Here is a 113,258-nt window from a genome sequence, read left to right on the forward strand (position 1 = left end):
ACCTCGGCAGCGGCTACAGGGTTTTTGCAGGATTCAAAAATGTGTAGATACCTATGCTGCGATGGGCATAGGTATCTACACCATTGCGCAGGAGCCTGATTTTTGTAGCCGCTGCCGAGGTACGAGGCTGCGATGCGGTCCGCAGGACCGCCCTCAGGGGCTGCTGCGCAACCCATCGCAGCCTCGTGCCTCGGCAGCGGCTACAGGTTTTTTGCAGGATTCAAAAAATGTGTAGCTACCTATGCTGCGATGACATCACCTCGGTGTTCCTGAAAGACCGAGTTGCCTGGCCAGCTCCCACAGTCGACCGCGCCCGCTTTTGATCTTGCCTTTGCTTCACACCACTCAAGCCGGCCGGTAGGCCGCTGTGCTGTTGATCTGCTTTTGACTTTGATCTGAGGCGCCCCGTTAAACCACGCTGGCCGAACGCAGGCATTGGGCCGTGGGTAAACCGGCAGGACGCCGGTTTAGCCGCACTGGGCCAGGGATGGCCCATTGCGGCGGCCCACGGAACAATGCCGGAGTGAGGGCACACCGAGCCTAGGCGAGGTGCCGAGTGGTGGGGCAAGAGCCTTTTGGTTACTTTTGGGCTCTTTTCAAAAGTGACCCGCTGTAAGAGCGGAACCCATAGCAGCCATCACCGCAGCAACGGATATGTACACCCTCAATTAACCTTATCCTCCCGCCCCCGCAACACCCGATTAGGCATCACAACCGCCGCCGCCAACCCCAACAACGACACCCCCGCACTCACCATCAGCAAATGCCGAAACGTCACCAACAGCTCCCCCCGCAGAGCATCCTGAGCCGGACCCGGCGCAGCGTTCAGCCCATCCAGCAACACATTGCCAGAACGGCCCTCCGCCACCAGCGCCCCACTGGCCAGATGAGCAAAACTGGAATCCTGCAACAACGCCAACAGCAACGCCGACATGCACGCCACCCCCACCGCCCCCCCCAGGGAACGAAACAGGTTCGTAGTGCTGGTAGCAACACCAATGTCCCGTTGCGCCACCGAATTCTGCGTCCCCACCAACGACGTAGGAAACTGCATCCCCACCGCAATCCCGCTAAGCAACATGAACAGGCTACTCAACAGCAACGCCTGCGGCGCACTGAACGCCATGCCGAGGATCGCCAACGGAGTCAACAGCGCGCCGGTAAGGATCATCGGCTTGTAGCGGCCAGTCACCGAGGTCATACGCCCGGCAAAGTAGGCACCCATCGGCAACCCTATGGCCAGCGGCAACAAGTGCAAGGCAGCACTGTCAGCACCAGCACCCGTGACGGTCTGGTAACGCAAAGGCATCAGCACGATCAGGGAAATCGCCTGGAAGCTGGTGAAGAAAATCGTGCACCAGCACAGCACCGCACTGCGGTTGGCGAACAGGTGCATCGGCAGCAAGGGTTCACGCGCCCGGCGTTCATGCCAGACAAACACCGTCAACGCCACCAGGGCGCAGGCCAGCAGCCCCAGTACTTGCTGGTCGCGCCAGGAGTGGCCCTGACCGATTTCGGTGATACCCAACAGCAGCGCGGTCAGGCCAATGATCATCAGCAAGGTGCCCAGGTAGTCGATAACCGGCTTGCGTTGCGGTACCGGCAACCCCACCAATGTGCGATGCGCCACCCACCAGGCGCCCGCACCCAGCGGCAGGTTGATCAGGAACACCCAGCGCCAGGACAAGTATTCAGTCATATAACCGCCCAGCACCGGCCCGGCGACGCTGGCCACCGCGTACATGCTGCTGAAATACCCTTGATAACGCCCACGCTCACGGGGCGGGATGATGTCGCCGATGATCGCCTGGCTCACCGAAATCATTCCGCCGGCACCGATGCCCTGGAGGATTCGCGCCAGCACCAGTTGTTCCATGCTTTGCGCCATGCCACAGAACAATGAGGCGATGGTGAATACGCCCATGCCGATCAGCATCATCGGCCGCCGCCCGTAGAGGTCGCCGAGTTTGCCGTAGATCGGCACCGCCACCGTCATCGCCACCATGTAGCCGGAGATGACCCAGGCCAGCAGGTTGACGTCATGGAACTGAGAAGAAATGGCCGGCATCGAGACGGCGACGATGGTCTGGTCCAGCGCCCCGAGAAAAATCGCCATCATCAAGGCGACCAGAACACTGCGGATGGCAGGTTTGGGTTGAGCGGGCTGATTGAGGTTGGTCACGGTGGAACCTGCAGGCAAGCCCCACGGGGAAAGGGCCGCAGGAATGCTTGTCAGTTTACTCGATAGCCCGCTATTCGATAGCCTCGTAAGGAAGTCCGACATAATTTTCTGCAATGGTTTTGCGCCCGGCTTCGGAGTCGACAAAATATTCCAGTTCGCTCTGGGCAATGCGCTGGCTGAAGCCGTCCGCCTCCGGGAATTGATGCAACATCGAGGTCATCCACCAGGAAAAGCGCTCGGCCTTCCAGATCCGCCGCAAACAGATCTGTGAGTATTTCTCCAGCAAGTCCACACGGCCCTCGCGATAGACCTTGAGCAGGATATTGAACAAGGTACTGACATCACTGGCCGCCAGGTTCAAACCCTTGGCGCCGGTGGGCGGCACGATATGGGCAGCGTCTCCCAGCAGGAAGAGACGACCGTACTGCATAGGTTCCACCACGAAGCTGCGCAGCGGTGCGATGCTCTTTTCAATGGAGGGCCCAGTCACCAGTTGTGCCGCCAACTCGGCGGGCAGGCGGGCCTTGAGCTCATCCCAGAAGCGCTGATCGGACCAGTCTTCGACGGTCTCCTCGGCCGGCACTTGCAAGTAGTAGCGGCTGCGCGTGGGCGAACGCATGCTGCACAAGGCAAAACCGCGCTCGTGCTTGGCGTACACCAGTTCGTCATGAATCGGTGGAGTTTCAGCCAGGATCCCCAGCCAGCCAAACGGATAGACCCGCTCGAAAACCTTCACATGCTCAGTCGGAATCGACTGCCGCGCCACACCGTGAAAACCGTCGCAACCGGCAATGTAGTCACACTCCAGGCGAAACGACTCACCGTCATGCTCGAAAGTCAGCCAGGGCTGTTGGCTTTTCAGGTCATGAGGCTGCACGTTGCGGGCCTCGTACAGGGTGATGGCTCCCGCTGCTTGGCGTGCCGCCATCAGATCGCGGGTGACTTCGGTCTGGCCGTAGATCATCACCGTCTTGCCACCGGTCAGCGACTTGAGGTCGATATGGGTCAATTGCCCGTTCAGCGCCAGCTCAAACCCGTCATGAACCAGCCCTTCGATGTCCATTCGTCGGCCTACACCGGCCTGTCGCAACAAATCGACCATGCCTTGTTCCAGCACACCGGCACGAATCCGCCCGGCGACGTAATCGGGCGTCTGACGCTCAAGAATCAGGGTCTCGATGCCTGCCTCGTGCAGCAGTTGGCCCAGCAGCAGCCCGGAGGGACCGGCGCCAATGATGGCGATTTGGGTTTTCAGTGTTTTCATTATTTTTATGGCCCGTAGCTTTCAGCGAACGTATTCGGTGAAAGAGTTGTCATTGGTTTTGGTGCTGGCATTTTTCACTTGAATGGCCAGCATCAGAAGGTGAAAACTGATCCAAAGCCTGCGCTTTTTGCCAATCGGGGCGATTACCGCACTACTATCCTGAATATCGGATTGAAACTATGACCAAAACTGCCACTACCGCGATTCCGGTCTTCAAGCTGTATGGGGAAAACCAGCAATGGCCCACCCCGGATCTGTTGCACTGCGAAACCATCTCCCGGCGCAGCCGCGAGTACCAGTGGGAGATTGCCCCCCATCGGCATGCGGATCTGTGTCAGTTGCTATTTGTGTACAAGGGCCAGGCGCATCTGGAGATCGAAGGCCAGCGCACGGTGCTGAACGAATCGACGCTGCAGGTGCTGCCGCCGCTGTGCGTGCATGGCTTTCGTTTTTCCGAAGAGGTTGAAGGCTATGTCGTGACCCTCTCTGCACCGCTGGTGGCGCATTTGCAGGGGCAACTGGGTTCAGCGGTAGACGGTTTGAGCGCTCTGGGCAGTTACCCGGCAGGCAAGGACAGTGACTACCTCAACAGCCTGTTTTCCCGGTTGCAGGATGAGTACGGCGATGACCAGCCGGCGCGGGACATGATGATGCACGCCCTGGTCAGCGTGCTGCTGGTATGGATCAGCCGCCAGGCCATCCAGCGCCGTCATCCACGAGCACCCCGGGGACGCGAGTATTTCCGGCACTTCACTCAATTGGTCGAACAGCATTACCGCGAACACCCGAAAATCGAGGATCTGGCTCACAAGCTAGGGATTTCAGTGTCCCACCTCAACGGCACCTGCCGGGAACTGGGCGGGCAACCGGCGCTGCAGATCATGCACGACCGCCAATTGCTGGAAGCCAAGCGTCTTCTGACTTACACCAGCATGACCATCAATGAAATGTCGGAAGTGCTGGGGTTTTCCGACCCGACCAATTTCTCACGGCTGTTTCGCCGGCGCGTCGGGTTCTCGCCCAAGGCGTTTCGGGAGCAGTTGAAGGCCGATCAGGACGTTACCTGAGGGCGCTCAAGCTGGCGGTTTGGGGAATGCAATGGTCACGGTCGCAACTGGCAGCCAGGCTCGGCTTCATCCGGGTCTGCTCGACGCGGTAGGCGGCCGTGCCATACAACGCCGTGGCGGCAGCGCACAGGGTGAAAATCATCAGGTACTTTCTTGTTTTGATCGACATGATGCTGACCTCTGATCCGATCAAGAAGGTGCTTCAATCATCATAGGTCAGACAGGGCACGCTGCCATTATGGGACGGTATTCAACACGTTTATGACGCGTTAAAGACCAATATCCCACACAGGGTCTTCGGGAAACCTCAACACCAGAAAATCCAGCAGGCTGCGTAGCGCCGACGGCATGTGTTTGCGCGAGGCATACACGGCATACATGGTCATCTGCCGCGGTTCGGCCTCGGGCAGCAGGCGGATCAGTTGCCCGTTGCGAATATAGTCACCGGCCTGGTAGCTGGGCAGCATCGAGACCCCGGCACCGGCCAACGTCGCCCTTAACAGGGTGCTGGCCTCGTTGGCGCTGATATTGCCTTGCACCGGCACCGAGACTTGCTCGCCACCTTCTTCGAAATGCCAGAGGCTTTTACCGAAGTAGGAATGGGTCAGGCAGTTGTGTCGGGCGAGGTCTTCCACCTTGTGTGGCTGCGGATGTTCCAGCAGGTAAAGCGGGGATGCACAAATCACCGAGCGGCAGACCGTGAGCTTGCGGGCGATCAGGTTGGGGTCCAGGTCGTTGCTGGTGCGGATGGCCAGGTCGATGCGCTCATCCACCAGGTTCACCGTGCGGTCGAGCATTTGCAGGTCGACAGCGACCTGCGGGTAGCGCTTGACGTATTCGGCCATGGCATCCGCCAATTGCGCCTGACCGAAGGAGGTGCTGACACTCAGGCGCAACAAGCCGCGCGGGGCTTCATCCGGTTCACTGACGGCGGCTTGCATGTCGCTGCACAGCTCCAGCATCTGCCGGCAACGGGGCAAGGTTTCACTGCCGGCGGCGGTCAGGCTCAGCTTGCGCGTAGTGCGGTGCATCAGCCGGGCACCCACCCAATCCTCCAGCTCTGCCAGGTAACGCGATACCACCGGGCGTGACAGGTCCAGATGATCGGCCGCAGCCGACTGACTGCCCAGGTCCACCACCGCGACAAACACCCGCATTGCTTGAAGACGATCCATGATTTGCCCGATTTCAGAAACAAACTATGTTCAAGCATCGCATTTTTTGCTGCGTTCAGTGCAACTAAGCTCTCTCCATCGCCTGCCAAGGCCTATCGACTGCTGGAGTTGCACATGTTCTCGATCCTCAAGCGTTTTGCACTGGCTTCGGCCGCCCTGGGCTTCGCCGCCCACGCTGCGGCCGCCGACCTGAGCCTGGATGTCTACAACCCGGGTGAAGCGGCAATCTTCCCGGTCAGCTCGGTGCTGGTCAGCGGCCAGAAAGACGCGATCCTGGTGGACGCCCAGTTCGGCAAGGGCCAGGCCGAGCAACTGGTGCAGAAGATCCGCGCCAGTGGTAAGCAACTGACCACCATCTATATCAGCCACGGTGACCCGGACTACTACTTCGGCCTCGATACCCTGACCGCCGCCTTCCCCAACGCCAAGGTGCTGGCGCCGCAACCGGTGGTGGACCACATCAAGGCCACCGTGGCCGGCAAACTTGAGTTCTGGGGCCCGAAAATGGGCGCCGACAAGCCCGCCAAGACCATCGTCCCCCAAGTGCTTGAAGGCCATGAGCTGACCCTCGAAGGGCAGAAACTGGAAGTGATCGGCCTCGACGGCCCGCAACCGGACCGCAGCTTTGTGTGGATCCCATCGATCAAGGCAGTGGTCGGCGGTGTAGTCGTGGCTGAAAACATCCATGTGTGGATGGCTGACACCCAGAGCGCAAAATCCCACACCGACTGGCTGGCCACCCTGCAACGTATTCAAGACCTGAAACCGCGCAGCGTAATTCCGGGCCACTACCTGGGCACACCGTCGCTGAAATCCGTGGCGTTTACCGCTGACTACATCAAGGCCTTCGACGAAGAAACCGCCAAGGCCAAGGATTCCGCCGCACTGATTGCCGCCATGAAAAAGCGTTACCCGAACCTGGCCGACGAAAGCTCCCTGGAGCTGAGTGCCAAAGTCGCCAAGGGCGAAATGAAGTGGTGAAGTGTTCCAACCTACCGTACTGGAGAACGTCATGAGCAAGATCGCAATTATTGGTGCCACCGGTCGTGCCGGTAGCCAACTGCTGGAAGAAGCCCTGCGTCGCGGCCACACCGTCACGGCCATTGCCCGCAATACCGACAAGATCGACGTGCGCCCTGGTGTGACGGTCAAACAGGTGGATGCCCTGGACGCCGAAGCCCTGCAACAGGCCGTCGCCGGCAACGACGTGGTAATCAGCGCCGCGCACTTTTCCACCCTGCCCGCCAGCGCAGTCATCGGCCCGGTGAAAAAGGCGGGGGTGAAACGTCTGCTGGTGGTGGGCGGTGCCGCTTCGCTGCTGCTGCCGGGCGGTGCTCGTGTGTTCGACAGCCCTGGTTTCCCGGCGGAATACAAGGCTGAAGCCGGCGCTGGCATTGAGTTCCTCAACGCCTTGCGTCAGGAAAAAGAGCTGGACTGGACCTTTCTGTCGCCGTCGGCGGAGTTTGTCGAGACTGAGCGCACTGGCAAATTCCGCCTGGGTCAGGATGATTTGCTGGTGAGCAGCGAAGGTCGCAGCTGGATCAGCTTTGCCGACTACGCGATTGCGTTGATTGATGAAGTGGAATCGCCGAAGCATTCGCGTCAGCGGTTTACTGTCGGTTACTGAAACACCCTCAGTAAAACACCGCAGGACCAGTGTGGGAGCTGGCTTGCCTGCGATAGCGGTGGATCAGCGCACAGATATACAAGCTGACACACCGCTATCGCAGGCAAGCCAGCTCCCACATTTAATCGTCATTATCCGGACTACTGTGCCTGCCCCACCAACCAGTTCATCAGTTGCTCCAACCCCACCGTAGGCTCCGTCCCCGGCGGATACACCAAGTAATATCCCATCCCCGTCGACACCTTCAGTTCAAACGGCATCACCAGCCGCCCGGCCTTGAGGTCTTCGCCGATCAATGCGCTGTCGCCAATCGCCACACCCGAACCCTGTGACGCCACGGTCATGGCCAGGTCCAGCGTCTCGAAATGATGTCCCTGGCTCAAGTTGCCCAGTCGCGTACCGGCTGCCTTCAACCATAACGCCCAATCCCGCTCATCCCGCGTGGGGTGCAACAGCACCTGCCGCTGCAAGTCCTCCGGCGTCTTCAAACCCTCCAGCAAGCCCGGTGCGCAAACCGGTGTGAGTTGCTCATCAAACAGATGCCGAGCCCGTGACGATTGTTCGGCAATGGGCGCGTAGATCACCGCTGCATCAAACTGCTCACGACGAAAATCCACGGTGTAGGCCACGGTGGTCGTCAGCTCCACCGGCACGTCCGGCCGCTCCTGTTGCCACTGCATCAGACGCGGCAGCAGCCAGCGCATGACGCAGGTGGAGGCCTTGAGTTGCAAGGTCTCGCGGCGGCGGCCGATCTGCTCCACCGCATCACCGATCAGGCCGAACACTTGCTGCGCCCGCAGTGACCATTCGCGCCCCTCATCGGTCAGGCTCAAGCCTCGGGCCTGGCGCTGGAACAGCGGGTAGCCCAGATGGCTTTCCAACCCGGCAATCTGTCGGCTGACCGCACCCTGGGTGATGTGCAATTGTTCGGCTGCACGGGTGAAGTTGCAGCACTGGGCCGTGACCCAGAAGGTGTGCAGTGCGGGCAACGGTGGGAGGCGTTTCATCGGGCAGCAGCCATGACGTGAGGACATGGCTAGTATGACTTTTTATCGATTGTTGCCGCTACAGCCCAGCCGTCCAATAACGCCCTCGTCTCAATTAACAACAAGGGCTTTTGAAATGGCGACGTGTGGCGAAGTATTGGTCAAGCTGCTGGAAGGCTACGGTGTGGAACAGGTGTTCGGCATCCCCGGGGTTCACACCGTGGAGCTGTATCGAGGCCTGGCGCGTTCCAGCATTCGCCACGTCACCCCGCGCCACGAACAAGGCGCCGGTTTTATGGCCGACGGTTATGCCCGCACTCGCGGCAAACCCGGGGTGTGTTTCATCATCACCGGCCCGGGCATGACCAACATCACCACCGCCATGGGCCAGGCGTACGCCGACTCGATCCCGATGCTGGTGATTTCCAGCGTGCAGTCCCGCAGCCAGTTGGGTGGCGGGCGCGGCAAGTTGCATGAACTGCCGAACCAGGGCGCGCTGGTGGCCGGTGTCGCGGCGTTTTCCCATACATTGATGTCGGCCGCCGAATTACCGGGCGTACTGGCGCGGGCGTTTGCGCTGTTCCAGGCCGGGCGGCCACGTCCGGTGCATATTGAAATCCCCCTGGATGTGCTGGTGGAAAACGCCGATGCGTTACTCGCCAGTGAACCGATCAGCGTGGCCCGAGCCGGTGCCGCACCGGCGGCGGTCAAGCAGATGAGCCAGTTGTTGGCAGCGGCCAAGCGGCCGCTGATCCTGGCCGGTGGCGGTGCCATCGACGCCGCTCCCGAACTGACCCGCCTGGCTGAAACCCTCGGCGCGCCGATGGCCCTGACCATCAATGCCAAAGGCATGCTGGCGTCCGACCATCCGCTGTTGATCGGCTCCACCCAAACCCTGGTGGCCACCCGCGCGTTGGTCGCCGAAGCCGACGTGGTGTTGGCTATCGGCACTGAATTGGCGGAAACCGACTACGACGTCACTTTCGCCGGTGGCTTCGAAATTCCAGGCACCTTGCTGCGCATCGACATCGACCCGGACCAGACCGTACGAAACTATCCGCCACAGGTGGCGCTGGTGGCTGACGCGCAGATCGCCGCCGAAGCATTGTTGGCCGAATTGAACCGCCAACCGCTGCCACCTCGTCACGATGCTTGGGGCGTCAACCGCGTCGCCCGTCTGTGGGCCGACCTGACACCGACCTGGGATGCCGCCACCCGCGCGCAAACCCTGTTCCTCAGCACTGTTCTGGAGGAACTGCCCGACGTGGTGCTGGTGGGCGACTCCACCCAACCGGTCTACACCGGAAACCTGACCCTGAACCTCGATCAACCGCGTCGCTGGTTCAACTCGTCCACCGGCTACGGCACCCTCGGCTACGCCCTGCCCGCCGCCATTGGCGCCTGGCTGGGGCGCGGCTGCAAGGCGCCGGTGGTGTGCCTGATCGGTGATGGCGGGCTGCAATTTACCCTGTCGGAACTGGCCAGCGCCGTGGAGGCGCGCACGCCGATCATCGTCCTGCTGTGGAATAACCAGGGCTACGAAGAGATCAAGAAATACATGGTCAACCGCGCTATCGAACCGGTGGGCGTGGACATCTACACCCCGGACTTTATCGGCGTGGCCAAGGCCTTGGGTTGCACCGCCCAGGCCATCCAGGGCGTTGAAGAACTGCGTATGGCATTGCGCGCCGCCACTGACCGCCAAGGGCCGACGCTGATTGAAATCGACCAGGGCCTGTGGATGAAGGAAGTCTCGGTATGAGTGCTGCTCTCGAAGGTCTTTACATCAACGGTCAGTGGCACGCAGGCGTTGAGGTGTTGGAGGTGATCAACCCGACGACCGAAACCACCCTGGCTCACGTCAGCGTCGGCGATGCCAATGCAGTGACCGCGGCGGTGGACGCCGCCAGCGCAGCCTTCCCGGCCTGGGCCAACACCAGCGGCGCTGAGCGTGGCGCGCTGCTGCGCAAGATCGCCCAAGGCGTGAGCGAACAACGTGAACGATTGATGCACCTGCAATCGAGCAACAACGGCAAGCCGCTGTTTGAAGCCGGCATCGACGTGGATGACGTGATCGCCACCTTTGAATACTACGCCGGGGTGGCCGACGCACTGGACGCCGTGCAAGACCAGCCGGTGGCGTTGCCCAGCCACGACTTCAGCGCCCGCCTGCGCCGCGAGCCCTGCGGCGTGCTGGGGCTGATCGTGCCCTGGAATTTCCCGATGGTCACCACCGCCTGGAAACTCGCCCCGGCCCTCGCTGCCGGTTGCTGCGTGGTGCTCAAGCCGTCGGAGGTCACGCCGTTGGCGGAGCTGCAATTGGCGACGATCATCGCAGCAGCAGGCTTGCCGGACGGCGTGTTCAACCTGGTCTGCGGCACTGGGCTTGCAGTCGGTGCGCCGTTGGCGACAGATCCCCGGGTAGCGAAAATTTCCTTCACCGGCAGCAATGCCGTGGGGGTACAGGTGATGCAACGCGCCGCCGAAACCGTCAAGGGTGTGAGCCTGGAACTGGGCGGTAAATCTTCATTGTTGGTGCTGGCGGATGCCGACCTGGAACTGGCCGTGGAACTGGCCTGTGGTGGCGGCTTCTTCAATGCCGGGCAGATGTGCTCCGCCACCAGTCGGGTGCTGATCGCCGATGAGTTGGCAGATGAGTTCCTCACACGCCTGCACGCCAGGGCCGAGCGCATTCGTGTGGGTGAGCCGTTTGCCGAGGGCGTGGAGATGGGCCCATTGGTGAATCGCGCGCAGTATCAGCGGGTACTCGGTCATATCGAGCGCGGTATACAGGCCGGCGCGCATCTGGTGTGCGGCGGAAAACGGCCTGCGGACCTGCCCCACGGCTACTTCATTCGGCCCACGGTGTTTACCGAAGTGGCGCTGGACAGCGCGTTGTGGAACGAAGAAATCTTCGGCCCGGTGCTGTGTGTACGCAGTTTTGCCAGCGAAGCCGAGGCGATTGCCCTGGCCAATGATAGCGATTTTGGGTTGGTGGCCAGTGTGGTCAGCACTGACTTGAACGCCGCCGAACGGGTGGCGAATGCCTTGCAGGTAGGCCTGGTGTGGATCAATGCACCGCAAGTGATCTTCCCGCAAACGGCGTGGGGTGGTTACAAGCAGAGCAGCATCGGTCGGGAGCTGGGGCCTTGGGGGTTGCAGGCGTTTCAGGAGATCAAGCATGTGATTCGGGCGGTCTAACGATCGCAACTCTCCTGGCAATCAGGCTCTTGTGTGGGAGCTGGCTTGCCTGCGATAGCGGTGTGTCAGCAACCAACCTATTTCTGACAGATCGCTATCGCAGGCAAGCCAGCTCCCACATTTGATTTGTGTCAGGCCAATGGATGTATTTTTTCAATAGCCCCAACGACTTTCTCATTTGCCCCCCTCCTTCCTGCGCGGCCTAATCATGCCCTTGTCATTTCAAGGCCCGTCCATGGAAACTGTTCACACAAAACCCACCACCGCTCTCTGGCTGATGATCAGTGTCGTGTTGGTCGCCCTCAACCTGCGACCGTCGATGGCGGCGGTAGGCCCGTTGTTGTCGTCGATTCGCGCCGATGTGCCCTTGAGTTTCAGCAGCGCTTCATTGCTGACCATGTTGCCGGTCATGGCCATGGGGCTGGCGATGTTCTTTGGCATGGGCCTGGCCAAGCGCTTCGGTGAGCACCGCAGCATTGTGCTGTCGCTGGTGGTGATTGGCCTGGCGACGGTGTCGCGGCTGTTTCTCGATTCGGCGCTGGAATTGATCATCAGTGCCGTCGCTGCCGGCGTGGGGATCGCGATGATCCAGGCACTGCTGCCGGCGCTGATCAAATCCCGTTTCAGCGACAACGTTTCGCTGTTCATGGGCCTGTACGTCACCGCCATCATGGGCGGCGCGGCCTTCGCTGCGTCCTTTTCACCCTTCATCCAGGTGCGCACCGGCAGTTGGCGCATGGGCCTGGCAATCTGGGCGGTGCTGGCTGTGTTGGCGCTGGTGTTCTGGTACGCCCAGCGCTCGGTGCTGCCACCACTGCCGCAAGCGGGCTCGGGGCCGCAGGAAGCGTTTTTCGGCAATCGTCGCGCGTGGTTGCTGGCGGTCTTCTTCGGTCTCGGTACCGCGTCCTACACCTGCGTACTGGCGTGGCTCGCACCGTACTACGTGGAGCAAGGCTGGAGCGAACAGAACGCTGGCCTGCTGCTGGGCTTTCTGACCGCCATGGAGGTGGTCTCGGGCCTGATCACGCCGGCCATCGCCAACCGGCGCCAGGACAAACGTGGCGTGGTCGCGGTGTTGCTGGTGCTGATCATCGCCGGCTTCTGCGGCCTGATCCTCTCCCCTCACCACCTGAGCTTGCTGTGGCCGTGCCTGTTGGGCCTGGGTATTGGCGGTTTGTTTCCCATGAGCCTGATCCTGTCCCTCGACCACCTGGACAACCCGCGCCGCGCGGGTGGCCTGACGGCGTTCGTGCAAGGCATCGGCTATTTGATCGCCGGTTTGTCGCCGCTGATTGCCGGAATGATCCGCGACCAACTGGGCAGCTTCGAATGGGCCTGGTGGTCGCTGACGGCGGTGGTAGTGGTTATGTTGCTGATCGTACTGCGCTTCGATCCACGGCATTACGCCCGACATATTAAATAGCTTGAGCCAGAGCCTTTGGTCGCAGCGTCGTATTCAAAACACTATTTGTCCCACACCAAACATAGAAAGGAGCTACAGACCTTTCTATTGGTACGCTCGTTCCGTTAACATTTTGACCCTGTATTGCGCTGCAACAGCGCAAAGGGCTTATCGGACGGAATGGATGCTAAACAGCAACTTGCTTAGAAAGCTCGATATGCAGGACCTGATGGTGTTTATCGCTGTGTATGAACAAAACAGCGTCACCGAGGTGTCCGAAACCCTCTTCGTCAGCCAGTCCACCGTGAGCTACAGCCTGAAGAAACTGCGCACCAGTTTCGAGGACGATTTGTTTATCAACACCCGGGCCGGTATGCGTCCCACGTACAAGGCCACCAGCATGTACGGCCATGTGCAAAAGATCCTGGAAAGCATCAACCTGTGTCATGCAGGCAGCCAGGTCTTCGACCCGACCCAGGAAGCCGTGACCTTCAACATCTGCGCCCCGGAATACTTCGAGCAACTGATCCTGCCCCGGCTGCTGAAGAACTTCGATCACGCCGACCTGCCAGTGATCGTCAACGTGCACAAGCTGGAAACCGAGGTCCCCGCCGAAGCCTTGCGCAGCGGCAACCTGGACCTGGTGATCTGTTTCGGCCCGCACTTTCATCGCGCTCACAAGGATCTCAAGACGCAAATGCTGTTGGAGGACGATCTGGTCTGCGTCTTCGATAAACGTTCTGCCCCCCGCGAGCCGGCGTTCAGCCTGCAATCCTTCGTGGCCCGGCGCCACGTGTTCCCCACACCCTGGACCTCCGACACCAACATGATCGATGGCTGGCTGGCCCGCCAGGCCCACAAGCGTCAGGTGATTGCCCGGGCCAACAGCTACAGCGCGGCGCTGAAGATGATCACCGGCACCGATTTCATCGTCACCCTGCCCCGGCGGGTGCAGAAACTGCTGGCGGTCGAGCCGCTGTTCGGCCACTGCGAAGCGCCCAACGGCCTGCCGGGGTTCACCCTGGAGATGCAATGGAATGAGTCCAGCGAACAGGACAACGCCAATACCTGGTTTCGCGAGCAGGTGGTGAAAGTGTGTGGGATTCAGGGAGTGCTGTAGCCGCTGCCGAGGTACGAGGCTGCGATGCGGTCCGCAGGACCTCCCTAGAGGGCCGCTTCGCAGCCCATCGCAGCCTCGTACCTCGGCAGCGGCTACAGGATTTCGGCGTCAGCCAATGGCAACTTTGCTATAGGAATCGCGGTCGATATCCAGCAGTTCGACACTCAGTTGAACCTGCACGTCGGCAGGCCAGGCGCCCAAGTCCTGTAACACCGCCAGCAAGCTTTCCGACAACTGCTTCTTGATCTGCGGTGAGCGCCCACTGAGCAACGCCAGCCTCACCGCGACAAACCCCCGTGGTGACATGGCGGTGCCAACACGGAAACTCTCCACCTTCACCGCGCGGCTTTTGATGTCGAACTCGGCCCCGAACTGACCGGAGGCCACCAGCGCATGATTGAGTCGCAGCAGGGCTTTGTCGGTGTCCAGCTCCGGCAGGTTGGCGGTGTATTCCAGGTGCAGGTGAGGCATGAAAAGCTCCGAGTCACTGTAAGAAAAGAGTCATAGATATAGCACGACGCTGGACAGTTTTCAGTGTGAAACCACCGCACTGCTTCGCAGCGACAGGTTCTCCCAGGCGGCCACCAGTACCAGCACTGCGGTGGTCAACGTGCCCAGTACCAACGCTGAAAACACCTGCTGCAAGCCCAGCGGCAACAGCACCAGCAACAGCACCAGGCCGCCCACGTGAGAGAACGGCGGCAACGGCCGATCATTCATGACCCACTTGAACAAGCCACTGCCCAACAGGAACAACAGCGGCCCGGCAATGATCGCCACGATGCCGGCGTCACTGGCATGGCCCGGGTGCACCAGCACCAGTTCATCGGCGACGGCACTGACAATGATCCCGGCGACAATCAACACATGCAGGTAGGTGTAGGCGATCCGCGCCTGGCGGCCGGGGTCGTCGGAGCTGGCGATACGGTGGTGGGCGCGCTCGGCGCCGCTGTCGAAATAGATCCACCACAGGGCAATGCTGCCGACCACCGCCACCAGGAACGCCGCCAGTCCGTCCAGGCTCAAAGGCAATTCGGCAAAAGTTGCGCCGGTCACCAGCAAGGACTCGCCCAGGGCAATGATCACAAACAGCCCGCAACGCTCGGCCATGTGATTGCCTTCCACATTCCAGTCCGTCAGGGTCGAACGCCCCATCCCCGGGACCCAGAAATACAGCGATGGGGAAATCAGCTCAATCAGCAGCGCCACCGCCCAGCATGCCAGGCGCTGGTCACCTTCCAGCAGCGCCCCGCTGATCCAGAACACCGCGGAACAGAGCAACCACACCAGGATTCGCTGGAAATTGCGGGTCATGTTCAGCGGCGCGTCGCGCACCGCCCATAGCGCAAACACTGTGCGACCGACCTGCATGAACACATAAGCGCCGGCGAACAACAGGCCACGGTCGGTAAATGCCTTGGGGATCGACGACGACAGCAGCAGCCCCGCCACCATCAAAGCGAACAGGCCGAGGCGGACCGGGATTTTTTCCGGGTCCAGCCAGTTGGTGACCCAGGAGGTAAAGATCCACACCCACCAGACCGCAATCATCATCAACGCCACCTGCACCGCGCCACCAATGGACAAGTGGGCCAACAGGGAATGAGACAGTTGGGTGACGGCAAAGACGAACACCAGGTCGAAAAACAACTCGACCATGCCGACCTTACCACTGTCGTGACTGCCGCGTCCGCGCAGCAATGAACGGGATGGGTTCATGGGTGGATCTCCATAGGGTTTACCAACAACACCGATATTGGTTCAGGGCCTGGACGCCACAACCGGCAACAATTCCCGATCACTCATGAATGCCTCCAGCCGCGAGCGCATCCAGCGTTCGGCCGGGTCGGTGTCCACATGGCTGAGCCAGACCATGGACAAATCCAGGGTTGGGGTTTCAAACGGAAATGGCTCACAGAACAGGCTGCCCGAAGCCGCCATGGCTTGGGCGGTGTAGTCCGGCAGGCTGGCGATCATGTCAGTCCCGGCCAACAACGCCGGCAAGGAGCTGTATTGCGGCACCGACAACACCACATGACGCTTGCGCCCAACCTCTGCCAGCCACTCATCGGCAAAGCCTGCGACGTTGGCAGTGTGGGATACCAGCACATGGGGCCGCGCGCAGTATTCATCGAGGGTCAATGGATGTTCCGAGGCATCGGCGCGCAACACGCAAGGACGGATATGGCGCAGCAACTTGCGCTTGGCATTGGCCGGCAGGCCACGGGTCTGGGTAATCCCGACGGTGATATCACCCGAGGCCAGCAGGTCGGGGATGCGCCAGTAATCGACGTGCTGCACCACAAACACCACCTGGGGCGCTTCCTGGCGCAAAGTGCGCAGCAGAGGGGGCAACAGACCGAACTCAACGTCATCGGACAGGCCGATGCGAAAAGTCATGGTGCTGATGGACGGGTCGAAGTCGTGGGTCAGGCTCAAGGCCGATGACAACGAATCCAGGGCCGGCGACAGATGCTGGATGATTTCCTCAGCTCGTGCCGTCGGCTCCATGCGGTGGCCCACACGGATAAACAACGGGTCATTGAACAAGGTGCGCAAGCGATTGAGTGCCGAACTGATGGTCGGCTGCCCAAGGAACAGCTTCTCCGCCACCCGTGTCACGTTGCGCTCAAGCATCAGCGTTTCGAAGACCACCATCAGGTTGATGTCAGCCTTGCGTAATTCATTGCGATTCATTGGCGCTCGCCCCACTCCCCAAGACAGCGGCCAGTGTAGAAACACAGCGGGCCCGGCGTCTATGCGCAGACTATCCAACCTGCGTCATTGGGACTATAAATCAGCTTCTACGGCTATCCGGAGCGTCATCGTGCTGCTGATTCTTCCTTTGATTGTCCTGCTGGTCGGCATTTTGTTCTGGGCGATCAAGTTCATCCCGCATCCGACCATCAGGACACTGCTGCGGGTATTGATCGGGTTATGCCTGGCGGCGTTCCTGGTTTTTTTGTGCCTGGTCTCCGGGTTTCCGGCCTCATTGCTGGTGTCGGGAGCCTGATGCGGCTCCCGGCAGATACAGTCAAGGCTTGAGCGGGCGCTCCTGGTCCCGCTCGGAAAGCTCCGTTCCGTCGTCCGGATGTTTCCAGGTCTGGGGCTTTTCTTCTTCGTGTAGTCGCTTGGCCCGCTCCTGATCCGTCTCATCCCGCGGCTTTTGCTCGTTGGTCATACTCACCTCCCCTGCGCAAGAATTGATCACACTGGGCAAGCATAGAACAGAGAGTGTCCTTGTGTAGCCCGAACAATCCGTCCCGATTGATAACCCTTACGCATCAATACATGTAAATAACTCACTTATCATTTCTAAATGTGTCAGCCACTATCGGCGGTCTTAAGCGAAACAAGCACTTTAAAAAGAACGCTGGAGACACAAACCATGCAAAGCCCTTCCCGGCCCGACTCTGCCCGCTCGAAAGCCGGCGCGGTATTCCGCGTCACTTCCGGCAACTTCCTCGAACAGTTCGACTTCTTTCTGTTCGGTTTCTACGCCACTTACATCGCCGCTGCGTTCTTCCCGGCCGCCAACGAATTCGCCTCATTGATGATGACCTTCGCCGTATTCGGCGCGGGCTTTTTGATGCGCCCATTGGGCGCCGTGATTCTCGGCGCATACATCGATGATGTCGGCCGTCGCAAAGGGTTGATCGTTACACTCTCGATCATGGCCAGCGGCACCCTGTTGATCGTGTTGGTGCCCAGCTACCAGACCATTGGCTTGTGGGCACCGCTGCTGGTGCTGCTCGGCCGTCTGCTCCAGGGTTTCTCGGCCGGTGCGGAACTGGGCGGTGTGTCGGTGTACCTGGCTGAAATGGCCACGCCGGGGCGCAAGGGTTTCTATACCAGTTGGCAATCGGGCAGCCAGCAGATCTCGATTGTGGTCGCTGCCGCCCTCGGCTTTGGCCTGAACCAGTGGATGGAACCTGCCGTGGTCGCCGATTGGGGCTGGCGTATCCCGTTCGCCATCGGTTGCGTGATCATTCCGTTCATCTTCGTGCTGCGCCGTAACCTGCAGGAAACCGAAGAGTTCGCCGCCCGCCGCCATCGCCCAACCATGCGCGAAGTGTTGGCCACGCTGGTGAAAAACTGGACCATCGTGATCGCCGGCATGCTGATGGTGGCCATGACCACCACCGCGTTCTACCTGATTACCGTCTACGCGCCGACCTTCGGCAAAACCGTACTGAACCTGAGCACCGCCGATGCGCTGTTGGTGACCTTGCTGGTAGCGATCTCCAACTTTATCTGGCTGCCGATTGGCGGCACCTTGAGTGACCGTTTCGGCCGCAAGCCGGTGCTCGTCGCCATGACCACGCTAACGGTACTGACGGCCTATCCCGCGCTGTCTTTCGTGGTGCAAGCACCCAGTTTTGCGCACATGCTGGAAGTCCTGTTGTGGTTCTCCTTCCTCTACGGCATGTACAACGGCGCGATGATCCCGGCGCTGACCGAAATCATGCCGGTGGAAGTACGCGTGGCGGGTTTCTCCCTGGCTTACAGCCTGGCCACGGCGGTGTTCGGTGGTTTCACTCCGGCCATTTCCACTTGGCTGATTCATGTCACCGAGGACAAGGCGTCACCCGCCTACTGGCTGGTGTTTGCGGCGCTGTGCGCGCTGTGCTCGACCTTGATGCTGTACCGCCGCGCCAACCTGCGTACGCAATTGGCTGTGTAATCCGGGAGCCGAACCGATGAAATTTGCATGCAAGGCACTGGCTGCATTGATGACTGCAACGCTGGCAATGGCAGCGCAGGCAGAAGCACTCAAGGTCATGACATCCGGCGGATTCACCGCCGCCTACCAACTACTGGGCCCGCAATACGCCAGCCAAAGCGGCGATACCCTCGACACCATTCTCGGCCCCTCGATGGGCAAGGCGCCTGAAGCCATTCCCAACCGACTGGCCCGGGGAGAACAGGCTGATGTGGTGATCATGGTCGGCTACGCCCTGGATGAGTTGATCAAGCAGGGCAAGGTCGACAAAGACTCCCGCGTTGAGCTGGCAGACTCGCGGATCGGCATGGTGATCAAGCAAGGCGCCACCAAGCCGGTGATCAGCAACGACGCAGAGCTCAAGGCCGTGTTGCTCAAGGCCAAGTCCGTGGCGTACTCCGACAGCGCCAGCGGTGTGTATGTGGAAAAGGAGTTGTTCAAGAAACTGGGAATGGCGTCCAAGGGCACGATGATCGAACGCATCCCGGTGGCTTCGGTGGTTGCCAAGGGCGATTACGAAGTGGGTTTGCAGCAAGTGGCTGAACTGCTGCCGGTTCCCGGTGTGACGTACGTCGGCAAAATCCCCGAAGACGTGCAGTCCGTCACCCGCTTCGCCGCCGGTATCCCGGTCAATGCCGAACACCCGGCCCAGGCCAAGGCGCTGCTGCAATTCCTCGCCTCGCCCCAGGCGCAACCGGTGGTGCAATCCACCGGCCTGGACTCGGTCTCACCCTGACCGATACGGCTTCTCTCGTACCAGGCGCTCCAACTCCAGCGCCGCCGGTGTCAATGTACGCCCGCGGCGCTTGATCAGGCCGACATTGCGCACCACTTCCGGCTCCACCAGCGGCACGCTCACCAGAATCGGGTGCGCCCCGGCCGGCATCGCAATCGACGGTACCATCGCCACGCCCAAGCCTGCCTCCACCAGCCCGATCATCGTCGTCACATGATGGGTCTCGCAGATGCTCGGCTTCTTCACCCGCACCCCGCGCAATGCCTGATCCAGCAAAAAACGATTGCCTGAGGTCTTGTCCACCGTGATGTAGTCGTGCTCGTAAGCCTCGGCCCAGGTCACATCGGCCCGTTCGGCCAACGGATGATCACGTCGACAGGCCAGCACATAACGCTCTTGCAACAGCAGTTCGAACTCCACCTCGTCCGCCAGGCTACCGCTGAAACTCACGCCAAAATCCGCTTCGCCACTGGCCACTGCCGCACTGACTTCACCGGCACTGGCGTCCAGTACCCGCAGGCGGATCTTCGGGTACAACTTATGGAACTCGGAAATCACGTGAGGCATGAAGTAGTAGGCGGTCGAGGGGACGCAAGCGATGGTGACATTGCCCATGCGGGTCGAGGCGACGTTGCTGATCCCCATCAACGCGATGTCCAGATCGTCCAGCATGCGTTCGACCTGGGGCAGGAAAGCGCGGCCGACCATGGTCAGGCTGACACGACGAGTGGTGCGTTCGAACAGCTTCACGTCGAGGGCCGACTCGAGCTTTTCGATGCGCCGGCTCAGGGCGGGCTGGGAGATACGGATCGCCTCGGCGGCGGCGCGAAAGCTGCCCTTGTCTACCACGGCGCGGAAGGCTTGGAGATCGTTCAGGTCGAAGTTGATGATCACGGGGTGGCCATTGGTGGGTCGCGGGTGTGCAGCATTATCGTATGGGGGGTAGCAGGATGCTATTGGCGCGACGCACTGACTTTCGAGAACGATGGAAACGCCTTTAACGTATGGTAACGACCCTGCAAAAAATATGAAGTCATACATATCAGTGAGTTATTTACGCTGCCGAGAAACGAGGCCTCCAGAAAACGACAATACTGTTTTTTTCCTCGTCAGATACATCGGGGTGCAAACATCACTATTGAAATGGACTCACTTATGAATACCTTTCCACCTCACGCCGGTCCGTTGCCTCTTGCAACACATCAACGAGAGAGTAGGATTAAATCCTATTCCATCATGGTGGACCTCACTATGCGCTCAACCCAACAAATGAGTATCACGCTGCCCCTCGAAATGGCAGCCTTGGTCAAAGCCAAGGTAGCTGCCGGTGAATACGCTACCGAAAGCGAAGTCATACGCGATGGTTTACGCGCCTTACTCGCCCGTGACCGCGCAATGGAAGACTGGTTACGCGATCAAGTGATTCCTGCGGCCGTGGCGCTCAAGGCTGATCCGGACCGAGCGCTGTCCGCCGACCAAGTTCGCGAACATCTGGCCGCCAAACGTCAACGTAAAGTCGGCAACAAGCCTTGAGCTACAAGGTGGCCTTTTCACCTGAAGCGTTGGCACAGCTCGATGTGCAGACTATATCGTCGACGCTGGTTCAGCCGTCGTGGCTGCACGCTACGTCGATGCCATAGTCACCTACTGCGAAAGTCTGTCCATATTCCCGCTACGCGGAACTCGCCGGGATGATCTGATGCCAGCGTTGCGTATCACCCATTATCGGCACAACACCATCGTTGCTTTTATGGTGGATGCCGATATCGAGACCGTATCAATCCTGGGCATATTTTATGGAGGTCAAGATTACGCAGCCCTCTTCGCGGATACCGATGACGAGGAACTGCCACAGTAAATATGCACTCTTTTTATTCACGAATATCTATCGGCAACGGGATCAATGGACAAGACAATAAAAAGGACTAATGGCGCAGGATCAACATATCGAGCACTCCGGTCAGGCTTGTGGGTATTGGGCCTGACATTACTGACGGCCTTGGGTTTCTTTACCTGGCAAAGCTTCTACCCGGTACAGGCCAGCGATGACTGGCGTTATCACGTGCTCCATCGCGATGTAGCAAAGGCCGCCTCCCTGGCCCCGATGCTCGATGGGTCGCTGATGGTCAGTCAGGAACTGAATAAGGGCCTCGGCAGCATCGTGCGCATCCACCCCGACGGTAAGCGTGAAGTGGTTGTAGGAAACCTATCCAAACCCGATGGCTTAGTCCCCACCCAGGGTGGCTGGGCGTTCAGTCAGGAAGTCGGTGACGCGCCTGTCAGCCTCCTCAAGGACGGCAGCGTTACCGCCCTGTTCAAAGGGGAAAACGTACAAGGGCTATGGGATGACGGCGAATACCTCTACGCCATCGAAGACCGTAAGGAAGGTGGACGAATACTGCGCTACGGCTGGAGCGACCAGGCATTGACCGTGCTGCGCGACCAGCTCAACGAAGGCGAGTCGATCACTCGCTGTACGGATGGGCGCCTGCTCTACACGGAAAAGAAGAAAGGTGTTGTACGTGAGTTGACCGAAGACGGCAGCGACCCCGTGGTGTTGTCCAATCTGAACAAACCTACCTTTTTGATGTGCGATGAACGCGGGTTGTGGATCAATGAAGATTCGACGCACCGTGCACGGTTGTTGCTGATTGATAAACAAGGGCACCAGCAGACCATTCTGTCGTTCTTGAAGGCACCGCAGTCGATCGTGCGTACAGCCAAGGGTACTTACCTGCTCGCGGAAGGGGGACGCAATAGGATTCTGGAATTGGTGCCGGCGTCTCTGTGAGGGGGGCACGAGTCAGTGGGCAAAGCGCTCGATGTGGTACAGGAGTGAATCGCCCGAGTGTCCAGACTGATGCATCTTTCCAATAAAAAACCCCAGGTGGATCACTTCACCTGGGGTTTTTATTGGGTAAATAAACATCAAATCCTACGTCAATGGGTTCGATGTCTGTCGTTCACCTCCTATGGCAGTGCGTAAGCAATAACATAGTCCCCAGGGGCGGTACGCATGAAGTGGTGCCCTCCCGCCATGATGACCAGATATTGTTTGCCATTGGCTGAATAGGTCATAGGCGTTGCCTGGCCACCTGCCGGCAGGACATCACTCCAAAGCGTTTCACCGGTCCTGATGTCGATGGCGCGAATCAGGTTGTCGGTGGCTGCAGCAACAAATACCAGATTGCCGGCAGTGATGATGGGGCCACCATTGTTGGGGGTCCCCACCTTAATCGGCAGGTAGGTCGGCAAATCGAATGGGCCGTTGTTGCGAGCCGTACCAAGGGGACCTTGCCAGAGCACTTTCTGATCCTTCAGGTTTATCGCCGTGATCATGCCATACGGAGGTTCGTTACAAAGTACTTGGGTCAGCGGCATAAGGAACGGCGAAACATCAATGGCATAAGGAGTACCCGTCATTGCCCCGGCACCTTCGGCACCACCAGAGCCAGCATCAAACTTGGGGTCATCAATCGGCCGCAATCCGCGCTTGTCTGCCTCCTCTCGGGACAACAACCGGTCATACATCGGTGTATTGTTCCAATTAGCGATCATCACCCCGGTATTCGGGTTATAGGCCACACTTCCCCAATCGCTGCCACCGTTGTAACCGGGGTATTCAATCCAGGGCTTACCGATAACCGGAGGAGTGAACTCACCTACATAGTGGGCTTGTTTGAACTTGATACGACAGAACATTTGATCGAAAGGCGTCATGCCCCACATGTTCTTCTCGGCAAGCTCCGGGAAGCCAAGACGCGGCATTCCTGTGGACCAAGGCTGAGTAGGTGCTCGCGGATCCCCGGGAACATTGCCTGCCGGAGCAGGACGCTCATCCACAGAGGTCAGGGGCTTTCCTGTACGTCGATCCAGAACAAACGTCTGCCCGCGCTTGGTAGGCACCAACATGGCAGGAACTGACTCATTGCCGACCGGAAAATCGAACAATGTCGGTTGTGAACCAAGATCGTAATCCCAAGTGTCCTTGTGCACCGTCTGGAACACCCAGCGCTCCGCACCTGTCGCGGCATCCAAAGCGACGATCGAGGAAGCTACGCGATTTTCATTGGCACTGCGCGAAGCCGAATAGTAATCCGCAGCAGAATTGCCAGTAGGTACATATACAACGCCAAGCTTATCGTCGCCGGTCATAGCCGCCCATGAGTTGGGTGTCCCGCGACTGTATTCCTCACCGGGCCCCGGTTCGTTGTGTTGACCTGGACGATTGACATCCCAAGCCCAGCGGAAACGCCCATCTTCTGCATCATAACCACGGATGACACCCGACGGCGCCCAGCGCTTTTGGCCATCCAATACTTGGTGGTTAACCGCAATCACACCGTTAATAATCGGCGGCGGCGACGTGACAGCCACAAAACCCGGGACCGTTTCACCCAGCCCTTTCAAAAGGTTTACTTGGCCGTTTTCACCGAAGCCTTGGCACAGCTTCCCATTCTGAGCATCAACTGCGATCAGACGCATATCCAAGGTGGCTTCGATAATACGTTCGTGGCAACTGCTGCCAGCCGGGGAAACCGTTGACTTAAAATACGTCACACCACGGCATGCAGCCGTGTAAGGCACGCTTTGATACTGGGTACCCGCGTCAAAAGTCCACAACGCCTTACCCGTCGTCGGGTCCAGTTTGGCGAGGTTATTGGTGGCGGTACAAATATAGACACCATCACCGAGTTTTATTGGCGTGGTCTCTGCGGCCCATTTATTGATTTTCCCCGGTGGAGGTAAATCTCCGGTCCGGTAAGTCCAGGCGACTTTTAGGTTTTTTACGTTTTGGGTGTCTATTTGTTGAAGCGGGGAGTAACGCGTGGCGTCTTTATCACGCCCATAGGCCGCCCAGTCAGAATCAGCTTGATCAGCACGTACTGCATCCGAAGGAATAGCGACCAAAGGAGTGCTCGGCGAAGGCGTTGTGGACAAATAGGTGTTCTGTGGAAGCCAGGCAATGCCAAACGCAATCCCCGCGCATATGACACAAATAACAGCCAAGCCCTTACTCAGACCCGAGCGATTACCTAGTTGCTCCTCCCGATTTAAAAGTTTAGGCAGCATCAAACAAACGAAAAATGCCAGTAGTGTTAGAAACCCCATACGTGGGACCCAGGCCCAGATACGTGTACCTGCTTCAAAAACTGTCCAGACTAGACTGAAGACGTATGCGCCCCCAAACAGCCAAGCACCCAGCAATCTACGCCGCCAAAGCATAGCTCCCGCGATAAGAAATACTGCCCCAGAGATCACATAATAAGAAGATCCATCCAAGTATAATAAATAGGCCCCTCCTCCCAAAAATGACAAGCCGGTTAAAATAATTGCCAGGATAACCAATCTGTCCAACCACGAAAAATGTCTGTCCATTTCTGTTTTCATTGTAACTCCTCAGCCTCGTCAAACTCCAAATTGAGACACCACAGATGCCCGTCGAAGATACCCGCCGGTAAAGATCGAATGACAAACTCTGCCGAGGCTTAATAACACGCGCCCTCTTTAAGATGCAAAAGTATATGAATCTGTGAGTCCGGCTAACAGGGAGGAAGGCAGCCTGCTCCAAAAGACGCTCAAAACAATCAACAGCACTGGATGCGAGCCGATGCCGGCAATCAGTTCGTCGATAAAGCGCAAATATGACAGTTTTATTACGCTTGCGTGGCAAGCCAGACTATTGTAACGACCTAGCAAAATCTCACAAAATGGCGCTCTTGCAATATCACAAAAATTTGTTGTACGTTAAGCCATGACCACCAAAGCAACATCACGTAGGTGGCGGAGTTAAATATTGCATGATGCAGTCGATGCCTTACCGCCGAAGACCAAATCATTGCCGAAGTCGACAGGTAGGGAGCGGGCATGCCGGATATCGTTATAGGTTCTTTACTTTTTATTCCCGGGCTATTCAAAATTTTATTCTTTGGCGTTTTTGCCTGGCTACTTGTTCGCGAACTCTACAAACGTTGGTTAATTAATGAACTTGAGTCATTCAGCCGAGTTGTCGACATTGGGATTCTGGCAATAATCACTTATGGCACCCACGTTTTATATTTATCTCTGGAGCCATCGCTATGAAAACAACCGCCAAAGGCCTAGTAATTATAGTTATTTGTTTTTCGGCTATCCTCTGTATTTATAAATTATGGAATTATTATACGTTCGGTCCATGGACGCGTGACGCAAAGATCAGGGCTGAGGTCATTCAGGCAACCTCTGAAGTTTCTGGCCGTTTGGAAACCCTTCGCATCAAAGATAACCAATTCGTCAAAAAGGGGGATGTGTTATTAACCATTGACAAAAGTGACTACACTATAAATGTAGAGCGTGCACTATCACAGCTGGAAATCTTAAAAACCCAAAAGGCCCAAGCACAAAGTCAGTATGAGCGTAGAATGCGCCTCTCTAACATCGCCATTACCAAAGAAGACCTGGAAACATCAAGAATAAAGCTTGAAGAGCTTAATGGGCAGTTGCGCAAGGCCAGAACCGACTTAAAAAAATCCGAACTGGATCTGACTCGAACGACTATTCGAGCACCGGCTGATGGCTACATAACCAATCTAAATACTAGAGAGGGAAGCTACATTTCTGCAGGTCAGTCACTTTTTGCTTTGGTGGATATAAATTCTTTTTATATTCTGGCCTATTTTGAAGAAACAAAATTGGCCTTTCTCGACTTAGGTAAAAAAGTAGTTATTACTCCCTATGGTGGCCAGGACACGTGGGGAGGCGAAATAACAGGCATTGGCCGGGCGATTGTCGATCAGAGCGCCAGCACCGGTGAGCAGATGCTGAAGGACGTTAAACCCAATTATCCCTGGGTACGTCTTGCACAACGGATCCCCGTCCGCATCGCTATCACTCCCGAACAACTCTCCAGCATTGAAAATCGCCTGGTGGCAGGGACGACATGTACGGTGAAAGTCGTGGAAAGCCTATAATGACGACCACACTGAAAAAAATCACTTACGCTATACCCAGCATAAACGTTAGCTATTCCTTACGACTAACGGCATCTGTCTTACTTTCATGGCTGGCTTCTTTCGAGCTAAACCTTGACAAGCCTTACTGGTCAATCATGACGGCTATCATTGTTTGCTTACCCAGTGACGGCGCTGTGTTTACGAAACTCATGGCGCGCTTAGCTGGTACCCTGTGTGGTGTAGTCACAATAACAATATTTGCCAATATTAATTTTAATGATCCAATATTGCTTTCTTTAGCAATCATTATCTGGATGTGTTTTTGTGGCTATTTAGCCGCTCTCAATGCTAGAAATCTCAGCTATTTTTTTGCACTGAGCGGCTATACCGTAGCACTGCTTGGATTCAGTCTTTCAGCCGCCCCAGAGCCACAAACTGTATTCTTCATTACCCAAGCGCGCTTTTCAGAAGTAGTGGTAGGACTCATTGCAGTTGCAATAATCTCTTACTTATTCCCTTCTAGAGTTGATCGGGAAAAATATGACAACGCTATCAACAAAAACAAAGCAGATATAGCTATTTTTTTTGAGCAGTGCCTTTTACCTGACAAAGACATTATCTTGACGAAGATTCACAGCCTATTAAATAGAACACTCACACTAAAACAAGTCATTGAAAACTTAAGAGCCGCTCCATTTCTTCACAAGACAGATGATAAAACCCATTACACAGTAAATATACCTGGCCGCCTACGGTCGATTATTGAATCAGCAATCTTGCACGCCTTGTATACCGATCTAAAAAAAAGTACAAGCATAGCCTCCTTGATAGATATCAATTCCAGCGAAGGGACTCCAAAATTAGAAAACCATTCACTCACAATGAAAGAGCGGTATTTTCTTTATTACTACAACAAGTCAAAACACTCAGCACTCTTTCTTAATCCCACTTCAGAATCACGCCAGGAACACCAACTGATCAAAGCCAAATACCGGGATTACAGCGAAGCTTTCCGTGGTGCACTGAGAGTGTTTTTTTCTATATCTCTAGGTGTTTTTTTCTGGCTATCTACAGACTGGACATCCGGAGTAATACTACCAATCTTGATCAGCATTATATGCTCACTATTCATCACCAACCCTATTATTGAAAAGCTTTTGATCCTGGTGGCTTTGGTTACACTGCTAGCATGTATTACGTCGTTCATATTTTTGTTTTATGCATTCATTGGTTATTCCGAAATATTTCCAGCCATCATCTCATTCTTGAGCTTTATCGTTGCGGTTTCGATTCTGCAAATGAAGGGAGAGGTTCTGTTTGCAATCCTTTTCGTATACATGATTGAGACTGTATTTTTAATCGGGTTCACCAACCCTATGACTTTTGATTTTTCGTCATTTGCGAATTCATGCCTCGCCGTACTGACTTCAATTGGCATATTGATAATTATTTTTTATTTAGTCCCTCCTGGCTCGTCAAAAAACAAGATTGCGCGAATGCGTACTGCTCTAACCAATAGGTATTGCAAGCGACTTGGCACATATGAAAGTCATCGGCTATCTGGTTATATTTACTCTATGATTCCGCACGCTGAAGCTATTCCGTCTACTCCGGAAAAAGATGCCCTACTAAAAACGGAAGTGAATGGACTGCTGATTTTAAAAACCTTGGCTGAGGCCAATGAAGCATTAGGACATCCGCTAGCATTACCAAAGACTATAGAAAGCCTTGACCAGCTTGCAGAATTTGATTTCTCCATACCTGTCATCATCGATGCTATGAATGCAGCTGCACCCGATGAGTACGTCTACTGGTGGCAGCTATACGCCATAATATCGAGAGCGTTTGACGTATAGAAACCCAGTGCCTTCACGGGGGCTTGTGCCTCCATGCTCATAGCGTAGTAATGAAACCGCAGCCCTCCAGCTACCAGGTTTTTCTTTGCTCTATCACAGAGTTTTCGATCGAACTCTCAGATTCGTCTTATCGACGGGGTTTCTGCTGCCGGTCTACTTTTACGGATCTTGCTTGGCTTGACGGATGAGTCTCAAAGCCGAGCAAGCTCTTTCTTATGTGATGAGCGATTTTTTCTATGGGCGATTTTTTTGGGATGCTGATTGTTGTTTTCTGTTTGGTCACAGTTTCCTGCTGCTGCATTGAATTCCGGAATAGTCGCTAGCCCAAAGCCATTCAGACCGGCATGGGGAGCGCCTAGGGTTATGGACACTTACCGAATCGAGAAAACAGATACCGGATGGGCAATGTTCAAGGCCGGGAGAGCTCGGCCGGTGATCGAAGCCGACACAAAGGGAGAGGTGGTGAGGCTTGCCGAGCAGCACCTGACGGGGACCAAGGCCTCTGTACGCTTAGTAAATGCGAACGGTACGTTCCAAGAGTTGCGCCTGTAGTCGAATTTGAAAGTACACAGTTCTCCGAATGCATCAGTCCGCTCCCTGAGCCTGAAGGAAGGCATTGACCGCTGGCTGGAGGTTCAGCGGGTGCTCAAAGCTTCAAGCACCGTCGTTAATTACGTCAGCAAGGCTGTGCACGTTGAGAAGAAATTTGGCAAGCGTCGGATCGTCGACATCAGTAAAAGCGACATTGAGTTGTTTCAAGCGCAACTACTCAAACAAGGCCTGGCGCCCAAAACAGTGAACGACATTTTCACCGTCGTCCGCGGGGTCTGGGCCGATGCTTTCGGCGCCGGCATCCTGAAGGCTAATCCACTCGACCGCATCAGTAACGTCGGATCAGACGTCGACCTGGAGCACGCTGACCCCTTTAGTCGCGCCGAGATCGAGTTGATCGTCAAAAACGAAAAAACCCCTGTAATCATCAATGATTACAGGGGTTTAGTCTTATTCAATAATGGCGGAGAGATAGGGATTCGAACCCTAGGTACCGGTGAAGGTACAACGGATTTCGAATCCGTCCCATTCGGCCACTCTGGCATCTCTCCAACGGCGCGCATCATAACAGCCTGTTACCGGGAAGCAAAGCTCTGAAGAGATTTTTTTCCGTGCTATCAGATGCTTGCGTCGATTACAGCGGTACGCCAAGACGGTTGGCGACTTCTTCGTAGGCTTCAATGACGTCACCGAGCCCCTGGCGGAAGCGGTCTTTGTCCATCTTCTTGCGGGTGTCCTTGTCCCACAGGCGGCAGCCGTCCGGGCTGAATTCGTCGCCCAGGACGATGGAGCCGTCGTGGAATACGCCGAATTCGAGTTTGAAGTCCACCAGCAGCAGGCCGGCGTCGTCGAACAGTTTGCTCAGGACATCGTTGACCTTGAGGGACAACTCCTTCATGCGCACCAGTTGCTCAGCGGTGCCCCAACCGAATGCCACGACGTGGGATTCGTTGATGAACGGGTCGCCCTTGGCGTCGTCCTTGAGGAACAGTTCGAAGGTGTAAGGGTTGAGCTTGAGGCCTTCTTCCACGCCCAGGCGCTTGACCAGGCTGCCGGCGGCGTAGTTACGCACGACGCACTCGACCGGGATCATGTCGAGTTTTTTCACCAGGCATTCGTTGTCGCCCAACAGTTTGTCGAATTGGGTCGGAATACCGGCCGCTTCGAGTTTCTGCATGATGAAGGCGTTGAATTTGTTGTTCACCATGCCTTTACGGTCGAGCTGTTCGATGCGCTTGCCGTCGAACGCCGAGGTGTCGTTGCGAAACAGCAGGATCAAGCGGTTGGCGTCGTCGGTCTTGTAAACCGATTTGGCTTTACCGCGGTAGAGTTCTTCACGTTTTTCCATGATGGGCTCCGCTTGCTAAGTAGGTGGGCTAGGCGATGTGTCGCCAGTCGAGCCCTGAATCTTGATCGGCCAGTTGCAGCCAGTCCGGGTCGCACCCAAGGGTGTCGACAAAACATTGCCGGGCAAGCGTCGGCAGGTTGTTCTTGCTGCTCAGGTGGGCCAGGACCAGGTGTTGCAGGTCTTGCCAGCCCAACTCATACACCAGGTACGCCGCCTGGTGGTTGTTCAAATGTCCCAACTCCCCGCCCACCCGTTGCTTGAGAAAGTACGGGTAGTGACCGCGTGCAAGCAGGTCACGGCAGTGGTTGGACTCGATCATCAATGCATCAAGGTCCCGGTAACCGTCCAGCACCCTGGAGCAGTAGGAACCCAGGTCGGTGAGCAAGCCGAAACGGCGCTCACCGTCACTGAACACATACTGCGTGGGCTCCTGGGCGTCGTGAGCCACGGCAATCACGTCGATGCTCAGGGCACCGACTTGCAGTTGCTCGCCACCGGCCAGGAAACCTGCGGGTTCAATAGGTTTGCGCATCCCGCGCAAGGTACCGCGACTCAGGTAGACCGGAAGATTGTAGCGCCGAGACAGCAAACCCACGCCATGCACGTGGTCGGCATGTTCGTGGGTCACCAGAATCGCGCTCAGCTGCGCGGGGTGAACCCCCAGGCGCAGCAAGCGCCGCTCGGTTTCCCGCAGGGAGAAACCACAATCTACCAGGACGTACGTGTCGTCGTGGGCTACAAGCGTGCCGTTCCCTTGGCTACCGCTGCCGAGAACGGCAAAACGCATCGGATCAGCCCAGGTTGTCCTGAATCGCGCCCAACACTTTGCGCGCCACTTCTGCCGGCGCCACGGTGTTGATGTTTTTCTCGACGGTGACCTGCACGCTCTCGCCGACCTTGCTCAAACGAACCTGATAACGCTCGGCGCGAGTTTCGACTTCTTCCTTGGTCGGTGTGCTACCGAACAATTTGCTGAAGAAACCTGGCTCTTCATCTTTCCTCTCGGCTTTTTCGGCCAAGTTGATGTAGTACAGGCCCAGGCTGCGGTTGATGTCTTCAACCCGCCATTGACCCTTTTCCAGCGCACGGCCAACACTCGACCATGCACGGTCCAGGTCTTCACCCAGGTTCAGTACGACGTTGCCGCTGCCGTCTTCGCTGAGGCTGACACGGCTAGGCGTGTCAAAACTGCCTGCGGCGAGCAGGGAGACAGACCCGCCCTTCTCGGAGATGCGGCTCATGCTGGCAAGCATTTCGTCCACCAACGCGGAATCAACACCGGTGTTGACCGAGCGCGTGGTGAAGTCGACGTCGGCCGTGCTGCCCGCAGGACGCTGGGCACTGACCACATAGACTTCACTGGTATTACGCTGCACGCCTGGCTCGATGCGCACCCGAATACGGGTTTCGCCGTCGCCAGCCACACCGCCGGCTTGCAGGCGCTTGGCCATTGTGGCCGACAGTTCGCTCGGGTGCTGCCACGCCGTGGTGAACTCACCGGTTTGCGGGCGCTGTTGATCCATGCGAAAGCCGTTGTCCTGGAAGAACTGCACGGCCACCGGCCAGACTTCGGCAGGTGGGCGCTGGGCCATGATCCAACGTGAGTCACCGCTCTTCTGCAGGCTGTAGTCGCTGGCATCGGCCACGGCCGAGATCGGCTGTGGGCGCGGTACTTCGAATTCGCCCTTGAAGGTGTCGTCCGCGACGTTGCGCGGAATTGGCAGCAACGGGTCAAGACGCTTGGCGACAGTGACATCCGGCGGCAGCTGCATCGGTTTGGAGGGTTGTGCTTCCAGGTAATCGCTGCCGCGGTCACGGAAGTAGCCTTCCGGGCCCCAGATCCAACCGCAGCCACTGGTGCTGGAGATAATCAAGGCAAGTGCGGAAAGTCCGGCCAATCGCTTCATGCGTAGTGCTTCCTCAATTAAACCAGGACGCCGGACTGGCGCAGGGCCTGTCGCAGCGGTTCGTGACAGGCTTCGCTGAGCCAGGTGAGCGGCAGACGGATACCGTCCGGCATCAGGCCCATCTCATGCAGCGCCCATTTCACGGGAATAGGGTTGGATTCGATAAACAGGGTCTTGTTGAGCGGCATCAGCGTCTCGTGGATCGCACGTGCAGTGACCGCGTCACCGGCGATGGCGGCGGCGCACAGCTCGCTCATGGCACGCGGGGCAACGTTGGCGGTCACCGAAATATTGCCTTTGCCACCCAGTAGGATCAGCTCGACAGCGGTCGCGTCATCACCGGAATACACCAGGAAGTCGCTGCTCACACCGGCGAGGATATCCTTCGCACGCTGCATGTCGCCGGTAGCTTCCTTGATGCCGATGATGTTCGGCACGGAGGACAGGCGAATCACCGTCTCGGCCTTCATGTCGCACGAGGTGCGACCGGGAACGTTGTAGAGGATCTGCGGGATGTCTACGGCTTCGGCGATGGTGCGGAAATGCTGGTACAAGCCTTCCTGAGTCGGCTTGTTGTAGTACGGCGTCACCAGCAGGCAGGCATCGGCGCCGGCTTTCCTGGCGTTTTTGGTCAATTCGATCGCTTCGCGGGTCGAATTCGCGCCTGTGCCTGCGATCACGGCAATACGCCCTGCAACGCGCTTGACCACGTACTCGATCACCTGGATGTGTTCTTCCACATCAAGCGTGGCCGACTCACCCGTGGTGCCGACCGCCACAATGGCGTTGGTGCCCTCTTGCAGGTGGAAGTCCACCAGTTTGCCCAGGCTGTCCCAGTCGAGATTACCTTGTGCATCCATGGGTGTGACCAGTGCCACCATACTGCCCGCAATCATGCAACCGCTCCTGCCGGAAAAAGAGAGCGGTAATGGTACTGGCGCCAAGATGCTTGCACAAGCGAAGTACCGTATGAGTACGCGTTATGGATCAACTTAGTCGCCCGCAATGCCATCATTGAGGCAAAGAAGGGTTTGATGAAGGCGATAACGTAATGAAAACGCCACCTCCTAGCCCTTGGCGATGGTTTTCGCTACCCTTCATCCTTTGATTGATACCGCTGTCATCGTATCGACCGCTCATCGCTTTAGGAAGGCTGCATGTCCACCCCCACAGTCCGCGAACAATTCCTTGTCATCAGTGCCCTTGGCGCCAACCCCATGGAGCTGACTAACGTCCTGTGCCGCGCCAGCCATGAAAATCGCTGCGCCGTCGTGACCTCCCGCCTGACCCGCCATGGCGAGTGCAGCGCGCTGGTCCTGCAGATTTCCGGAACCTGGGATGCCTTGGCACGTTTGGAAACCGGCTTGCCAGGCCTGGCCAAGAAACACGACTTCACCGTCAACGTGGTACGCAGTGCAGCGCTGGAGAACCGTCCTCAGGCCCTGCCTTACGTGGCTTATGTCAGTTCGGCCTACCGTTCGGACATCGTCAACGAGCTGTGCCAGTTCTTTATCGACCATAACGTCGAGCTGGAAAACCTGACCTGCGACACCTATCAGGCTCCCCAGACCGGCGGCACCATGCTTAATGCCACTTTCACCGTGACCTTGCCGGCCGGCGTGCAGATCAGTTGGCTGCGCGACCAGTTCCTGGATTTCGCCGATGCCCTGAACCTCGATGCACTGATCGAGCCATGGCGCCCACAGAACCCAATGTAAGGAAGCTTTCATGGCTGTAGTCATCGACAAACCGGTAGCCGACTTCGAAGCCCAGGCCACCAGCGGGCAGACCTTCAGCCTTTCCGGGCTCAAGGGCAAGCAAGTAGTGATCTACTTCTACCCGAAAGACAGCACTCCGGGTTGCACCACCGAAGGCCAGGGTTTCCGTGACCAGTACGCAGCGTTCAAGGCCGCCAACACGGAAGTGTTTGGTGTGTCCCGGGACAGCGTTAAGTCCCATGAGAACTTCAAGGGCAAGCAGGAATTCCCCTTCGAGCTGATCAGCGACAAGGACGAGGCTGTCTGCCAGCTGTTTGATGTGATCAAGCTGAAGAAGCTATACGGCAAGGAATACCTGGGTGTTGATCGCAGCACCTTTCTCATCGACAAGGATGGGGTGCTGCGTCAGGAATGGCGTGGCGTGAAAGTGCCAGGGCATGTGGATGCTGTTTTGGCGGCGGCGCAGGCATTGAGCAAGGCTTGATTACGGCGGTGGCTGTTAGATAGCTATCGCAGGCAAGCCAGCTCCCACATCTGATGCAACTCGGGCAATCATGTGGGAGCTGGCTTGCCTGCGATGGGGCCATCAGCCCCACCCCATCGATTAAAGTAATGGCGCAACTACAGGTTCTTGCCGCGGCCACGCATCCAGCACGGCCTTGAACAACGTCGCCAGGGGAATTGCAAAGAACACCCCCCAGAATCCCCACAGACCGCCAAACAACAATACCGCACAGATGATCGCCACCGGATGCAGGTTCACCGCCTCGGAGAACAGCAGCGGTACCAGCACGTTGCCATCCAGCACCTGAATAATGCCGTAGACCGCCATCAGGTAGATGAACTGGTCGCTCCAGCCCCACTGGAACAACGCTATCAACAACACCGGCACCGTCACCACCACGGCACCGACATAGGGCACCACCACTGACACACCGACCAGCAGTGCCAACAGGGCCGCATAATTCAGCCCCAACGCGACAAAGCCAATGTAGGTCACGCCACCGCAAATAAAGATCTCAATGACCTTGCCACGAATGTAGTTGGCGATCTGCCGGTTCATTTCCTGGGCGACACGGGTAATCAGCGCCCGCTCCCGTGGCAAATACCCACGCACCCAGCGACCGATCATTTCCCGGTCCTTGAGAAAGAAGAACACCAGGATCGGTACCAGTACCAGGTAGATCATGATGTTGACCAGCAGCGGCAGGCTCGACAGCGAAAATGTCAGCGCCCATTGCCCGAACTTTCCGATCTCGCCCCGTGCCACTTCAATGGCCTGCAACACTTGCTCGTCCGACACCAGATGCGGATAGCGTTCAGGCAATAGCAGCAACAGCGACTGCCACTTGGCGAGCATGCCCGGCAGTTCGTTGAACAGGGTGATCACCTGATGCCACAACAGCGGCACGACCACCACGATAAACACCAGAAGCGCGCCCATGAACAAGGCAAACACCAGGCCCACCGCGGCCCCGCCGGGCAGTCGCAAACGCTCCAGGATAGTCACCAGGCCTTGCATCAGGTAAGCCAGCACCATCCCCGCCAAGACAGGCGCCAGCATGCCACCCAAGGTCAGTACGGCAGTGAAGGCCAGAAACAGCAGAACAGCCAGCACCACGGCTTCCTCGTCGGAGAAATAGCGCTGAATCCAGTCACGTAACACTTTGAACATCAATCAACCTCGGGCAATGGGGACAAGCACACTCGAAAGGTTTCAGGCCTTGCGCAACCAGTAACGATAGACGCCAGCTTCGTCTTCTTCATGCAGCAACGTGTGGCCGGCCAGCTTGGCGAAGGTCCGGAAATCCCGCTGGGAACCGGCGTCCGTTGCAATCACCTTGAGTACCGCACCGCTGGCCAGCCGATTGAGCTCCAGTTTGGCCTTGAGCAGGGGCAACGGACAGTTGAGCCCGCTGGCATCGAGTTCGGCATCAAAGGCTACAGCGTCGGTCATGGTTCTACTCCGGGAGGGCGTCGGGGGCCGCTTAGAATATCTGGTCCGAAGCTCAGTGTCCGGCTACAGTAAGCTCTTTGTCGAAAGGCTTTGTGCATGACTTTTTTGCGCCCTACCCTGCTGACGCTGGCTTGCCTGCTTGCCTCTCCAGGCTTCGCCGACGAGCTGCCGTCACTTGGCGACGCCAGTTCTGCCATTGTCTCGCCGCAACAGGAATATCAACTGGGGCGGGCATGGCTGGCTTACCTGCGCGGCCAGGTCTCGCAACTTAACGACCCGCAGCTCAAGGACTACGTCGAAACCAGCGTTTATAAACTGGTGGAGACCAGCCAGGTCAACGACCGGCGTCTGGAATTCATTCTGATCAACAGCCCGCAGCTGAACGCCTTCGCGGCGCCTGGCGGCATCGTCGGGGTCAACGGCGGCCTGTTCCTCAATGCCCAGACCGAAGGTGAATACGCCTCGGTGCTGGCCCACGAATTGGCTCACTTGTCCCAACGCCACTTCGCCCGGGGGATGGAAGCGCAGCAACGCATGCAGATCCCGATGATGGCAGCCCTGCTCGGCGGGATTATCGCCGCCGCCGCAGGTGCCGGCGACGCAGGCATTGCCGCGATTGCCGGCAGCCAGGCGGCAGCAATCCAGGAACAGCGGCGGTTCTCCCGGCAAAACGAACAAGAGGCGGACCGTATCGGCATTCTCAACCTGGAGAAAGCCGGCTATGACCCACGCTCCATGCCGACCATGTTTGAACGCCTGATGCGCCAATACCGTTTCGATGCCAAGCCACCGGAATTCCTGCTGACTCACCCGGTGACCGAATCGCGGATCGCCGACACCCGTAACCGCGCCGAACAGTCCAAGCCTGGGGGCAAGGAAGACAGCCTGCGCTATCAACTGATTCGTGCCCGGGTTCAGCTGTATTACGAAGACACCCCAGGGTTGGCAGCCAAACGCTTCCGTGCCCAATTGGATGAAAACCCGAAAAACGACGTGGCACGCTACGGCCTGGCCATCGCCCAGATCAAAGGCACCCAGCTTAATGATGCCCGGGAGAACCTCAAGCCACTGCTGGCCAAGGCTCCCAACGACATCACCTACAACCTGGCGCAGATCGAACTGGATATCACCAACAACCGCCTGCCAGATGCCCAGCAGCGCACAGACCGGATGCTGACCCAATACCCAAGCAACTATCCGCTGAATCAGGTACGGGTGGATCTGCTGCTCAAGCAAAACCGCACCGCGGATGCGGAAAAGGCTCTGGAAGGTTTGCTCAAGTCTCGTCCCGATGACCCGGACGTCTGGTACCAAGTCGCAGAAACTCGCGGCTTGTCAGGCAATATCATTGGCCTGCATCAAGCCCGCGCCGAATATTTCGCATTGGTGGGCGACTTCCAGCAGGCCATTCAGCAGTTGGACTTCGCCAAGCGACGTGCCGGCAGCAACTTCCCACTCTCGTCACGCATCGACGCTCGCCAACGTGAGCTGATCGAACAGGAACGCCTGGTCAAGGGGATGATGAGCTAAACCGCTCACCCACAAAAAAGCCCCGCTCTAAAGCGGGGCTTTTTATTGGACTACGACTAGCGGCTTACTCAGCCAGCTTGAAGGTAATGAAGCTGGCACGACCCTGGCGCAGAACACGCATCGACACCGAGCGATTCTTCGGCAACGCCTTGGCGATGTCGGTGAATTCCTTGGTGGAGTTGATGGCCTGGTTGTTCAGGTGAGTGATGACATCACCCGGCTGCAGGCCGATCAAGGCAGCAGGACCATCCTGAACCTCCTTGATCACCACACCGCTCTTGAGGTCGAAACTCTTCTTCTGCTCATCGGTCAGCTCGACCACGGCAATGCCAAGGCGGTTGCTGCTGCGCTCGGCACCGGACTTGTTGCCCAGGGCGTCAAGCGTCGAACCTTCTTCCGGAATGGCACCTACGGTCAGCTCGACAGTTTGGCGCTTGCCTTCGCGGATAACTTCCAGCTTGGCCTTGCTGCCCGCCTTGAGCGCGCCCACCAGATGCGGCAAGTCTGCAGACATGACGATCGGCTGGCCGTTCATGCTCAGGATCACGTCGCCTACTTGCAGGCCACCCTTGGCAGCTGGGCCGTCGTCCTGAATCTGCGCAACCAGGGCACCGGCCGGCTTGTCCAGGCCGAAGGATTCAGCCAGGTCCTTGTTTACTTCCTGGATCACCACGCCCAACCAGCCACGGCTGACCTTGCCACCGCTTTTCAGCTGGTTGGAAACGTCCATGGCCACGTCGATCGGGATCGCAAAGGACACGCCCATGAAACCACCGGAGCGGGTGTAGATCTGCGAGTTGATACCGACAACTTCGCCCGCCAGGTTGAACAGCGGACCACCGGAGTTACCCGGGTTGATCGGCACGTCGGTCTGGATGAACGGCACATAGTTTTCATTCGGCAGGCTGCGACCGATGGCGCTGACGATGCCCTGGGTCACGGTATGGTCAAAACCAAACGGCGAACCGATGGCAACCACCCACTGCCCGGCTTTCAGGTCCTGGGACTTGCCCAGTTTCAGCACCGGCAGGTCTTTACCTTCGATCTTCAGCAAGGCCACGTCAGAGCGAGGATCAGTGCCCACCAGCTTGGCCTTGAGTTCGCTGCGATCCGCCAGACGCACGAGAATTTCGTCGGCATCGGCGATCACGTGGTTGTTGGTAAGAATGTAGCCGTCCGGAGAGATGATGAAGCCCGAACCCAGGGATTGAGCTTCACGCTGGCCGCCACCACGGGGCGAACGCGGTTGTGGCATGCCACGCTCGAAAAACTCCCGCAACATCGGCGGCAAGCCTTCAAGGTCAGGCATTTGCTGATTGGAGACTTTGCGATCCGGCAGCTTCTGGGTGGTACTGATGTTAACCACGGCAGGCGACGCCTGCTCCACCAGTTGGGTGAAGTCAGGCAGCTCGGCCGCTTGCGCGGTAACAGCCTGACCCAGCACCAGTACCGTGGCGACTATGGATAGGTAAGACTTCAAACGTGGTATCGACATACAGCTCCCGTTACGACGAGCAGGGTTGAGCGACAGGGTTCAATAAACGCCGGAAACTGTAGCCGACATTTTTGTTCCACGAACAAAACAAGGCCAGAGCCGAGAAGCCCTGACCTATAAAAAACATGGGAACATTTTGCAAGTGAAAATGCTGTCCAGACATTTCATGTTCTCAGCAGGCATCGACTTTCTCCTGCGCAACTTTGAAATATCAGGATGAACATAGGATTAACGACTCACGGCTTGACGGGCGTCGAGCCGCTGCGTACAGACAGGGCAATGCGTTCGGCGGTACCGATAGGGATTTCGCCAACTACCGTCACCATCACCTCCCCTTCCGGGGCAGTCAGACGTCGTGAAACAGCTACAGTCGGTCCTAGTTGGGTGCGAGTCTCGGTGACCGCCGCACCGTTGAGCGGCTCAAAAAACACCGAAAAGCGTGCCAGACCATCGCCATACATCAGGCTGTTGACGACAACGTTGGTCTTGGCGTCCTTGCGGGCGCGGCTGCTGGTCAATTGGAAGCCCGGTGGCAACCAATCCAGCGTCCACGCTTGAGGGGTATCCACCTCCGACTCTTTATTGCTGGAGGCCACTACCGGCTTACAGTCGCCGCTGGGCTGCAACTCATGATCGTCGGGAACATCGGAGGTATTCAATTGAGTGAACTGGAAACGCTCCAGCAACTGCCCCTGATCATTGAGCAACAAGGATTTCAGCGGCAGCGCGGTTTCACGGTCCAGATGCAGCTCGAAGCCATAGCGATATTGGTCACGGGGAGTCAGGGCCACGATCACGGCATTACGGCCAGCGACGCGCGACTTGCCTATCACGGCAAGGTCGTAGAATGCTTTAAGTGCTTGTGGGTCAAGAGCGCGGGCAGAGGAATCAGGTGAGTCGCCGAGTCCGGCAACCAAAGTGCCGCTGACGCACTGGGTACGCCCATCGACACGCACGACCTCCTGGGCGGAACCGTCGAGCTGCAACAGCCGCTCGCGGACCTGACCATTCTGGACGCGATGCCAGATGTCATGGGTAGAAAAGCTACCGTTACGCTCGTAGATGAAGGTGCCCTGGAAGCTTTGCTGTTGCTCTGCACGCCCAAGACGAGTCAGCCAGTCTTGGGCTTCGTCGGCATGGGCAGGTACTGCAAACCAGCCACTGAGCAAAAGCGCAAGGAGCGGTATGGCGCGCATAAGGCTCCTTAGCGGTTTAGCGGTTTTCCAGGCTTGCAGCGCGGGCGTATGGCAGAGCGCTTTCGGTGCCTTTGAGCGCCGATTGCTGGGCGTGCTGGCGCAGGTAACCTGGCAGACGCTGATCCTGCCAGCCGGATTGACCTTGAAGCACACCGTTGGCCATCGGCCCGGTAGCGTCAGAGCTTTCCTTATAGCCCGCCAGTACTGCCGGACCCTTGACCTGCGGGCCAGCCATAACTGGTTGCTGGGTTTGCTGAGCCAATTCGGCACCGGCGATTTCGTCCTGGTTATACAGGCGAACACCGGCCAATACAGCGAGAGTCACCGAGGCTGCTACTGCCAGACGCCCCAGGCTACGCCAAGGACCGCGAGCAGCCTTTGCCGGAACGGCTTCATCAGCCAGCGCAGCAGAAACGGCCGCAGCAATATCCAGACGAGGGATTAATAGATCCTTGTGCATCACCGCCCGAGCGACTTGGTAACGAGACCAGGTATCACGGGTTTCGGCGTCATCAAATGCATTAAGCACTCGACGAAGTTCCAATTCATCCGCTTCGTTATCCATCACTGCGGACAGCGATTCCTGCAGGGCATCACGACTCATGGCGGTTCCTCTCTTGGCTGTCGCCGCTGTCTTTAGTTTTCCTGCAACAACGGCTGCAGGGCTTTATCGATGGCTTCCCGGGCCCGGAAGATCCGGGAGCGAACGGTCCCCACCGGACACTGCATGACGCTCGCAATGTCTTCGTAACTCAGACCATCGAACTCACGTAAAGTTAATGCCGTACGCAAATCTTCTGGCAGTTGCTGAATGGTTCGATGGACCGTGCCTTCAATCTCGTCGCGCAGCAATGCACGCTCCGGCGACTCGAGATCTTTGAGGCCGTGATCACCATCGTAAAATTCTGCATCTTCCGAACTCACATCACTATCGGGTGGGCGGCGACCGCGAGACACCAGATAGTTCTTCGCCGTGTTGATGGCGATGCGGTATAGCCACGTGTAAAACGCACTGTCACCGCGAAAATTGCCAAGTGCCCGATACGCCTTGATAAAGGCTTCTTGTGCGACATCCTGGGCTTCATGGGTGTCGTGCACAAACCGCACGATCAACCCGAGAATTTTGTGCTGGTATTTCAGCACTAGCAGATCAAATGCACGCTTATCGCCGCGTTGAACACGCTCGACCAGCTGCTGATCCTCTTCCTGGGTTAGCATGAACACTCCTCGTTGTACCTGGAGGAGGCTTGCATAACTAAACGATCAGGCTTGCAAACATAGACTCGGGCTTTTCGCAAAAGTTCTCCCCCTCCAAGCAAGTTTCCGGCGCGCACTGTTTTGGCACACACGAAAAACGCAGCACGGGCAACCCCGGCTGCGCGAATAATCTTTTCGCCAGTTTTCTGACACGCCTCATATTCCAGGCTGACCAGTAAATCCAACGTTTTCCCAGCTTTCGGGCAACCTGCTATTGAGTCGAGGCTTATGCAAAAAGTTCCCCCGCTCACACCTGGCCGTTTTCTGAAAGCCGTGCAGTTCGTTGACCGTAGTCTCACAATGCCACGAATGCCCGGCTATTGTGCCGATCCCCCCCTCTATATACTAGTGGGCCGTGTGACCCTTTGATTCGCCGATCCAGGCGTCCTGTTTGCGCCAACCCTTCGGATCGCTTTTTGCGGAATCCTTCAAATGAGCCAACAGTTTCAACACGATGTTCTGGTGATTGGCAGCGGTGCGGCGGGCTTGAGCCTTGCCTTGACCCTGCCGAGTCATCTGCGCATAGCCGTACTGAGCAAAGGCGACCTGGCCAATGGCTCGACCTTCTGGGCCCAGGGCGGTGTCGCGGCGGTACTGGATGACACCGATACCGTCCAGTCCCACGTCGAAGACACCCTTAACGCCGGAGGCGGCCTGTGCAATGAAGACGCGGTGCGCTTTACCGTCGAGCACAGTCGCGAAGCCATCCAGTGGCTGATCGACCAGGGCGTGCCCTTCACCCGGGACGAAGAGTCTGGCACCGACGACGGTGGTTTCGAGTTCCACCTGACCCGCGAAGGCGGCCACAGCCATCGGCGCATCATCCATGCCGCCGATGCCACGGGCGCGGCCATTTTCAAGACCCTGCTCGCCCAGGCCCGGCAGCGCCCCAACATCGAACTGCTGGAACAGCGCGTCGCCGTCGACCTGATCACCGAAAAACGCCTGGGCCTGCCGGGCGAACGCTGCCTCGGCGCCTACGTGCTCAACCGTGGCAGCGGCGAAGTCGACACCTATGGCGCCCGCTTCACCATCCTGGCCTCGGGCGGCGCGGCCAAAGTCTACCTCTACACCAGCAACCCCGACGGCGCCTGTGGTGATGGCATCGCCATGGCCTGGCGCTCCGGCTGTCGGGTGGCCAACCTGGAGTTCAACCAGTTCCACCCCACCTGCCTGTATCACCCGCAAGCCAAGAGTTTCCTGATCACCGAAGCCCTGCGCGGCGAAGGCGCACACCTGAAACTGCCCAACGGCGAACGCTTCATGCAGCGCTTCGACCCACGGGCCGAGCTGGCGCCCCGGGATATCGTGGCCCGGGCCATCGACCACGAGATGAAGCGCCTGGGCATCGACTGCGTCTACCTGGACATCAGCCACAAACCCGAAGCCTTCATCAAGACCCACTTCCCGACGGTCTACGAGCGCTGCCTGACGTTCAACATCGACATCACCAAAGGCCCGATCCCGGTGGTCCCGGCGGCGCACTACACTTGCGGCGGCGTGATGGTCGACCAGCAAGGTCGCACGGATGTGCCCGGCCTGTACGCCATCGGCGAGACCAGCTTCACCGGCCTGCACGGTGCCAACCGCATGGCCAGCAACTCACTGCTGGAGTGTTTCGTCTATGCCCGCTCGGCGGCTGCCGACATCCTCGAACAACTGCCGCGCATCCCGGTGCCTGCCGCCCTGCCCCGCTGGGACGCCAGCCAGGTCACCGACTCCGACGAAGACGTGATCATCGCCCACAACTGGGACGAGCTACGGCGCTTCATGTGGGACTACGTGGGGATTGTGCGCACCAACAAGCGCCTGCAACGAGCGCAGCACCGGGTGCGATTGTTGCTGGATGAAATCGACGAGTTCTACAGCAACTACAAGGTCAGCCGCGACCTGATCGAGCTGCGCAACCTGGCGCAGGTAGCCGAATTGATGATCCGCTCGGCCATGGAGCGCAAGGAGAGTCGAGGCCTGCATTACACCCTCGATTACCCGCAGATGCTGCCCGAGGCCCGGGACACTATTCTGGTGCCAGCCACCTACGGCGACTGAACTTCAAACGCACTCGCAGGCGCCGATGCACATCGGCGACCTGCGAATCCCTCGGCACACAGATCGAGCGCACCCGCCAATCGCCTTGCACGCGAAAGCGCAGCACCACGATCAACGGTAGTGCCAGGCTGTCGGGGCGCAGTTGCACACTGTGCCAGCCTCGCTCGTGACTCCAGAGCTGCCAACCGTCAGCATCACGACGCAAGCCGCGAATCGACGAACGGTGAGTCAGCAGGACATGGCGCGGCAGGACCCAGCCCGCGTGAGCCAGGCAAAGGATGGCGCCCAGCACAGCGACCCAAAGGGAAACAGCCAGAACCATCAATGCACCCAGCGCGAACAGCTGGGCGAGGAGATACCCCGCCAGCAATAGCCGTGAGGCCTGCCAGCGGCATTCGAAGCTATTACTTGGGCTGGACACGATCCAGAATCATCCGAACCATGCGCTGCAGCTCCGGGTCTTCCGATTCGGCCCGCTCCATGAACCAGCCGAACATGTCCTGATCCTCGCACTCCAGCAGCTTGCGGTAGCATTCACGGTCGACATCATTGAGGTGCGCATAGACCTCCTTGACGAACGGTACCAGCAACACATCCAGCTCAAGCATGCCACGACGACTGTGCCAGTACAGGCGATTGAGTTCTACATCTTCGACCATGGAGCGCTCCTCAAATAGAGCGCAAGTATACAGGCCCAAGGAGCTCGGAACAGTCGGCTTTGGTCGGCATATGGAAACTACCCATTTGCCGGACGCCCCTCTATGATGCACTCATAACTTTTCAACCTGCGATGACCCATGGCTGACTCTGCTTTCTTCTGCCCCCTGTCCCACGAAGGCGTTCTCGCCGTCCGCGGCGCTGACGCTGCCAAGTTCCTGCAGGGACAACTGACCTGCAACCTCAATTACCTGAGCGACACCCAGGCCAGCCTCGGCGCCCGCTGCACCCAGAAAGGCCGCATGCAGTCGAGCTTCCGGATCCTGCTGCAAGGTGATGGTGTGCTGTTGGCCATGGCCAGCGAACTGCTGGAGCCACAACTGGCGGACCTGAAGAAGTACGCTGTGTTTTCCAAATCCAAACTGACCGACGAAAGCGCCGCCTGGGTGCGTTTCGGTCTGTCGGATGCGGACTCGGCACTGCTCGGCCTGGGCCTGGAACTGCCGCCTGAAACCGACAGCGTCGCCCGTACTGACGAGCTGATTGCCATTCGTGTATCCCCTGGCCGCACCGAACTCTGGGCACCTGCCACGCAAGCCGAGACCGTGCGCAGCCAACTGGCCGCACATTTGAAAGAAGGTGATCTGAATCAGTGGCTGCTGGGGCAGATCCGCGCAGGGATCGGCCAGGTCATGGCCCAGACCCGCGAACTGTTCATCCCACAGATGCTCAACCTGCAAGCCGTTGGCGGCGTCAGCTTCAAGAAAGGCTGCTACACCGGCCAGGAAATCGTCGCCCGCATGCAGTACCTGGGCAAGCTCAAGCGCCGCCTCTATCGACTGAGCCTGGACGCCAGCGAGCTACCCGAGCCCGGTACGCCACTGTTTTCTCCAAGCCACAACAGCGCCATCGGCGAAGTCGTCATCGCCGCGCGGGCCGACCAAGTGATTGAACTTCTCGCGGTACTGCAAGCCGAAGCAGCAGACGGCGGCGATGTGCATGTGGGTACGCTGGAAGGACCGGGCCTGCAGTTGCTCGACCTCCCTTACCAACTGGACCGTGATCGCGAGATCCAGCGTTAATCGCCGTACTTTTTGGCAGCACCCTAGAGATTAGAAATGAACAAGCTGGCGGAAAAAGTCCAACAGGCTTTGGTTGAGGCCATCGATAACGATGACCTGGTTCTGCCAACGTTACCGGAAGTGGCCCTGAAAATTCGTCAGGCCGCTGAAGACCCGGAGATCAGCATCAGCCGTTTGAGCAAAGTGATCGGCCGCGACACCGCCTTGTCAGCGCGACTGATCAAAGTGGTCAACAGCCCGTTGCTGCGGGCGACTCAGGAAGTCACTGACCTGCACACCGCCATCACCCGGCTGGGCACCAACTACAGCAGCAACCTGGCCATCGGCCTGGTGATGGAGCAGATCTTCCACGCCCGCTCCGACGTGGTCGAACAGAAGATGCGCGATGTCTGGCGCCGCAGCCTGGAAGTGGCGGGCGTCAGCTACGCCCTGTGTCGAAATCACAGCCAATTGAAGCCTGATCAAGCGGCCCTCGGTGGCCTGGTGCATCAGATTGGCGTGCTACCGATCCTGACCTATGCCGAAGATCGCTACGAGCTGCTGGCCGACCCGGTCAGCCTCAACCATGTGATTGAAAGCATCCACCCGCTGCTGGGGGACAAACTGCTGCGCGTCTGGGACTTTCCGGAGATGCTGGTGGACGTGCCGGGGCAATACCTGGACCTGACACGCGACTCTGAAAAACTCGATTACATCGATGTGGTGCAGGTAGCGGTTCTGTATTGCCACAAAGGCACTGAGCACCCGCTGGCCACCGTGCCCCTGTCGACCCTGCCAGCCTTCAAAAAGCTGCGTATCGACCCGCAAAGCCGCACCTTCAACACCGACCTGGATGAAGCACGGTCGATGTTTTACTGACTACCCCGCGTTAAAACTCACCCGCACCTTCAACCCCGCCGACTCACCGTCATGCAGACTGATCTGCGCCAGATGCGCCCGGCAGATTTCCCCGACAATCGCCAGGCCCAATCCCGACCCCATGCCCTGTTGACTACGCCGATAAAAGCGTTCGAACACCCGATCTCGCTCATCCCGCGGGATACCCGGGCCATCGTCTTCGACTTCCAGCACCGCCGGCGCCGTGACTCGCAGGATCACATTACCGCCCGGTGGCGTATGGGCCAGTGCGTTATCCACCAGATTACTCAACAGCTCGTTCAACAAAGTAGGCTCACCCCGTAGCCATACCGGCTCATCCGCCTCCAGCGCCAGGGCGACACCCCGGGCGTGCGCCAACGGTGCCATGGCCATGCCCAGCTCCCGAGCCAATTGGCTGAGATCAAGCAACTGCGCACCGCCTTCAGCAATCGCCCGGGCACCATTTTCGATACGGGCCAGGGACAGCAGTTGGTTGGCCAGGTGAGTCAGCCGATCAGTGCCCTGGGCCGCCGTTTCCAGCGTACTACGCCAGGTGGCCGGATCTTCGGCACGCAAGCCCAGCTCCAGGCGGGCCTTGAGCGCCGCCAGCGGTGTGCGCAGCTCATGGGCAGCATCGGCGATAAATTGCGCCTGGCGCTCGAACTGCCCACGCAAACGTTCGGTGAAATGGTTAAGGGAACGCACCAACGGCCCCAACTCGTGCTGCACCTCCACCAATGGCAATGGTCGTAAGTCATCCGGCTGGCGTTCCTCTACCGCCGTACGCAAGCGCTCCAGCGGGCGTAGTGCCGCACTGACGGCAAACCACACCAGCAGCAACGCACCAATGGCCAGCATGCCCAGGCGCAACAAAGTGTCAGCCATCAGGCTACGCGCCATGCTGACCCGTGCCTCATCGGTTTCTGCCACGCGGATTTCCGCCATACCGTTCATGTTCGGTTCGGACACCGCCTTGAGCAGGCTCACCACCCGCACGTTCTGCCCTTGGTACTTGGCGTTGTAGAAACGCGCCAAGGCAGGATAGTCGTCAGTGCGTGGCGTACCCGGTGGCGGGCCGGGCAGGTTTTCGTAGCCGGAAATCAGCTGCTGGTGAATGTCGTTGACCTGGTAATAAATCCGTCCGGCACTGTCGTAGGCGAACGTGTCCAGCGCCACGTAGGGCACATCGGCACTGAGGGTACCGTCACGATGGGACAGCCCGGCGGCGATGGTCCGTGCCGATGCCAGCAGCGTTCGGTCATAGGCCGTGTCGGCGGCTTCGCGGCCATTCCAATAAGCGCTCAAACCACTGGCAATCATCAGCACCACGAGCAACAGCGCCAGGTTCCACAGCAAGCGCCAACGCAGGCTGCTGGGCTTATGCATCGCGGGCTTCCAGCAAATAGCCCAGGCCACGGAAGGTGACAATGGCCACAGGCTGGCCGTCGAGTTTCTTACGCAGGCGGTGTACGTAGATTTCGATGGCGTCAGGGCTGGCTTCTTCATCGAGACCAAACACCTGGGACGCCAACTGTTCCTTGCTCATGACCCGGCCCGGTCGAGCGATCAAGGCTTCCAGCACCGCCTGCTCACGGGAGGTCAGGGTCAGTAATTCACTGCCCAAGGTAAAGCGCCGCGTATCCAGGTCATAAACCAAAACCCCGCATGCTTGCTGGCGTTCGCCGCCCAGCACGCTACGGCGCAGCAACGCCTTGACCCGAGCTTCCAGTTCAGTGAGTTCGAAGGGCTTGGCCAGGTAATCGTCAGCGCCCAGATTCAGGCCATGAACCCGGTCCTTCACATCACTGCGGGCCGTCAGCATCAACACCGGAAGATTTTTCCCTCGGGCCCGTAAACGCGCCAGCACCTCAAAACCGTCCATGCGCGGCAGGCCCACATCGAGGATCGCCACCGCATATTCCTCGCTGCTCAAGGCCAGGTCCGCCGCGACCCCATCGTGCAACACATCGACGGTCAAACCCGTGCTCTTGAGCGCCTGGGCGACACTTTCGGCTAGCTGCAAATGGTCTTCGACCAGAAGGACACGCATGGATCTGTACCTCGTTCGGGAGTGGTCGGCGCCACACTTTGACCGGGAGTTTACAGGCGCCACCCTGGCTGTGAAGCCCGAAAACATTGAAAGACAACTGAAAGGTTAGTGAAAGCTTCGCCCTTTAGCATCCAGCCACGGTGGGTTACGTCCGCCGAGCTATTTCACCGATAGCGCCCGAAAAACGCCTTGATGCGTTTTCGTCAAATAAGAACAATAACGGGAGTACTCCAACGATGCTGTCTTCACAGCCACAGGCTTGCCCGCCTGTTCGTTTTTCTCGCCTGACCCAGACCGCCCTCGCCAGTGCCGCCGCCCTTGCCGGTTTTTCACCGCTTGGCCAAGCCGCCTTCTTTGAAGACAGCAGCGCGACCCTCGAAACCCGCAACATGTACTTCAACCGCGACTTTCGCGACGGCACCAGCAAACAACAGTCCAAACGTGACGAGTGGGCCCAAGGCTTCATGCTCAACCTGCAATCGGGCTACACCGACGGCACCGTCGGCTTTGGCGTCGATGTGCTGGGCATGCTCGGGGTCAAGCTCGACTCCAGCCCTGACCGCACGGGCACTGGCCTGTTGCCAACCCACGACGACGGCCGTGCGGCCAACCAGTACTCCAAGCTGGGCATCACCGGCAAGATGAAAATCTCCGCCACAGAACTGAAAGTCGGCTCGCTGATCCCGGAACTGCCAATCCTCAAGCCCAACGACGGCCGTATCCTGCCGCAGACCTTCAACGGCGGCCTGCTGACCTCCAAGGAGTTCAAGAACCTGGTGTTCACCGGTGGCCGCCTGGACAAGGTCAAAGACCGCGACGACAGCAATTACGAAGACATCGCGCTCAACAACAAGAACGGGCGTTTCGTCAGCGGCGCCACCGGCAAGCATTTCAATTTTGGCGGCGTGGACTACAAGTTCGCCGACAAGATCACCGGCAGCTACCACTTCGCTCAGCTTGACGACGTGTACCGCCAGCACTTCCTTGGCCTCATGGCTTCACGCCCGGTGGGCCCTGGCACCTTCGCCGCCGACCTGCGCCTGGCCATCAGCGATGACACCGGCAGCGCGCGTGGCGGCAATATTGATAACAAATCCCTCAACGGTATCTTCAGCTATGCCCTCAATGGCCATAAGCTCAGCGCCGGCTACCAGCACATGTCCGGTGACAGCGCCTTCCCTTACGTGGATGGCAGCGACCCGTACCTGGTCAACTTCGTGCAGATCAACGACTTTGCCGGTGCCGAAGAGCGCTCCTGGCAGGCCCGCTATGACTACGACTTCGCCAAGCTGGGGATTCCCGGCCTGAGCTTCATGAGCCGTTACCTGTCCGGCGACAACATCAAACTCAAGAACGGCGAAACCGGCAAAGAGTGGGAGCGCAACAGCGAGATCAAGTACGTGGTGCAAAGCGGCACGTTCAAGGATGTGGCCGTGCGCTTGCGCAATGCCACTTACCGTTCCAACTATTCGGCCCGTGATGCGGATGAAGTGCGCGTGCTGGTCAGTTACAGCGTCGCACTGTGGTAGTAGACCCACCCCATAACAACAATGACGGAGATTCTCATGACCCTTTCACTGCGTAAATTGGCCCTGGCAGCCAGCTGCATGCTGTTCGCCGGCCAACTGCTGGCCGCCGGCGAGCCCAAGCGCCCGGAATGCATTGCACCCGCCTCGCCCGGCGGTGGTTTTGACCTGACCTGCAAACTGGCGCAAAGCGCGCTGGTCAACGAAAAGCTGCTGAGCAAACCCATGCGTGTGACGTACATGCCTGGCGGCGTGGGCGCGGTGGCCTACAACGCCGTGGTGGCTCAGCGCCCAGCGGACGCGGGCACCTTGGTGGCCTGGTCCAGCGGTTCGTTGTTGAACCTGGCCCAGGGCAAGTTCGGTCGCTTCGACGAGAGCGCAGTGCGCTGGTTGGCGGCAGTCGGCACCAGCTACGGTGCCATCGCGGTGAAAAGCGATTCCCCCTACAAAAACCTCGACGATCTGGTCCAGGCGCTGAAGAAAGATCCGAGCAAAGTGGTCATTGGCTCCGGCGGCACTGTCGGTAGCCAGGACTGGATGCAAACTGCACTGATCGCCAAGGCTGCCGGGATCAACCCGCGTGACCTGCGTTACGTCGCCCTGGAAGGCGGCGGTGAAATCGTCACGGCGTTGATGGGCAACCATATCCAGGTGGGCAGTACCGATATTTCCGACTCCATGCCCCATATCCAGAGCGGTGACATGCGCCTGCTGGCGGTGTTCTCGGAAAAGCGCCTGGACGAGCCAGAGATGAAGGACATTCCGACCGCCAAGGAACAAGGCTATGACATCGTCTGGCCTGTAGTACGTGGTTTCTACCTCGGGCCAAAAGTCAGCGATGAAGACTACGCCTGGTGGAAAGATGCCTTCGACAAACTCCTGGCTTCGGAGAAGTTCGCCGAACTGCGCGACCAGCGTGAACTGTTTCCCTTCGCCCTGACCGGCCCGGAGCTGGACACCTACGTGAAGAAACAGGTGGCTGACTACAAAGTGTTGGCCAAAGAGTTCGGCCTGATCCAGTAATCGCCCCTCTGTGGGAGCGGGCTTGCTCGCGAAAAACTTCAACGATGACGCGTGCTGCATGGATACACGCGACATCCTTGTGTTCTTCGTGAGCAAGCTCGCGCCTACAAGAGTCTCCAAGGAGTTCTCCATGCTCTTACAACGCATTTTCGCTGCTGTGCTATTGCTGGCCTGTGCCGGCCTGGCACTGATGGCCTGGCCATATCAGGCGTCGTTTTCCTACGAGCCCGTCGGCCCCCGGGCGTACCCATTACTGATGCTCGGGCTGATGAGCCTGGCGTTGATCTACATGCTGTTTCGCCCACAACCGACCAAGCACAGCGATGACGAACCCCCGTTGGACCGTGCAACGCTGATCAAGATCGGCATCTGCGTGGCACTGCTGCTGGTGTTTGCCGGCACCTTCGAACCCCTGGGTTTCATTCTCAGCAGCATGTTGATCGGTATTCCGATGGCACGGCTATATGGCGGCCGCTGGCTGCCCAGCGTGGTGATCATCACCTTGATGAGCGTCGGCCTTTATCTGCTGTTCGATAAGGCCATGGACGTGCCACTGCCCCTCGGCCTGCTCGACGTTTTGGAGAACTGATATGGATACGCTTGGCTATTTGGGCCAGGGTTTCGGCGTCGCGCTGACCCCCTATAACCTGATCACCGCACTGTGCGGCACCTTGATCGGCACCGTGGTCGGCCTGCTGCCGGGCTTGGGCCCGATCAACGGCGTGGCACTGCTGATCCCCATCGCTTTCGCCCTCGGGCTGCCGCCTGAGTCGGCCTTGATCCTGCTGGCGGCCGTCTACCTCGGCTGCGAATACGGCGGCCGGATCAGCTCGATCCTGCTGAACATTCCAGGTGAAGCCTCCACGGTGATGACCACCCTCGACGGCTATCCGATGGCCCGTAAAGGCCTGGCCGGTGTGGCCTTGTCGCTGTCGGCCTGGAGTTCGTTCATCGGTGCGTTTATCGCCACCTGCGGCATGGTGCTGTTCGCTCCCCTGCTGGCGAAATGGGCGATTGCTTTCGGGCCTGCGGAATATTTCGTACTGATGGTATTCGCCATCGTTTGCCTGGGTGGCATGGCCGGCGACAAGCCATTGAAAACCTTTGTCGCGGCGTTGATCGGCCTGTTTCTGTCAGCGGTGGGTATCGACGCCAACAGCGGCGTGTACCGCTTTACCGGCGACAACATCCACCTGACCGACGGCATCCAATTCGTGGTGCTGGTGCTGGGCCTGTTCTCCATCAGTGAAATCCTGTTGCTGCTGGAAAAAACCCACCATGGCCAGGAAGCGGTGAAAGCCACCGGCCGCATGATGTTCAACTTCAAAGAAGCGGCGTCGGTGTTCGTGGTGAACATTCGTTGTGGCCTGCTGGGCTTCATCATGGGCGTATTGCCAGGTGCCGGTGCGACACTGGCCAGCGCCGTGGCCTACATGACCGAGAAACGTATCGCCGGCGCCAGTGGTGAATTCGGTAAAGGTGACAAACGCGGCCTGGCTGCCCCTGAAACCGCCATCGGTGCCGCCGCGTGCGGCGCACTGGTACCGATGCTGACCCTGGGCGTACCGGGTTCGGGCACCACGGCGGTGATGATCGGCGCACTGTCGCTGTACAACATCACGCCGGGGCCGCTGTTGTTCCAACAACAACCAGACATCGTCTGGGGCCTGATCGCTTCGTTGTTTATCGCCAACATCATGCTGGTGATCCTCAACATCCCGATGATCCGCATCTTCACCCGCATCCTTGCGGTGCCGAACTGGGCGCTGGTGCCGGTGATCGCCATCATCACCGCGATTGGCGTCTACGCCGTTCACGCCACCACCTTCGACCTGTTCCTGATGATCGGCATCGGCATCTTCGGCTACATCCTGCGCAAGCTGGATTTCCCGCTGTCGCCGGTCCTGCTGGGCTTTATCCTCGGCGGCCTGATGGAACAGAACCTGCGCCGTGCGCTGTCGATCTCCAACGGCGAACTGCAAATCCTCTGGTCGAGCCCGATCACCTTTGGTGTGTGGGTACTGACGGCGTTGATGCTGCTGTTCCCGCTCGTGCGGATCTACCGCAAGCGTTCGCTGCAGCGTCGTGCCGTGGCTGATGTCTGAGGTCACCTTTAAACAGTGGTGGGGAACCCCGCTGGTCGGTCTGCTGGGGGGTTACCTCGCCAGCCAGATCGGCTGGCCGCTGCCGTGGATGGTCGGCTCGTTGCTGGCGATCATCCTGGTGCGCTGCCTGACACCCTGGCAACTGGCGGAAATCCCCGGCGGACGCAAATGCGGCCAATGGGTGGTCGGCATTGGTATCGGCCTGCACTTCACCCCAATAGTGATCGAGCAGGTCATGAGCCACTTTGGCTTGATCTTCTTTGGCGCGCTGGTGACCAGCTTGTCGAGCATTGTCGGCGTGTGGTTGATGCGCCGCAGTGGCGAAGACCGTGCCACCGCGTTTTTCTCCAGCATGCCGGGCGGCTCCGGCGAGATGGTCAACCTCGGCGCTCGCAATGGCGCAGTGCTCAGCCGCGTTGCGGCGGGGCAAAGCTTGCGGGTGCTGGTGGTGGTGCTATGCGTACCTGCAGCGTTCAAATATTTGCTGGGGGAAGGTGCTCCACAACTTCATCCGGCAACCGTCAACTGGGCCTGGCTGGCACTGTTATTTCCCGCTGGCGGATTAGTTGCCTGGGGCTGGCAACGCTTGCGCCAGCCAAACCCGTGGTTATTCGGGCCGTTGCTGGTCAGCGCTATCGTCAGCATCACCTGGGATTTGCATATCGGCCTACCCGACGGCGGTAGCCAGATCGGCCAGTGGTTGATCGGCAGCGGCCTGGGTTGCCACTTCAACCGACAATTCTTTCGCCGCGCCCCGTTGTTCATGGGCCGCACCTTGATCGGCACGGCCCTGACCATGTTGATCGCAGCGCTCGCGGCCGTGGGCCTGAGCGCCCTGACCCACCTGGATCTACGCTCGCTGACCCTGGGCATGATGCCCGGCGGCATTGCCGAGATGAGCCTGACGGCAGAAACCCTGCAACTGTCGGTGCCGTTGGTGACCGCGATGCAGGTGATGCGCTTGTTGTTTGTGTTGTTTCTGGCGGAGCCGTTGTTCAGGCATTGGAACAGGCAGCCGGAAAAAATTTAAAGCCGTAACACAGCGCCCACAAAGCCTCTTCTCACACCGCCGGCAACCGCCACTCAATCGGCGTCTCGCCATTCTGCTCAAGAAACTTATTGGTGCGGCTGAAATGCCCGCACCCAATAAACCCGCGATACGCCGACAACGGTGACGGGTGCACCGACGTCAACACCAGGTGCTTGGTGGCATCCACCAGTTTCTGCTTGCCCTGGGCATGGGCGCCCCACAGCAGGAACACCAGATGAGGCTGATGCGCGCTGACCACTTCGATAATCCGATCGGTAAAGAACTGCCAGCCCTTGCCCGCATGCGCATTGGCGTTGGCCCGCTCTACGGTCATGGTGGTGTTGAGCATCAGCACGCCCTGGTCGGCCCAGCTTTGCAGGTAACCGTGGTTGGGAATGTCGATGTTCAGGTCGCGCTTGAGCTCTTTATAGATATTGACCAGGGACGGTGGCGCCGGCACGCCGGGTTGCACCGAGAAGCACAAGCCGTGGGCCTGGCCCGGGCCGTGGTACGGATCCTGGCCGAGGATCACCACCTTGACCTTGTCCAGCGGCGTGGAATTGAGTGCATTGAAGATCATCGGGCCCGGTGGGTAGATTTCCTTGCCGGCTGCGTGTTCCTGGCGCAGGAACTCGCGCAACTGGGCCATGTACGGCTGGTCGAACTCATCCCGCAGGGCGTGTTTCCAGCTGGGTTCGAGTTTGATACGGTCGTCAGTGGTCATGGTTGCATCATCTAGTCAAAAGAATGAGGCGAACCCTAGGAAAGCCTACTCTGCTTGTCAATTGATCTGACGCAGAAGCGGCATTTTCCCACGATGGGATCATACTGAACGTTCAATTAATCGATTGAGGTCGCGATGAACCTGCACTTCGAAGAACTGACCGGCACAGACGGCGCTCGCATCGGCATCGCCAGCCTGGATGCTGAAAAGTCCCTCAACGCCCTCTCCCTGCCCATGATCCTGGCCCTGGCCGAACGCCTTGATGCCTGGGCCAAAGACCCGCAGATCGTCTGTGTGCTGTTGCGCGGCAACGGCCCCAAGGCGTTTTGTGCCGGGGGTGAAGTGCGCAGCCTGGTGCAGGCCTGCCGTGAGCAACCCGGCGAAGTGCCGCCCCTGGCCGAACAGTTTTTTGCGGCCGAATACCGACTCGACTATCGCTTGCACACCTACCCCAAACCACTGATCTGCTGGGGCCATGGTTATGTGCTGGGCGGCGGCATGGGTTTGCTGCAAAGTGCCTCGGTGCGCATTGTTACGCCAAGCAGCCGCCTGGCCATGCCGGAAATCAGCATCGGCCTGTATCCGGACGTCGGTGCCAGTGGGTTCCTGTCGCGCCTGCCCGGTAAGCTCGGTTTGTTCCTCGGCCTCACCGGTGCCCAGATGAATGGTCGCGACGCGCTGGACCTGGGACTTGCCGACCGTTTCTTGCGCGACGAACAACAGGACGAACTGCTCGATGGCCTGCTGCAATTGAACTGGCAGGAGCAAACCGCGATGCAGCTCAACAGTCTGCTCAAGGCCCTGGCTCAGGAAGCCCGCAACCAGTTACCTGAAGCCCAGTGGCTGCCACGCCGCACGCAGATCGACGAATGGCTGGATGTCAGCGATGTGCGCTGTGCCTGGCGCGCCTTGACCCAACTGCGCGAACACGCCGACCCGCTATTCAGCCGTGCGGGCAAGACGATGAGCGAAGGCTGCCCGCTGACCGCACACCTGGTGTGGGAGCAGATCCAGCGGGCGCGGAATCTGTCCCTGGCCCAGGTGTTCCAGATGGAGTACACCATGAGCCTTAACTGCTGCCGGCATCCGGAGTTCAGCGAAGGCGTTCGGGCGCGGTTGATCGACAAGGACCAACAGCCTCATTGGCATTGGCCGAATATCAACGCTATTCCGGAGGCGGTGGTGGAGGCCCATTTTCACAAGGTGTGGGAAGGACGGCACCCGCTGGCGGATTTATCTGACTATTGAGCATTGGAACAGATCAGCGCCGGGATTCATCGACCGTGAACGAACAGTTGTCCGGCTGACGGTCGTCACAGGTATAGATGGCCAGGCCGAACGCATCAGTGGCGGGCTGCCAGTAAGTCGTATCGACCAGCGACATGTTCAGAACATCTTCCTCCATGCCATACCTCAAGGTCACGGGGCGACCCCTGTTTGTCAGATAGATACATTTTTCCAGGTAGCCGTTCTTGCGCTCTTGCCCATCACCGGGCACAAAGATGGCGCCTACAAACCTGTCGATGAAATCCTGAGTCCTCATCTTTGGGCTTTTCCAAAGCAGACGAGCACCGACTGCTTGAAAAGCACCCTCAATGTATTTGACCGACGACGGATAAGGGCAACCTTGCCGCGCCATCGCTTGAGTGGTGCACATCAGCACCAGGCAAAACAAGCACACCATCCGCGTTGTCATCGTGAGTTCCATCAACCTACGGTCAGTTCGGTAACCCCTTTCCTACAGGGGACTACAATCCACGGCCTTAAGATAGCTGTGAAATCTGACAGTACGGATATACAGCGCCCACAAAAAAGCGGCGCATCAAGCGCCGCTTCAAATGAAAACTGACTACCGGTGCCCGCCACGGCCTCCACCGTGGTCACCGCCTCGGCCATCCCCCCGGCCACGGCCACCATTGCCCCAATGATCACCCCAACCCTGGTTGTGGTAAGGGCGGTAACCGGCCCGGGGTCCCGCCGGGTAATAGCGAGGTGCCGGCTGGTAATAACGCGGCGAATAGTAACGCGGTGCCGGTGCATAGTAGCCACGCCGGTAGTAGGTCGGACCACCGCCGTAGTAACCGTTGTAATAGACCGGCGCCGGCGAGGTATAGACCTCGGAACGGTAGTAGCTCCCGCCTCCGTCGTAATAGGGCACACAGGCAGAAAGGGTCAGGCCGAGCAAAGCGATGAGAAGCAGTCGACGATACATGGCGGCCTCCTGGACCGCGAAAGAGCACACACCAGCGACGCTGGGAGGCGGCAATCAGCTTTCACTGACTGACGAAACATCTGACATCAAAAACTGAATCTGGTGCGATTTGGACATAGATTGATACATCTAGTCCGACACACACATCGCCTCATTGCAGTGCAATCGCGCACCAGCAAAAAGCACGGCACTTCCCTGTCAGCCCCCATCCCCCTCTCGCAACCCCCAAAAAACCTGACTCTCCAGCACTTGGCACGACTCTCGCTTTACCTCTTCCCGTGCAAGAGTCATCACAGGTTCGCGGCACCACAATTTGCAATGGCCGACTAGGGTTCCGGCTCGCTTAAGCGAGTGGCTGGTCCGAGAGTTGGCGACCTCCAGTTGAGGTTACACGGCGGGATAAAAGCCCGGGAGACAAGCCACCGTTCACGGTGCCGCGTTGCTCCTGCTCGCCCATGATCAACTGGAGAAGCATCCATGCCTTCGATACGTTTGCCCGCCCTGCTCGCCGTCGCCTTCGCCGCCCTGGTGAGCTTCCAGGCCCAGGCTGCCCCCAAAGACCATTTCAGCGTGTGCTGGACCATTTATGCCGGCTGGATGCCCTGGGAGTACGCCGGCAGCCAAGGCATCCTCGACAAGTGGGCGAAGAAGTACGGCATCAAGATCGACGTGGTGCAGCTCAATGACTACGTCGAATCCATCAACCAATACACCGCCGGTCAGTTCGATGGCTGCACCATGACCAACATGGATGCCCTGACCATCCCTGCCGCCGGTGGCGTCGACAGCACCGCACTGGTGGTCAGTGACTTCTCCAACGGCAACGATGGCGTGGTGATCAAGGGCACCGGCAAGACCGTCGCCGACCTCAAGGGCATGAACGTCAATTTGGTGGAACTCTCGGTCTCCCACTACCTGCTGGCCCGCGCGCTGGAATCGGCCGACCTCACCGAAAAAGACCTGAAAGTGGTCAACACCTCTGACGCCGACATCGCCGCCGCCTTCAACACCGACCAGGTCAAGGCCGTCACCACCTGGAACCCGATGCTCTCGGAGATCAAGACCAAGCCTGGCGTTACCCAAGTGTTCGATTCCAGCAAAGTGCCCGGCGAAATCATGGACATGATGGTGGTCAACACCCAGACCCTCAGGGACAACCCGGCCCTGGGCAAGGCGCTGACCGGAGCCTGGTTTGAAGTCGTCGCGCTGATGAACGCCAAGACTGCCGCCAGCATCGCCGCCCTCGAACACATGGCCAAGGCGTCCGGCACCGACCTCAAGGGTTTCCAGTCGCAACTGGACACCACCAAGCTGTTCGCCACGCCCAAGGAAGCGCTCGACTTCGCTACCAGTGCGCAGCTGCCGGCGACCATGCGCAAAGTCGCCGAGTTCTCTTTCCAGCACGGACTGCTCGGCGAAGGCGCCCGGGACACCAGCGCCGTGGGCATGAGCTTCGCCAACGGCGTGACCAGCGGCGACACCGCCAACCTCAAGCTGCACTTCGACCCCAGCTACGTGCAGATGGCCGCCGACGGCAAGCTGTAAGAGGACCCGGCCATGCGCCTGATCAACCGTCATCCGGATCGCTCCAGCCGCCTGCTGTTGGTGCTGCTGCCGTTCGCCTTGCTGCTGTTTGCCTACTTTGTGGGCTCGGCCGAGCGCCTGGCAGACAACCCCAACGACAAACTGCTGCCCAGCGCCGTGCAAATGGGCGACGCGGTGAAACGCCTGGCCTTCACCGCCGATACGCGCACCGGCGAATACCTGTTGTGGCAAGACAGCGCTTCCAGCCTGCGCCGCCTGGCTATCGGCCTGGGTATCAGCGCCCTCGCCGGCCTGTGCCTGGGCATCGCTGCCGGTACGCTGCCGCTGTTCGGCGCACCGTTGTCACCGCTGCTGACCGTGTTGTCGATGGTACCGCCGCTGGCGATCCTGCCGATTCTGTTCATCGTGTTTGGCTTAGGGGAGTTATCGAAAGTGATGCTGATCGTCATTGGCATCACCCCTTGCCTGGCCCGCGACCTGGAACAGCGGGCACGGGAAATTCCCGTCGAGCTGCTGGTCAAGGCGCAAACCCTCGGCGCCTCGACCTGGACACTAATGTTGCGGGTAGTGCTGCCGCAATTGCTGCCACGGCTGCTGATCTCTCTGCGCCTGATGCTGGGGTCGGCGTGGTTGTTTCTGATCGCCGCCGAAGCCATCGCCTCCACCGACGGCCTGGGTTACCGGATCTTCCTGGTGCGCCGCTACCTGGCGATGGATGTAATCCTGCCGTACGTGGTGTGGATCACCCTGCTGGCCTGGTTGATGGACTGGGGTCTCAAGGCCCTGACCCGACGTGCGTTTCCCTGGTATGAAGGAGCGCGGGCATGAGCTTTATCAGCGTCAGTAATGTGTGGCAACGCTATGGCGAACAAGTGGTACTGGAAGGACTCAACCTGCAGGTCGCCGAGGGGGAGTTCTGCACGTTGGTCGGCACGTCGGGTTGCGGCAAGTCGACCTTCCTGCGCTTGCTGCTGGGCCAGGAAACAGCCAGTCGAGGCGAAATCCTGCTGGACGGTAAACCCCTCGCCGCCGAGCCCGATGCCAGCCGTGGCGTGGTGTTCCAGCGCTACTCGGTATTCCCCCATTTGACGGTGCTGGACAACGTCACCCTGGGCCTTGAATTACCCCGTTCAGCGTTACTTGGGCGGCTGTTCGGCAACGCCAGAAAACAAGCACGAGAACACGCCGCCGCCCTGCTCCAGAAAGTCGGCCTGGGCCACGCCCTGGACAAGTACCCGGCGCAACTTTCCGGCGGCATGCAACAACGGCTGGCCATCGCCCAGGCCCTGATCATGAAGCCCCGAGTGTTGCTGCTGGACGAACCCTTCGGCGCCCTCGACCCGGGTATTCGCAAAGACATGCACCAGCTGTTGCTGGAGCTGTGGCGCGAGACCCGGCTGACGGTGTTCATGGTCACCCACGACCTCAGCGAAGGCTTCAGCCTGGGCACCCGTTTGCTGGTGTTCGACAAGGTGCGCCTCGACCCGCACGCCCCGGGCGCCTATGGCGCGCGCATCACCTACGACATCCCTTTGAACAGCGACCGCCGCAAAGCCCTCGACGAACTTGGAGCCCTTTCAAAATGACCGCCTCAACCCAATTGTTCCCCCCGTTCGCCGAAGAAACGCTGCCCGGCGGCGGCCACCGTTCCTTCGTCCTCAAGCGCGGCCAACTGCTGCGCCTGACCGACCTGCGCGGCGGCGCCAATGTCAGCCTGACGCTGCTCAACGCCAATGAAAAAACCGAACGGCTGAACCTGCCCGACAGCCTCAAATGCCAACACACCGCCAAGCTCACCACCGGCCATTGCCTGTACTCGGACATGGGCCGCGTGCTGGCCGCCATCACCGCCGACACCTGCGGCTGGAGCGACAGCATCGGTGGCGTGTTGTGTGCCTCGGAGGTCGCCGAGAAATACGGCCAGGGTCGCTTCCAGGAGCGCCGCAACGGCTTCTATCGCAACGGCACCGACAACCTGCTGGTGGAGCTCGGCAAGTGGGGCCTGGGCCTCTCGGACCTGCTGATGACCCTCAACCTGTTCAGCAAAGTCACGGTGGATGAGGCAGGCGTCCTGCACTTCGTAGCGGGCAATTCGAGTGCCGGCGACTACATCGAACTCTACGCGCCGATGGACACGCTGGTGGTGCTCACCGCCCTGCAACATCCCATGGACCCCAACCCCGAATACGCCCCGCAACCGCTAAAGTTGAGCTGGATGAACGCCGACGCCAGCGTCGCCGAGCACTGCCGCACTTCGCGCCCGGAAAACGAGCGCGGTTTTATCAACACTGACCGTCTGTTCGCCTGAGGACCTTTCATGTCTATCGCACTCGCCAAACAACCTGACGCCGCGATCTACCGCGCAACCATCCCCGCCGGCGAACCGTGGCTGATGGAGGTCAAGACCGGCCAGACCTTGCGCATCCTCGACCTTGAGGGCAACCAGGCCGTCGACACCTTGTTCTACAGCCTGAAAAACCCCAGGGAACGCTATGACGTGCAACGCACCCTGCGCCGGCAAAACAACGTGTACCTGAGCACCGGCAGCGTGCTGTATTCCAACCTCGGCCAGCCGATGTTGACCCTCGTCGACGACACCTGCGGCCGCCACGACACCCTCGGCGGCGCCTGCGCCCAAGAGAGCAACACCGTGCGCTACGCCCTGGAAAAACGCTACATGCACAGCTGCCGCGACAACTACCTGCGGGCCTGCGCCCACGACGGGCGGCTGGGCAAAAGCGACATCGGTCCGAACATCAACTTCTTCATGAATGTGCCGGTCACGACGGACGGTGGACTGACCTTTGAGGACGGCATTTCCGCACCGGGCAAGTACGTCGACCTGCGGGCCGAGATGGACGTGATCGTGCTGATCTCCAACTGTCCGCAATTGAACAATCCGTGCAATGCCTACAACCCGACACCTGCGGAGCTGCTGGTATGGAACTGAAGATCAAGCGTTTGCGCAAATGGTTGTTCGCCCTGTGCCAGGCCAGAAGCGGGCAATGCATCCGAAAGCAATAGAGATCAACTGTGGGAGCTGGCTTGCCTGCGATGGCGGTGCATCAGCCAATAACTCTATCGCCTGGCACGCCGCCATCGCGGGCAAGCCCGACTCCCACAAGGGTCTGCATCGGATCCGTAATCTGCGCCACGGACGACCGTCGCGCTCACCCCATTTTGCGGGACGGCCCGCATCCCAGGACAAGGCTGAGCACACATCGGCCTGCGGGGTTTTGCCATGTTCGAAAAACTGTTGATCGCCAACCGTGGCGCCATCGCCTGCCGAATCCTGCGCACCTTGCGCGACCTGCAGGTCAAAGGCGTCGCCGTGTATTCCGAAGCCGATGCCACCAGCTTGCATATCCAGCAGGCCAACGAGGCTTATAGCCTGGGCGATGGTCCAGCGGCTGGCACCTATCTGTCGGTAGAGAAAATCCTCGCCACCGCCAAGGCCTGTGGCGCCGGCGCGATTCATCCCGGCTACGGCTTTCTCTCGGAAAATGCGGCCTTTGCCCAAGCCTGCGAAAACGTGGGCATAGCCTTCGTCGGCCCCACACCGGAACAGCTGCAAGTGTTCGGTCTCAAGCACACCGCGCGCGCGTTGGCCAAGCAGCACAACCTCCCACTATTGGAAGGCACCGAACTGCTCAACAGCCTCGACGCAGCCTTGCTGGCCGCAGAACGCGTGGGCTATCCGATCATGCTCAAAAGCACGGCCGGCGGTGGTGGTATCGGTATGCGGGTGTGCCATAGCGCCGTTGAATTGAGCGAGTCCTTCGAAGCGGTCAAACGCCTGGGGCAGAACAATTTCAGCGACGCCGGTGTGTTTATCGAGAAGTACATCCAACACGCTCGGCATCTGGAAGTGCAGGTGTTTGGCGATGGTTTTGGCGAGGTGATTGCCCTCGGCGTACGCGACTGTTCGGTGCAGCGGCGCAATCAGAAAGTCCTCGAAGAAACCCCCGCACCGAACCTGCCGCCGGGCATGGCCGATGAGTTATGTGTGGCTGCGATCACCCTGGCCAAAGCCGTGAACTACCGCAGCGCCGGCACCGTGGAATTTATCTTTGACAGTGCTGATGGGCGCTTCTATTTTCTCGAAGTGAACACCCGGCTGCAGGTGGAGCATGGTGTGACCGAGCAGGTCTGGGGTGTGGACCTGGTGCGCTGGATGGTGCAATTGGCAGCCGGGGAGTTGCCGCCATTGCACGAGTTGGTGCTCAAACCTCAGGGCCATGCGATTCAGGCTCGCCTCTATGCTGAAGATCCGGGCCGGGATTTTCAGCCAAGCCCGGGACTTTTGACCTGCGTGGATTTCCCTTGCGCCGATGGCCTGCGGATCGACACATGGGTCGAAGCCGGTTGTGAGATCCCACCCTATTTCGACCCGATGCTCGCCAAGCTCATCACCTGGGCGCCCACCCGCGAACAGGCGCGCCTGGATTTGCATCAAGCCCTGAGCGACAGCCAGTTGTACGGCGTGGAAACCAATCGCGATTACCTGCGGCAGATTCTGCTGGCGGCGCCCTTCGCCAGCGGCCAGCCATGGACTCGCTGCCTGGAGGGTCTGGCCTACCGTGCCGAGACGTTTGAAGTGCTCAGCGCCGGTACGCAAACCAGTGTTCAAGACTATCCGGGGCGCCTGGGTTACTGGGCCGTCGGCGTGCCGCCGTCGGGCCCGATGGACAGCCGTGCGCTGCGGTTGGGCAACCGATTGCTGGGTAACGAGGACGGCGCGGCCGCGCTGGAAATCACCATGAGCGGGCCGTTATTGCGCTTCAATTGCACAGCAGTGGTGGCGATCACCGGAGCGCAGATCCCGCTGCGGTTGAACGATCAAACCGTGTCGATGAACACTGCGTTGCTGATCCCCGCCGGCGCCACCTTGAGCCTGGGCACTATCCCTGGCGCAGGTGCACGCAGCTATCTGTGCCTGCGCGGCGGCCTGCAAGTGCCGGACTATCTGGGCAGCAAAAGCACCTTCACCCTCGGCCAGTTTGGTGGTCACGGCGGGCGGGCTCTGCGGGCGGGTGATGTGTTGCATCTGAAGCCGCTGGTGGATGTCAGTGCCGGTCAAACGTTGGAACCTGAGCCGCTTGCCGACGTGCGCACGCTGAGAGTGATCTACGGCCCTCACGGCGCGCCGGAATACTTCAAGCCGGAATACATCGACACCTTCTTCGCCACCCAGTGGGAAGTGCATTTCAACTCCAGTCGCACCGGCGTCAGGCTGATCGGACCGAAGCCTTTATGGGCACGTACGGACGGTGGAGAAGCGGGACTGCACCCCTCCAATATTCATGACAATCCCTACGCAATTGGGGCGGTGGATTTTACCGGGGACATGCCGGTGATCCTCGGCCCCGACGGCCCGAGCCTCGGTGGATTTGTGTGCCCGGTGACGATAATCGAGGCAGACCTGTGGCAATTGGGCCAGCTCAAAGCGGGCGACAAGATCATGTTCACCCCGGTCGACCTCAAGAGCGCCCGCGACCTCGCCCTGAACTGGGATCAATCTGGCACCAAGATCCTGTGGGAGCCGGGCTTGCCCGCGATGGCATCACCTCGGTCTTCCGACCAACCTCAAACATGGGTATCGCCGATCATTCTGGACATCGGCCAGGCGGACACCCGCCTCATCGCCCGCCTCGCCGGCGACACCCATCTGCTCCTGGAAATCGGCGCCCCCGAACTCGACCTGGTCCTGCGCTTTCGCGCCCATGCCCTGATGCAAGCCCTGGAGGCCCGTGCCCTGCATGGCGTCATCGACCTGACACCCGGCATCCGCTCCCTGCAAATCCACTACCAGCCCGAACAACTGCCCCTCGCCGACCTGCTACCGCTGATCACCCGTGAATGGCACGCCGTATGCGCCACCCAAAACCTGCAAGTGCCCTCTCGTATAGTCCACCTGCCGCTGTCCTGGGACGATCCCGCTTGCCAACTGGCGATCGAAAAATACATGACCACCGTGCGCAAGGACGCGCCCTGGTGCCCGAGCAACCTGGAGTTCATCCGCCGCATCAATGACCTGGCCAGCCTCGATGAAGTACGCCACACCGTGTTCGACGCCAGCTACCTGGTGATGGGCCTGGGCGACGTCTACCTCGGCGCACCAGTGGCCACGCCACTGGACCCGCGCCATCGTTTAGTGACCACCAAATACAACCCGGCGCGCACCTGGACTGCCGAGAACTCAGTGGGCATCGGCGGTGCCTACCTGTGCGTCTACGGCATGGAAGGTCCCGGCGGTTATCAGTTCGTCGGGCGCACGTTGCAGATGTGGAATCGCTACCGGGAAGTGCCCGCGTTCGATGGCAAACCGTGGTTGCTGCGTTTCTTCGACCAGATCCGGTTTTATCCGGTCAGCGCCGAAGAGCTGGTGCAGATTCGTCGGGACTTCCCGCTGGGGCGTTTTGAATTGAGCATCGAACACAGCCAGTTGAACCTGGCGGATTATCAGACGTTTCTCGCCCAGGAAGCCCAGAGCATTGGCGACTTTCGAGCGCAACAACAGCGGGCATTCAACGCCGAACGCGAGCGCTGGATCGCCAGCGGCCAGGCGCATTTCGACAGTGAGGAGCTCGTAGCGCCCCTGGCTGAAGACACCCCATTGCAGGCCAATCAATACAGCATCGACAGCCCTATCGCCGGCAACCTATGGCAGGTCCAGGTGAGCACTGGCAAACGTGTCGAGGCAGGCAGCGTGCTGGTGGTTCTGGAGTCGATGAAGATGGAAATTCCAGTGCTCGCACCGTTCGCCGGCACCGTGCAGGAAATCCCTGTGCAACCCGGCAGCAGCATCGGCGCCGGTCAGCGAGTGGTGGTGCTGGAACGTGACTGATCTCTCTTTTTCTACAGGCGGACAAGCCATGAATTTGCAACTCGATAACCTGCGCAGCGCTTACCTGAGTGGCGACACCACCCCGCGCCGATTGCTGCTGCAACTGCGGGAAAAAGCCGAGCAACTGAACCCCGACTATCACCTGTTTATCCATCTGCTGAGCCTTGAGGCGTTGGAGCCATATCTCGCTGCACTGGAAGATCAAGAAATCAGCGAACTGCCGCTGTTCGGCGTACCGTTCGCGATCAAGGACAACATCGACCTGGCGGGTATTCCCACCACGGCAGCATGCCCCGCATTCGCTTATACACCGGAGCGTTCGGCGACGATCGTTGAGCAGTTGATCGCCCTCGGTGCCGTGCCGTTGGGCAAGACCAACCTTGATCAGTTCGCCACCGGGCTCAACGGCAGCCGCTCGCCGTATGGCGCCTGCCCTAACAGCGTCTTGCCGGAATACCCGTCGGGTGGCTCCAGTGCAGGTTCTTCTTTAGCTGTCGCCCTGGGCGTGGCGAGTTTTGCCTTGGGGACCGACACCGCCGGCTCCGGTCGCGTTCCGGCGGCGTTGAATAATCTGCTGGGTTTGAAAGCGACCAAAGGCCTGATCTCTACGGCGGGCGTGGTGCCGGCGTGTCGCACACTGGATTGCGTCACGACGTTCACCCGTACTGCGCGGGAGGCCAGCCAATTGTTGGCGTTGACCGCAACGCTGGACCCTCGGGACGCATACAGTCGCCAAAACCCGGCCTGGAATGACGCCTCGGCGTTTGGTGCGCCACAGTCCTTTCGCTTTGGCGTACCTCGGGATCAGGACCTGGCGTTTTTCGGCTGTGAGCAAGGCCCGCGCTTGTTCCGCCAGGCCATCGCCCGTCTGATCGCTCTCGGTGGTGAGCCCGTCACCCTGGACCTTTCGCCGTTCCTCGAAGCCGCCCGCCTGCTGTACGAAGGCCCGTGGGTAGCAGAGCGCTATAGCGTTGCGGGGGATTTGATGGAAAACACGCCTGAAGCGGTACTGCCGGTGATTCGCGCCGTATTGGCCAAGGCGCCTGCCGTGACCGGCGTCGACACTTTCCGCGCCCAGTACCGCCTGCAAACCCTGAAAGCGCTGTGCGACCAGGCGCTGCAAGGTCTCGATTGCGTGCTCACACCGACCATCGGCCGTCCCGTCACCCTCGATGAATTGCGCGAGGAACCGGTGTTGCGCAATGCCGAACTGGGCTACTACACCAACTTCATGAACCTGCTGGATTACGCCGCCGTCGCTGTGCCCAGCGGCTTTATGGACAACGGTTTGCCTTGGGGCGTGACATTGTTTGGTCGCGCCTTTACCGATCAGTACCTGCTCAGCGTGGCTGATGCGTTGCAGCGCCAACAGGCACTCGCCGCACCGGCAACCGGCGTCGCCAGCCATGATCGGACGCGCCTGGTGGTCTGCGGCGCGCACCTGGAAGGCCTGGCACTCAACGGTCAACTGACCCGCCGTGGCGCGCGCTTGCTGGAACGCACGCATAGCTCAGCGGACTATCAACTCTTTGCCCTCGCGGGTGGCCCGCCTTACCGACCGGGCATGCTGCGGGTGGCCGAAGGTGGCGTAGCCATCGCGGTGGAAGTCTGGGACCTGCCCAGCAGCGAACTAGGCTCCTTCCTCCACGGCATCCCCGCGCCCCTGGGCCTGGGCAAGGTGCAACTGGCGGACGGGCGCTGGGAAAGCGGCTTTATCTGCGAACCTTATGGGCTCGCCGCCGCAGTCGACATCAGCCACTTCGGCGGCTGGCGCGCCTACCTGCGCAGTTTGCAATAACGGGCCTTGGCTGTATCGTGCAAGGCACACCGGGTTCCACCGGGACTAATCCGATACAGCCTGAACCGACCGATGACCACAGCTCAACTTTGCCCCGCCTGCGGCGCCCGCAACGACTGCGCCCTGGCCGATCCGCGTACTGCCGACCAGGCCTGCTGGTGCTACAGCGTCACCATCGACCCGGCCGTGCTCCAAGCGCTGCCGGATGAACTGCGCAACAAGGCCTGCCTGTGCCCACGCTGCGCTCAGGTCGACGAGCAACTGCGCGGGGCCGAGCAAGCGTAATGCGTGTCGACCGTTTCCTCAGCAACCTGCCCCGCTTCAATCGCCAACAAGTACGCCTGCTACTAGTGGAGCGGCGGATCCGGGTCGACGGCCACGTGGTCAGCGATCCCCATCACGAAGTGCGCGAATTCAGCCAGGTCTCGCTGGACGACGAAGTTCTGCAAACGGGTAAACCGGCGCGCTATTTCATGCTGCACAAACCCCAGGGTTGCGTCAGCGCCACGGCCGACCCACAACACCGCACCGTGCTCGATCTGCTGGATGAACCGGACAAGGGCGAGTTGCACATCGCCGGTCGCCTGGACTTCAACACCACGGGGCTGCTGCTGATCACCAACGATGGTCAGTGGTCACGGCGCCTGACCCAGCCGCAGACCAAACTGCCCAAGGTCTACTACGTCGAGACCGAGCAAGACATCGGTCCCGAATACGCGACTACCTTCGCCGCCGGCCTGTACTTCGCCTTCGAAGACCTCACCACCCAACCGGCCGAACTGCTGGTGCTGAGCCCCAGAACGGCGCGCCTGAGCATCACTGAAGGGCGTTATCATCAGGTGAAGCGCATGTTCGGACACTTCGACAACAAAGTGATCCGCCTGCATCGCGAACGCATGGGACCGCTGGTACTCGATGAAAACCTTGCCCCTGGCCAGTACCGAACGCTGACAGACGCTGAGATCCAACAGGTCTGATGACCGTTCAGCCGATGATGGAAAAAAAACGCGCTTTCGACTGGCGACCTGGCCCCCATCCTGCTTGAATCCAAACGCCAGCCGCAATATGACTGGCAAGTCACCCCTACTTCCAAGAAACACTTTGCCCGCCCGCGCCGCTTGATCTGTGGGCATCTTCGGCAAATTGCCCGCCATAACAACACCCGTCGGCCAGCCACCATCGGACCGACATGGGCCCTCACTTCCAGGCGTATGCCTACCTGTCACAAAGCTCGTGCAGAGTGATCTGCGCGCACCACCCGCTTGCCAGGAGTCTTACGACATGAGGCCAGAAATCGCTGTGCTGGATATACAGGGGCAGTATCGGGTTTACACGGAGTTCTATCGCGCGGACGCTGCTGAAAAGACCATCATCCTGGTCAACGGCTCCATGGCCACCACCGCGTCTTTCGCCCAGACCGTGAAAAGCCTGTACCCGCAATTCAACGTGGTCCTGTACGACCAGCCCTACGCCGGTCGTTCCAAAGCCCACAACCGCCACGAGAAAATGCTGACGAAGGAAGTCGAAGGTCAGATCCTCCTGGAACTCATCGACCACTTCGCCGCCGAACACGTGTTGTCCTTCTCCTGGGGCGGCGCCGCCACCCTGGTTGCCCTCGCCCACCGCCCTCGTCGCGTGGAAAAGGCCGTGATCAGCTCGTTCTCGCCGGTGATCAACGCCCCCATGCGTGATTACCTGGAACGTGGCGTCGACTACCTCGGCAACCTCGACCGCGACCGCGTGGGGCATCTGGTCAACAGCACCATCGGCAAACACCTGCCATCGCTGTTCAAGCGCTACAACTACAAGCATGTGAGCAGCCTGGCCGAACATGAATATGGGCAGATGCACTTTCACATCAGCCACGTGCTCAACAGCGATCGACTGTGCTACCTCAAGGCGGCGAAGCAGATCGACATTCCGGTGTTGTTTCTGAACGGGGAATGGGACGAGTACACCAGTGCCCAGGATGCCAGGTTGTTTGGCCAGCACGTGGCGAACAGCAGCTTCGGGACGATCCAGGCGACCGGGCACTTTCTGGACATGGAGCATAAAGCGGCATGCCGGGAGAGTCGGCAGGCGTTGATGGGCTTTTTGCGGCCGGAGCAGCAACGGGGTCGGCTTCGCTACCACGCATCGCAGCCACAGCATGCATTCGCGATATGAGCCGAGATCCTCTGTGGGAGGCGGGCTTGCCCTAATGCCGTTCAGTTAAGGAATGGAGATCCGGCAACCGAAGCAACTCCCACAGTTGATCTTTGTAGTCTTGAGCAGTGCGTTCGCTTAACTGAACGGTATTAGGGCTTGCCCGCGATGGTCGATAACACGTGTTTACGGGTTAAACACGGCGCTCTTGAATCCATCGCGAGCAAGCTCGCGCCTACAGAGGGCGCGCTCACGGCTTCGGCCGACCCGCGCAACCCACACATTCTCCAAAGAAAAACTTCAAATCCCCGCGCACATCTGGTACAAAGTCAGCCGCTCTGAGCGGGTGTCGTATAATGGCATTACTCCAGCTTCCCAAGCTGATAACGAGGGTTCGATTCCCTTCACCCGCTCCACTTTGATTTTGGTCTCACGTCAGGATGTTTTGGCGGGGGATTTAGAAGCAGAAAAACCGGCTCTTGAAGGCCGGTTTTTTTATGGGCGGGATTTGACAGCACCATCCAAATAAATAAATCCGTCCGCTTTTCCCCGTAAAAACTCTATCGAGTGGGCCGTTAATCGGACGTCTGGCCTTTTGATAAACGCCTCAAGCTATCTTGCGCTGCGCCAAATACTCTCTTGGTGACTCGCCTAACGCTTTACGAAACATCGCCGTAAAAGCACTGGGGCTGGTATAGCCTAGAGCGTTGGCTACCAGCGACAAGGCTTCGCCTTTTTCAAGTCGCGCAAGTGCTTCCACTAATTTGACCTGCTGCACCCAGTACCTGAAATTCAATCCCGTCTCCCGAACAAAGAGCCGCATCAGAGTTCGTGGGCTCGTGCTCACTTGGTCCGCCCAATACTCAATTGTCAATGAGCGCTCCGGACACTGGAAAATAGCCTCACACACCGCAATCAATCTCTTGTCTTTGGGCCACGGAATCTCGAATGGGGCTGATTTAGAAAGGCTTATCTCATCCAGGATCAGTGCCACTATATGGCTGCATCTGCCCTCGAGAGAATACTCAATCGGCTCGTCGACAAGCGCCAGAATAAGAGACTTCAACAGGTTTGAAACCTCAATCACTCTGCACTTACAACCAAGCGTTTGAGCTATATCCGGATCGATGTAAAGCGAACGGGCTTTTACCTCCCCCAACATCGTCTGATCATGTATGACACCGGCGGGAATCCACAGAGCTCGTTTGGCAGGAAGCAACCAGATACCCCCGTCAGTTGCCGCACGCATGACGCCTTCTTCCGCATACAGCAACTGCCCTCGATGATGACTGTGGGGAACGACATAACTTCCGTCTGAATAGGTGCTAGGCATTACCGTCACAGGTTGCGAGACGAACTGATAGTCCTCCGGGTTTCTGCTCTTGAGCAGCCAATCCCGGTTGTCACTTTGGCGACGATATCTGTCACTCATTGAATAGGCGTCGTGGTTAACGTGGCTGGGTAAATGCCCCTAGGGCAAGGCTCAACCCAAACAGGATGGATGCATGACACGCAAAACTCAACCCGACAGGTCAACAGTGAAGATGACCGCCACCGCAATCATAGGTTTGCTCATTTTGTCATTCGCACTCCGACCCGCAATCATCTCAATTGGACCTGTTCTCCTCGCTATCCAAGGGGAATTTAAACTCAGCTTTGCTCAGGCATCTTTGCTGACAACCATTCCCGACCTATGCATGGGAGTGTTTGCGTTAATCGCCCCTTGGGTAGCGAACCGTTTGGGGGGTGATCGCGCGGTGGTGGTTGCACTGCTAGTGTTATGTGTCGCAATCATTCTGCGCGCGTTCTCTGTCTCGACCTACTCGCTACTCACGACAACGGTGTTGTCAGGAATAGGTATCGCGGTGGCCGGATCGTTAGTGGGTGGCTGGGTAAAAATGCATTTCCCTCACAAGGCATCTTTGCTGATGGGGGTTTATGCAACAGGTTTGAGTGTAGGGTCGACTGCAGCTGCGATCTTTTCAGGCCCTATTGCTGAATACACAGGCAGTTGGCGCGCCGGAGTCGGTGTTTGGGCAGTCCTTTGTATAAGTGCAGTTATCAGTTGGTTAGTTCTAGGCAAACTTTTCAATCACCCATCGACTCCCCCACTACGAGCGCCAAAACCCGTCAGGCTACCCTGGAAAAACCTGAATGCCTGGGCGATTGCCACGTATTTTGGATGCAGCCAATTTCTTACTTACGCACTGCTCGCATGGATCGCGCCTCTGGCTGCACAAACCAATATTGCAGAGATAAACCCTGGCCTATTGCTTGGGTTCTATACGCTGATCAGCGCAGTAGCAAACATGCTAATGGGGGTGGTTGCGGGAGGTTCGCTGAACAAACACAAATGGCTGGCTCTCGCGGCGCTGATGACAATTCTTGGAGTTACAGGATTAGCGCTTGCCCCACAGGTGGCTCCCACTGTTTTTATCGGCATGGCCGGTCTGGGTTTGGGCGCAGCCTTTACACTTGGCATGACACTCCCCATAGACCAGACCTCATCACCCGCCGAAGCCAATGCGTGGACAGTCTTTACACTATTTATTGGCTATCTTGTGGCAGCCCTCGGTCCCTTATGTTTCGGTATCCTTCGTGACTACAGTGGTGCCTATTCTGAGCCACTCTGCCTTCTGCTCGGTGTCGCAATAGTGATGTTGTGTTCAATTTCACTGTTGCAGCCGTTGACTGTAGCTGAGGAACAAACTCAGCCCGTATGCGATTAACGCTTTTAGAACATACAGGGACAGACCGCTATAAACCTCAACATGAGATTCGGCTTCCCTCCCTTTTGGTATGTACGGCCGAGAAAGGGCAAGCCTTTTCATAGTATTAAATAACCGACGAAACTCCCTCCACGCGGTTCTGTGCTGCCCAGGCCAACGGTAACGTCAGCAGCAGAGTTCCCGCCAAGAGCATCACCGCTACGGGAATCCCGGTCACATCTCCCAACCCACCAAACAACACAGGCGCCAACGCCCCTCCCCCAATCGTCCCGGTATAAAACACCGCAAACGCCTGATCCCGTTTCCCCTCTCCCGCCAGATCCGGCACCGCGCCATACAGCACCGATGACGTGCCATTCAGCGCCAATCCCAACAGCGGCAACATCACCATCAACCCGGTCAGCGGCAGGTACACCGCCGCGACAATCAGCACCATCGTGCTGGTTTCCGTCAGCCACACGGTTTTCATCATGCCGATGCGTGCGCCAAGGTAGCCGCAGAGCAATTTGCCGAAGGCGCCGCCGATAAACAGCATAGTCAGCGCCAGACCAATGCCTGCGGTGCCGGCGCCCTTGGCTTTGAGCAGGAATGGCAAGAAGGTGAGAAAACCCATGCGCACGGCGCTGTCGAGGGTGCCGGTGAGGATCAGGGCGCGCAGGCCGCTGGTGGAGCCGATTCCAGTGAGGGGGTTGGCGGACTTTCCAGAGGTAGGCGTAGAAGTGCGTGTTGGAATCAACCACCACAGCAACCCCGCTGCCGCCAGGCCGAGCACACCTAGAACCGTGACGCTGGCCCGCCAGCTGATCGCCGTCAGTAACAGCCCAACCAGTCCCGGAACCACGGTTTTTCCGATATCACCCGCGAAGTTGTATTGGGACAAGGCCTCCTTGACCCCGCCGCCCGCCTCATAAGTATCAGTGATCATCGAAGAGGCCAGCGGGTGTTGGGTACTGGCGCCCAAACCACCCAGCAGCAGCGCCAGCAGCAACGTCGTCAACCCAACCGCCTGCCCTGCCAACAGATAAGCAACACCGGCCAACGCCGTACCGCCCACCAGCATCGGCATTCGCCCCCAACGCTTGGCGGCGCGGCTGGCGAGCAGTTGAAAGCCGGCCATCATCCCGGAATAGGCACCACGCAACAGGCCAATCTGGGCGTAGGTCATGGCGAACTGAGTTTGCCAGATCGGCAGCAGCACGTAGATGACGTCGGTGAGACCATCGTGGACGGCATGGGCGCTGCAACCGGCAATCAGGGAGCGGCGCCGGACTGAGCTGTCGGTAACGGGCGTGACGGATAGAGAGGTTGTGTCAGTCATCTCGGGCAGGCGCCGGTGTCGGAAAAGGAAACGTTGGCGTAGCAACTGTCGAGCCCCGGCGAGGCTGCGTACTCGGTGTATCAGACAGGCCGCCTACGCAGCCTCGCCGGGGCTCGACAGCTGCTACGTGACAGTCAGTGTGGAGGCTGATGGTTTCTTCCAGCCAACCAGGGCGATCAGCAATGACAGCAATTGGAACCCAATAATCAGTGCCACGCACCCTGCCCACCCCCAACGCCCCCAAATCATCGCCGGAACGATGGCGCCGAAGCTGCCGCCCAGGTAATAACAGGTCAGATACAACCCCACCGCACCCGCTTTGTTATCCCCGGCAGTGGCGGTGGTGAAGGCATTGGCGGCGGCCTGGGCGAGGAACACGCCAGTGGAACTGAGGGCCAGTCCCAGGACGGTGCACCACAGGGATGGCAACAGGGTCAAAACCGAGCCGATGACGCCAAGCACTGCGGCAACCGTCAACAGTTCGGACTGCGGCCGGGATTTGCCCAGGCGGCCGGCAATGGGTGTGACCACCAGCGCCAGCAGGAACACCATGTAGATAGTTCCCAGGGCCGCTGAGCCAAGGTTGAACGGCTCCTGGCCAAGGTAGAGCCCCGCGTAGGTAAAAGTCGCCACTTGGGAAAACAGCACGCAAAAGCCTACGGCATAGGCTGCCAATAGCGGTTTGGCGAGAAGGCTTGCACGGGTGGCCGCCACCCGCACCACTCGGTTCGAGTTGGCCGGCAGCAGGAACTGGATAAACCCGCCCACCACCAGACTCAACACCGCCAACAATTCAAAGGCCTCGCGCCAGCCAACGTATTCAAGCATTACGCCGGTCACAAAGCGTCCGGCAAAGCCGCCCAATACGGTCCCGGCAACGTAAAGGCTGGTGACTTCGGTGACGGTACCGCCGCTCCAGCGGTCGCCGATGTAGGCCACGCTGGTGGCAAACACCACCGGAATCAACATGCCCTCGATAAAGCGCCAGGCCAACATCAGGGCAAAGCTGTTGGTATAGGCGATCATCAACGAGGGCAGCGCCAATAACATCGCGGCGGTAACGATCACCGTTCGTTGCTCAAAACGTGCGGTCAGGCGGCTGACAAAGGGCGCGGTGATGGCCACGGCCAGGGTGGTGACCATGATGCTCCACCCCGCTGCGTTGGCGCTCACATGAAAGCGCACGGCCAGGTTCAGGAGGATGCTCTGGGTGGCGTAGAGGTTCAGAAACGCTGCGCAGCCACACAGGAACAGCGCAAGACGGGCACAATGCAGATGCGGTTTCATGAAACCTCTCGTTTTATTTTGAGAAGGCTTTATAGAATGCCCAGAGGGTCTAGAACCAATACCGATTTCCGACCGATCAATACCCTGGGGCCAGGATGCTCGACTTACGCAAGTTGCGTTACTTTCTCACCGTAGCCGAAGAATTACACTTCGGCCGCGCGGCCCTGCGCCTACATCTGGCACAACCGCCATTGACCCGGCAGATTTCGGCACTGGAAACCGAGCTGGGGTTTCGCCTGTTCGACCGCACCAGTCGCACCGTTTCCCTCACCGCTCAAGGCCGCTCCTTCTTGCCGTATGCCCGCTCGGTACTGGAACAGGTTGAACTGGCCGAAGTCATCGCCAGCAAACTGGCCAACGGCTCGGCCGGGCAGTTGGCATTGGGTTATGTCAGCTCGATTGCTCTGTCAGACCTGTTCAGCCAAACCATTCAAGCCTTTGCCCAGCGGTTTCCCGACGTGCAATTGACGCTGGTGGAATGTGCGTCCGCCAGCCTGGGCTCGCAAGTGGCCGATGGACGCCTGGATATCGGCCTGAGCCGGTTGTCACCGCAAAGCGGGCAGACGGATGTGCAAGCGTTGTCACTGGGTGAAGAGCGCCTGGTGGCTGCCGTCTCCAGCGACAGTCCGCTGGCCAGCCAGAGCGAGGTCAGCCTGGCGCAACTCAGCGCCTACCCGTTGATTCTGTTCCCGGCCGATTACGGTTCGGGGCTTAACCAGTCCATCGAACAACTCTATCGACGCAACGGCCTGCCCTTGCGCCCTGGGCCATCAGGGCGGCAAATCACGTCGATCATTGCGTTGGTAGCGGCGGGCCAAGGTGTCGCCTTGGTGCCCGAATGCACCCAGAGTTTGATGAACAAAGGCGTGACCTATCGACCGCTGGCTGACCCTGATGCTTGTGCGCAGCTGCTGGTGCTCACCCGCGCTGAAGGGCGAAGCCTGTTGGTCGAGGCGTTTATGGCGGTGATTAATAAGCGGTTGCAGGCTCGTCAACGCACCTGACCTACCTGCCGAAAAACCTCGCAATACCTCCGTCCTGCGGCTGCTCGCCGCGCTCTTACACTGCATACACCCGCTACCGAAACGCTGGTCATCGACCGTTGGTAGGTAGAGTGTTGATAATTTATTTTCAGTGGTTATAGTCACCACCAACACACACCACAAGGAGGTGATGTGGACAGCCGATATTTGATAGGTCATATCGTCGCGGACGGCTGGTATCTGGTGCGGATCAGAGGCAGTCACCACCATTTCAAGCACCCGACAAAGCCTGGACTGGTAACGATTCCTCATCCCAGGAAAGACCTGCTGGACAAGACCGCGAAGAGCATTTTGAAACAGGCTCTGCTCAGTTGAAAATCGTCCCTGGAGAACAACGAACATGCTGTACCCCATTGCAATTTCAAACGGTGACGAGGACCACGCCTGGGGTGTGGAAGTACCGGATATTCCTGGCTGCTTCTCCGCCGGAGATGACCTGGACGAAGCCATGGCCATGGCCCGCGAAGCCATCGAGGGCCACTTCGAGATCCTTGCGGAAGACGGTGCACCGATTCCAAGTGCGCAAAAAGTTACCCTGCACGCAGCCAATCCGCAATACGCCGGCTGTACCTGGGCGGTGGTGGATATTGATGTCACCAAATACCTGGGCAAGGCGCAGAAACTCAACATCACCCTGCCCGGTTATCTGCTGAACCGGATTGATGAATATGTGTTGCACCATCCGGAAGAGAAAAGCCGCTCGGGCTTTCTTGCTTCGGCGGCGCTCAAGGTGCTGCAACAGGATAAGTGAAGGCAGTCATGCAAATTCTGAATGTGGCAACGGGGATCGGAAGCGATGGTTACACACTCCCAAACGCCGAATCAGGAACGAACAGGCCGCCCCGCGTAAATCAACCGGGTTCAAGAACTGCCCCTGGGAAGGTGCGGACTTGAGTCGCGAATTCCACCGCAAGAAACGTAGTTCTCCAATGGGCCGGCAGATCTACAGTGGCGTCGTACCGTTCACACCTGCTCATCAAGGAGTCCGATCATGTCTTGCGAATACACACTCATGCCCTCACCGGTCGGCCAACTGACTCTTGTCGCCCGGGGCGGGAAGCTTGCGGCCATTCTGTGGGAAAACGAGCGCGCCAATCGCGTGCGCCTGGGGCCGTTACACGAGGTCAACGACAGTCCGGTGCTGCTGGAAACCGAGCGGCAGTTGAAAGAATACTTCGCCGGCACTCGCAACCGTTTCGAGCTGGAACTGGACTTCGCCGGCACCGATTTCCAAAAGAAAGTCTGGCAGGCACTGCTGACTATTCCCCACGGTGAAACCCGCAGCTACAGCCAGATCGCCTTGCAGATCGGCAACCCGAAAGCGGTGCGGGCGGTGGGCGCCGCCAACGGGCGTAACCCGATTTCGATTGTCACGCCGTGCCACCGGGTGATTGGTGCGTCGGGCGGGTTGACGGGGTTTGCCGGCGGGCTTGAGGCCAAGCAATATTTGCTCGAGTTGGAACTTGCCATCTGATCGCTCTGTAGCCGCTGCCGAGGCACGAGGCTGCGATGCGGGCCGCAGGACCGCCCCTGGGGCCGCTACGCAGCCCGTCACAGTCTCGTGCCTCGGCAGCGGCTACAGAACATCAGCGCATCGTCGAGTCGCTTAACTGAGCAGCGCCCGGATATCCGCCAACAACACTTTCGGAATCTGAACCCCGCTCTTCAAACTCCGCTCCCTCGCCTCAAATCGCCTCTGGGAAGGTAGCCGCGCGCCCTGCCCGGTAATGGCCTCGAACAGCCCTTCTGCGCGCTGCAACCCCTGCTCGTAACTGTCCCCCAAAAACACCTTGGGATCAAACGCCAACAGCAACTCCCCATGGCACGGCGCCGCCCCCACACCGTCGTCGAAAGCCATCGACTCAGCACTGGTCAAATCCCCGATCAACGCCCCCGCCAGCAATTCGATCATTGCTGCCAACGCCGAGCCTTTGTGACCGCCGAAGGTTTGCATCGCACCTTTGAGTGCCGCGTTGGCGTCGGTGGTGGGTTGGCCGTCAACATCGATCGCCCAATGGTCAGGAATCGCCAACCCCTGACGGGCATGGAGTTCGATATCGCCACGGGCGATGGCGCTGGTGGCGAAGTCAAAGACGAACGGGTTGCCGTTTGGCCTTGGCCAGGCGAACGCCAGGGGGTTAGTGCCAAACACCGGCTTGCTGCCACCTGCCGGCGCCACCCAGCTATGGCTGGGGTTCATGGCGATGCCTACCAGGCCCGCCGCGGCGATGGCTTCGACTTCCGGCCACAGCGCCGAGAAGTGGAAACAGCGCTTGATCGCCATGGCAGCCAAGCCTTGGCTGCGCGCCTTTTCCACCAACAATGGCAGGCCCGTCTGAAAGCTCAGCAGTGAGTAACCGTAGTGAGCATCCACCTCCACCACGCCCGCCGAAAGGTGACGTACGGAAGGCGTGGCAGAGGGATCAACCTTGCCCTGGCGTAAAGACCGCACACACCCCAGCAAGCGATAGACGCCGTGGGAGTGACACTCGTCGCGCTGGGCGCTGGTGATGACCTGGGCGATGGCTTCGGCGTGAGCGCTGGACAATCCATGGTGGGTCAGCACGCTCAATGCCAGATGGTGGACCTCATCCAGCGAAAGGCACTCAGTCATGGGCAGGCCCACCGTTGACGCGCCGAGGAACACTCAAGGGATTACCATCCGCCAACTCCTGCGGCAACAGCGCAGCGGGCAAATCCTGATACGACACTGGCCGCAAAAACCGATTGATCGCCAGGCTGCCCACCGACGTGGTGCGCGTATCCGAGGTGGCCGGAAACGGACCGCCATGCACCATGGCATGACCGACTTCGACACCCGTGCCAAAGCCATTGACCAGCAAGCGCCCGGCTTTGTTTTCCAGGGTTGGCAACAACGCACGAACTTGCGGGTAATCCGCCTCGCTGATGTGCAAGGCGATGGTCAATTGGCCTTCCAAGGCGCTCACTGCTTGCTTGAGTTCAGCCTCGTCAGCGCAGCGCACAATCAACGACGCAGGGCCGAACACTTCTTCACGCAGCGCCAGACACTGCAAGAACGCCCGCGCCGAGGTGGCGAACAGCGCCGCCCGGGCCTGATAACGATCACCTTCAAGCCCCTGCCCCAATGTCACGACCTCGGCATGAGCCAGCAGGCGCTCAACACCTTGACAGTAACTGCTGTGAATTCCCGGCGTCAGCATGGTGTTGGCGGCGGCCTTCTTCAGGGCATCGACAGCGGCCCCCTCAAACAAGTGTAGCGCCGGCCCGTCAATCGCCAGGATCAACCCGGGATTGGTGCAAAACTGCCCCGCGCCCAAGGTCAGCGACGTCACAAAACCACCGGCAATCTGCGTACCGCGCTCCTCCAGCGCATGAGGCATCAACAACACCGGATTGATCGAACTCATCTCGGCATACACCGGGATCGGCTCCTCGCGACCCGCCGCAATCTTCATCAACGCCACGCCGCCGGTTCGCGAGCCGGTAAAGCCCACCGCCTTGATCCGGCGGTCCGCCACCAACCCTTGGCCAATACTGCGACCCGTATCGAACAACAGCGAAAACACCCCTTCCGGCAAACCATAAATACTCACCGCCTGCTGAATCGCCCGGCCCACCAACTCCGATGTACCCGGATGTGCCGAATGCGCCTTGACGATCACCGGGCAACCGGCTGCCAACGCCGAAGCGGTATCACCTCCGGCCACGGAAAACGCCAGGGGAAAGTTCGACGCACCGAACACCGCCACCGGGCCGATGGCGATATTGCGCAAACGCAAATCGACCTTCGGCAACGGCGTGCGCTCGGGCTGGGCCGGGTCGATACGCACATCAAGAAAACTACCTTGGCGCACCACCTCGGCAAACAGCCGCAACTGGCCTACGGTACGCCCACGCTCACCTTCGATACGGCCACGCGGCAGCCCGGTTTCCTGCACGCAACGCTCGATCAGTTCATCGCCAAGGGCAAGAATATTGCTGGCAATGCTCTCCAGAAACGCCGCCCGTCGCTCCAGTGGCCGTTCGCGATAATCATCAAACGCGGCCTCGGCAAGCTCACAGGCGCGGTCCAGATCCGCCAGGCTGGCACCACCGAATGCCGGCTCCAGTGCTTTCCCGGTGGCGGCATCCAGCCCGCGCAGCTCGCCGTTTTCACCGCGACACGCGCGTTGGCCGATCAGCAGTTGACCTGTCATGGACATGGGTTACCTCTCGCTATACGTCAGGAAAATCATTCTTCGTCGCCGTCCAGCACCAGCTTGTGAGCCGGTACGCCGGTGTTGGCGCCCCAGTAGTAAATGCCTAGGGCCATCGCCGTCACCGCCAGGGTGTCGTACGGGTGCACCAGCGTGCCGATGCCGCCGAAGCTGCCCAAGTAGGAAATCAAAATCGTCAGGGCGTAAAAAGCGATCAGCCACAGTGACGAACGCACTTGTTCCCCCAGGCTCAGGTGCGCGGTGGGCACCAGGCGCTTGCAGCCCAGGTAGATCAGAAACATCAGAATTTGCAGGCCCAGCAACCACGACACCGTGTCCCAGCCAGACCAGTAAACGATCAACGCGGCGATCACAAACGACACTGGCCCGAGCACCGCAAAACCGCTGACGCGGAACGGACGTGGCAGGTCCGGCGCGCTCTTGCGCAACGCAGCCACGGAGATCGGGGCGATGGCGTAACTGAGCACCAATGCGGCCGAGACCACGTTGATCAGCGCTTCCCAGGACGGGAACGGCAAGGTCCAGAACACCGACAAGGCAAAGGTCAGCCACAGCGCCGGGCGCGGGATACCGGACTTCTCGTCGATGCGGGTAAAAATCTTGAAGAACGTGCCCGTGCGTGCCCAGCCGTAGACCACTCGCGGCGTGGCGTTCATGTAGATGTTGCCGCAGCCGCTGGGGGAAATCACCGCGTCAGCCACCACCAGGTAGGCCAGCCAGCCCACACCCAGGGTCAGCGCAATATCGCGGTACGGCAGGGAGAATTCCTTGCTGATGGCGCCCCAGCCATTGGCGAGCATGTCGGTGGGAATGCTGCCGAGGAAAGCCAATTGCAGCAGGCCGTAGATCAGGGTGGAGAGCAGCACCGAAAGGATCAGCGCAATGGGAATCGTGCGCTGGGGATTGCGCACTTCACTGGCCACGGAAATGATCGGCGTAAGCCCCAGGTAGGCAAAAATGATCCCGCCTGCAGAGACCGCCATCTCAATGCCCGACAGGCCAAACGGGGCAAAACCCTGGACATGAAAGTTGTCGGGCTTGAAGAAGGTGAACAGCACACCGATCACCAACAACGGCACGATGAACTTGAACAGGCTGATGAAGTTGTTGGCCTTGGCGAAGGTCTTGACGCTGTAGTAGTTCAGCGCAAAAAACAGGCAGAGCAAGGCGAACTGTATCAACCAGCCAATGATGGTCGGGTTACTGCTGCCTTCATGGGTCAGGCCGGGAAACCAGGCGGCGGCGTATTGGCGCGCGGCGACCACTTCAATCGCTACCAGGCTGGAGAAGGCGATCAGTGTGATAAAGCCCATCAAATAGCCCAGCAACGGCCCGTGGGAAAACACCGGATAACGCACCACCCCGCCCGCTCGAGGCAAGGCCGCGCCCAGTTCGCAATAGACGATGCCAAGCAGCAATACGGCAAAGCCACCCAGCAACCAGGAAAAGATCCCTGCCGGCCCGGCAATCGCCGAGACGTGGCTGGCGGCGAACAGCCAACCGGAACCAAAGATCGCCCCCAGGCCGATAAAGGTGAGGTCGACCAGCGATAACTGTTTCTTGAACTTGCCTTGGCCTGACATAGGCGAGCCTTCTTTTATGTGGTTATTGGAATAGGCAGATCGAAATGTCGTATAGCAGCGAGCTTGCCCGGCTGTAGTCGCTGCCGAGGCACGAGGCTGCGATGCGGCCCGCAGGACCGCCAAGGGGGCCGCTTCGCAGCCCATCGCAGCCTCGTGCCTCGGCAGCGGCTACAACGGCTGTCGAGAGCAAAACCCACATTTGATCGGGTTTACAGACCCACATCCGGCAATACGGGCCGCTCGGCCAGGGCCTTGGCAACGATGGCTTTCACCCCGGCCAACGTCTCGCCCTGCAACGCCAGACGCGGCGGACGGGTGATGGACGAACCACGCCCCACCAGCTCTTCACACAATTTGATGCACTGCACCAGGTCCGGACGTGCGTCCAAATGCAGCAACGGCATAAACCAGCGATACAGCGCCAATGCCTCTTCAAAGCGCTTTTCCTTGGCCAGGCGGAACAACGTTTCGCCTTCTTTCGGGAACGCGTTGGACATGCCCGAGACCCAACCTTCAGCCCCCACGGCGATGCTCTCCACCACCACATCGTCCAGTCCGGCGAACAGCACGAAGCGATCGCCCACGGCGTTGCGCAGGTCGATAAACCGTCGGGTGTCGCCGGAAGAGTCCTTGAAGCAGACGATGTTTTCGCAATCCTGCAGAGCGATCAGCACATCCGGGGTCACGTCATTTTTGTAGATCGGCGGGTTGTTGTAGACCATCACCGGCAAATCGGTGCTGGTGGCAATCGCCCGGAAGTGCGCGGCGGTTTCCCGCGAGGTGGCGGAATACACCAGGGCCGGCATGACCATCACACCGTCGACGCCAACGCGGGCCGCTTCCTTGACCGTGTTGCGGGCAAAGTCAGTGGTGAACTCGGCGATGCCGGCGATCACCGGAATACGGCCAGCAGCCGCATCCTTGGCCACCTCGATGACCGAGAGTTTTTCCGCTGTGCTCAGGGAGGTGTTTTCGCCGACGGTGCCACACACCACCAGCCCGGAAACGCCGTCTTCCACCAGGTTGCGAATCACGGCATGGGTGGCTTCCAGGTCCAGGGAAAAGTCTGGTTTGAACTGGGTACTGACAGCGGGGAAAACCCCGCTCCAGTGAATGGCTTTACGGCTCATGGTCTTGTCCTTATGGGGGTCGGTCTGGCCGACTGGCGTTGGAAACGTAAAACAGATTCCGCCTTTTACGCCGATGCAGCTTGAGACTTTTCCTACCTGAAGGAGACGAAATCGGCACAATCACGACCGATACCCCAACCACGGCAATTGTGCCGATTTCGTCATCTAAACCCGTGAAAACCAACAAGCGAATCCGCCCCGATGGGAGCCACTCTGTAGGCCACTCTCATCAGGTGCTGCCATGAAAAAAATCACTGTCATCGACTCACATACCGGGGGCGAGCCCACTCGCCTGGTGATCGCAGGTTTCCCGGATCTGGGCCAGGGCTCCATGACCGAACGCAAGCAGATCCTTGAGCGCGACCACGATCAATGGCGCGCCGCCTGCGTGCTCGAACCTCGGGGCAGCGATGTGCTGGTGGGCGCGTTGTTATGTGAACCGCAAGCCGCCAACGCCTGCGCCGGTGTGATCTTCTTCAACAACAGCGGCTACCTGGGTATGTGCGGCCACGGCACCATCGGCCTGGTGCGTTCGCTGCATCATCTGGGGCGTATAGCCCCAGGCGTGCATCACATCGAAACCCCGGTGGGCACCGTACAAGCCACCTTGCACGACGACCTGTCGGTGAGCGTGCGCAACGTGCCCGCGTATCGCTATCGCAAAGCGGTCGAACTGAACGTGCCTGGCCACGGCATGATCCAGGGCGATATCGCCTGGGGCGGCAACTGGTTTTTCCTGATCAGCGAGCATGGCCAGCGCATTGCCGGCGATAACGTCGAAGCCCTGACTCACTACACCTGGGCGGTGCGTGAAGCCCTGGAGGCGGCCCATATCACGGGCAAAGATGGCGGTGTGATTGACCATATCGAACTGTTCGCCGACGACGCCCAAGCCGACAGCCGCAACTTCGTACTGTGCCCCGGCAAGGCCTACGACCGCTCTCCCTGCGGCACCGGCACCAGCGCCAAACTGGCGTGCCTGGCGGCTGATGGCAAACTGGCCGAAGGGGAAACCTGGACCCAGGCCAGCGTGATCGGCAGCCAGTTCACCGCGCACTATGACGTGGTGGGCGAGCAGATCATTCCAACACTGCGCGGCACCGCCCACCTGAGCGCCGAAGCCACCTTGCTGATCGAAGACAGCGACCCGTTCGCCTGGGGCATTGTGCTGTGAACGCCGAGGCCGATGTGATCGTGATCGGCGCCGGTATCGTCGGTGCGGCCTGCGCCCATGAGTTCGCCCAGCGTGGCCTGAAAGTGCTGGTGCTGGACAACGCCAGCGGTGGCGCCACCGGTGCCGGCATGGGCCATCTGGTGGCGATGGACGACAACGCCGCCGAACTGGCCCTGAGTCACTATTCCATCGGCCTGTGGAATGCCCTGCGTGACGAGATGCCCGCCGTCTGCGCTTACCGCAACTGCGGCACCCTGTGGCTGGCCGCCGACGCGGCCGAGATGGACCTGGCACGGGCCAAGCAGCGCACCCTGGCCGACCATGGCATTGATGGGCAATTGCTCGACAGCGAACAACTGGCACAAATGGAACCGATGCTGCGCAAAGGCCTGGGTGGCGCCCTGAAAATCACCAGCGACGGTATTCTCTACGCCCCGGCGACTGCCCAATGGCTGCTGCAGAAACACCCGCTGATCAGCCAGCGCCCGGCCGACGTCAAGGCCGTCGGCCCGCAACGCGTGCAACTGGCTGACCAGCGCACCTTGTCGGCCGAATACGTGGTCGTGGCCAATGGTTATCCGGCCCGGGCGTTGCTGCCGGAATTACCGCTGCGGCCAAAAAAGGGCCACTTGTTGATCACTGATCGCTATCCCGTGCAGGTCAGCCATCAACTGGTGGAACTGGGCTACGCCGCCAGCGCCCATGCCAGCGATGGCACCTCGGTGGCGTTCAATGTACAGCCGCGCCCCACCGGGCAGTTGCTGATTGGCTCGTCTCGACAATTCGACACCCTGGAGCGTGCGGTGGAGCCCGAAGTGCTCGCGCGCATGCTGCAACGGGCCGTGGAGTATTTGCCGGGCTTGAGCGACCTCAATGGCATTCGCGCCTGGACGGGGTTTCGTGCGGCGACACCGGACGGCCTGCCAATCCTCGGTGAGCATCCACGGCAAAAAGGCTTATGGCTGGCGGTCGGACACGAAGGCCTGGGCGTCACCACCGCTCCCGGCAGTGCCCGCCTGCTGGCGGCGCAAATGTTGGGTGAAACGCCCGACCTGGACATCCGCCCTTACCTTCCCGGGCGCTTCGCTGGAGTGACCGCATGATTATCTACCTGGAACGCCAACCGCTGACGGTGCGCGACGGCATCACCGTCGCCGCGGCGGTGACGGTCACTCGCACGTCCTGCACCGGCCAGCCTCGAGCAGCGTTTTGCGGCATGGGTATTTGCCAGGAATGCCGGATGACCATCGACGGCCGGCGCCAACTGGCCTGCCAGACCTTGTGCCGCGAAGGCATGCAGGTGGAGCGCAGCGTATGAATCAAGCGTGCGACATTCTTATCGTGGGCAGCGGCCCCGCCGGTTTGGCCGCCGCCCGTGCCGCCAGCCGCGCGGGATTGCACATCACCGTGATCGACGATAACCCGCATGCCGGTGGGCAGATCTGGCGCAACGGGCCGGATACTCAACTGGAACCTGCGGTGCTGGAACGCCTGGCGGTACTGGAGCAGCCGTTGATTCGCTACCTGCCGGGGACGCGTGTGGTCGCGGCGCTCAAGCCGGGATCGCTGCTGCTGGAGAATGCCGAGCACGGCTTTGTCATGGAGTACCAGCGGTTGATTCTCTGCTGCGGCGCCCGTGAGCTACTCCTGCCCTTTCCTGGCTGGACCCTGCCGGGCGTCACCGGTGCCGGGGCCCTGCAAGCCCTGGTGAAAAACGGCTTGTCCATACAGGGCGAACGTACGGTGATTGCCGGCAGCGGCCCACTGTTGCTGGCCAGTGCCGCCACGGCACGTAAAGCCGGGGCTCAGGTTGAGAACGTGCTGGAGCAGGCCTCAGCCAGATCCGTCACGGGATTTGCCGTGCAACTGTGGCGTTGGCCGACGAAGATTCGCCAAGCCCTCGACCTCGCCACCACGGCCTATCGCTGGAACAGTCACGTGGTCGAGGCCCTGGGTGAACAGCGGCTGGAAGCGGTACGGATCAAGGTCGGCGGCCGCCTCAAGGAAATCCCATGCGAGCGCCTGGCCTGCGGTTTCGGGCTCGTCCCCAACACCACCCTCGCCGCACACTTGGGGTGTGAACTGCAAGGCACAGCCATCGCGGTCGACCCACTGCAATGCACCAGCCTGCCCGAGGTTTACGCAGCCGGAGAATGCACCGGCGTCGGTGGCAGCGAATTGGCATGGGTCGAAGGTGAGATCGCCGGGCTGGCGGCCAGTGGGCAGCACCCAGAGATCGAGGCACTGCGGGGTCGTCGCGACCATTGGCAAGCCTTTGCCGATCAGGTCAGGCAAGCCTTCACGCTGAACCCGGCGATCCACCGCCTGGCACAGCCTGATACGCTGCTGTGCCGCTGTGAGGATGTGCCCTTTGCTGCCATGGCTTGCGAAACCTCCTGGACCGCCGCCAAACTGCAAACCCGCTGCGGCATGGGCGCTTGCCAGGGCCGCGTGTGTGGCACCGCCGCGCAAACCCTGTTTGGCTGGGACGCGCCTCTGCCACGCTCGCCATTAGTGCCGGCACGGATCAGTACCCTCTTGTAGCCTCGTGCAGCGGCTACAGACCTACACAACATAGGCACAGACATGAACGACACCGTGCTGCTCAACAGCCTCACCGCCGCTGCGCCCCAGGACATCGACAGCCTGCTGGGCAGCATCGGGTTGATCCTGCCGCTGCTGGACAGCATTCCCAGCACGGTGTTTTTCATCAAGGACCTGCAAGCCCGCTACCTGACGGCCAACCTGACCCTGGCCCAGCGCTGCGGCTTCAAGACGGTGACACCGTTGCTGGGCAAGACCTCCGCCGAAGTCTTCCCGGCGATGCTGGGACCGGTCTACACCGAGCAGGATCAACGCGTGCTGCGCCAGGGCATCACCATCAAGGGCCAACTGGAACTGCACCTGTATGGCAGCCGCGAACCGGGTTGGTGCCTGACCCACAAGCTGCCGCTGCATGGACGCGACGGGCAGATCATTGGCATGGCCGGCATCTCCTTCGACCTGCAGGCGGCGCGCGATGCGCACCCCGCCTACCAACGCCTCGCGGCTGTTGACCGGCACATTCGCGAGCATTACAACGAAGCGATTCGCATGGATGACCTGACGGCCATCGCCGGCTTATCGGTGGCGCAGCTGGAGCGTTACTGCAAACGAATCTTCCACCTGACGCCGCGTCAGATGATCCACAAAGTGCGTCTGGAACATGCCTCGCGCCTGCTGCTCGGGAAGCTACCCATTACCGACGTTGCGTTGCAATGCGGTTATACCGATCACAGCGCCTTCAGCCGTCAGTTCAAGTCGCTGACGGGGGTCAACCCACGGCAGTTTCGCCAGAGTGCTGCGGGGTGAGCGCCGACAGCGGCCCGCGCCAGAACGCCTGGTAGTCGAACAGGTCCTTGAAACCCATCTTGCGGTACAGCGAAACACCCTGAGTGGAGGCCTCGAGGAAACACCAGCGCGCGCCCAGGCTCACGGCATGCGCCATGGCGGCCTGCATCAATCGTGTCGCATGGCCCTGGCCGCGAAAGGCGGCCAGGGTGCCCACATCATTGAGCCGGGCTACCTGGTCGATCATCGACAAGGTCAACGCACACACTACCGTCCCCTGTATCGTCAGTGTGAAATGGTAGAGGCCTTTATTGCCGTCCATGGCCAATTGATGCCGGGCTTGATAGTGCGCGGTCCATTCGGCAGACATTGCGAATGCGCTGCCCACTGGCCCCCCCCAATCTTCGAGGTTGTGGGTCAGGCTGATTTGCGGCGCGATAGCGTTCGTCGATGCAGGTGGAGAGGTGGCCAGGTCAAGCACCATCGCGGTCGTGGTCTCAACGACAGAAAAGTCCAGGCTCACCAGGGGCTTATGCAAGCACTCGGTCTTATCCTGATGCACCATCACCCGCACCGGCAACGCAGTGCGGGGGATCAGCTCCAGAATGGTATCCGTCGCGTCGCCCACCGGGCTGCTGCCAACATGGATGAACAATAGGTTCCACTCATTGACGTACAGATCGGCGAAATAGGCGTTTACGCAGGCGTTGAAACGCCGGTGTAGCGGGCATGTCGCCGCGAAAAAGTGGTGTTCGGTCAGATGGTAGAGCGTCGCGAGGTCAAGAGGGCCAATGGCGTGCATAACGTAGGTCCGGGCAAAAAACCAGTCTTGGCCACGCGACTCAAAGGTGCCGTAAATACTCTCTGAAAAGACCCGAAGAAAAATCGTATAGGTTTGTCCCGCCAAGCAAGCATCAACCTTCGCCCTGATGACCCTTCCCATAAGTCGAGGCCAGTGCTCTGGCCTTTTCCAGCTGGCTTTCCAACTTGGGCAGCGTCTCGTCCACCAGTGCCTTTATTTCTGGCACATCAGACGCTGCGCCTTCCTGCTTGAACAAGGCGATGGCGTCTTCATTGGCCTTGACCTGCTGCGCGGTATACGCGGCGTCGAACGAGTCACCGTCCTTGAGTTCAGGCATCAGGCTTTCGGCCTTGTCGACGATCTTCTCCCGAGGAGCGACCGGCAGGTCGAGCTTCTTGGCGATCGCTGCCAGGTGCTGGTTGGCAGTGGTGCGTTCATTGATCACCTCGATGGTGTAGTCCTTGATGTCCTGAGACGAGGTCTTGGCGTGGGCCAGGCGACTGGTTTCGATATCGGCCATGCCCTTGGCCGAAGCCTGCTCGATAAATTCGGCAGGCGACTGGGCGAAAGCATTGCTGGCGCCGAGACCCAGCAGCATCGCGAAACTGGCGGTGCGTAACCGGATAACCATGCGGCTCATGATGGGTTCCTCCAGGTAATAAACAGGTGTCGGGGAACGAACCCCGCCCTGAATTTGAATTTTCAAGGCAGCAAAGGTTTAGAAAAAACTGGCCAGTGCGACGAATGGTCTTCGTTGGTTCATGCCTTGTGCCCGAATAACCCCGGCAACGCGTGAGCCAGGGCGTTGATGGCAAAGCCGATAAACATCACCCCACACAGCCGAGTGATCATCACTTCATGGCGCTGATAAACAGCACGCACCTGCCGGGCGCCGACCACCCCAATGAGGATCGCGTAGGCGGCAATCCCGCCTACAAAGCTGATGAAGATCAGCCACGGCAGCATCGACCAGGTCAGCAATTCAGCGCGGCTGGAGAGCAACGCGGTGAAGGTCGCCACGGCCACCGGATAGGCCTTGGGGTTGGTCAGGCCAAACAGGATGCCGTGCCAGAACGGTTTACGCGCCGCACCCTGAGGTGTTTCCCCGCTGCTGCGCTGGGTGCGGATAGCGCGCCAGCCAAGCCAGAACAGATACAGGCCGCTCAGCACACCCAGCACATCAAAGGCGCTGCTGCCGATTTCCCGGGCGCCGACGATGGCGATCAACGCGGTGCTGCACCACACCACATCCCCCAGCAAATGCCCGCACAAAAAACCGGCCCCGGCACGACGGCCGCGTGCGGCACCAATGCCGAACACCGCCAACACGCCAGGGCCTGGCGTAATGGCGTAGATAAAACCCGAGGCGAGGACGGCAAACAACAAGGATGAAGTCATGGGCGTTTGGCTCTGGCAGTGGGAGAACAGGCCGGTTGATTCTGCCTGTTCTGTGGCTACGGGTAAAACTTCATTCCCGCGTAAGGCTTGTCACGACAGGCCTGCAGGCGTGACGCCAGATCACCGACATGGATTTCCAGCTTATGGCCGTCGGGATCGAGAAAATAGAACGAGGCGCCTTCACTGCGGTTGTCCCGCCATTCCTCCACACCGGCGGCTCGCAGACGCTCCACTTGAGCCGAAAAGTCGGCGGCGGCGACGCTGAATGCGTAGTGGGTGTATTCGGCCGCTGGCACGCTGGGGCGCAACGGGTCCAACGACAGGCACAACCACAGCCCGGGCAGAGAGAGGTAAGCGCCGTTGTCCCACGTGGCATCGAGGTGCAGGTGTAGCTGGCCGTGGTAGAAGCCGACGCTACGATTCAGGTCGGTGACGGACAGGGTCAGGTGGTTGAGGCCTGAGAGCATGTTGTGAGTCCTTTTTGGGCGTGAACATCAAGACAATACATTCTCAACCTGCTCAATCAACCACTGCAACGCCGGATCCCCTCCCCGCCGCGAATGCCAGGCCAGCACAAAGGCAAAGGGCGGGATAGGAAACGGCGGCGGTACGGCCAACAGCCGCGTCTGGTCAATGTCCAGCAGGCTGCGGGACGACACGGTGAGAATCAGGTCGGTGCCCTGGATCAGTTGGGGGGCCACGCCCCAATGCGGCAGGCTGATGGCGACGTGTCGACGTTCACGAATCGCCGTCAGCGCCCGTTCGATTTCCGGGGTCCCGCTGCCGCGCATTTCCAACAAGACGTGGGGACGCACCAGGTAGGTGGGCAGGTCGAGGATTCCATCGGCGGGCAGGCTGTCGCGGTCTACCAGGCAGGCATAGTGTTCCTCGAACAAAGGTGTGCTGCGCAGCTCCGCCGGCAGGTCGGGAAACACCCCGGCGGCCAGGTCGATATCGCCGTTGAGTACACCCTCGACCATGCCTTCGCGGCTGGCAGGAATAATCAACAGATCGATCCCTGGAGCTTCCCGACGCAGTGTGCGTACCAGTCCCGGCAACAGCAGCGCAGCGCCGTAGTCCGACATGGCCAGGCGAAAGGTGCGCTTGGCCGAGGCGGGATCAAAACGGTTGGGGGCCAGTAGCGCTTGCACCTGGGCCAGGGCATCGGCCAACGGCGCGGCCAACTCCAGTGCGCGAGGCGTAGGCGCCAGCGTGCCGCCCTGGCGTACCAGCAACGGATCTCCCAGCAGATCGCGCAAGCGCGCCAGGGCATGGCTCACCGCCGGCTGGCTCAGGTGCAGGCGCTCGGCGGCACGGGTGACGTGTTGCTCGCTGAGCAAGGCGTCGAGGACCACCAGCAAGTTGAGGTCGATGCGGCGCAGATCATTCATCTGATGCATGTCCAGCATAAGAACTTGGAATTTAAATTTGCGCGACGAATGCTCTAGAGTCCAGAAAAACCTCTGGGAGAATCTTCATGACCACGTTGCATTGGGTAGGCTTGTTGCTGTTGGCGGTGGTAGCAGGCGCGGTGGTGCCGTTTCAAAGCGCGATCAACGCCAATCTCGGACGAGGGTTGGGGCACCCGTTATGGGCGACCCTGGCGTCATTGTTGGTGAGTATCGTGGTGTTGCTGCCCGTCATCGTGGCGCTGCGCTTGCCGCTGCCCAGCCTGGCGTTCATCACCAAGGCCCCCTTATGGATGTGGGCCGGTGGCGCGTTCGGGGTGTGCTTCATTTCCCTGGCCCTGATCCTGCTGCCCAAGCTGGGCGCGTCGGGGTTTATTGCCTTGGCCATGGCCGGGCAAATCATTGCCTCGCTGCTGCTGGATCACTTCGGGCTGTTCGGCCTGATGGAGCGGCACCTGACAGCACCCAGGTTGATCGGGGCGCTGATGTTGATCGCAGGCGTGGTGTTGATTCAGTTCAGTGCGGCGCCGAGTAAAGCCCTGGCAGCCGCTTGATGATCAGAACTTGTCCAGTGTCCGCAACTTTTGCGGCAAGCCCCAGAGCAACAGTGCCGCTGCGATCAGCGCGCACACACCGATGACATAGAGGGCGGGTGTGGTGCTGCCAGTCAGGTCGCGGATTCGGCCGACCATCACCGGGCTGACGATGCCGCCGAACTGACCCAGAGTGTTGATCACTGCGATCCCGCCTGCCGCCCCGGCCCCTGCGCCGGCCAGCAGTTTCGGTGGCAAGGTCCAGAAGGTCGGAATTGAGGCGATGATACCCGCGCCCAACAGGCCCAAGGCAACAATCAGGAACGTGGTGTGATTGGCAAAGATCCCGGCACAGAAGAACCCCACCGCGCCCAGAGCCACCAAGCCGCTGACAAACTTGCGGCGCTCGCCGGTGGCGTCCGATAAACGTCCGATCACCACCATGCTGATGGCGCCGCACACGTAGGGAATCGCCGTCAGCAAGCCGATCATCACCGGGCTTTGGGTACCGGCGCTGCGGATCAGTTGTGGCGCCCAGAAGTTCAAGCCGTAAGACGCGACCTGGATCAGGAAGTAGATAAAACCAAGCATCAGGAAACCCGGGATACGTATCGCCGCCAGCAGCGAACCGCCATGTTTGTTCGGCTCATGCCGGGCAATGCGGCTGGACAACAAGGCCTTCTCTGACGCGCTCAGCCAGTGGGCGTCCTCGATGCGGTCCTTGAGCAGGGTCAGTACCAGAAAGCCCAGGCCGATGCAGGGTAAACCACCCAGCAGGAACAGCCAGTGCCAGCCACGCATCTGCAGCACGCCGTCCAGATGTTCCAGCACCAGCCCGGAGAATGGCGCGCCCACCAACCCGGCAAACGCGGAGGCCAGGAACAACATTGAGGTGATGCGTCCGCGGTAGTGTTGCGGGAACCACAGGGTCAGGTAATACAGCACACCCGGTGCAAATCCCGCCTCCATCGCACCAATGATGAAACGCAACCCGTAGAACTGCCATTCGGCAGTCACAAACACCATGGCCGCTGTGGCCAGGCCCCAGGACATCATGATCCGCGCGATCCAGCGTCGGGCGCCGACCTTGTACAGCATCATGTTGCTCGGCACTTCGAAGATCACATAGCCGACGACAAACAGCCCCGCCCCCAGGCCGTAGGCGGTGTCGCTCAAGCTCAGGTCGGCCTGTAACTGGAACTTGGCGAAGCTGATGTTGATGCGATCAAAAAAGGCGAACAGGTAGCACACCATGATCAGCGGCATCAGGCGCCAGACGACCTTGCTGACCAGGGCCTTTTCGGCGTCGTGCTCAGCGACCGGGCGCGCGCCGGCCTCCAACGTATTAAGGCTCATTGTTTTTCTCCAGGTGGACTGCCCGCAGGTGTCCGATTGTTTTTGTTGTCTGGTTGAGACTTACAGCGTTGCGATGTAGCCCGGCGCCGGATGCAGGTCGCAGTTGCGCCCCGCCTTGGCCACCTGGCCAGGTAGTTCGTGGCCGAGCAGCGCCGGCAGTTGCCGGGACATGCGCAACAGATGAGGCAGGTCGATGCCGGTGTGAATACCGACTTCATCACACAGGTTGACCAAGTCTTCGGTGCAGATATTGCCCGAGGCCCCCGGCGCAAACGGACAACCACCAAGGCCACCGAGGGCCGCGTCAAAACGCCGGGCACCGGCTTCATAGGCGGCCAGCACATTGCACAACCCCAGGCCGCGGGTATTGTGAAAATGCAGGGTCAGATCATGGGCGCCCACCCGCTCCAGCACCCGTTTGACCAGGCGCTCGACCTGACGCGGGTTGGCCATGCCCGTGGTATCGGCCAGCGTCACGCCCTGGATGCCCAACGCCAGATACGCGTCCACCAATTGCAGAACACGGTCTTCGTCGACCTTACCTTCGAACGGGCAACCGAAGGTGGTGGCGATGCTGCCGTTGAGCCGCACCGGGTGGTCGGCGGCAAAGCTGACCACGTCGCCAAAGGCCACCAGGGAGGCTTCGCAGCGCATGCGCATATTGGCCAGGTTATGGGTCTGGCTGGCGGACATCACCAGGTTCAACTCATCGGCCCTGGAGCCGACCGCCCGTACGGCGCCCTTGAGGTTGGGAATCAGTGCCACGTAAATGATGCCTGGGCGACGGGTGATGCCCTGGAAGACTTGCTCGCCATCACGCAGGGCCGGGATGGCCTTGGGTGAAACGAATGACCCGGCTTCTATTCGTGAAAATCCAGCCAGGGACAACTGGTCGATCAGGGCGATCTTGTCGACGGTCTCGACCCAGGTCGGCTCTATCTGCAAGCCATCCCGAGGCGAGACTTCTTGCACGATCAGCGGGTCTGCATCGTTTTTCATTGCACCACTCCCGAGGCTTTCAGGCGTTGTATATCGACACCGGTCAAGCCCAGCCCACCAAGGATGTCATCGGTATGCTGGCCCAGGCTCGGCCCCTGCCAGTTCACTTCACCGGGGGTTTGCGAGAGCTTGGGCACGATACCGGGCATCTTCACCGTCAGGCCACCGGGCAGTTCGGCGTTGAGCAGCATGTCCCGGGACTGGTAGTGCGGATCGGCGACGATATCGGCCACAGAGTAGATGCGCCCGGCAGGTACTTCGGCCGCCTCCAGGGCACTGAGCACCTGGTCGATGGGCAAGCTGCTGGTCCAATGTGTGATCGCCGCGTCCAGCAGGCCGCTTTGGGCCGCACGTCCGTCGTTGTGGGCAAACTCCTCGGCTTCGGCCAGATCGACGCGGCCAATGGTGGTCATCAGGCGCTTGTAGATCGGGTCACTGTTGCCGGCAATCACCACGTAGGCGCCGTCCGCCGTGAGGTAGGTGTTGGACGGTGCGATACCCGGCAAGGCGCCGCCGCTGCGTTCACGAACATGACCGAGCATGTCGTATTCCGGAACCAGGCTTTCCATCAGGTTGAACACGCTTTCCGCCAGGGAGACGTCCACCACTTGGCCGTCGCCCTGACCTGTTTTGACCCGCAACAGCGACATCAAGGCGCCAATCACGCCGTGCAATGAGGCCAGGGAATCGCCGAGGCTGATGCCAACCCGCGCCGGTGGCGAATCGGGATTGCCGGTGGTGTAGCGAATCCCGCCCATGGCCTCACCGATGGCGCCAAAACCTGGCCGATCACGATAAGGGCCGGTCTGGCCGTAGCCGGAGATACGCACCAGGGTCAGCTTGGGATTGAGGGCGTGTAATACATCCCAGCCCAGGCCGAGCTTTTCCAGGCCACCGGGGCGCAGGTTTTCGATCAACACGTCGGCGTCGGCCAGCAGTTGCTTGATCAGGCTGATGCCTTCGGCAGACTTGAGGTCCAGGGCCAGGGACTTTTTGTTGCGTGATTGCAGGTACCACCACAGCGACGTGCCCTGGTGCAGCTTTCGCCATTTGCGAAGCGGATCGCCCTGCCCCATGGCCTCGACCTTGATCACCTCGGCGCCAAATTCGGCCAGCAGCCGCGCGGCGAACGGCGCGGCGATCAACGTGCCGATCTCGATCACCTTGATACCGTTCAGGGCAGCCGTCATGGGGTGTACCTCTTGTTCTTGGAATGTGGGCCAAGGCTAGAGGACGGCAACGGTATAAATCCAATCTTCAGTTGGCAACGAACGTTCGTGAAACGCGAACGCATACGATCTGTCAGATTGGTGCTTCAGTGCCTTGCAGGTATTCGAACAGCAATCGACTGACCGGCGACAACGAAACCTCATTGCGGATCACCAGAATCAACTGCCGGTCCGCCCACTCATCCGTCAACGGTACCGCTTGCAGCCCCAAGGCGCGGCCGAACAGCTCATAGGCTTTTTGCGGCAGGATGCCGATGCCCATGTTGGCCTGGACCATCCGGCACATCGCATCAAACCCCGGCACATGAATCCGCAGGCGCAGCAGTTTACCGGCTTCACGCGCGGCGGCATGGGTGCGCATATTGATGGAGCTGGCCGAGTGCAGGCCGACATAGTCACTGTCCAGGGTGTCGGCAAAGGCCAGGGTTTCGCGGCGGGCCAATGGGTGATCCGCTGGCATCAGCACCACCAGCGTGTCCCGGCGATAGGTCACGCTGAGCAAACCTTTGGTGTCGGTATCGCTGGAGCAAATGCCCAGGTCCGCAACGCCGTCGAGCACACCCTGAACGACCCCATTACTGGGGCGCTCTTCGAGGTCGGTCTTGACCTTGGGATGCGACTCGGAAAAGTCGCGCAAGTCTTCAGGCAAAAACTGAATGATCGCCGAAAGATTGGCCAGCATGCGTACATAGCCTCGCACGCCGTGGCTATGCTCCCCCAGTTCCAGGCCCATTTTCTCGACGTTGAATAGCATCTGCCGGCCGTGGTGCAACAGCGTTTCGCCAGCAGCCGTGAGGCTCATGCCTCTGGCCTGGCGCACAAACAACGCCACACCCAGCGCCTGCTCCAGCTCCACCAGGCGTTTGCTGGCGGCCGAAACCGCAATGGCCTCCCGGGCAGCAGCGCGGGTCAGAGTGCCCTCTTCATGCACCGCGACAAACAGCTGCAACGTGATCAGGTCAAGGCGACGGATCAGGCTTTTTTGCAGCATCAGACGCGCTCGTTGGCCAAGCGATTGATATCAACTTGCTCCACCACCGGTTGCGCGTTGCCCTGGCGAACCACCGTCAGCATCGCCTGCCCAAGCACCTCAGTGCTGACCACCCGCGCAGGCCAAAGGCGCCGGGCCAGGGTCAACAGCGGACCCAGCAGCGTATAGACCGATTGATAAAGCGGGGTTTTCGAGCGTACGCCATGGAGTGGCTGAATGATGCCGGGGCGAAACAGATACACCGCCTTGAACGGCAGGCGCAGCAAGGCGTTTTCAGTCTTGCCCTTGACCCGGGCCCACATCACTTTGCCGGTCTCGGAACTGTCGGTGCCGGCGCCGGACACGTAGACAAAGGTCATCTGTGGATTGAGCCGGGCCAGGGTGCTGGCAGCCACCAAAGTCAGGTCGTAGGTCAGGTGAGTGTACTTGGCTTCATCCATGCCGACCGACGACACGCCCAGGCAGAAGAAGCAGGCATCGAATCCTTGCAACAGGTTTTCCAGGGGCTGGAAGTCGAGCATGTCGGTGTGCAGCACCTGATGCAGTTTGTCGTGCTCCTGGGTCAGGGGCGTACGGCCGACCGCCACCACTTCCTGCACATCACTGGCCAGCAGGCACTCGCGCAACACGCCCTGGCCGACCATGCCGGTGGCACCGAATAACAGAACTCTCATAAAAACTCCCCGGCTCAGGTGTTTACTGAACGGTAAACGATCCTCGCGCCCTCTCTTCTGGGCACAATAATTCTGCAAGTTAACACTGAACCCAAGCGTGTGTGGTAACAGCTTTCGAAAACCATATTATTTTGCCCCGCCCACTGAACGGCACTGCCGCCCATAGGGTGAGATATCTACAGACTCCCTAAAAACAAACGAAGCGACAATTTCACCATAAAAAAGTAGGACCTTACCCACATCAAAAACTCCAACCTGAATAAGACGCATGGGAAACGCCCGACTTTTTCAAAATACATTTACTCGCTAAGGTTCTGCCCCTACAAACATAAAGGACAAATCAGCGATGGATAGCTCTTCATTCAACAAATTCACAAACTACAAAAAAATAATTCAACTAGCAGATAATGACTGGCAAACGGCAAAATCAGGCCGAATCTGCGAATTAAATGTCTCAGTAGACAGCAACAACCTTCTTACCGATCAGTATGGACGAAACATCTATCATTTTTGCACGACCTCATATCTAGGACTGGATTACCACAAAGAAATTCTTAAAGGTGCGATTTGCGGTATACAAAACGCCGGAACATTACGCATTGCAAACTCTAAAAATCGCTGCAAACTCGCCATACTTGACCAATATGAAACAGAACTTTCCGAACTTTTTAGTGCGATTTGCCTGAGCACCCTTTCTTGTAGCGCTGCCAGTTCTGGAATATTACCTTTGCTTGCCAGCGGTGTATTTACAGACAACACTCCTCCCGTCATGGTATTCGATAAAAAATCCCATTATTCAATGAGTCACCTTAAAGCCTCATGCGCCGATGAGACAGAAGTGATTACTGCACCTCATAATGACATCTCATTTCTCGAAGATTTATGTAAAAAGCATAAAAAAATTGCGTACGTAGCTGATGGCATATATAGCATGGGCGGCGTTGCCGACTTGGAGAACCTACTTTATTTGAAGTCACGCTATGGGCTATTCCTTTATCTAGACGACTCTCATGCTTTATCGGCAGTAGGAGAAGGTGGGCGCGGATATGTACGACCACGACTTTCACAGCTAGATGATCAAATTATTATAGTCGCATCGCTTGGCAAATCGTTTGGAGCAAGCGGCGGCTTAGTCATGTTTGGTAGCGAGCGTCAAAAAAAGCTCATATATCGCTACGGAGGGCCTAACAACTGGTCCCAAAGTTTAAACTCTGCGGCCATCGGAGCAGGATTGGCATCCATTAAAATACACAAGACAGATGAACTCGCCACTCTTCAAAAAACACTTCAGGCCAACATCAAACTTTTCGACAGCCTAATAAAAACAGAGCAATCGGGGGCAAACACCGCAATCCGCCTGATCACTTGTGGCGACGCCAAAACAGCAAACACGTTAGCCATCAAACTCGCGAACAATGGATTCTTTACCTCAGCCGTATTCTTTCCGGTGGTACCACGAGGGAAAGCCGCCATACGTATCACATTACGAGCAGATATGTCCCACTCACTAATTCGTTTATTCTGCACCAAACTAACCGACTTAATGAAGCAGCACATCGAAACAGATAACCATTAAAAAGCCAAAATACCGAGACACTAAAAACGCAGACCAGCATATTACCAGGCACACGCTTAAACGGTAAAACTGCAAGACAAACACTCTCCCAACCTTCTACTAGAGACTTACTACAGTAAGGATATTCTGCCCTTGAAAAGCACCACAACCCTGACAATCGCCTGTAGCGCTGCCTTTTTGTCCCAAGTCGGCATCAGTATTTACTTGCCCGCCGTCCCGGCGATTGCCCAGGCGTTGCCGGCAGCTGAAGATCAGGTGGCGCTGGCCCTAGCGGTTTACCTGATCGGCATGGCCCTTCCGATGCTGTTGTGGGGCAGCCTTGGAGAGCGAGTGGGTAGAAAGCCCGTGTTGTTCGCGGCATTAGCTTTGTATGTCTTGGCCACCGCAACGATTCCCTCGGCTTACAACCTCGAATCCTTCCTGGCTCTGCGCTTGATTCAGGGCCTGGGCGCGGGCGGTGTGTCGGTGATGGCGCGGGTGCTGGTCCGCGACAGTTTCAGCGGTGCGCTGTTGGCCAAGGGATTGTCGTGGCTGGGAATGACCTTCGTGATCGCTCTGGGGATCGGTCAGTTTATTGGCTCATTGCTACAGGTAGCGTTCGGCTGGAAAGCAATTTTTTATGGGCTGGCACTCGCGGCCATCGGGCTGATGATTGCGTTGCAGCGGGTCGCATTCCCCGCCTTATTGAAGGTGCCTGGGCAAATGTCCGCCTGGCGAATCTACGGCACGATCCTGCGCCATCCGGCATTCCTGCGGGCGGCCCTGGCAGGAGGCCTGGGTTATGGCGTGATCATCGCATTCAATACCTGCGCACCGTTGATCCTGCAAGGGCACTTCGCGTGGAGCGCAGCAGAATATGGACTGTTGGGCTGGCCGATCAGCGCGGCGTATCTGGCCGGCGCGCTGATGGTCAATCGTTTCGTCGCACGCACTGGGCGCCTGTCGATGATGAGTTGGGGCGTGGCGCTGGTGATGTGCGGCAGTACCACGATGTTGCTGGGCAGCGTGTTCGCAAGCGGCCTGGCAGTCCTGTTGTGGCTGCCGTATTGCCTGGCCGTGTTCGGACAATCGATGAGCTACCCCATCAGCTTGTCTCTGGCCAATGATGCATCACCGGTGAGTGGGTCCTACGCCATAGCGTTGAGCGGTTTCATGCATCAGTTGACGGCCGCCATGATCGGCGGTGTCGCCAGCTTACTGGCCAGTCAGCAAGCATGGCCACTGGCGCTGCTATGTGTGGCGCTGGCGGGCGGCGCACTGCTGTGCGTCGCCCGATCCCGAGCTGATTAAAAGGCGCTGCGAAAGATCTCTTCAATCTGGCGCTGATCGGCACGCCGCGGATTGGTCAGGCCGCAGGCGTCCTTGAGCGCGTTACTGGCCAACAGCGGGATGTCCTGCAATTTGGCACCCAGCTCCCGCAGGCCAACAGGAATGTCGACGTCCTGGGACAGGACGCGAATAGCAAGGATGGCAGCCTGAGCACCCTCTTCCGGGGTCACGCCCTTGATGTCCGCGCCCAAGGCCCTGGCGACATCGCTCAGGCGCTCGGCGCTGACGCTGGCGTTGAAACTTTGCACGTGGGGCAACAGCACGGCATTGCACACGCCGTGGGGCAAGTCATACAGGCCACCCAACTGGTGCGCCATGGCGTGCACAAAACCCAGGGAGGCGTTGTTGAACGCCATCCCGGCGAGGAACTGCGCATACGCCATATTTTCCCGGGCAGCCATGTCATTACCGTCGCGCACCGCCAGGCGCAGGTTGGCGCTGATCAGTTCGATGGCCTTGATCGCACAAGCGTCGGTGATCGGCGTGGCGGCAGTGGAGACGTAGGCTTCGATCGCGTGGGTCAGGGCGTCCATGCCGGTGGCAGCGGTCAGGCCCTTGGGCATGCCGACCATCAGCGCCGGGTCGTTGACCGACAGCAGCGGCGTGACATTACGGTCGACGATGGCCATTTTCACGTGACGGGTTTCATCGGTGATGATGCAAAAGCGGGTCATCTCACTGGCGGTGCCGGCGGTGGTGTTGATGGCCACCAGCGGCAGTTGCGGCCTGACCGACTGGTCGACGCCTTCATAGTCGCCGATGTGTCCGCCGTTGGTGGCGCACAGGGCGATGCCCTTGGCGCAGTCATGGGGCGAGCCGCCGCCCAGGGACACCACGAAATCACAGGCACTTTGCTGAAGCAGGGCCAGGCCTTTCTCGACGTTTTCGACATTGGGGTTGGGCTTGGCGCCGTCGTAGATCACCGAGTCGATGTCCTGCATCGCCAGCTTCTCGGCGATCATGCTGGCCACCCCCGCCCTGGACAGGCCCGTATCGGTGACGATCAGCGCTTTGCGAAAGCCGTAGTTGCGGATGGCTGTCATGGCTTCGTCGAGGCAATCGATGCCCATGATGTTGACCGCGGGGATGAAGAAGGTGCTGCTCATGAAGAATCCTCTGGGAGCGTTGATGGCTACAGCATCGACCGCCCTCGCCTGCGGCATCTTGATCAGGATCAAGCCCTGCTCATGATAAAGTCACCCCCCAGCCGTTTTGAGTAGACCCGCCGCAATGAAGGATTTCCAGGATATTGACGCCCACCTTGAAGACTGGAGCGCCCTGCGCAGCAGCACCGACTTCAGCGGGATTCTGATCGGCAACGGCGCCAGCCGCGCGGTGTGGGAGGACTTTGCCTACGACTCACTATTCGAAAACGCACGCACCGTGGAGGAAAAGCCCCTTAGCCAATCCGAACTGAGCGTGTTCGACGCAATGCAAACTCGCAGTTTCGAGCAGGTGCTGGGCGCACTGAAAACCACCAGTCGGGTCAACAAGGCCCTGGCGGTCAGCTCGGCGGCACCGCGCAATCGTTACTACGCGATCAAGGAAGCACTGATCAACACCATCCACGGCGTGCATATTCCGTGGCGCCTGGTGCAGCCATCGACGCTGACAACAATCCATCAGGAACTGTCCCGCTATTCCACGGTGTTCACCAGTAACTACGACCTGCTCAACTACTGGTCAATCCTGCATGTACCGGGCATCGATGATCTGTTTCGCAGTGCCGACTCAAGCTTTGACCTGCGTAATACCGCAAGCGACAGCAGCCGTATTTTGTACCTGCACGGCGGCCTGCACCTGGTGAGAAACCTGGACGGCACGGCGCGTAAACTGCCCACCACCGACAGCACCTTGCTCAGCAGCTTTGCGATCAACAATACGATCAAGACCCTCGACGATGTGCCGCTGTTTGTCAGCGAAGGCAAGGTTGAGGAGAAGCTCAAGACCATCCGCAGCTCTGATTACCTGTCGTTCTGCTACGAACAGCTGCTGAACCATGAAGGCGCGCTGTGCATCTTCGGGCATCACCTGGGGCCACAGGATTCACACTTGGTGCAGGCGATTCGGCAAGCCAAGGTGAAGACCTTGGCGATTTCGGTGTTCGGTCGCAGCGAAGGGTTTATCCAACAGCAGAAGCGACGTTATGCGGGGCTGTTCGAGGGGATGCAGGTAGAGCTGCGGTTCTTTGATGCGCGCACGCACGCGCTGGGTAATCCGGCATTGTCGGTTCCCGTGGAGCACTGATCGGCTGAACATAGACGATCAACTGTGGGAGCTGTCGAGCTTTAGCGAGGCTGCGATGCAGGCGCTGCGGTCTGACAGGTACACCGAGGTGATCCTATCGCAGCCTCGCTAAAGCTCGACAGCTCCCACACTTGACCGAGTTACGGTCATTCTTCGCTGCTGTGCACCACCACCAGCAACTGCGCCTGCACCTCACCCACCGACCGGATCCGGTGGGGCTTCTGCGCATTGAAGTGCAGCGCATCGCCCCGCTCCAGAATCACCCGTTCGTTCATGAAGTCCACCTCCACCCGGCCTTCATGCACAAACAGAAACTCCTCCCCCAAGTGCTCCTTGAAGGTCTTGTCGGTGAACTCCGCCGGTGGATAGATGATGAACGGCAACAGGTTGCGCTCGCTGACCTGATGGGCCAGCACGGCATAACCCGGTGACGCATCGCTACCCGACAGCGCCTGACGCTCGTGGCTGCGCACCAGGCTGTAGCTGTCGAGGCTGACATTGTCTTCGCTGAACAGCTCTTCGACCTTCACGTTCAGCGCCTTGGCCAGTTTCAGCGCGGCGGCAATCGACGGCGTGTTGAGGCCCCGTTCGACCTTCGACAGGTAGCTCTTGGTCATCCCGGACTTTTCGGCCAGGGCCTCCAGGGTCACGCCAAGTTTTTTTCTCAGTATTTTCAAACGGATAGACATGTGCAGCGGTTAATCCATGAAAGAGTCGATGATGAGTGCTTGCCAATGACACATTGTGTCATATAGTCTCTTAAGTGTCATTTGCGTTCACCCAACGACCTTGCGAGCAGCGGGGAACGAGCAAATCCGACGTCCATTGAACTAGCCAAAGGACACCAACATGGCCAAGACATTAGCACTCCCCAAAGACCAACTGGTCAAGCAAGCGCTGAGCCAGATGCAAAACACCCTGGCGGATAATACGTGGACCGACCGGCAAAAGCTGGCGCTGACCTGCCGTATTCTGTTCGAGAACGGCCACGATTCCGGCCTCGCCGGGCAGATCACCGCCCGCGGCCCGCAACCTGGCACTTACTACACCCAGCAACTGGGCCTGGGTTTTGATGAAATCACCGCCGGCAATCTGCTGCTGGTCAACGAAGACCTGGAAGTCCTCGAAGGCCATGGCATGCCCAACCCGGCCAACCGTTTTCACAGCTGGGTCTACCGTGGCCGGCCGGATGTGAACTGCATCATTCACACCCACCCGACCCATATCGCCGCGTTGTCGATGCTGGAAGTACCGCTGCAGGTGTCCCACATGGACCTCTGCCCGCTGTATGACGATTGTGCCTTCCTGGAAGCCTGGCCCGGCGTGCCGGTCGGCAACGAAGAAGGCGAAATCATCACCACCGCCCTGGGCGACAAGCGTGCGATTCTGCTTTCTCACCACGGCCAACTGTCCACCGGTACCACCATCGAAGAAGCGTGCGTGATCGCACAGTTGATCGAGCGCGCGGCCAAGCTGCAGTTGCTGGCGATGTCGGCAGGCACTGTCAAACCAATCCTGCCGGAACTGGGGCGTGAGGCCCATGACTGGATTTCCAAGCCCAAGCGCCATGCTGCCGCCTTTAACTACTACGCTCGGCAGAACCTGCGTCAACACGCCGATTGCCTGAACTGAACCCCTTTTCGACCGGAGACTTTCCATGTCCAGCCCTTCTATTCACGGCATTATCGGCTACACCATCACCCCTTTCAGCGCCGGCGGTGAACGCCTTGACCTCGACGCCCTGGGCCGCTCCATCGACCGTTTGATCGACGGCGGCGTGCACGCCATTGCACCGCTGGGAAGCACCGGCGAAGGCGCCTACCTGAGCGATGCCGAGTGGGATGAGGTCAGCGCCTACAGCCTGCAGAAAGTCGCCAAGCGCGTGCCGACCATCGTCAGCGTCTCCGACCTGACCACCGCCAAGGCCGTACGCCGTGCGCGCTTCGCCGAAGCCCACGGTGCCGATGTGGTGATGGTTCTGCCAACGTCCTACTGGAAACTCAGCGAGGCGGAAATCCTCGCCCACTATGCCGCCATCGGCGACAGCGTCAGCGTACCGATCATGCTCTACAACAACCCGGCCACCAGCGGCACCGACATGTCAGTGGACTTGATCCTGAGGATTCTCAAGCAGGTCGATAACGTGACCATGGTCAAGGAAAGTACCGGTGATATTCAGCGCATGCACCAGTTGCACCGCCTGAGCGACGGCCAGGTGCCGTTCTACAACGGCTGCAACCCATTGGCCCTGGAAGCGTTTGCAGCCGGTGCCAAAGGATGGTGCACGGCGGCAGCGAACCTGATTCCACAGCTCAACCTGGACCTGTATCAGGCGGTGTTGGCCAACGACCTGACGAAGGCGCGGGCGCTGTTTTATCGCCAGTTGCCGTTCCTGGATTTCATCCTCAAGGGCGGCTTGCCTGCGACGATCAAGGCCGGGTTGCGGTTGACTGGGTTGGAAGTGGGGGATCCGCGGTTGCCGGTGTTCCCGCTGTCTGAAACCGGCCGTGCACAACTGAGCGAACTCTTGGCCAAGTTGCGTTAAGCCATAACCGCTGCTCCACAAAAAAGCCCCGGCGCTCGCGCGTCGGGGCTTTTGTGTTTGCGAAGGGCCATCAAGTCTTGTCTTTGATGGTCGCGGTGGGGCCGTTAGTCTTGACGCTTTCGATGCCCTTGTCCCGCGCCGCTTCCGACGAGTACTGCTCACTGTTACCAATCACTTGATGGTTGGCCGCCTTGAGGTTGAAGTACGGCTGGCCGTTCTTGGCGACTTTTTTCTCATACCGTTCATCGAGTGGGCTGTTGGTCTGAACCGAGGCGATACCGTTTTCAGCGGCGCTGCGGGTGGTGTAAAGCTCGCTGGTCAAAATGGTTTCCGCGTTGCCTGCCTTGAGGACAAAGCGAAACTGCCCATTGCTGCTTTTTGCTAACTCATACCATCCAGCCATGATCTGCTCCCTTTAAATACAAATATCGTCAACGACCCGTAGGATTAAAGGCCATGTTCAGCTTTTTGCCACCTGAGACCGGGCATTGGTATTTGCAGGGAGACAAATAGCAATAATTCTCGATATCATTCGCGACTTTTCTACAGCGTGCTTCGTCAAGAAGGATATCCATGTCTCGTCCCAAGCCCGACCCGGTGTCGGCCGATGCCTTTCGCGGGTTCTATGCAGACATCCTGCATTTCCTGCGCAAACGCACGGACAACGCCAGCGACGCGGCGGACATGACCCAGGATGTCTTCACCCAATGGCTGGATTACCGCGACCGGGCCAAGGTCGAACAGCCACGGGCATTTCTGTTCCAGATGGCGCGCAATCTGCTGCGTGATCACTGGCGCAAACAGAAGGTACGCCGCACCGTCCATCAGGAACAGGCCGACCGGGATGCCGAGCCTGTCACCGACGAGCAAAACGACCCCATGGCCGCCGCCCATCGCTTGCAACGCCTGGAACAGTTGAAAGAAGTCCTCGCCGAACTCTCGCCCCGCAGGCGAGAAGCCCTTATGCTTCATCGCTTCGAAGGCTTGAGCCAAGCGCAGATCGCCGAGCGCATGGGGGTTTCGATCAGCATGGTGGAGAAGCACATTGCCTTTGCCCTGCTGCACTGCAAGCAGCGACTTCAACACGTACCCGGCAAGGAGCAGCCAGAATGACCCGCTTGAGCGACATCGACCGCTGTGAAATCGAAGCACACGACTCCATCGATGCTCAGGCTGCCAGCTGGTTTGCGCGTAACCGTAACGACAGCAGTCGCGCCAACCGCAAGGCATTTGCCACCTGGCAAACCGTGCCGGCCCATGCCCGCGCCTACGCCGAATTCGAACAACTGTGGGCTGACCTCGCCCAGTTGCAGCAATTGAATAAACCGGTGGTATTGCCCACCCGCAAGCCCGCTATCTGGCGCCCGGCACTGGCAGTGGCGGCCGCTCTGGTCTGTGCCCTGTTGGCCAGCAATATCGGTGCGCCACGGACACTGTTCCACACCCAGGTCGCGGCTCATCACAAGGGCATACGCACCCTGCACCTGCCCGATGGCAGTACCTTGTACGTCAATGCCAACACGCGTTTGCGGGTCGACTTCAATGCCCATCAACGCATCGTTCACCTGGATCAGGGCCAGCTGTACATCGAGGTGGCCGCCGATAAAGAGCGGCCGCTGTTTGTACAAGCCGGCGAGGCCAATGTGCGGGTGGTGGGCACCGGTTTCGATGTACGGCGCAGTCAGCAACAGTTGGTCGTCAGCGTCGCTCATGGCGAAGTGGCCTTCGACCCGAACCTCAAGGCTCCTGCCACCTTGCTCGGCGCACAACAACGCGCCGTCTGGCACTACGCAAAGGGCACCTTGCAACAACAAACGCTCAATGTCGGCGAGGTCGCCGACTGGCGCAGCGGGCACCTGTCGTTTCGCAATCGCGAGCTGGCCAGCCTGATCGATGAATTGGGCCTGTACCGCCCCACCGCCAGCGTTCAAGTGGACAACGCCGTGGCGCAGTTGAAGGTCTCGGGCAATCTGGATGTGAACGATCCAGATGCTCTGCTCAATGCTCTACCGGCCCTGCTGCCGGTGAAAACCGTGGCCCTGGCAGACGGAAAAGTCAGGATCGAAGCCCGCAAGTAACGCCCGAAGCTTCATACTTGAGAATATTTTTCATTCGCATGTGAGGTTTCTTTCTCCTGCCCCGTCTTCCTCCCGTCTGCGTTTGATACGCATGCCTTTCTGGCACTTTTTGCCGCTTTGGGGGATTTCATGTTTCGCGCGCCTTACCACGTCCAGCCTCTGTTTCTTCGACCGACGCTCATCGCCTCGTGCCTGGTTTTCAGCCTGCACGCACAAGCCGAGTCGTTCGCCCTGCAACTGCCCGCCCAGTCCCTGGCCACATCCCTGAGTCAGGTGGCGCAACAGGCGAACATCCAGTTGCTGTTCGATGAAGCCCTGCTGAAAAACGTCCAGGCGCCCGCCCTCAAAGGCGAGTACACCCCGGAAGTGGCGATCCGTACCCTGCTGAAAAATGCTGAATTCACCCTGATCAAGGTCGGCAGCACCTACGTCGTGCGCCCCGATGAAGGCAAAACCACCAACAGCGGTACTGTCCAACTCGACGCCTTGAGTGTGATCGGTACCGGCAATCAAGTGGACTCCACCACGGTCGGCCGCTCCACCCTGACCCAGGCCGATATCGACCGCTACCAGCCCAGCAACATTCCCAGCCTGCTCCAGACGCTGCCGGGCATCAGCATGGGTGGCTCGATGAAACCCGGCGGCCAGACCATCAACATTCGCGGCCTGGGGGATGCCGAGGACGTGCCACTGACCGTCGACGGTGCGGCCAAGAGTAGCTTCGAGCGCTATCAACAAGGCACCGTGTTCATCGAGCCCGAACTGATCAAAAGCATCGAGGTGGAGAAAGGGCCGCACTCGGCCTTCACCGGTAATGGCGGTTTTGGCGGCACGGTCAACATGATCACCAAGGATGCCCCCGACCTGCTCAGGGACGGTCGCAATTCCGGCGCGATGCTCAAGTACAGTTACGCCAGTAATGACCATCAGCAAGTCTACAGCGGTGCCGTCTACGGCCGTACCGATGACGGTCGTTTCGACGCCCTGGCCTATCTGACCCAGCGTGACGGCGGCGACATGAAGCTGGCCGCGACGCTGCCCGACCCTGGCAATAACTACCCGATCAACCCCAAGCGCCTGCCCAATAGCGCCCAGGATGTGGACGGCAAGCTATTCAAGCTCAACATGCACCTCACCGACGAACACAGCGTCGGTCTGTCCTATTCCCGCTCCCACAGCCAGCGCTGGACACCGTTTTCGGCCGCAAGCTACCCCTCGCCGCCGCAGCAGTACGCCATTGATAAATATGGCTACGAAGGCGCGCTAAAACGTTTGCTCGCCAACCGCGATACCGTCGACACCACCTGGTCGAGCAAATACGAATACCAGCCGCTGGACAATCCACTGGTGGACCTGAAACTCAGCTACTCGGAATCCACCACCGACCAGACCGACGAGCGCGACGCCAATGCACTCTTTTCCCTGGCCACGGGCGGCCGGAAGATGGACACCGCCTACAAGGACCGGACTCTCGAACTGCGCAACACCAGCCTGTTTGCCACCGGGCCACTGGAACATGCCGTGACCACGGGGGTGCAGGTCCGCAAACACAACCGCGACACCGAAATGTGGATGCCGGGCTCCACTTACAACACCGCCAAGCATAACTACGGGCACTTCCAGCCCGCCTTCATGCCCCGCGGTAAGGTCGACACCAACGCCTTCTACATTCAGGATGCGATCACCCTGGGCGACGTGACCCTCACCCCATCGCTGCGTTATGACCATGTGCGCAACCGAGGGGATGGCAACGACGCACCGTATTACAACAGCCCGGACCCCGCGCTTGGTCACGACTACAGTGACCGCACCTACACCGGCTGGTCGCCGCGTCTGGCGGCGTTCTGGACGGTCACCCCGGATGTCGCGATGTTCGCCAACTGGAGCAGGACCTGGCGCGCGCCGGTGATCGACGAACAATATGAAGTCCAGGGGTTGGGCAACCGCACCGCCACCAGTGTCGACCTCAACCCGGAACGCATCACGGCGATCACCGTGGGCAACATCACCCACTTTGCCAACGTCGTCGCCAATGGCGACAACCTGCAACTGCGCACGACGCTCTTCCATAACCGGATCGAGGACGAGATTTTCAAGGCCACCGGCGTCGGATGCGAAAACCAGACCCTCGTCGGCGGCACGATTAACGAGTCATGCAAGGGCATGCCCGCCATGTCCAACTACCGCAATATCGGCGGTATGACGATCAAGGGCTTCGAGGTCGAAAGTTACTACGACTCGACCTACCTGTTCGGTTCTCTGTCGTACTCCTGGGCCACCGGCAAACGCGACAATGCCTATACCAATCCGTGGGGGCCGAGTGTCTGGGCACGGGATATTCCGCCGGCCAAATGGGTAGTGGTACTGGGGACCAAGATCCCAGGCTGGGACGCACAAGTGGGCTGGCAAGGGCAGTTCGTACGCAAGACCGACCGCCTGCCGAGCGACAAGTACTCCGGTGGCTTGGGTTCCGGCTTAGGGGACAGGTTCTACGACCAATATGCCAACGATAGCTACAACACCCAGGGCCTGTTCGCCAATTGGAAGCCGCAGCAGGCTTACCTGAAAGGCACAGAGGTCAACTTCACCGTGGACAATCTGTTCAACAATAATTACCGGCCTGCGTTGAGTGGTGATATGGCTTACACCGAGGGGCGCAATGCCAAGATCAGCGTGACGCGGTTCTTCTAAAGCGATCTTGCACCTGTAGCCGCTACCGAGGCACGAGGCAGCGGCTACAGGTCCAGTTCCAGTTCCAGTTCCAGTTCCAGTTCCAGTTCCAGTTTCAGCACAACTGTACGGATAAATCTGCACCCAGCTGTAGGCACCCGCTTTTCGGGCTTTATGGCTAGATGAAGACCCACTCCCGGTCCTTCAGATTCTGGTCCCCCCATGAGCTCCCGCGAAAACACCGGCATGGCCCTCGGCTTGTTGGGTGTCATCATCTTCAGCCTCACCCTGCCCTTCACCCGCATCGTGGTGCAGGAAATCCACCCGTTGCTCAATGGCCTGGGCCGAGCACTGTTCGCGGCGGTTCCAGCGGCATTGCTGTTGCTGTGGCGCCGCGAGCAGTGGCCAACCTGGCGCCAGGTCCGTGGCCTCACGCTGGTGATCGCCGGGGTGATCCTTGGCTTTCCGGTGCTGTCGGCCTGGGCCATGCAAACCCTGCCGGCGTCCCACGGGGCGCTGGTCAACGGTCTGCAACCGCTGTGCGTGGCGTTGTACGCGGCATGGTTATCCCATGAGCGTCCGTCAAAAGCCTTCTGGGCCTGCGCGGCACTGGGCAGTGCATTGGTGTTGAGTTATGCGCTGATCACCGGAGCCGGCAGTATTCAGGCCGGCGATTTGCTGATGCTCGGGGCGATTGCCGTGGGCGGCCTGGGGTATGCCGAAGGGGGCCGACTGGCCAAGGAGATGGGCGGCTGGCAGGTAATCTGCTGGGCGCTGGTGCTGTCGACACCGGTGTTGATCGGCCCGGTACTGTACCTGGCGATGCAGCATGAAGGACCGATTTCCCCGCGCACCTGGTGGGCGTTCGGTTACGTCTCGCTGTTTTCCCAGTTCTTCGGTTTCTTTGCCTGGTACGCCGGGCTGGCCATGGGCGGCATTGCCCGGGTCAGCCAGATTCAGCTGTTGCAGATTTTCTTCACCATCGCCTTTTCAGCGCTGTTCTTTGGCGAACACATTGAGCCGATTACCTGGCTGTTTGCCTGCGGGGTGATTGTCACGGTGATGCTGGGGCGCAAGACGGCGGTGCGGCCTGCGCCCGCAGCAATCGCTGATCAGGCCAGGTAACCGTCGGCTCGCAGCAGGGTTTCCAGGCAGTGTTCAGTGATGCTGTAGAACGCCTTGAGTTCCTGGATTTTCGCCAGCAACGGCGCGTTGTCCAACGGCTCGGCGCGTTTGACGGCGAGGATCATCTTGTTCTTGTTGGTGTGCTCCAACGAAATGAACTCGAAGACCTTGGTCTCGTAGCCACAGGCTTCCAGGAACAACGCCCGCAGGCTGTCGGTGACCATTTCCGCCTGCTGCCCCAGGTGCAGGCCGTATTGCAGCATCGGCTTGAGCAGCACCGGGCTCTGGATCTGCAGGCGGATCTGCTTGTGGCAGCACGGCGAGCACATGATGATCGACGCACCGGAGCGGATACCCGTGTGGATTGCATAGTCGGTGGCAATGTCGCAGGCATGCAGGGCGATCATCACGTCCAGCTCGCTGGGCGCCACACTGCGCACGTCACCGCACTTGAACACCAGCCCCGGGTGCTCCAGCTGGGCGGCGGCGTTGTTGCACAGGGTGACCATGTCTTCACGCAATTCAACGCCGGTTACCTGGCCCTCGGCCTTGAGGGTATTGCGCAGGTAATCGTGGATGGCGAACGTCAGGTAGCCCTTGCCCGAACCGAAGTCTGCGACCCGTACCGGCTGGTCCAGCTTCAAGGGTGACGAGGTCAGCGCATGGCTGAACACTTCGATGAACTTGTTGATCTGCTTCCACTTGCGCGACATCGCCGGGATCAACTCGTGCCTGGCGTTGGTCACGCCCAGGTCGGCGAGAAACGGGCGGCTCAGGTCGAGGAAGCGATGTTTCTCACGGTTATGCTCGGCGGACGGCGCTTCGCGCAATTGCTGTGGCTTGCTTTTGAACAACGAGCTTTTGTTCTTCTTGCTGTATTCCAGCTGGGCTTCGTCGGTCACGGAAAGCAAATGCGCGTTCTTGAACGACGCCGGCAACAACTCGGCAATCGCCGCTACGCCATCGGCCAGGGAGAAATTCTTGGTGATATCACGGGTCTTGTAGCGATAGACAAAGGACAGGCAAGGCTGCTCCTTGAGCGTCGTCGGCTTGATGATCAACCGTTGCAGGTCCGCTTCACTGCCGACGTACTTGGCCAGCACCAGCTTGATAAAGGCGTTTTGCTCAAGGCTGGCGCTCAGCAGTTCGAGGAACTGTGCGTGATGATCCGGCGCAAGGCTGGCAGGTTTAGCGGTGACGGACATGAACAAAAACGCCTCGGGCAGGGAATGCCGGGCATTTTAGGGCGGATGGGGCTTGAGGGCACGGGGTTATTTGATCAACGGTCAATGGGGGAGCTGGGCTCGTGTGGGAGCTGGCTTGCCTGCGATAGCATCACCTCGGTGTATCTGACGTATCGAGGCGCCTGCATCGCAGGCAAGCCAGCTCCCACAGTGGGGTCCTATTCGAGCACCACCAACCGATTCGGCAGCTCATTGCGGGTCTGCGTCAGCGGCACATGCACCTTGAGCAATTCCCCGCTGGCTTCAATGCAGGCGATAAACCCGGCCAATGTCTGCCCCTGTTTCACCTGCTGGGTGAAGGCTTTGACGATGGCATCCCAACTGCTGTCGTCCAGGCGTTTGGAGATGCCGTCATCCACCAGGATTTCCACATAACGCTCGGCTTCGCTGACAAAAATCAGCACCCCGGTGCTGCCCACCGTGTGGTGCAGGTTCTGCTCCAGGAACTGCCGCCGCGCCAGGTTCGATGCCCGCCAGTGCCGCACGGAACGCGGGATCAGCCGAGTAGTGATCTTCGGCAAACGGAACAGCAGGCAAAACACGATAAAGGTCGCCCACTGTGCCAGCAGCAACGTGTGCATGGTCAGCCAGCCGGACAGGTAATGAATGATCCCCGGCACCACCAGCGCCAGCAGGCTGGCCCACAGCAGCGGGATGTAGGCGTAATCGTCGGCCCGGGCGGCCAACACGGTCACCAGCTCTGCGTCGGTCTGTTGCTCGACCTTGGCGATCGCTTCGGCGACCTGGCGTTGTTCGTGTTCGGTCAGTAGTGCCATGGTTGCAGATGCTCTTTAGTTATTGTCATTACCAGCCGCCCGAGGCCCCGCCACCGCCGAAACCACCACCGCCGCCTCTGAATCCACCGCCGCCACCGCCTCCGCCACCACCGCGCCCACTGCTGCTGAGAATGGCGAGAAGGATGGCGCCGACTGGCAGTCCCATGCGATTGCACAGCCACAGCACGATCAACAACAACACGAACAAGCCGATGGAAAACGCCGGATTATCCTTGGCAAAATTGGGGTCCGCCACACGCGCCGGCACGGCCAGTGGATCACCGCCCACCACCTGCACCATCGCCGCGACACCATCGCTGATGCCCTTGCTGTAATTACCAGCCTTGAACGAAGGCGCCATCACCTGGTTGATGATCACCCAGGACTGCGCATCGGTCAGCACGCCTTCCAGGCCGTAGCCGACTTCGATGCGCAATTTGCGCTCATCCCGGGCGACGATCAACAGCGCGCCGTTGTCCTTGCCCTTCTGGCCAATGCCCCACTGGCGGCCCAATTGATAACCGTAGTCTTCAATGGGCACGCCTTGCAGGTCGGGCACGGTGACCACCACGATCTGGTCACCGCTGGTCTGCTCCAGCGCCTGCAATTGCTGGGTCAGTTGCTCGCGCACGGCCGGGTCGATCATCTGGGCAGTGTCCACCACCCGGCCCGTCAACGCGGGAAACGCCAGCGCCGCCTGGACGGTGGTTACACATGCCAGGAGCCACAGCGCCAGGCCTATCCGTAGTAAACGCATCGACACCTCATTGAAGCGTTATCAGAACTTCACTTGCGGTGCTTTATCAGCATCAGCGCTGGTGGCTTCGAAGTTCGCGCGGATCGGCAAATCGCTGTACATCACGGTGTGCCACAGACGGCCAGGGAACGTACGGATCTCGGTGTTATAGGCCTGCACGGCGGCAATAAAGTCACGACGGGCCACGCTGATGCGGTTTTCCGTGCCTTCAAGCTGCGACTGCAAGGCCAGGAAGTTCTGGTTGGCTTTCAGGTCCGGATAGCGTTCAGACACCACCATCAGACGGCTGAGAGCACCGCTCAAGCCATCCTGGGCTTGCTGGAACTGCTTGAGTTTTTCCGGGTTGTCCAGGGTGCTGGCATCGACCTGGATCGACGTGGCCTTGGCCCGCGCCTCGATCACGGCGGTCAGGGTGTCTTGTTCATGGGCGGCGTAGCCCTTGACCACTTCCACCAGGTTGGGAATCAGGTCGGCGCGTCGCTGGTACTGGTTCTGTACCTGGGCCCAGGCCGCCTTGGCCTGCTCGTCCAGGGTCGGGATCTTGTTGATGCCGCAACCGCTGAGCACCGTGCCGAGCAGCAACAATGCCGCGGCCTTGAAGCCCCAGCGGTAACCTTGAATGACTGACATTGTGTTTCTCCCTGCTCAACCCTATGGAATTTGGTAACCCTATACATCTCGCGCCTGGGGCATAATCCGCCACCACCCACTGGATTGCATCGAGCCAATCAGCTAAAAGATGCCCAGCGCGAACAAGAGTTCAGAAGTGTGCTGCATTTATCTGAACAATACCCGAACAACAATAGACGCTCCCCAGACTTTGGCGCCGTAGCGCTCAGCGCCGG

The 113,258-nt window shown here is 59.3% G+C and carries 109 protein-coding genes, 2 tRNA genes, 1 pseudogene and 1 riboswitch; of the genes and pseudogenes, 59 read left to right on the top strand and 53 right to left on the bottom strand.

The genetic code is table 11. The features are described from left to right. Window positions 1-664 precede the first annotated feature (664 nt). Together GNF76_RS20495 and pobA are read right to left on the bottom strand one after the other, a co-directional pair. Window positions 665-2,182 carry a DHA2 family efflux MFS transporter permease subunit gene (locus GNF76_RS20495; protein WP_178123449.1) on the bottom strand — a complete coding sequence of 506 codons (1,518 nt, stop codon included), beginning with the start codon at window positions 2,180-2,182 and terminating at the stop codon, window positions 665-667. A 70-nt stretch (window positions 2,183-2,252) separates the two neighbouring features. Further along, window positions 2,253-3,437, bottom strand: a complete 1,185-nt coding sequence (pobA, locus tag GNF76_RS20500) for a 4-hydroxybenzoate 3-monooxygenase (RefSeq protein WP_178123468.1) — start codon at window positions 3,435-3,437, stop codon at window positions 2,253-2,255. Between the two features lie 188 nt (window positions 3,438-3,625). On the opposite strand from pobA, the gene GNF76_RS20505 reads away from it, so the two are divergent. Further along, window positions 3,626-4,513, top strand: coding sequence for a helix-turn-helix domain-containing protein (locus GNF76_RS20505; RefSeq protein WP_155584948.1), 888 nt, complete (start codon window positions 3,626-3,628; stop codon window positions 4,511-4,513). Here GNF76_RS20505 and GNF76_RS29365 read toward each other — a convergent pair. Continuing rightward, window positions 4,506-4,682 carry a hypothetical protein gene (locus tag GNF76_RS29365; protein WP_178123450.1) on the bottom strand — a complete coding sequence of 59 codons (177 nt, stop codon included), beginning with the start codon at window positions 4,680-4,682 and terminating at the stop codon, window positions 4,506-4,508. The two genes, GNF76_RS20505 and GNF76_RS29365, sit on opposite strands and share 8 nt — an antisense overlap. 100 nt (window positions 4,683-4,782) lie before the next feature. Further along, on the bottom strand, window positions 4,783-5,688 hold the full coding sequence (locus tag GNF76_RS20510) for a LysR family transcriptional regulator (protein ID WP_155584949.1): 906 nt from the start codon (window positions 5,686-5,688) through the stop codon (window positions 4,783-4,785). 114 nt (window positions 5,689-5,802) lie between these two features. On the opposite strand from GNF76_RS20510, the gene GNF76_RS20515 reads away from it, so the two are divergent. Both GNF76_RS20515 and GNF76_RS20520 read left to right on the top strand, forming a co-directional pair. Beyond that, the gene (locus GNF76_RS20515) at window positions 5,803-6,669 is read left to right on the top strand and encodes an MBL fold metallo-hydrolase (protein ID WP_155584950.1); all 867 of its coding nucleotides are present in this window, start codon (window positions 5,803-5,805) and stop codon (window positions 6,667-6,669) included. Between the two features lie 31 nt (window positions 6,670-6,700). Next, window positions 6,701-7,315: an NAD(P)-dependent oxidoreductase gene (locus tag GNF76_RS20520; RefSeq protein ID WP_155584951.1), complete on the top strand. Its 615-nt coding sequence runs from the start codon at window positions 6,701-6,703 to the stop codon at window positions 7,313-7,315. Between the two features lie 140 nt (window positions 7,316-7,455). Here GNF76_RS20520 and GNF76_RS20525 read toward each other — a convergent pair whose 3' ends face one another. After that, the gene (locus GNF76_RS20525) at window positions 7,456-8,322 is read right to left on the bottom strand and encodes a LysR substrate-binding domain-containing protein (protein WP_155584952.1); all 867 of its coding nucleotides are present in this window, start codon (window positions 8,320-8,322) and stop codon (window positions 7,456-7,458) included. A 115-nt stretch (window positions 8,323-8,437) separates the two neighbouring features. Between GNF76_RS20525 and GNF76_RS20530 the strand changes: the two genes are divergently transcribed. From GNF76_RS20530 to GNF76_RS20545, 4 genes are all read left to right on the top strand, one after another. Beyond that, window positions 8,438-10,063: a 5-guanidino-2-oxopentanoate decarboxylase gene (locus GNF76_RS20530; protein WP_155584953.1), complete on the top strand. Its 1,626-nt coding sequence runs from the start codon at window positions 8,438-8,440 to the stop codon at window positions 10,061-10,063. After that, window positions 10,060-11,502 carry an aldehyde dehydrogenase family protein gene (locus GNF76_RS20535; protein ID WP_155584954.1) on the top strand — a complete coding sequence of 481 codons (1,443 nt, stop codon included), beginning with the start codon at window positions 10,060-10,062 and terminating at the stop codon, window positions 11,500-11,502. The genes GNF76_RS20530 and GNF76_RS20535 overlap by 4 nt, the downstream gene beginning before the upstream one ends. Before the next feature lie 235 nt (window positions 11,503-11,737). Further along, complete coding sequence (locus GNF76_RS20540) at window positions 11,738-12,925, top strand: cyanate transporter (protein WP_155584955.1); 1,188 nt, start codon at window positions 11,738-11,740, stop codon at window positions 12,923-12,925. Window positions 12,926-13,088: 163 nt separating this feature from the next. Continuing rightward, window positions 13,089-14,024 (top strand): LysR family transcriptional regulator, encoded by a 936-nt coding sequence (locus GNF76_RS20545; protein ID WP_155584956.1) that lies wholly within the window; start codon window positions 13,089-13,091, stop codon window positions 14,022-14,024. Between the two features lie 108 nt (window positions 14,025-14,132). Here the strand turns inward: GNF76_RS20545 and GNF76_RS20550 are convergent, their stop codons facing one another. Genes GNF76_RS20550 through GNF76_RS20560 form a run of 3 tightly spaced genes read right to left on the bottom strand, consistent with a single transcriptional unit; the run spans window position 14,133 to window position 16,721 of the window. Continuing rightward, window positions 14,133-14,495, bottom strand: a complete 363-nt coding sequence (locus GNF76_RS20550) for a 5-carboxymethyl-2-hydroxymuconate Delta-isomerase (RefSeq protein ID WP_155584957.1) — start codon at window positions 14,493-14,495, stop codon at window positions 14,133-14,135. A 60-nt stretch (window positions 14,496-14,555) separates the two neighbouring features. Then, window positions 14,556-15,743 (bottom strand): low temperature requirement protein A, encoded by a 1,188-nt coding sequence (locus GNF76_RS20555; RefSeq protein ID WP_155584958.1) that lies wholly within the window; start codon window positions 15,741-15,743, stop codon window positions 14,556-14,558. A gap of 42 nt (window positions 15,744-15,785) precedes the next feature. Further along, window positions 15,786-16,721 carry a LysR substrate-binding domain-containing protein gene (locus GNF76_RS20560; protein WP_155584959.1) on the bottom strand — a complete coding sequence of 312 codons (936 nt, stop codon included), beginning with the start codon at window positions 16,719-16,721 and terminating at the stop codon, window positions 15,786-15,788. Window positions 16,722-16,851: 130 nt separating this feature from the next. On the opposite strand from GNF76_RS20560, the gene GNF76_RS20565 reads away from it, so the two are divergent. Further along, window positions 16,852-17,037 (top strand): hypothetical protein, encoded by a 186-nt coding sequence (locus GNF76_RS20565; RefSeq protein ID WP_178123452.1) that lies wholly within the window; start codon window positions 16,852-16,854, stop codon window positions 17,035-17,037. A gap of 21 nt (window positions 17,038-17,058) precedes the next feature. Here the strand turns inward: GNF76_RS20565 and GNF76_RS29370 are convergent, their stop codons facing one another. Beyond that, on the bottom strand, window positions 17,059-17,205 hold the full coding sequence (locus GNF76_RS29370) for a hypothetical protein (RefSeq protein ID WP_178123454.1): 147 nt from the start codon (window positions 17,203-17,205) through the stop codon (window positions 17,059-17,061). A gap of 207 nt (window positions 17,206-17,412) precedes the next feature. Between GNF76_RS29370 and tcuC the strand changes: the two genes are divergently transcribed. Together tcuC and GNF76_RS20575 are read left to right on the top strand one after the other, a co-directional pair. Continuing rightward, on the top strand, window positions 17,413-18,708 hold the full coding sequence (tcuC, locus tag GNF76_RS20570) for an MFS transporter (protein WP_155584960.1): 1,296 nt from the start codon (window positions 17,413-17,415) through the stop codon (window positions 18,706-18,708). Between the two features lie 16 nt (window positions 18,709-18,724). Further along, entirely contained in the window at window positions 18,725-19,483 is a 759-nt protein-coding gene (locus tag GNF76_RS20575; protein ID WP_155584961.1) for a substrate-binding domain-containing protein, read from the top strand. Here GNF76_RS20575 and GNF76_RS20580 read toward each other — a convergent pair. After that, window positions 19,475-20,377 carry a LysR substrate-binding domain-containing protein gene (locus tag GNF76_RS20580; protein ID WP_178123456.1) on the bottom strand — a complete coding sequence of 301 codons (903 nt, stop codon included), beginning with the start codon at window positions 20,375-20,377 and terminating at the stop codon, window positions 19,475-19,477. The genes GNF76_RS20575 and GNF76_RS20580 overlap by 9 nt on opposite strands. A 357-nt stretch (window positions 20,378-20,734) precedes the next feature. Between GNF76_RS20580 and GNF76_RS20585 the strand changes: the two genes are divergently transcribed. The 3 genes and pseudogenes from GNF76_RS20585 to GNF76_RS20595 all read left to right on the top strand — a co-directional run bounded on the left by GNF76_RS20585 (window position 20,735) and on the right by GNF76_RS20595 (window position 22,274). Beyond that, window positions 20,735-21,016 carry a ribbon-helix-helix domain-containing protein gene (locus tag GNF76_RS20585; protein ID WP_155584962.1) on the top strand — a complete coding sequence of 94 codons (282 nt, stop codon included), beginning with the start codon at window positions 20,735-20,737 and terminating at the stop codon, window positions 21,014-21,016. Continuing rightward, a pseudogene (locus GNF76_RS20590) lies at window positions 21,013-21,341 on the top strand (type II toxin-antitoxin system RelE/ParE family toxin). The gene GNF76_RS20585 and the pseudogene GNF76_RS20590 overlap by 4 nt, the downstream one beginning before the upstream one ends. Before the next feature lie 45 nt (window positions 21,342-21,386). Beyond that, window positions 21,387-22,274 (top strand): SMP-30/gluconolactonase/LRE family protein, encoded by an 888-nt coding sequence (locus tag GNF76_RS20595; protein WP_246211949.1) that lies wholly within the window; start codon window positions 21,387-21,389, stop codon window positions 22,272-22,274. Between the two features lie 179 nt (window positions 22,275-22,453). Here the strand turns inward: GNF76_RS20595 and GNF76_RS20600 are convergent, their stop codons facing one another. Beyond that, the gene (locus GNF76_RS20600) at window positions 22,454-24,874 is read right to left on the bottom strand and encodes a membrane-bound PQQ-dependent dehydrogenase, glucose/quinate/shikimate family (RefSeq protein ID WP_218585301.1); all 2,421 of its coding nucleotides are present in this window, start codon (window positions 24,872-24,874) and stop codon (window positions 22,454-22,456) included. A gap of 477 nt (window positions 24,875-25,351) precedes the next feature. On the opposite strand from GNF76_RS20600, the gene GNF76_RS20605 reads away from it, so the two are divergent. The 3 genes from GNF76_RS20605 to GNF76_RS20615 are packed head-to-tail and all read left to right on the top strand — an operon-like array spanning window position 25,352 to window position 28,271. Next, complete coding sequence (locus GNF76_RS20605; RefSeq protein WP_155584963.1) at window positions 25,352-25,567, top strand: hypothetical protein; 216 nt, start codon at window positions 25,352-25,354, stop codon at window positions 25,565-25,567. Next, entirely contained in the window at window positions 25,564-26,433 is an 870-nt protein-coding gene (locus GNF76_RS20610) for an efflux RND transporter periplasmic adaptor subunit (protein WP_155584964.1), read from the top strand. Before GNF76_RS20605 ends, GNF76_RS20610 begins: the two co-directional genes overlap by 4 nt. Then, on the top strand, window positions 26,433-28,271 hold the full coding sequence (locus tag GNF76_RS20615; protein WP_178123460.1) for an FUSC family protein: 1,839 nt from the start codon (window positions 26,433-26,435) through the stop codon (window positions 28,269-28,271). Before GNF76_RS20610 ends, GNF76_RS20615 begins: the two co-directional genes overlap by 1 nt. Before the next feature lie 1,013 nt (window positions 28,272-29,284). Here the strand turns inward: GNF76_RS20615 and GNF76_RS20625 are convergent. From GNF76_RS20625 to dapA, 5 genes are all read right to left on the bottom strand, one after another. Then, a tRNA-Ser gene (locus tag GNF76_RS20625) sits at window positions 29,285-29,374 on the bottom strand. Between the two features lie 83 nt (window positions 29,375-29,457). Beyond that, on the bottom strand, window positions 29,458-30,171 hold the full coding sequence (gene purC / locus GNF76_RS20630; protein WP_076962501.1) for a phosphoribosylaminoimidazolesuccinocarboxamide synthase: 714 nt from the start codon (window positions 30,169-30,171) through the stop codon (window positions 29,458-29,460). A gap of 28 nt (window positions 30,172-30,199) precedes the next feature. After that, window positions 30,200-30,958: an MBL fold metallo-hydrolase gene (locus tag GNF76_RS20635; RefSeq protein WP_155584966.1), complete on the bottom strand. Its 759-nt coding sequence runs from the start codon at window positions 30,956-30,958 to the stop codon at window positions 30,200-30,202. A gap of 4 nt (window positions 30,959-30,962) precedes the next feature. After that, window positions 30,963-32,078, bottom strand: coding sequence for an outer membrane protein assembly factor BamC (gene bamC / locus GNF76_RS20640; RefSeq protein ID WP_155584967.1), 1,116 nt, complete (start codon window positions 32,076-32,078; stop codon window positions 30,963-30,965). Between the two features lie 17 nt (window positions 32,079-32,095). After that, window positions 32,096-32,974: a 4-hydroxy-tetrahydrodipicolinate synthase gene (gene dapA, locus GNF76_RS20645; protein ID WP_155584968.1), complete on the bottom strand. Its 879-nt coding sequence runs from the start codon at window positions 32,972-32,974 to the stop codon at window positions 32,096-32,098. A 261-nt stretch (window positions 32,975-33,235) separates the two neighbouring features. Between dapA and GNF76_RS20650 the strand changes: the two genes are divergently transcribed. Together GNF76_RS20650 and GNF76_RS20655 are read left to right on the top strand one after the other, a co-directional pair. Next, complete coding sequence (locus GNF76_RS20650) at window positions 33,236-33,796, top strand: glycine cleavage system transcriptional repressor (protein ID WP_003172487.1); 561 nt, start codon at window positions 33,236-33,238, stop codon at window positions 33,794-33,796. A 10-nt stretch (window positions 33,797-33,806) separates the two neighbouring features. Beyond that, a complete protein-coding gene (locus GNF76_RS20655; RefSeq protein ID WP_155584969.1) occupies window positions 33,807-34,280 on the top strand; it encodes a peroxiredoxin in 474 nt (157 codons plus the stop codon). A 120-nt stretch (window positions 34,281-34,400) separates the two neighbouring features. Here the strand turns inward: GNF76_RS20655 and GNF76_RS20660 are convergent, their stop codons facing one another. Together GNF76_RS20660 and GNF76_RS20665 are read right to left on the bottom strand one after the other, a co-directional pair. Then, window positions 34,401-35,471 (bottom strand): AI-2E family transporter, encoded by a 1,071-nt coding sequence (locus GNF76_RS20660; protein WP_155584970.1) that lies wholly within the window; start codon window positions 35,469-35,471, stop codon window positions 34,401-34,403. Window positions 35,472-35,513: 42 nt separating this feature from the next. Then, on the bottom strand, window positions 35,514-35,753 hold the full coding sequence (locus GNF76_RS20665) for a sulfurtransferase TusA family protein (protein WP_003211989.1): 240 nt from the start codon (window positions 35,751-35,753) through the stop codon (window positions 35,514-35,516). A gap of 96 nt (window positions 35,754-35,849) precedes the next feature. Between GNF76_RS20665 and GNF76_RS20670 the strand changes: the two genes are divergently transcribed. Beyond that, window positions 35,850-37,283: a M48 family metalloprotease gene (locus GNF76_RS20670; protein WP_155584971.1), complete on the top strand. Its 1,434-nt coding sequence runs from the start codon at window positions 35,850-35,852 to the stop codon at window positions 37,281-37,283. A 64-nt stretch (window positions 37,284-37,347) separates the two neighbouring features. On the opposite strand, the gene GNF76_RS20675 is transcribed toward GNF76_RS20670, so the two are convergent. From GNF76_RS20675 to rpoE, 4 genes are all read right to left on the bottom strand, one after another. Beyond that, the gene (locus GNF76_RS20675) at window positions 37,348-38,778 is read right to left on the bottom strand and encodes a DegQ family serine endoprotease (RefSeq protein WP_155584972.1); all 1,431 of its coding nucleotides are present in this window, start codon (window positions 38,776-38,778) and stop codon (window positions 37,348-37,350) included. A gap of 236 nt (window positions 38,779-39,014) precedes the next feature. Then, a complete protein-coding gene (locus tag GNF76_RS20680; RefSeq protein ID WP_155584973.1) occupies window positions 39,015-39,974 on the bottom strand; it encodes a MucB/RseB C-terminal domain-containing protein in 960 nt (319 codons plus the stop codon). A gap of 16 nt (window positions 39,975-39,990) precedes the next feature. Further along, window positions 39,991-40,578 carry a sigma-E factor negative regulatory protein gene (locus GNF76_RS20685; RefSeq protein ID WP_155584974.1) on the bottom strand — a complete coding sequence of 196 codons (588 nt, stop codon included), beginning with the start codon at window positions 40,576-40,578 and terminating at the stop codon, window positions 39,991-39,993. A 32-nt stretch (window positions 40,579-40,610) separates the two neighbouring features. After that, window positions 40,611-41,192, bottom strand: a complete 582-nt coding sequence (gene rpoE / locus GNF76_RS20690; RefSeq protein ID WP_003172477.1) for an RNA polymerase sigma factor RpoE/AlgU — start codon at window positions 41,190-41,192, stop codon at window positions 40,611-40,613. 471 nt (window positions 41,193-41,663) lie between these two features. Between rpoE and nadB the strand changes: the two genes are divergently transcribed. After that, window positions 41,664-43,280 (top strand): L-aspartate oxidase, encoded by a 1,617-nt coding sequence (gene nadB, locus GNF76_RS20695; RefSeq protein ID WP_155584975.1) that lies wholly within the window; start codon window positions 41,664-41,666, stop codon window positions 43,278-43,280. Here the strand turns inward: nadB and GNF76_RS20700 are convergent. Both GNF76_RS20700 and GNF76_RS20705 read right to left on the bottom strand, forming a co-directional pair. Next, the gene (locus GNF76_RS20700; RefSeq protein ID WP_178123462.1) at window positions 43,249-43,701 is read right to left on the bottom strand and encodes a YgfX family protein; all 453 of its coding nucleotides are present in this window, start codon (window positions 43,699-43,701) and stop codon (window positions 43,249-43,251) included. The two genes, nadB and GNF76_RS20700, sit on opposite strands and share 32 nt — an antisense overlap. Continuing rightward, window positions 43,685-43,939: an FAD assembly factor SdhE gene (locus GNF76_RS20705; RefSeq protein WP_155584976.1), complete on the bottom strand. Its 255-nt coding sequence runs from the start codon at window positions 43,937-43,939 to the stop codon at window positions 43,685-43,687. Before GNF76_RS20705 ends, GNF76_RS20700 begins: the two co-directional genes overlap by 17 nt. Before the next feature lie 138 nt (window positions 43,940-44,077). On the opposite strand from GNF76_RS20705, the gene ygfZ reads away from it, so the two are divergent. Both ygfZ and GNF76_RS20715 read left to right on the top strand, forming a co-directional pair. Then, the gene (ygfZ, locus tag GNF76_RS20710; RefSeq protein ID WP_155584977.1) at window positions 44,078-45,019 is read left to right on the top strand and encodes a CAF17-like 4Fe-4S cluster assembly/insertion protein YgfZ; all 942 of its coding nucleotides are present in this window, start codon (window positions 44,078-44,080) and stop codon (window positions 45,017-45,019) included. Between the two features lie 36 nt (window positions 45,020-45,055). After that, window positions 45,056-45,877, top strand: a complete 822-nt coding sequence (locus GNF76_RS20715) for an HDOD domain-containing protein (RefSeq protein WP_155584978.1) — start codon at window positions 45,056-45,058, stop codon at window positions 45,875-45,877. Here the strand turns inward: GNF76_RS20715 and GNF76_RS20720 are convergent, their stop codons facing one another. After that, window positions 45,878-47,263, bottom strand: coding sequence for a sensor histidine kinase (locus GNF76_RS20720; RefSeq protein ID WP_155584979.1), 1,386 nt, complete (start codon window positions 47,261-47,263; stop codon window positions 45,878-45,880). It abuts the gene before it with no gap. Then, window positions 47,256-47,927: a response regulator gene (locus GNF76_RS20725; protein WP_155584980.1), complete on the bottom strand. Its 672-nt coding sequence runs from the start codon at window positions 47,925-47,927 to the stop codon at window positions 47,256-47,258. The genes GNF76_RS20720 and GNF76_RS20725 overlap by 8 nt, the downstream gene beginning before the upstream one ends. 236 nt (window positions 47,928-48,163) lie before the next feature. Between GNF76_RS20725 and GNF76_RS20730 the strand changes: the two genes are divergently transcribed. The 5 genes from GNF76_RS20730 to GNF76_RS20750 all read left to right on the top strand — a co-directional run bounded on the left by GNF76_RS20730 (window position 48,164) and on the right by GNF76_RS20750 (window position 53,611). Continuing rightward, on the top strand, window positions 48,164-49,456 hold the full coding sequence (locus tag GNF76_RS20730) for an OprD family porin (protein ID WP_155584981.1): 1,293 nt from the start codon (window positions 48,164-48,166) through the stop codon (window positions 49,454-49,456). A 30-nt stretch (window positions 49,457-49,486) separates the two neighbouring features. Next, complete coding sequence (locus GNF76_RS20735; RefSeq protein WP_178123472.1) at window positions 49,487-50,476, top strand: Bug family tripartite tricarboxylate transporter substrate binding protein; 990 nt, start codon at window positions 49,487-49,489, stop codon at window positions 50,474-50,476. 130 nt (window positions 50,477-50,606) lie between these two features. Next, entirely contained in the window at window positions 50,607-51,065 is a 459-nt protein-coding gene (locus tag GNF76_RS20740; protein WP_155584983.1) for a tripartite tricarboxylate transporter TctB family protein, read from the top strand. A 1-nt stretch (window position 51,066) separates the two neighbouring features. After that, complete coding sequence (locus tag GNF76_RS20745; protein ID WP_155584984.1) at window positions 51,067-52,581, top strand: tripartite tricarboxylate transporter permease; 1,515 nt, start codon at window positions 51,067-51,069, stop codon at window positions 52,579-52,581. Next, window positions 52,574-53,611: an AbrB family transcriptional regulator gene (locus GNF76_RS20750; RefSeq protein ID WP_155584985.1), complete on the top strand. Its 1,038-nt coding sequence runs from the start codon at window positions 52,574-52,576 to the stop codon at window positions 53,609-53,611. Before GNF76_RS20745 ends, GNF76_RS20750 begins: the two co-directional genes overlap by 8 nt. 31 nt (window positions 53,612-53,642) lie before the next feature. Here the strand turns inward: GNF76_RS20750 and ung are convergent, their stop codons facing one another. Beyond that, a complete protein-coding gene (ung, locus tag GNF76_RS20755) occupies window positions 53,643-54,335 on the bottom strand; it encodes a uracil-DNA glycosylase (protein ID WP_155584986.1) in 693 nt (230 codons plus the stop codon). Window positions 54,336-54,470: 135 nt separating this feature from the next. On the opposite strand from ung, the gene GNF76_RS20760 reads away from it, so the two are divergent. Beyond that, on the top strand, window positions 54,471-55,583 hold the full coding sequence (locus GNF76_RS20760) for an enoyl-CoA hydratase/isomerase family protein (protein WP_155584987.1): 1,113 nt from the start codon (window positions 54,471-54,473) through the stop codon (window positions 55,581-55,583). Between the two features lie 13 nt (window positions 55,584-55,596). On the opposite strand, the gene GNF76_RS20765 is transcribed toward GNF76_RS20760, so the two are convergent. Continuing rightward, complete coding sequence (locus GNF76_RS20765) at window positions 55,597-56,043, bottom strand: DUF3757 domain-containing protein (protein WP_246211950.1); 447 nt, start codon at window positions 56,041-56,043, stop codon at window positions 55,597-55,599. 141 nt (window positions 56,044-56,184) lie between these two features. Further along, window positions 56,185-56,547: a hypothetical protein gene (locus tag GNF76_RS20770; protein ID WP_155584988.1), complete on the bottom strand. Its 363-nt coding sequence runs from the start codon at window positions 56,545-56,547 to the stop codon at window positions 56,185-56,187. Between the two features lie 315 nt (window positions 56,548-56,862). Continuing rightward, a riboswitch (guanidine-I (ykkC/yxkD leader) is annotated at window positions 56,863-56,963 on the top strand. 61 nt (window positions 56,964-57,024) lie between these two features. Here GNF76_RS20770 and GNF76_RS20775 point away from each other — a divergent pair. The 11 genes from GNF76_RS20775 to GNF76_RS20825 all read left to right on the top strand — a co-directional run bounded on the left by GNF76_RS20775 (window position 57,025) and on the right by GNF76_RS20825 (window position 69,298). Beyond that, entirely contained in the window at window positions 57,025-58,092 is a 1,068-nt protein-coding gene (locus tag GNF76_RS20775) for a putative urea ABC transporter substrate-binding protein (protein WP_155584989.1), read from the top strand. Window positions 58,093-58,104: 12 nt separating this feature from the next. Beyond that, window positions 58,105-58,920, top strand: a complete 816-nt coding sequence (locus tag GNF76_RS20780) for an ABC transporter permease (RefSeq protein WP_155584990.1) — start codon at window positions 58,105-58,107, stop codon at window positions 58,918-58,920. Beyond that, a complete protein-coding gene (locus GNF76_RS20785; protein ID WP_155584991.1) occupies window positions 58,917-59,678 on the top strand; it encodes an ABC transporter ATP-binding protein in 762 nt (253 codons plus the stop codon). Before GNF76_RS20780 ends, GNF76_RS20785 begins: the two co-directional genes overlap by 4 nt. Beyond that, window positions 59,675-60,400: an urea amidolyase associated protein UAAP1 gene (locus tag GNF76_RS20790; RefSeq protein WP_155584992.1), complete on the top strand. Its 726-nt coding sequence runs from the start codon at window positions 59,675-59,677 to the stop codon at window positions 60,398-60,400. Before GNF76_RS20785 ends, GNF76_RS20790 begins: the two co-directional genes overlap by 4 nt. Window positions 60,401-60,409: 9 nt before the next feature. After that, on the top strand, window positions 60,410-61,042 hold the full coding sequence (locus GNF76_RS20795) for an urea amidolyase associated protein UAAP2 (RefSeq protein ID WP_155584993.1): 633 nt from the start codon (window positions 60,410-60,412) through the stop codon (window positions 61,040-61,042). 291 nt (window positions 61,043-61,333) lie between these two features. Then, entirely contained in the window at window positions 61,334-64,939 is a 3,606-nt protein-coding gene (gene uca / locus GNF76_RS20800; protein WP_155584994.1) for an urea carboxylase, read from the top strand. A gap of 28 nt (window positions 64,940-64,967) precedes the next feature. Next, entirely contained in the window at window positions 64,968-66,737 is a 1,770-nt protein-coding gene (gene atzF, locus GNF76_RS20805) for an allophanate hydrolase (RefSeq protein ID WP_155584995.1), read from the top strand. Window positions 66,738-66,809: 72 nt separating this feature from the next. Then, complete coding sequence (locus GNF76_RS20810; RefSeq protein ID WP_155584996.1) at window positions 66,810-67,022, top strand: cysteine-rich CWC family protein; 213 nt, start codon at window positions 66,810-66,812, stop codon at window positions 67,020-67,022. Continuing rightward, entirely contained in the window at window positions 67,022-67,714 is a 693-nt protein-coding gene (locus GNF76_RS20815) for a 16S rRNA pseudouridine(516) synthase (RefSeq protein ID WP_155584997.1), read from the top strand. Before GNF76_RS20810 ends, GNF76_RS20815 begins: the two co-directional genes overlap by 1 nt. A 304-nt stretch (window positions 67,715-68,018) precedes the next feature. Then, complete coding sequence (locus GNF76_RS20820) at window positions 68,019-68,903, top strand: alpha/beta fold hydrolase (RefSeq protein ID WP_155584998.1); 885 nt, start codon at window positions 68,019-68,021, stop codon at window positions 68,901-68,903. Window positions 68,904-69,224: 321 nt separating this feature from the next. Further along, window positions 69,225-69,298: transfer RNA gene (locus GNF76_RS20825), tRNA-Gly, on the top strand. 191 nt (window positions 69,299-69,489) lie between these two features. On the opposite strand, the gene GNF76_RS20830 is transcribed toward GNF76_RS20825, so the two are convergent. Beyond that, window positions 69,490-70,314 carry an AraC family transcriptional regulator gene (locus tag GNF76_RS20830; protein ID WP_155584999.1) on the bottom strand — a complete coding sequence of 275 codons (825 nt, stop codon included), beginning with the start codon at window positions 70,312-70,314 and terminating at the stop codon, window positions 69,490-69,492. A gap of 73 nt (window positions 70,315-70,387) precedes the next feature. On the opposite strand from GNF76_RS20830, the gene GNF76_RS20835 reads away from it, so the two are divergent. After that, window positions 70,388-71,611, top strand: coding sequence for an MFS transporter (locus GNF76_RS20835; RefSeq protein WP_178123464.1), 1,224 nt, complete (start codon window positions 70,388-70,390; stop codon window positions 71,609-71,611). A 106-nt stretch (window positions 71,612-71,717) separates the two neighbouring features. Here the strand turns inward: GNF76_RS20835 and GNF76_RS20840 are convergent, their stop codons facing one another. Then, on the bottom strand, window positions 71,718-72,929 hold the full coding sequence (locus GNF76_RS20840) for an MFS transporter (protein WP_155585000.1): 1,212 nt from the start codon (window positions 72,927-72,929) through the stop codon (window positions 71,718-71,720). Between the two features lie 123 nt (window positions 72,930-73,052). Continuing rightward, window positions 73,053-74,216 carry an MFS transporter gene (locus tag GNF76_RS20845; protein WP_155585001.1) on the bottom strand — a complete coding sequence of 388 codons (1,164 nt, stop codon included), beginning with the start codon at window positions 74,214-74,216 and terminating at the stop codon, window positions 73,053-73,055. A gap of 95 nt (window positions 74,217-74,311) precedes the next feature. Here GNF76_RS20845 and GNF76_RS20850 point away from each other — a divergent pair, with 95 nt between their 5' ends. From GNF76_RS20850 to GNF76_RS20865, 4 genes are all read left to right on the top strand, one after another. Further along, window positions 74,312-75,220 carry a LysR family transcriptional regulator gene (locus GNF76_RS20850; RefSeq protein WP_155585002.1) on the top strand — a complete coding sequence of 303 codons (909 nt, stop codon included), beginning with the start codon at window positions 74,312-74,314 and terminating at the stop codon, window positions 75,218-75,220. A gap of 171 nt (window positions 75,221-75,391) precedes the next feature. Beyond that, on the top strand, window positions 75,392-75,574 hold the full coding sequence (locus GNF76_RS20855; RefSeq protein ID WP_101267513.1) for a type II toxin-antitoxin system HicA family toxin: 183 nt from the start codon (window positions 75,392-75,394) through the stop codon (window positions 75,572-75,574). A 25-nt stretch (window positions 75,575-75,599) separates the two neighbouring features. Then, the gene (locus GNF76_RS20860; RefSeq protein ID WP_155585003.1) at window positions 75,600-76,010 is read left to right on the top strand and encodes a type II toxin-antitoxin system HicB family antitoxin; all 411 of its coding nucleotides are present in this window, start codon (window positions 75,600-75,602) and stop codon (window positions 76,008-76,010) included. 240 nt (window positions 76,011-76,250) lie between these two features. Further along, on the top strand, window positions 76,251-76,733 hold the full coding sequence (locus tag GNF76_RS20865) for a methylated-DNA--[protein]-cysteine S-methyltransferase (RefSeq protein ID WP_155585004.1): 483 nt from the start codon (window positions 76,251-76,253) through the stop codon (window positions 76,731-76,733). Window positions 76,734-76,865: 132 nt separating this feature from the next. Here the strand turns inward: GNF76_RS20865 and GNF76_RS20870 are convergent, their stop codons facing one another. From GNF76_RS20870 to GNF76_RS20885, 4 genes are all read right to left on the bottom strand, one after another. Then, a complete protein-coding gene (locus GNF76_RS20870; protein ID WP_155585005.1) occupies window positions 76,866-77,873 on the bottom strand; it encodes an Ldh family oxidoreductase in 1,008 nt (335 codons plus the stop codon). Next, window positions 77,866-79,443 carry an aldehyde dehydrogenase (NADP(+)) gene (locus tag GNF76_RS20875; protein ID WP_155585006.1) on the bottom strand — a complete coding sequence of 526 codons (1,578 nt, stop codon included), beginning with the start codon at window positions 79,441-79,443 and terminating at the stop codon, window positions 77,866-77,868. The genes GNF76_RS20870 and GNF76_RS20875 overlap by 8 nt, the downstream gene beginning before the upstream one ends. Window positions 79,444-79,472: 29 nt before the next feature. Next, window positions 79,473-81,041: an APC family permease gene (locus GNF76_RS20880; RefSeq protein WP_155585007.1), complete on the bottom strand. Its 1,569-nt coding sequence runs from the start codon at window positions 81,039-81,041 to the stop codon at window positions 79,473-79,475. Window positions 81,042-81,250: 209 nt separating this feature from the next. Then, the gene (locus tag GNF76_RS20885) at window positions 81,251-82,171 is read right to left on the bottom strand and encodes a dihydrodipicolinate synthase family protein (protein WP_155585008.1); all 921 of its coding nucleotides are present in this window, start codon (window positions 82,169-82,171) and stop codon (window positions 81,251-81,253) included. Window positions 82,172-82,412: 241 nt separating this feature from the next. Here GNF76_RS20885 and GNF76_RS20890 point away from each other — a divergent pair, with 241 nt between their 5' ends. The 5 genes from GNF76_RS20890 to GNF76_RS20910 are packed head-to-tail and all read left to right on the top strand — an operon-like array spanning window position 82,413 to window position 86,696. Then, window positions 82,413-83,345, top strand: coding sequence for a 4-hydroxyproline epimerase (locus tag GNF76_RS20890; protein ID WP_155585009.1), 933 nt, complete (start codon window positions 82,413-82,415; stop codon window positions 83,343-83,345). After that, a complete protein-coding gene (locus GNF76_RS20895) occupies window positions 83,342-84,448 on the top strand; it encodes an FAD-dependent oxidoreductase (RefSeq protein ID WP_178123466.1) in 1,107 nt (368 codons plus the stop codon). The genes GNF76_RS20890 and GNF76_RS20895 overlap by 4 nt, the downstream gene beginning before the upstream one ends. Continuing rightward, window positions 84,445-84,663: a 2Fe-2S iron-sulfur cluster-binding protein gene (locus GNF76_RS20900; protein ID WP_155585011.1), complete on the top strand. Its 219-nt coding sequence runs from the start codon at window positions 84,445-84,447 to the stop codon at window positions 84,661-84,663. Before GNF76_RS20895 ends, GNF76_RS20900 begins: the two co-directional genes overlap by 4 nt. Then, window positions 84,660-85,889 carry an NAD(P)/FAD-dependent oxidoreductase gene (locus GNF76_RS20905; protein WP_155585012.1) on the top strand — a complete coding sequence of 410 codons (1,230 nt, stop codon included), beginning with the start codon at window positions 84,660-84,662 and terminating at the stop codon, window positions 85,887-85,889. The genes GNF76_RS20900 and GNF76_RS20905 overlap by 4 nt, the downstream gene beginning before the upstream one ends. 42 nt (window positions 85,890-85,931) lie before the next feature. After that, on the top strand, window positions 85,932-86,696 hold the full coding sequence (locus GNF76_RS20910; protein WP_155585013.1) for an AraC family transcriptional regulator: 765 nt from the start codon (window positions 85,932-85,934) through the stop codon (window positions 86,694-86,696). Here GNF76_RS20910 and GNF76_RS20915 read toward each other — a convergent pair. The 5 genes from GNF76_RS20915 to GNF76_RS20935 form a co-directional block, all read right to left on the bottom strand. Then, complete coding sequence (locus GNF76_RS20915) at window positions 86,659-87,477, bottom strand: GNAT family N-acetyltransferase (protein ID WP_155585014.1); 819 nt, start codon at window positions 87,475-87,477, stop codon at window positions 86,659-86,661. The genes GNF76_RS20910 and GNF76_RS20915 overlap by 38 nt on opposite strands. 112 nt (window positions 87,478-87,589) lie before the next feature. Beyond that, window positions 87,590-88,117 (bottom strand): DUF4142 domain-containing protein, encoded by a 528-nt coding sequence (locus GNF76_RS20920; RefSeq protein WP_155585015.1) that lies wholly within the window; start codon window positions 88,115-88,117, stop codon window positions 87,590-87,592. Between the two features lie 119 nt (window positions 88,118-88,236). Next, window positions 88,237-88,875: a LysE family translocator gene (locus GNF76_RS20925; RefSeq protein WP_155585016.1), complete on the bottom strand. Its 639-nt coding sequence runs from the start codon at window positions 88,873-88,875 to the stop codon at window positions 88,237-88,239. 56 nt (window positions 88,876-88,931) lie between these two features. Continuing rightward, window positions 88,932-89,342 (bottom strand): fosfomycin resistance glutathione transferase, encoded by a 411-nt coding sequence (gene fos, locus GNF76_RS20930; RefSeq protein WP_155585017.1) that lies wholly within the window; start codon window positions 89,340-89,342, stop codon window positions 88,932-88,934. A gap of 27 nt (window positions 89,343-89,369) precedes the next feature. Beyond that, window positions 89,370-90,275 carry a LysR substrate-binding domain-containing protein gene (locus GNF76_RS20935; protein WP_246211953.1) on the bottom strand — a complete coding sequence of 302 codons (906 nt, stop codon included), beginning with the start codon at window positions 90,273-90,275 and terminating at the stop codon, window positions 89,370-89,372. 77 nt (window positions 90,276-90,352) lie between these two features. Here GNF76_RS20935 and GNF76_RS20940 point away from each other — a divergent pair, with 77 nt between their 5' ends. Beyond that, entirely contained in the window at window positions 90,353-90,838 is a 486-nt protein-coding gene (locus GNF76_RS20940) for a DMT family transporter (protein WP_155585019.1), read from the top strand. 3 nt (window positions 90,839-90,841) lie between these two features. Here GNF76_RS20940 and GNF76_RS20945 read toward each other — a convergent pair whose 3' ends face one another. The 5 genes from GNF76_RS20945 to GNF76_RS20965 all read right to left on the bottom strand — a co-directional run bounded on the left by GNF76_RS20945 (window position 90,842) and on the right by GNF76_RS20965 (window position 96,066). Continuing rightward, complete coding sequence (locus GNF76_RS20945; RefSeq protein WP_155585020.1) at window positions 90,842-92,173, bottom strand: MFS transporter; 1,332 nt, start codon at window positions 92,171-92,173, stop codon at window positions 90,842-90,844. Between the two features lie 60 nt (window positions 92,174-92,233). Continuing rightward, window positions 92,234-93,172: a hydroxymethylglutaryl-CoA lyase gene (locus GNF76_RS20950; RefSeq protein ID WP_155585021.1), complete on the bottom strand. Its 939-nt coding sequence runs from the start codon at window positions 93,170-93,172 to the stop codon at window positions 92,234-92,236. Further along, the gene (locus GNF76_RS20955) at window positions 93,169-94,362 is read right to left on the bottom strand and encodes a CaiB/BaiF CoA transferase family protein (RefSeq protein ID WP_155585022.1); all 1,194 of its coding nucleotides are present in this window, start codon (window positions 94,360-94,362) and stop codon (window positions 93,169-93,171) included. The genes GNF76_RS20950 and GNF76_RS20955 overlap by 4 nt, the downstream gene beginning before the upstream one ends. A 112-nt stretch (window positions 94,363-94,474) precedes the next feature. Further along, on the bottom strand, window positions 94,475-95,392 hold the full coding sequence (locus GNF76_RS20960; RefSeq protein ID WP_155585023.1) for a LysR family transcriptional regulator: 918 nt from the start codon (window positions 95,390-95,392) through the stop codon (window positions 94,475-94,477). Then, complete coding sequence (locus tag GNF76_RS20965) at window positions 95,392-96,066, bottom strand: NAD(P)H-binding protein (RefSeq protein WP_155585024.1); 675 nt, start codon at window positions 96,064-96,066, stop codon at window positions 95,392-95,394. Before GNF76_RS20965 ends, GNF76_RS20960 begins: the two co-directional genes overlap by 1 nt. Before the next feature lie 346 nt (window positions 96,067-96,412). Between GNF76_RS20965 and GNF76_RS20970 the strand changes: the two genes are divergently transcribed. Both GNF76_RS20970 and GNF76_RS20975 read left to right on the top strand, forming a co-directional pair. Further along, window positions 96,413-97,642 carry an 8-amino-7-oxononanoate synthase family protein gene (locus GNF76_RS20970; RefSeq protein ID WP_155585025.1) on the top strand — a complete coding sequence of 410 codons (1,230 nt, stop codon included), beginning with the start codon at window positions 96,413-96,415 and terminating at the stop codon, window positions 97,640-97,642. 132 nt (window positions 97,643-97,774) lie between these two features. Then, window positions 97,775-98,932, top strand: a complete 1,158-nt coding sequence (locus GNF76_RS20975; RefSeq protein ID WP_155585026.1) for an MFS transporter — start codon at window positions 97,775-97,777, stop codon at window positions 98,930-98,932. Here the strand turns inward: GNF76_RS20975 and yiaY are convergent. Further along, window positions 98,929-100,077 carry an L-threonine dehydrogenase gene (gene yiaY / locus GNF76_RS20980; protein ID WP_155585027.1) on the bottom strand — a complete coding sequence of 383 codons (1,149 nt, stop codon included), beginning with the start codon at window positions 100,075-100,077 and terminating at the stop codon, window positions 98,929-98,931. The genes GNF76_RS20975 and yiaY overlap by 4 nt on opposite strands. A gap of 124 nt (window positions 100,078-100,201) precedes the next feature. Between yiaY and GNF76_RS20985 the strand changes: the two genes are divergently transcribed. Further along, window positions 100,202-101,218, top strand: coding sequence for a DUF4917 family protein (locus GNF76_RS20985; RefSeq protein WP_155585028.1), 1,017 nt, complete (start codon window positions 100,202-100,204; stop codon window positions 101,216-101,218). A 146-nt stretch (window positions 101,219-101,364) separates the two neighbouring features. On the opposite strand, the gene GNF76_RS20990 is transcribed toward GNF76_RS20985, so the two are convergent. Beyond that, on the bottom strand, window positions 101,365-101,907 hold the full coding sequence (locus GNF76_RS20990; RefSeq protein WP_155585029.1) for a helix-turn-helix domain-containing protein: 543 nt from the start codon (window positions 101,905-101,907) through the stop codon (window positions 101,365-101,367). Window positions 101,908-102,067: 160 nt separating this feature from the next. Between GNF76_RS20990 and GNF76_RS20995 the strand changes: the two genes are divergently transcribed. Both GNF76_RS20995 and GNF76_RS21000 read left to right on the top strand, forming a co-directional pair. Next, entirely contained in the window at window positions 102,068-102,850 is a 783-nt protein-coding gene (locus tag GNF76_RS20995; protein WP_155585030.1) for an aldolase, read from the top strand. A 25-nt stretch (window positions 102,851-102,875) separates the two neighbouring features. Beyond that, the gene (locus GNF76_RS21000) at window positions 102,876-103,763 is read left to right on the top strand and encodes a dihydrodipicolinate synthase family protein (RefSeq protein ID WP_155585031.1); all 888 of its coding nucleotides are present in this window, start codon (window positions 102,876-102,878) and stop codon (window positions 103,761-103,763) included. A 70-nt stretch (window positions 103,764-103,833) separates the two neighbouring features. On the opposite strand, the gene GNF76_RS21005 is transcribed toward GNF76_RS21000, so the two are convergent. Continuing rightward, a complete protein-coding gene (locus GNF76_RS21005) occupies window positions 103,834-104,166 on the bottom strand; it encodes a YegP family protein (RefSeq protein WP_155585032.1) in 333 nt (110 codons plus the stop codon). A gap of 170 nt (window positions 104,167-104,336) precedes the next feature. On the opposite strand from GNF76_RS21005, the gene GNF76_RS21010 reads away from it, so the two are divergent. The 4 genes from GNF76_RS21010 (at window position 104,337) to GNF76_RS21025 (ending at window position 109,636) form a co-directional block, all read left to right on the top strand. Beyond that, window positions 104,337-104,876 carry an RNA polymerase sigma factor gene (locus GNF76_RS21010; RefSeq protein ID WP_155585033.1) on the top strand — a complete coding sequence of 180 codons (540 nt, stop codon included), beginning with the start codon at window positions 104,337-104,339 and terminating at the stop codon, window positions 104,874-104,876. After that, on the top strand, window positions 104,873-105,841 hold the full coding sequence (locus GNF76_RS21015) for a FecR family protein (RefSeq protein WP_155585034.1): 969 nt from the start codon (window positions 104,873-104,875) through the stop codon (window positions 105,839-105,841). Before GNF76_RS21010 ends, GNF76_RS21015 begins: the two co-directional genes overlap by 4 nt. Window positions 105,842-105,970: 129 nt before the next feature. Then, the gene (locus tag GNF76_RS21020) at window positions 105,971-108,532 is read left to right on the top strand and encodes a TonB-dependent receptor (protein WP_155585035.1); all 2,562 of its coding nucleotides are present in this window, start codon (window positions 105,971-105,973) and stop codon (window positions 108,530-108,532) included. Window positions 108,533-108,733: 201 nt separating this feature from the next. Next, a complete protein-coding gene (locus GNF76_RS21025; protein WP_155585036.1) occupies window positions 108,734-109,636 on the top strand; it encodes a DMT family transporter in 903 nt (300 codons plus the stop codon). Here GNF76_RS21025 and GNF76_RS21030 read toward each other — a convergent pair. The 4 genes from GNF76_RS21030 to GNF76_RS21045 form a co-directional block, all read right to left on the bottom strand. Then, entirely contained in the window at window positions 109,624-110,841 is a 1,218-nt protein-coding gene (locus GNF76_RS21030) for a class I SAM-dependent methyltransferase (protein WP_155585037.1), read from the bottom strand. The two genes, GNF76_RS21025 and GNF76_RS21030, sit on opposite strands and share 13 nt — an antisense overlap. Before the next feature lie 197 nt (window positions 110,842-111,038). Continuing rightward, a complete protein-coding gene (locus GNF76_RS21035; RefSeq protein WP_155585038.1) occupies window positions 111,039-111,656 on the bottom strand; it encodes a TPM domain-containing protein in 618 nt (205 codons plus the stop codon). Window positions 111,657-111,684: 28 nt separating this feature from the next. Next, a complete protein-coding gene (locus tag GNF76_RS21040; RefSeq protein ID WP_155585039.1) occupies window positions 111,685-112,413 on the bottom strand; it encodes a TPM domain-containing protein in 729 nt (242 codons plus the stop codon). A gap of 21 nt (window positions 112,414-112,434) precedes the next feature. Beyond that, a complete protein-coding gene (locus GNF76_RS21045; protein WP_155585040.1) occupies window positions 112,435-113,043 on the bottom strand; it encodes a LemA family protein in 609 nt (202 codons plus the stop codon). Between the last annotated feature and the right edge of the window lie 215 nt (window positions 113,044-113,258).

Source organism: Pseudomonas spelaei (assembly GCF_009724245.1).
Lineage (GTDB): Bacteria > Pseudomonadota > Gammaproteobacteria > Pseudomonadales > Pseudomonadaceae > Aquipseudomonas > Aquipseudomonas spelaei.

Coding starts and splice junctions, on each gene's coding strand:
- GNF76_RS20505 (WP_155584948.1), top strand. CDS start 3,626: ATGACCAAAACTGCCACTACCGCGATTCCGGTCTTCAAGCTGTATGGG.
- GNF76_RS29365 (WP_178123450.1), bottom strand. CDS start 4,682: ATGTCGATCAAAACAAGAAAGTACCTGATGATTTTCACCCTGTGCGCT.
- GNF76_RS20510 (WP_155584949.1), bottom strand. CDS start 5,688: ATGGATCGTCTTCAAGCAATGCGGGTGTTTGTCGCGGTGGTGGACCTG.
- GNF76_RS20515 (WP_155584950.1), top strand. CDS start 5,803: ATGTTCTCGATCCTCAAGCGTTTTGCACTGGCTTCGGCCGCCCTGGGC.
- GNF76_RS20520 (WP_155584951.1), top strand. CDS start 6,701: ATGAGCAAGATCGCAATTATTGGTGCCACCGGTCGTGCCGGTAGCCAA.
- GNF76_RS20525 (WP_155584952.1), bottom strand. CDS start 8,322: ATGAAACGCCTCCCACCGTTGCCCGCACTGCACACCTTCTGGGTCACG.
- GNF76_RS20530 (WP_155584953.1), top strand. CDS start 8,438: ATGGCGACGTGTGGCGAAGTATTGGTCAAGCTGCTGGAAGGCTACGGT.
- GNF76_RS20535 (WP_155584954.1), top strand. CDS start 10,060: ATGAGTGCTGCTCTCGAAGGTCTTTACATCAACGGTCAGTGGCACGCA.
- GNF76_RS20540 (WP_155584955.1), top strand. CDS start 11,738: ATGGAAACTGTTCACACAAAACCCACCACCGCTCTCTGGCTGATGATC.
- GNF76_RS20545 (WP_155584956.1), top strand. CDS start 13,089: ATGCTAAACAGCAACTTGCTTAGAAAGCTCGATATGCAGGACCTGATG.
- GNF76_RS20550 (WP_155584957.1), bottom strand. CDS start 14,495: ATGCCTCACCTGCACCTGGAATACACCGCCAACCTGCCGGAGCTGGAC.
- GNF76_RS20555 (WP_155584958.1), bottom strand. CDS start 15,743: ATGAACCCATCCCGTTCATTGCTGCGCGGACGCGGCAGTCACGACAGT.
- GNF76_RS20560 (WP_155584959.1), bottom strand. CDS start 16,721: ATGAATCGCAATGAATTACGCAAGGCTGACATCAACCTGATGGTGGTC.
- GNF76_RS29370 (WP_178123454.1), bottom strand. CDS start 17,205: ATGACCAACGAGCAAAAGCCGCGGGATGAGACGGATCAGGAGCGGGCC.
- tcuC (WP_155584960.1), top strand. CDS start 17,413: ATGCAAAGCCCTTCCCGGCCCGACTCTGCCCGCTCGAAAGCCGGCGCG.
- GNF76_RS20575 (WP_155584961.1), top strand. CDS start 18,725: ATGAAATTTGCATGCAAGGCACTGGCTGCATTGATGACTGCAACGCTG.
- GNF76_RS20585 (WP_155584962.1), top strand. CDS start 20,735: ATGCGCTCAACCCAACAAATGAGTATCACGCTGCCCCTCGAAATGGCA.
- GNF76_RS20595 (WP_246211949.1), top strand. CDS start 21,387: ATGGACAAGACAATAAAAAGGACTAATGGCGCAGGATCAACATATCGA.
- GNF76_RS20600 (WP_218585301.1), bottom strand. CDS start 24,874: ATGAAAACAGAAATGGACAGACATTTTTCGTGGTTGGACAGATTGGTT.
- GNF76_RS20605 (WP_155584963.1), top strand. CDS start 25,352: ATGCCGGATATCGTTATAGGTTCTTTACTTTTTATTCCCGGGCTATTC.
- GNF76_RS20610 (WP_155584964.1), top strand. CDS start 25,564: ATGAAAACAACCGCCAAAGGCCTAGTAATTATAGTTATTTGTTTTTCG.
- GNF76_RS20615 (WP_178123460.1), top strand. CDS start 26,433: ATGACGACCACACTGAAAAAAATCACTTACGCTATACCCAGCATAAAC.
- purC (WP_076962501.1), bottom strand. CDS start 30,171: ATGGAAAAACGTGAAGAACTCTACCGCGGTAAAGCCAAATCGGTTTAC.
- GNF76_RS20635 (WP_155584966.1), bottom strand. CDS start 30,958: ATGCGTTTTGCCGTTCTCGGCAGCGGTAGCCAAGGGAACGGCACGCTT.
- bamC (WP_155584967.1), bottom strand. CDS start 32,078: ATGAAGCGATTGGCCGGACTTTCCGCACTTGCCTTGATTATCTCCAGC.
- dapA (WP_155584968.1), bottom strand. CDS start 32,974: ATGATTGCGGGCAGTATGGTGGCACTGGTCACACCCATGGATGCACAA.
- GNF76_RS20650 (WP_003172487.1), top strand. CDS start 33,236: ATGTCCACCCCCACAGTCCGCGAACAATTCCTTGTCATCAGTGCCCTT.
- GNF76_RS20655 (WP_155584969.1), top strand. CDS start 33,807: ATGGCTGTAGTCATCGACAAACCGGTAGCCGACTTCGAAGCCCAGGCC.
- GNF76_RS20660 (WP_155584970.1), bottom strand. CDS start 35,471: ATGTTCAAAGTGTTACGTGACTGGATTCAGCGCTATTTCTCCGACGAG.
- GNF76_RS20665 (WP_003211989.1), bottom strand. CDS start 35,753: ATGACCGACGCTGTAGCCTTTGATGCCGAACTCGATGCCAGCGGGCTC.
- GNF76_RS20670 (WP_155584971.1), top strand. CDS start 35,850: ATGACTTTTTTGCGCCCTACCCTGCTGACGCTGGCTTGCCTGCTTGCC.
- GNF76_RS20675 (WP_155584972.1), bottom strand. CDS start 38,778: ATGTCGATACCACGTTTGAAGTCTTACCTATCCATAGTCGCCACGGTA.
- GNF76_RS20680 (WP_155584973.1), bottom strand. CDS start 39,974: ATGCGCGCCATACCGCTCCTTGCGCTTTTGCTCAGTGGCTGGTTTGCA.
- GNF76_RS20685 (WP_155584974.1), bottom strand. CDS start 40,578: ATGAGTCGTGATGCCCTGCAGGAATCGCTGTCCGCAGTGATGGATAAC.
- rpoE (WP_003172477.1), bottom strand. CDS start 41,192: ATGCTAACCCAGGAAGAGGATCAGCAGCTGGTCGAGCGTGTTCAACGC.
- nadB (WP_155584975.1), top strand. CDS start 41,664: ATGAGCCAACAGTTTCAACACGATGTTCTGGTGATTGGCAGCGGTGCG.
- GNF76_RS20705 (WP_155584976.1), bottom strand. CDS start 43,939: ATGGTCGAAGATGTAGAACTCAATCGCCTGTACTGGCACAGTCGTCGT.
- ygfZ (WP_155584977.1), top strand. CDS start 44,078: ATGGCTGACTCTGCTTTCTTCTGCCCCCTGTCCCACGAAGGCGTTCTC.
- GNF76_RS20715 (WP_155584978.1), top strand. CDS start 45,056: ATGAACAAGCTGGCGGAAAAAGTCCAACAGGCTTTGGTTGAGGCCATC.
- GNF76_RS20720 (WP_155584979.1), bottom strand. CDS start 47,263: ATGCATAAGCCCAGCAGCCTGCGTTGGCGCTTGCTGTGGAACCTGGCG.
- GNF76_RS20725 (WP_155584980.1), bottom strand. CDS start 47,927: ATGCGTGTCCTTCTGGTCGAAGACCATTTGCAGCTAGCCGAAAGTGTC.
- GNF76_RS20730 (WP_155584981.1), top strand. CDS start 48,164: ATGCTGTCTTCACAGCCACAGGCTTGCCCGCCTGTTCGTTTTTCTCGC.
- GNF76_RS20740 (WP_155584983.1), top strand. CDS start 50,607: ATGCTCTTACAACGCATTTTCGCTGCTGTGCTATTGCTGGCCTGTGCC.
- GNF76_RS20745 (WP_155584984.1), top strand. CDS start 51,067: ATGGATACGCTTGGCTATTTGGGCCAGGGTTTCGGCGTCGCGCTGACC.
- GNF76_RS20750 (WP_155584985.1), top strand. CDS start 52,574: ATGTCTGAGGTCACCTTTAAACAGTGGTGGGGAACCCCGCTGGTCGGT.
- ung (WP_155584986.1), bottom strand. CDS start 54,335: ATGACCACTGACGACCGTATCAAACTCGAACCCAGCTGGAAACACGCC.
- GNF76_RS20760 (WP_155584987.1), top strand. CDS start 54,471: ATGAACCTGCACTTCGAAGAACTGACCGGCACAGACGGCGCTCGCATC.
- GNF76_RS20765 (WP_246211950.1), bottom strand. CDS start 56,043: ATGGAACTCACGATGACAACGCGGATGGTGTGCTTGTTTTGCCTGGTG.
- GNF76_RS20770 (WP_155584988.1), bottom strand. CDS start 56,547: ATGTATCGTCGACTGCTTCTCATCGCTTTGCTCGGCCTGACCCTTTCT.
- GNF76_RS20775 (WP_155584989.1), top strand. CDS start 57,025: ATGCCTTCGATACGTTTGCCCGCCCTGCTCGCCGTCGCCTTCGCCGCC.
- GNF76_RS20780 (WP_155584990.1), top strand. CDS start 58,105: ATGCGCCTGATCAACCGTCATCCGGATCGCTCCAGCCGCCTGCTGTTG.
- GNF76_RS20785 (WP_155584991.1), top strand. CDS start 58,917: ATGAGCTTTATCAGCGTCAGTAATGTGTGGCAACGCTATGGCGAACAA.
- GNF76_RS20790 (WP_155584992.1), top strand. CDS start 59,675: ATGACCGCCTCAACCCAATTGTTCCCCCCGTTCGCCGAAGAAACGCTG.
- GNF76_RS20795 (WP_155584993.1), top strand. CDS start 60,410: ATGTCTATCGCACTCGCCAAACAACCTGACGCCGCGATCTACCGCGCA.
- uca (WP_155584994.1), top strand. CDS start 61,334: ATGTTCGAAAAACTGTTGATCGCCAACCGTGGCGCCATCGCCTGCCGA.
- atzF (WP_155584995.1), top strand. CDS start 64,968: ATGAATTTGCAACTCGATAACCTGCGCAGCGCTTACCTGAGTGGCGAC.
- GNF76_RS20810 (WP_155584996.1), top strand. CDS start 66,810: ATGACCACAGCTCAACTTTGCCCCGCCTGCGGCGCCCGCAACGACTGC.
- GNF76_RS20815 (WP_155584997.1), top strand. CDS start 67,022: ATGCGTGTCGACCGTTTCCTCAGCAACCTGCCCCGCTTCAATCGCCAA.
- GNF76_RS20820 (WP_155584998.1), top strand. CDS start 68,019: ATGAGGCCAGAAATCGCTGTGCTGGATATACAGGGGCAGTATCGGGTT.
- GNF76_RS20830 (WP_155584999.1), bottom strand. CDS start 70,314: ATGAGTGACAGATATCGTCGCCAAAGTGACAACCGGGATTGGCTGCTC.
- GNF76_RS20835 (WP_178123464.1), top strand. CDS start 70,388: ATGACACGCAAAACTCAACCCGACAGGTCAACAGTGAAGATGACCGCC.
- GNF76_RS20840 (WP_155585000.1), bottom strand. CDS start 72,929: ATGACTGACACAACCTCTCTATCCGTCACGCCCGTTACCGACAGCTCA.
- GNF76_RS20845 (WP_155585001.1), bottom strand. CDS start 74,216: ATGAAACCGCATCTGCATTGTGCCCGTCTTGCGCTGTTCCTGTGTGGC.
- GNF76_RS20850 (WP_155585002.1), top strand. CDS start 74,312: ATGCTCGACTTACGCAAGTTGCGTTACTTTCTCACCGTAGCCGAAGAA.
- GNF76_RS20860 (WP_155585003.1), top strand. CDS start 75,600: ATGCTGTACCCCATTGCAATTTCAAACGGTGACGAGGACCACGCCTGG.
- GNF76_RS20865 (WP_155585004.1), top strand. CDS start 76,251: ATGTCTTGCGAATACACACTCATGCCCTCACCGGTCGGCCAACTGACT.
- GNF76_RS20870 (WP_155585005.1), bottom strand. CDS start 77,873: ATGACTGAGTGCCTTTCGCTGGATGAGGTCCACCATCTGGCATTGAGC.
- GNF76_RS20875 (WP_155585006.1), bottom strand. CDS start 79,443: ATGTCCATGACAGGTCAACTGCTGATCGGCCAACGCGCGTGTCGCGGT.
- GNF76_RS20880 (WP_155585007.1), bottom strand. CDS start 81,041: ATGTCAGGCCAAGGCAAGTTCAAGAAACAGTTATCGCTGGTCGACCTC.
- GNF76_RS20885 (WP_155585008.1), bottom strand. CDS start 82,171: ATGAGCCGTAAAGCCATTCACTGGAGCGGGGTTTTCCCCGCTGTCAGT.
- GNF76_RS20890 (WP_155585009.1), top strand. CDS start 82,413: ATGAAAAAAATCACTGTCATCGACTCACATACCGGGGGCGAGCCCACT.
- GNF76_RS20900 (WP_155585011.1), top strand. CDS start 84,445: ATGATTATCTACCTGGAACGCCAACCGCTGACGGTGCGCGACGGCATC.
- GNF76_RS20905 (WP_155585012.1), top strand. CDS start 84,660: ATGAATCAAGCGTGCGACATTCTTATCGTGGGCAGCGGCCCCGCCGGT.
- GNF76_RS20910 (WP_155585013.1), top strand. CDS start 85,932: ATGAACGACACCGTGCTGCTCAACAGCCTCACCGCCGCTGCGCCCCAG.
- GNF76_RS20915 (WP_155585014.1), bottom strand. CDS start 87,477: ATGCACGCCATTGGCCCTCTTGACCTCGCGACGCTCTACCATCTGACC.
- GNF76_RS20920 (WP_155585015.1), bottom strand. CDS start 88,117: ATGAGCCGCATGGTTATCCGGTTACGCACCGCCAGTTTCGCGATGCTG.
- GNF76_RS20925 (WP_155585016.1), bottom strand. CDS start 88,875: ATGACTTCATCCTTGTTGTTTGCCGTCCTCGCCTCGGGTTTTATCTAC.
- fos (WP_155585017.1), bottom strand. CDS start 89,342: ATGCTCTCAGGCCTCAACCACCTGACCCTGTCCGTCACCGACCTGAAT.
- GNF76_RS20935 (WP_246211953.1), bottom strand. CDS start 90,275: ATGCATCAGATGAATGATCTGCGCCGCATCGACCTCAACTTGCTGGTG.
- GNF76_RS20940 (WP_155585019.1), top strand. CDS start 90,353: ATGACCACGTTGCATTGGGTAGGCTTGTTGCTGTTGGCGGTGGTAGCA.
- GNF76_RS20945 (WP_155585020.1), bottom strand. CDS start 92,173: ATGAGCCTTAATACGTTGGAGGCCGGCGCGCGCCCGGTCGCTGAGCAC.
- GNF76_RS20950 (WP_155585021.1), bottom strand. CDS start 93,172: ATGAAAAACGATGCAGACCCGCTGATCGTGCAAGAAGTCTCGCCTCGG.
- GNF76_RS20955 (WP_155585022.1), bottom strand. CDS start 94,362: ATGACGGCTGCCCTGAACGGTATCAAGGTGATCGAGATCGGCACGTTG.
- GNF76_RS20960 (WP_155585023.1), bottom strand. CDS start 95,392: ATGCTGCAAAAAAGCCTGATCCGTCGCCTTGACCTGATCACGTTGCAG.
- GNF76_RS20965 (WP_155585024.1), bottom strand. CDS start 96,066: ATGAGAGTTCTGTTATTCGGTGCCACCGGCATGGTCGGCCAGGGCGTG.
- GNF76_RS20970 (WP_155585025.1), top strand. CDS start 96,413: ATGGATAGCTCTTCATTCAACAAATTCACAAACTACAAAAAAATAATT.
- yiaY (WP_155585027.1), bottom strand. CDS start 100,077: ATGAGCAGCACCTTCTTCATCCCCGCGGTCAACATCATGGGCATCGAT.
- GNF76_RS20985 (WP_155585028.1), top strand. CDS start 100,202: ATGAAGGATTTCCAGGATATTGACGCCCACCTTGAAGACTGGAGCGCC.
- GNF76_RS20990 (WP_155585029.1), bottom strand. CDS start 101,907: ATGTCTATCCGTTTGAAAATACTGAGAAAAAAACTTGGCGTGACCCTG.
- GNF76_RS20995 (WP_155585030.1), top strand. CDS start 102,068: ATGGCCAAGACATTAGCACTCCCCAAAGACCAACTGGTCAAGCAAGCG.
- GNF76_RS21000 (WP_155585031.1), top strand. CDS start 102,876: ATGTCCAGCCCTTCTATTCACGGCATTATCGGCTACACCATCACCCCT.
- GNF76_RS21005 (WP_155585032.1), bottom strand. CDS start 104,166: ATGGCTGGATGGTATGAGTTAGCAAAAAGCAGCAATGGGCAGTTTCGC.
- GNF76_RS21010 (WP_155585033.1), top strand. CDS start 104,337: ATGTCTCGTCCCAAGCCCGACCCGGTGTCGGCCGATGCCTTTCGCGGG.
- GNF76_RS21015 (WP_155585034.1), top strand. CDS start 104,873: ATGACCCGCTTGAGCGACATCGACCGCTGTGAAATCGAAGCACACGAC.
- GNF76_RS21020 (WP_155585035.1), top strand. CDS start 105,971: ATGTTTCGCGCGCCTTACCACGTCCAGCCTCTGTTTCTTCGACCGACG.
- GNF76_RS21025 (WP_155585036.1), top strand. CDS start 108,734: ATGAGCTCCCGCGAAAACACCGGCATGGCCCTCGGCTTGTTGGGTGTC.
- GNF76_RS21030 (WP_155585037.1), bottom strand. CDS start 110,841: ATGTCCGTCACCGCTAAACCTGCCAGCCTTGCGCCGGATCATCACGCA.
- GNF76_RS21035 (WP_155585038.1), bottom strand. CDS start 111,656: ATGGCACTACTGACCGAACACGAACAACGCCAGGTCGCCGAAGCGATC.
- GNF76_RS21040 (WP_155585039.1), bottom strand. CDS start 112,413: ATGCGTTTACTACGGATAGGCCTGGCGCTGTGGCTCCTGGCATGTGTA.
- GNF76_RS21045 (WP_155585040.1), bottom strand. CDS start 113,043: ATGTCAGTCATTCAAGGTTACCGCTGGGGCTTCAAGGCCGCGGCATTG.